The organism is Hoyosella rhizosphaerae (assembly GCF_014643175.1).
Taxonomy (GTDB): domain Bacteria; phylum Actinomycetota; class Actinomycetes; order Mycobacteriales; family Mycobacteriaceae; genus Lolliginicoccus; species Lolliginicoccus rhizosphaerae.
In genome coordinates this window covers 1-114222 of sequence record NZ_BMJH01000004.1, presented here as the reverse complement: position 1 = coordinate 114222, position 114222 = coordinate 1, and the positions used below count along the sequence as shown (strand labels likewise).

At 58.4% G+C, this 114222-nt stretch carries 120 protein-coding genes, 6 tRNA genes, 1 other RNA gene and 1 pseudogene (1 of these 128 only partly in view); 78 read left to right on the top strand and 50 right to left on the bottom strand.

Going from position 1 to position 114222, the window contains the following annotated elements; genetic code table 11:
• From acs to IEW73_RS15445, 3 genes are all read left to right on the top strand, one after another.
• Positions 1 to 211: the 3' portion of an acetate--CoA ligase gene (gene acs / locus IEW73_RS15455; protein ID WP_188677406.1), read on the top strand. It extends 1739 nt beyond the left edge of the window; the window shows 211 of its 1950 coding nt (coding positions 1740-1950); its start codon lies beyond the left edge, outside the window; it ends in the stop codon at positions 209 to 211.
• A 189-nt stretch (positions 212 to 400) separates the two neighbouring features.
• Positions 401 to 946: a phage holin family protein gene (locus IEW73_RS15450; protein WP_372433556.1), complete on the top strand. Its 546-nt coding sequence runs from the start codon at positions 401 to 403 to the stop codon at positions 944 to 946.
• 35 nt (positions 947 to 981) lie between these two features.
• Positions 982 to 1944, top strand: coding sequence for an alpha/beta fold hydrolase (locus IEW73_RS15445; protein ID WP_188677400.1), 963 nt, complete (start codon positions 982 to 984; stop codon positions 1942 to 1944).
• Here the strand turns inward: IEW73_RS15445 and IEW73_RS15440 are convergent.
• Genes IEW73_RS15440 through nth form a run of 4 tightly spaced genes read right to left on the bottom strand, consistent with a single transcriptional unit; the run spans position 1906 to position 5163 of the window.
• Entirely contained in the window at positions 1906 to 3093 is a 1188-nt protein-coding gene (locus IEW73_RS15440; protein WP_188677397.1) for a MarP family serine protease, read from the bottom strand. The two genes, IEW73_RS15445 and IEW73_RS15440, sit on opposite strands and share 39 nt — an antisense overlap.
• Positions 3090 to 3812 carry an NUDIX hydrolase gene (locus IEW73_RS15435; RefSeq protein WP_188677383.1) on the bottom strand — a complete coding sequence of 241 codons (723 nt, stop codon included), beginning with the start codon at positions 3810 to 3812 and terminating at the stop codon, positions 3090 to 3092. Before IEW73_RS15435 ends, IEW73_RS15440 begins: the two co-directional genes overlap by 4 nt.
• The gene (locus IEW73_RS15430; protein WP_188677380.1) at positions 3809 to 4471 is read right to left on the bottom strand and encodes a TlpA family protein disulfide reductase; all 663 of its coding nucleotides are present in this window, start codon (positions 4469 to 4471) and stop codon (positions 3809 to 3811) included. The genes IEW73_RS15435 and IEW73_RS15430 overlap by 4 nt, the downstream gene beginning before the upstream one ends.
• Positions 4468 to 5163: an endonuclease III gene (gene nth, locus IEW73_RS15425; protein WP_188677693.1), complete on the bottom strand. Its 696-nt coding sequence runs from the start codon at positions 5161 to 5163 to the stop codon at positions 4468 to 4470. The genes IEW73_RS15430 and nth overlap by 4 nt, the downstream gene beginning before the upstream one ends.
• A gap of 193 nt (positions 5164 to 5356) precedes the next feature.
• Here nth and IEW73_RS15420 point away from each other — a divergent pair, with 193 nt between their 5' ends.
• Positions 5357 to 5530, top strand: a complete 174-nt coding sequence (locus IEW73_RS15420) for a hypothetical protein (RefSeq protein WP_188677377.1) — start codon at positions 5357 to 5359, stop codon at positions 5528 to 5530.
• Positions 5531 to 5834: 304 nt separating this feature from the next.
• The gene (locus IEW73_RS15415) at positions 5835 to 6509 is read left to right on the top strand and encodes a Crp/Fnr family transcriptional regulator (RefSeq protein ID WP_188677375.1); all 675 of its coding nucleotides are present in this window, start codon (positions 5835 to 5837) and stop codon (positions 6507 to 6509) included.
• A 107-nt stretch (positions 6510 to 6616) separates the two neighbouring features.
• On the opposite strand, the gene IEW73_RS15410 is transcribed toward IEW73_RS15415, so the two are convergent.
• The gene (locus IEW73_RS15410) at positions 6617 to 7129 is read right to left on the bottom strand and encodes a helix-turn-helix domain-containing protein (protein WP_229676057.1); all 513 of its coding nucleotides are present in this window, start codon (positions 7127 to 7129) and stop codon (positions 6617 to 6619) included.
• A gap of 198 nt (positions 7130 to 7327) precedes the next feature.
• A complete protein-coding gene (locus IEW73_RS15405) occupies positions 7328 to 8140 on the bottom strand; it encodes an MBL fold metallo-hydrolase (protein WP_372433558.1) in 813 nt (270 codons plus the stop codon).
• 87 nt (positions 8141 to 8227) lie between these two features.
• On the opposite strand from IEW73_RS15405, the gene IEW73_RS15400 reads away from it, so the two are divergent.
• Entirely contained in the window at positions 8228 to 9109 is an 882-nt protein-coding gene (locus IEW73_RS15400; protein WP_188677370.1) for a Gfo/Idh/MocA family protein, read from the top strand.
• Here IEW73_RS15400 and IEW73_RS15395 read toward each other — a convergent pair.
• Positions 9098 to 9700 (bottom strand): TetR/AcrR family transcriptional regulator, encoded by a 603-nt coding sequence (locus IEW73_RS15395; RefSeq protein WP_188677366.1) that lies wholly within the window; start codon positions 9698 to 9700, stop codon positions 9098 to 9100. The two genes, IEW73_RS15400 and IEW73_RS15395, sit on opposite strands and share 12 nt — an antisense overlap.
• Positions 9701 to 9765: 65 nt before the next feature.
• Here IEW73_RS15395 and IEW73_RS15390 point away from each other — a divergent pair, with 65 nt between their 5' ends.
• The 3 genes from IEW73_RS15390 to IEW73_RS15380 are packed head-to-tail and all read left to right on the top strand — an operon-like array spanning position 9766 to position 12880.
• Positions 9766 to 11019 carry an acyl-CoA dehydrogenase family protein gene (locus tag IEW73_RS15390; RefSeq protein ID WP_188677363.1) on the top strand — a complete coding sequence of 418 codons (1254 nt, stop codon included), beginning with the start codon at positions 9766 to 9768 and terminating at the stop codon, positions 11017 to 11019.
• Positions 11020 to 11060: 41 nt separating this feature from the next.
• A complete protein-coding gene (locus tag IEW73_RS15385) occupies positions 11061 to 11807 on the top strand; it encodes an SDR family oxidoreductase (RefSeq protein ID WP_188677360.1) in 747 nt (248 codons plus the stop codon).
• On the top strand, positions 11804 to 12880 hold the full coding sequence (locus tag IEW73_RS15380; RefSeq protein WP_229676056.1) for a phosphotransferase family protein: 1077 nt from the start codon (positions 11804 to 11806) through the stop codon (positions 12878 to 12880). Before IEW73_RS15385 ends, IEW73_RS15380 begins: the two co-directional genes overlap by 4 nt.
• Before the next feature lie 87 nt (positions 12881 to 12967).
• Here the strand turns inward: IEW73_RS15380 and IEW73_RS15375 are convergent, their stop codons facing one another.
• Positions 12968 to 13429 carry a RidA family protein gene (locus tag IEW73_RS15375; protein ID WP_188677357.1) on the bottom strand — a complete coding sequence of 154 codons (462 nt, stop codon included), beginning with the start codon at positions 13427 to 13429 and terminating at the stop codon, positions 12968 to 12970.
• Positions 13426 to 13599, bottom strand: coding sequence for a Sp36 family protein (sp36, locus tag IEW73_RS15370; protein ID WP_188677353.1), 174 nt, complete (start codon positions 13597 to 13599; stop codon positions 13426 to 13428). The genes IEW73_RS15375 and sp36 overlap by 4 nt, the downstream gene beginning before the upstream one ends.
• 54 nt (positions 13600 to 13653) lie before the next feature.
• On the opposite strand from sp36, the gene bagA reads away from it, so the two are divergent.
• A complete protein-coding gene (gene bagA / locus IEW73_RS15365) occupies positions 13654 to 14655 on the top strand; it encodes an ATPase BagA (RefSeq protein WP_188677350.1) in 1002 nt (333 codons plus the stop codon).
• A 56-nt stretch (positions 14656 to 14711) separates the two neighbouring features.
• Positions 14712 to 15809, top strand: coding sequence for an ArsA family ATPase (bagB, locus tag IEW73_RS15360; RefSeq protein ID WP_229676074.1), 1098 nt, complete (start codon positions 14712 to 14714; stop codon positions 15807 to 15809).
• Positions 15810 to 15906: 97 nt separating this feature from the next.
• Here bagB and IEW73_RS15355 read toward each other — a convergent pair whose 3' ends face one another.
• On the bottom strand, positions 15907 to 16203 hold the full coding sequence (locus IEW73_RS15355; protein ID WP_188677684.1) for a WhiB family transcriptional regulator: 297 nt from the start codon (positions 16201 to 16203) through the stop codon (positions 15907 to 15909).
• Positions 16204 to 16825: 622 nt separating this feature from the next.
• Between IEW73_RS15355 and IEW73_RS15350 the strand changes: the two genes are divergently transcribed.
• The 5 genes from IEW73_RS15350 (at position 16826) to IEW73_RS15330 (ending at position 22850) form a co-directional block, all read left to right on the top strand.
• On the top strand, positions 16826 to 19228 hold the full coding sequence (locus IEW73_RS15350) for a transglycosylase domain-containing protein (RefSeq protein ID WP_279345115.1): 2403 nt from the start codon (positions 16826 to 16828) through the stop codon (positions 19226 to 19228).
• 83 nt (positions 19229 to 19311) lie between these two features.
• Positions 19312 to 20274, top strand: coding sequence for a metallophosphoesterase (locus IEW73_RS15345; protein WP_188677339.1), 963 nt, complete (start codon positions 19312 to 19314; stop codon positions 20272 to 20274).
• A gap of 43 nt (positions 20275 to 20317) precedes the next feature.
• Positions 20318 to 20391 (top strand) — tRNA-Pro (locus IEW73_RS15340).
• Positions 20392 to 20761: 370 nt separating this feature from the next.
• The gene (locus tag IEW73_RS15335; RefSeq protein ID WP_307815997.1) at positions 20762 to 22186 is read left to right on the top strand and encodes a TrkH family potassium uptake protein; all 1425 of its coding nucleotides are present in this window, start codon (positions 20762 to 20764) and stop codon (positions 22184 to 22186) included.
• Positions 22176 to 22850: a potassium channel family protein gene (locus tag IEW73_RS15330; protein WP_188677336.1), complete on the top strand. Its 675-nt coding sequence runs from the start codon at positions 22176 to 22178 to the stop codon at positions 22848 to 22850. The genes IEW73_RS15335 and IEW73_RS15330 overlap by 11 nt, the downstream gene beginning before the upstream one ends.
• A gap of 58 nt (positions 22851 to 22908) precedes the next feature.
• Here IEW73_RS15330 and IEW73_RS15325 read toward each other — a convergent pair whose 3' ends face one another.
• The 6 genes from IEW73_RS15325 to IEW73_RS15300 form a co-directional block, all read right to left on the bottom strand.
• Positions 22909 to 23382, bottom strand: coding sequence for a Dps family protein (locus IEW73_RS15325; RefSeq protein ID WP_188677332.1), 474 nt, complete (start codon positions 23380 to 23382; stop codon positions 22909 to 22911).
• Positions 23383 to 23425: 43 nt separating this feature from the next.
• Complete coding sequence (locus tag IEW73_RS15320) at positions 23426 to 24901, bottom strand: catalase (protein WP_188677329.1); 1476 nt, start codon at positions 24899 to 24901, stop codon at positions 23426 to 23428.
• A gap of 54 nt (positions 24902 to 24955) precedes the next feature.
• Positions 24956 to 25405, bottom strand: coding sequence for a Fur family transcriptional regulator (locus tag IEW73_RS15315; protein ID WP_188677328.1), 450 nt, complete (start codon positions 25403 to 25405; stop codon positions 24956 to 24958).
• A gap of 78 nt (positions 25406 to 25483) precedes the next feature.
• On the bottom strand, positions 25484 to 26017 hold the full coding sequence (locus tag IEW73_RS15310) for a hypothetical protein (protein WP_188677325.1): 534 nt from the start codon (positions 26015 to 26017) through the stop codon (positions 25484 to 25486).
• A gap of 172 nt (positions 26018 to 26189) precedes the next feature.
• Positions 26190 to 27236 carry an aspartate-semialdehyde dehydrogenase gene (locus IEW73_RS15305; protein WP_188677322.1) on the bottom strand — a complete coding sequence of 349 codons (1047 nt, stop codon included), beginning with the start codon at positions 27234 to 27236 and terminating at the stop codon, positions 26190 to 26192.
• 1 nt (position 27237) lies between these two features.
• On the bottom strand, positions 27238 to 28503 hold the full coding sequence (locus IEW73_RS15300; protein WP_188677678.1) for an aspartate kinase: 1266 nt from the start codon (positions 28501 to 28503) through the stop codon (positions 27238 to 27240).
• 130 nt (positions 28504 to 28633) lie between these two features.
• Here IEW73_RS15300 and IEW73_RS15295 point away from each other — a divergent pair, with 130 nt between their 5' ends.
• The gene (locus IEW73_RS15295) at positions 28634 to 30277 is read left to right on the top strand and encodes an FUSC family protein (protein WP_188677311.1); all 1644 of its coding nucleotides are present in this window, start codon (positions 28634 to 28636) and stop codon (positions 30275 to 30277) included.
• On the opposite strand, the gene IEW73_RS15290 is transcribed toward IEW73_RS15295, so the two are convergent.
• Positions 30252 to 31514: a saccharopine dehydrogenase family protein gene (locus tag IEW73_RS15290; protein ID WP_188677301.1), complete on the bottom strand. Its 1263-nt coding sequence runs from the start codon at positions 31512 to 31514 to the stop codon at positions 30252 to 30254. The genes IEW73_RS15295 and IEW73_RS15290 overlap by 26 nt on opposite strands.
• A gap of 77 nt (positions 31515 to 31591) precedes the next feature.
• Between IEW73_RS15290 and IEW73_RS15285 the strand changes: the two genes are divergently transcribed.
• The 11 genes from IEW73_RS15285 (at position 31592) to IEW73_RS15235 (ending at position 43733) form a co-directional block, all read left to right on the top strand.
• Complete coding sequence (locus tag IEW73_RS15285) at positions 31592 to 32593, top strand: agmatinase (protein ID WP_188677298.1); 1002 nt, start codon at positions 31592 to 31594, stop codon at positions 32591 to 32593.
• Positions 32594 to 32799: 206 nt separating this feature from the next.
• Positions 32800 to 34602, top strand: coding sequence for a 2-isopropylmalate synthase (gene leuA, locus IEW73_RS15280; protein ID WP_188677295.1), 1803 nt, complete (start codon positions 32800 to 32802; stop codon positions 34600 to 34602).
• A gap of 478 nt (positions 34603 to 35080) precedes the next feature.
• Complete coding sequence (locus IEW73_RS15275; RefSeq protein ID WP_188677293.1) at positions 35081 to 37957, top strand: DUF4040 family protein; 2877 nt, start codon at positions 35081 to 35083, stop codon at positions 37955 to 37957.
• A complete protein-coding gene (locus tag IEW73_RS15270; protein WP_188677289.1) occupies positions 37954 to 38307 on the top strand; it encodes a sodium:proton antiporter in 354 nt (117 codons plus the stop codon). The genes IEW73_RS15275 and IEW73_RS15270 overlap by 4 nt, the downstream gene beginning before the upstream one ends.
• Positions 38304 to 39800: a monovalent cation/H+ antiporter subunit D family protein gene (locus tag IEW73_RS15265; protein WP_188677286.1), complete on the top strand. Its 1497-nt coding sequence runs from the start codon at positions 38304 to 38306 to the stop codon at positions 39798 to 39800. Before IEW73_RS15270 ends, IEW73_RS15265 begins: the two co-directional genes overlap by 4 nt.
• Positions 39797 to 40198 carry a Na+/H+ antiporter subunit E gene (locus IEW73_RS15260; protein WP_188677283.1) on the top strand — a complete coding sequence of 134 codons (402 nt, stop codon included), beginning with the start codon at positions 39797 to 39799 and terminating at the stop codon, positions 40196 to 40198. The genes IEW73_RS15265 and IEW73_RS15260 overlap by 4 nt, the downstream gene beginning before the upstream one ends.
• A 5-nt stretch (positions 40199 to 40203) precedes the next feature.
• The gene (locus IEW73_RS15255; RefSeq protein ID WP_229676055.1) at positions 40204 to 40458 is read left to right on the top strand and encodes an MrpF/PhaF family protein; all 255 of its coding nucleotides are present in this window, start codon (positions 40204 to 40206) and stop codon (positions 40456 to 40458) included.
• Positions 40458 to 40811 carry a cation:proton antiporter gene (locus tag IEW73_RS15250; protein ID WP_188677277.1) on the top strand — a complete coding sequence of 118 codons (354 nt, stop codon included), beginning with the start codon at positions 40458 to 40460 and terminating at the stop codon, positions 40809 to 40811. Before IEW73_RS15255 ends, IEW73_RS15250 begins: the two co-directional genes overlap by 1 nt.
• A gap of 102 nt (positions 40812 to 40913) precedes the next feature.
• The gene (locus IEW73_RS15245) at positions 40914 to 42203 is read left to right on the top strand and encodes a Mur ligase family protein (RefSeq protein WP_188677274.1); all 1290 of its coding nucleotides are present in this window, start codon (positions 40914 to 40916) and stop codon (positions 42201 to 42203) included.
• A complete protein-coding gene (locus IEW73_RS15240; RefSeq protein WP_188677271.1) occupies positions 42196 to 42912 on the top strand; it encodes a type 1 glutamine amidotransferase in 717 nt (238 codons plus the stop codon). The genes IEW73_RS15245 and IEW73_RS15240 overlap by 8 nt, the downstream gene beginning before the upstream one ends.
• Positions 42913 to 42941: 29 nt before the next feature.
• Positions 42942 to 43733 carry an alpha/beta fold hydrolase gene (locus IEW73_RS15235; protein WP_188677267.1) on the top strand — a complete coding sequence of 264 codons (792 nt, stop codon included), beginning with the start codon at positions 42942 to 42944 and terminating at the stop codon, positions 43731 to 43733.
• On the opposite strand, the gene IEW73_RS15230 is transcribed toward IEW73_RS15235, so the two are convergent.
• The 4 genes from IEW73_RS15230 to IEW73_RS15215 all read right to left on the bottom strand — a co-directional run bounded on the left by IEW73_RS15230 (position 43730) and on the right by IEW73_RS15215 (position 45890).
• Entirely contained in the window at positions 43730 to 44197 is a 468-nt protein-coding gene (locus tag IEW73_RS15230; protein WP_229676054.1) for a uridine kinase, read from the bottom strand. The genes IEW73_RS15235 and IEW73_RS15230 overlap by 4 nt on opposite strands.
• Positions 44198 to 44322: 125 nt before the next feature.
• Complete coding sequence (gene recR, locus IEW73_RS15225; RefSeq protein WP_188677264.1) at positions 44323 to 44961, bottom strand: recombination mediator RecR; 639 nt, start codon at positions 44959 to 44961, stop codon at positions 44323 to 44325.
• A gap of 12 nt (positions 44962 to 44973) precedes the next feature.
• Positions 44974 to 45315 carry a YbaB/EbfC family nucleoid-associated protein gene (locus IEW73_RS15220; RefSeq protein ID WP_188677261.1) on the bottom strand — a complete coding sequence of 114 codons (342 nt, stop codon included), beginning with the start codon at positions 45313 to 45315 and terminating at the stop codon, positions 44974 to 44976.
• 128 nt (positions 45316 to 45443) lie between these two features.
• A complete protein-coding gene (locus IEW73_RS15215; RefSeq protein ID WP_188677258.1) occupies positions 45444 to 45890 on the bottom strand; it encodes an SRPBCC family protein in 447 nt (148 codons plus the stop codon).
• 124 nt (positions 45891 to 46014) lie between these two features.
• Between IEW73_RS15215 and IEW73_RS15210 the strand changes: the two genes are divergently transcribed.
• From IEW73_RS15210 to IEW73_RS15200, 3 genes are read left to right on the top strand one after another with little or no spacing between them, the layout of a single operon-like run.
• Positions 46015 to 47451 carry an FAD-binding oxidoreductase gene (locus IEW73_RS15210; RefSeq protein ID WP_372433565.1) on the top strand — a complete coding sequence of 479 codons (1437 nt, stop codon included), beginning with the start codon at positions 46015 to 46017 and terminating at the stop codon, positions 47449 to 47451.
• 26 nt (positions 47452 to 47477) lie between these two features.
• Positions 47478 to 48743, top strand: coding sequence for a class I SAM-dependent methyltransferase (locus IEW73_RS15205; protein ID WP_188677251.1), 1266 nt, complete (start codon positions 47478 to 47480; stop codon positions 48741 to 48743).
• Positions 48744 to 49316, top strand: a complete 573-nt coding sequence (locus IEW73_RS15200) for a hypothetical protein (protein WP_188677248.1) — start codon at positions 48744 to 48746, stop codon at positions 49314 to 49316. It abuts the gene before it with no gap.
• A 6-nt stretch (positions 49317 to 49322) separates the two neighbouring features.
• On the opposite strand, the gene IEW73_RS15195 is transcribed toward IEW73_RS15200, so the two are convergent.
• Positions 49323 to 51527, bottom strand: a complete 2205-nt coding sequence (locus IEW73_RS15195; protein ID WP_188677245.1) for a DNA polymerase III subunit gamma and tau — start codon at positions 51525 to 51527, stop codon at positions 49323 to 49325.
• Positions 51528 to 51663: 136 nt separating this feature from the next.
• Here IEW73_RS15195 and IEW73_RS15190 point away from each other — a divergent pair, with 136 nt between their 5' ends.
• Positions 51664 to 52443 (top strand): methyltransferase domain-containing protein, encoded by a 780-nt coding sequence (locus tag IEW73_RS15190; protein ID WP_188677242.1) that lies wholly within the window; start codon positions 51664 to 51666, stop codon positions 52441 to 52443.
• A gap of 12 nt (positions 52444 to 52455) precedes the next feature.
• Here IEW73_RS15190 and IEW73_RS15185 read toward each other — a convergent pair whose 3' ends face one another.
• Both IEW73_RS15185 and ffs read right to left on the bottom strand, forming a co-directional pair.
• Positions 52456 to 53733 (bottom strand): aspartate aminotransferase type Ic, encoded by a 1278-nt coding sequence (locus tag IEW73_RS15185; RefSeq protein ID WP_188677239.1) that lies wholly within the window; start codon positions 53731 to 53733, stop codon positions 52456 to 52458.
• Positions 53734 to 53759: 26 nt separating this feature from the next.
• Positions 53760 to 53854, bottom strand: an RNA gene (ffs, locus tag IEW73_RS15180) — signal recognition particle sRNA small type.
• 187 nt (positions 53855 to 54041) lie between these two features.
• On the opposite strand from ffs, the gene IEW73_RS15175 reads away from it, so the two are divergent.
• The 5 genes from IEW73_RS15175 to IEW73_RS15155 all read left to right on the top strand — a co-directional run bounded on the left by IEW73_RS15175 (position 54042) and on the right by IEW73_RS15155 (position 58354).
• Positions 54042 to 54129, top strand: a tRNA-Ser gene (locus IEW73_RS15175).
• Between the two features lie 187 nt (positions 54130 to 54316).
• A complete protein-coding gene (locus IEW73_RS15170) occupies positions 54317 to 55339 on the top strand; it encodes an arsenic resistance protein (protein ID WP_188677236.1) in 1023 nt (340 codons plus the stop codon).
• Positions 55340 to 55355: 16 nt separating this feature from the next.
• On the top strand, positions 55356 to 56492 hold the full coding sequence (locus IEW73_RS15165) for an NAD(P)/FAD-dependent oxidoreductase (protein WP_188677233.1): 1137 nt from the start codon (positions 55356 to 55358) through the stop codon (positions 56490 to 56492).
• A gap of 20 nt (positions 56493 to 56512) precedes the next feature.
• On the top strand, positions 56513 to 57412 hold the full coding sequence (gene gluQRS / locus IEW73_RS15160) for a tRNA glutamyl-Q(34) synthetase GluQRS (protein WP_229676053.1): 900 nt from the start codon (positions 56513 to 56515) through the stop codon (positions 57410 to 57412).
• Between the two features lie 72 nt (positions 57413 to 57484).
• Positions 57485 to 58354: an undecaprenyl-diphosphate phosphatase gene (locus IEW73_RS15155; RefSeq protein WP_188677231.1), complete on the top strand. Its 870-nt coding sequence runs from the start codon at positions 57485 to 57487 to the stop codon at positions 58352 to 58354.
• A 32-nt stretch (positions 58355 to 58386) separates the two neighbouring features.
• Here the strand turns inward: IEW73_RS15155 and IEW73_RS15150 are convergent, their stop codons facing one another.
• The gene (locus IEW73_RS15150) at positions 58387 to 58944 is read right to left on the bottom strand and encodes a hypothetical protein (RefSeq protein ID WP_188677228.1); all 558 of its coding nucleotides are present in this window, start codon (positions 58942 to 58944) and stop codon (positions 58387 to 58389) included.
• A gap of 122 nt (positions 58945 to 59066) precedes the next feature.
• Here IEW73_RS15150 and IEW73_RS15145 point away from each other — a divergent pair, with 122 nt between their 5' ends.
• Both IEW73_RS15145 and IEW73_RS15140 read left to right on the top strand, forming a co-directional pair.
• On the top strand, positions 59067 to 59642 hold the full coding sequence (locus tag IEW73_RS15145; protein ID WP_188677225.1) for an RDD family protein: 576 nt from the start codon (positions 59067 to 59069) through the stop codon (positions 59640 to 59642).
• An 18-nt stretch (positions 59643 to 59660) separates the two neighbouring features.
• Positions 59661 to 60374: a queuosine precursor transporter gene (locus IEW73_RS15140; RefSeq protein ID WP_372433577.1), complete on the top strand. Its 714-nt coding sequence runs from the start codon at positions 59661 to 59663 to the stop codon at positions 60372 to 60374.
• Between the two features lie 2 nt (positions 60375 to 60376).
• On the opposite strand, the gene IEW73_RS16670 is transcribed toward IEW73_RS15140, so the two are convergent.
• The 6 genes from IEW73_RS16670 to IEW73_RS15110 all read right to left on the bottom strand — a co-directional run bounded on the left by IEW73_RS16670 (position 60377) and on the right by IEW73_RS15110 (position 66222).
• Entirely contained in the window at positions 60377 to 60658 is a 282-nt protein-coding gene (locus IEW73_RS16670) for a hypothetical protein (protein WP_188677219.1), read from the bottom strand.
• A gap of 2 nt (positions 60659 to 60660) precedes the next feature.
• Positions 60661 to 61899 carry a tRNA guanosine(34) transglycosylase Tgt gene (tgt, locus tag IEW73_RS15130; RefSeq protein WP_229676052.1) on the bottom strand — a complete coding sequence of 413 codons (1239 nt, stop codon included), beginning with the start codon at positions 61897 to 61899 and terminating at the stop codon, positions 60661 to 60663.
• An 80-nt stretch (positions 61900 to 61979) separates the two neighbouring features.
• Positions 61980 to 64310 (bottom strand): MMPL family transporter, encoded by a 2331-nt coding sequence (locus tag IEW73_RS15125; RefSeq protein WP_188677217.1) that lies wholly within the window; start codon positions 64308 to 64310, stop codon positions 61980 to 61982.
• A gap of 33 nt (positions 64311 to 64343) precedes the next feature.
• The gene (locus tag IEW73_RS15120; RefSeq protein WP_188677214.1) at positions 64344 to 64946 is read right to left on the bottom strand and encodes a TetR/AcrR family transcriptional regulator; all 603 of its coding nucleotides are present in this window, start codon (positions 64944 to 64946) and stop codon (positions 64344 to 64346) included.
• A 114-nt stretch (positions 64947 to 65060) separates the two neighbouring features.
• Positions 65061 to 65543 (bottom strand): aminoacyl-tRNA deacylase, encoded by a 483-nt coding sequence (locus tag IEW73_RS15115; RefSeq protein ID WP_188677211.1) that lies wholly within the window; start codon positions 65541 to 65543, stop codon positions 65061 to 65063.
• 28 nt (positions 65544 to 65571) lie between these two features.
• The gene (locus IEW73_RS15110; RefSeq protein WP_188677208.1) at positions 65572 to 66222 is read right to left on the bottom strand and encodes a DUF6875 domain-containing protein; all 651 of its coding nucleotides are present in this window, start codon (positions 66220 to 66222) and stop codon (positions 65572 to 65574) included.
• 289 nt (positions 66223 to 66511) lie between these two features.
• On the opposite strand from IEW73_RS15110, the gene IEW73_RS15105 reads away from it, so the two are divergent.
• On the top strand, positions 66512 to 67810 hold the full coding sequence (locus IEW73_RS15105) for a sensor histidine kinase (RefSeq protein ID WP_188677205.1): 1299 nt from the start codon (positions 66512 to 66514) through the stop codon (positions 67808 to 67810).
• 82 nt (positions 67811 to 67892) lie between these two features.
• Here IEW73_RS15105 and IEW73_RS15100 read toward each other — a convergent pair whose 3' ends face one another.
• Positions 67893 to 68627 carry a class I SAM-dependent methyltransferase gene (locus tag IEW73_RS15100; RefSeq protein WP_206050385.1) on the bottom strand — a complete coding sequence of 245 codons (735 nt, stop codon included), beginning with the start codon at positions 68625 to 68627 and terminating at the stop codon, positions 67893 to 67895.
• Between the two features lie 28 nt (positions 68628 to 68655).
• On the opposite strand from IEW73_RS15100, the gene IEW73_RS15095 reads away from it, so the two are divergent.
• From IEW73_RS15095 to IEW73_RS15085, 3 genes are all read left to right on the top strand, one after another.
• The gene (locus IEW73_RS15095; RefSeq protein WP_188677202.1) at positions 68656 to 69966 is read left to right on the top strand and encodes an MFS transporter; all 1311 of its coding nucleotides are present in this window, start codon (positions 68656 to 68658) and stop codon (positions 69964 to 69966) included.
• Positions 69911 to 70270 carry an ArsR/SmtB family transcription factor gene (locus IEW73_RS15090; RefSeq protein ID WP_188677199.1) on the top strand — a complete coding sequence of 120 codons (360 nt, stop codon included), beginning with the start codon at positions 69911 to 69913 and terminating at the stop codon, positions 70268 to 70270. The genes IEW73_RS15095 and IEW73_RS15090 overlap by 56 nt, the downstream gene beginning before the upstream one ends.
• Before the next feature lie 110 nt (positions 70271 to 70380).
• On the top strand, positions 70381 to 71172 hold the full coding sequence (locus IEW73_RS15085) for an alpha/beta fold hydrolase (protein ID WP_188677195.1): 792 nt from the start codon (positions 70381 to 70383) through the stop codon (positions 71170 to 71172).
• A gap of 79 nt (positions 71173 to 71251) precedes the next feature.
• Here IEW73_RS15085 and IEW73_RS15080 read toward each other — a convergent pair.
• The 3 genes from IEW73_RS15080 to IEW73_RS15070 form a co-directional block, all read right to left on the bottom strand.
• A tRNA-Ser gene (locus IEW73_RS15080) sits at positions 71252 to 71342 on the bottom strand.
• A 27-nt stretch (positions 71343 to 71369) separates the two neighbouring features.
• On the bottom strand, positions 71370 to 71825 hold the full coding sequence (locus tag IEW73_RS15075) for a nucleoside deaminase (protein WP_241012212.1): 456 nt from the start codon (positions 71823 to 71825) through the stop codon (positions 71370 to 71372).
• A 20-nt stretch (positions 71826 to 71845) separates the two neighbouring features.
• Entirely contained in the window at positions 71846 to 72376 is a 531-nt protein-coding gene (locus IEW73_RS15070; protein WP_188677179.1) for a tRNA adenosine deaminase-associated protein, read from the bottom strand.
• A 107-nt stretch (positions 72377 to 72483) separates the two neighbouring features.
• On the opposite strand from IEW73_RS15070, the gene IEW73_RS15065 reads away from it, so the two are divergent.
• Positions 72484 to 73449: a prephenate dehydrogenase gene (locus IEW73_RS15065; RefSeq protein WP_229676051.1), complete on the top strand. Its 966-nt coding sequence runs from the start codon at positions 72484 to 72486 to the stop codon at positions 73447 to 73449.
• On the top strand, positions 73446 to 74786 hold the full coding sequence (locus IEW73_RS15060) for an amidase (RefSeq protein ID WP_188677173.1): 1341 nt from the start codon (positions 73446 to 73448) through the stop codon (positions 74784 to 74786). The genes IEW73_RS15065 and IEW73_RS15060 overlap by 4 nt, the downstream gene beginning before the upstream one ends.
• Here IEW73_RS15060 and IEW73_RS15055 read toward each other — a convergent pair.
• The 3 genes from IEW73_RS15055 to IEW73_RS15045 form a co-directional block, all read right to left on the bottom strand.
• Positions 74769 to 75284 carry a putative glycolipid-binding domain-containing protein gene (locus IEW73_RS15055; protein ID WP_188677662.1) on the bottom strand — a complete coding sequence of 172 codons (516 nt, stop codon included), beginning with the start codon at positions 75282 to 75284 and terminating at the stop codon, positions 74769 to 74771. The two genes, IEW73_RS15060 and IEW73_RS15055, sit on opposite strands and share 18 nt — an antisense overlap.
• A gap of 142 nt (positions 75285 to 75426) precedes the next feature.
• Positions 75427 to 75930, bottom strand: coding sequence for a hypothetical protein (locus tag IEW73_RS15050; protein WP_188677170.1), 504 nt, complete (start codon positions 75928 to 75930; stop codon positions 75427 to 75429).
• Positions 75921 to 76526 carry an RNA polymerase sigma factor gene (locus tag IEW73_RS15045; protein ID WP_229676050.1) on the bottom strand — a complete coding sequence of 202 codons (606 nt, stop codon included), beginning with the start codon at positions 76524 to 76526 and terminating at the stop codon, positions 75921 to 75923. Before IEW73_RS15045 ends, IEW73_RS15050 begins: the two co-directional genes overlap by 10 nt.
• A gap of 174 nt (positions 76527 to 76700) precedes the next feature.
• Between IEW73_RS15045 and IEW73_RS15040 the strand changes: the two genes are divergently transcribed.
• The 6 genes from IEW73_RS15040 (at position 76701) to IEW73_RS15015 (ending at position 79181) form a co-directional block, all read left to right on the top strand.
• Positions 76701 to 77165 (top strand): Asp23/Gls24 family envelope stress response protein, encoded by a 465-nt coding sequence (locus tag IEW73_RS15040; protein WP_188677168.1) that lies wholly within the window; start codon positions 76701 to 76703, stop codon positions 77163 to 77165.
• Entirely contained in the window at positions 77162 to 77434 is a 273-nt protein-coding gene (locus tag IEW73_RS15035) for an Asp23/Gls24 family envelope stress response protein (RefSeq protein ID WP_188677164.1), read from the top strand. The genes IEW73_RS15040 and IEW73_RS15035 overlap by 4 nt, the downstream gene beginning before the upstream one ends.
• A 93-nt stretch (positions 77435 to 77527) precedes the next feature.
• Positions 77528 to 77707 (top strand): DUF2273 domain-containing protein, encoded by a 180-nt coding sequence (locus IEW73_RS15030; RefSeq protein WP_188677160.1) that lies wholly within the window; start codon positions 77528 to 77530, stop codon positions 77705 to 77707.
• Entirely contained in the window at positions 77700 to 78095 is a 396-nt protein-coding gene (locus IEW73_RS15025; protein WP_188677157.1) for an Asp23/Gls24 family envelope stress response protein, read from the top strand. Before IEW73_RS15030 ends, IEW73_RS15025 begins: the two co-directional genes overlap by 8 nt.
• A complete protein-coding gene (locus tag IEW73_RS15020; protein ID WP_188677153.1) occupies positions 78076 to 78606 on the top strand; it encodes a DUF6286 domain-containing protein in 531 nt (176 codons plus the stop codon). Before IEW73_RS15025 ends, IEW73_RS15020 begins: the two co-directional genes overlap by 20 nt.
• The gene (locus tag IEW73_RS15015) at positions 78603 to 79181 is read left to right on the top strand and encodes an Asp23/Gls24 family envelope stress response protein (RefSeq protein WP_188677148.1); all 579 of its coding nucleotides are present in this window, start codon (positions 78603 to 78605) and stop codon (positions 79179 to 79181) included. Before IEW73_RS15020 ends, IEW73_RS15015 begins: the two co-directional genes overlap by 4 nt.
• Before the next feature lie 10 nt (positions 79182 to 79191).
• Here IEW73_RS15015 and IEW73_RS15010 read toward each other — a convergent pair whose 3' ends face one another.
• The 4 genes from IEW73_RS15010 to IEW73_RS14995 form a co-directional block, all read right to left on the bottom strand.
• Positions 79192 to 79422, bottom strand: coding sequence for a hypothetical protein (locus IEW73_RS15010; RefSeq protein WP_188677145.1), 231 nt, complete (start codon positions 79420 to 79422; stop codon positions 79192 to 79194).
• A gap of 139 nt (positions 79423 to 79561) precedes the next feature.
• Positions 79562 to 79634: transfer RNA gene (locus IEW73_RS15005), tRNA-Arg, on the bottom strand.
• Positions 79635 to 79665: 31 nt separating this feature from the next.
• A tRNA-Ser gene (locus IEW73_RS15000) sits at positions 79666 to 79757 on the bottom strand.
• 83 nt (positions 79758 to 79840) lie between these two features.
• On the bottom strand, positions 79841 to 80587 hold the full coding sequence (locus IEW73_RS14995) for a dienelactone hydrolase family protein (protein ID WP_188677141.1): 747 nt from the start codon (positions 80585 to 80587) through the stop codon (positions 79841 to 79843).
• 102 nt (positions 80588 to 80689) lie between these two features.
• Here IEW73_RS14995 and hisC point away from each other — a divergent pair, with 102 nt between their 5' ends.
• The 3 genes from hisC to IEW73_RS14980 all read left to right on the top strand — a co-directional run bounded on the left by hisC (position 80690) and on the right by IEW73_RS14980 (position 84535).
• Positions 80690 to 81793, top strand: coding sequence for a histidinol-phosphate transaminase (hisC, locus tag IEW73_RS14990; protein ID WP_188677138.1), 1104 nt, complete (start codon positions 80690 to 80692; stop codon positions 81791 to 81793).
• A 128-nt stretch (positions 81794 to 81921) separates the two neighbouring features.
• The gene (locus IEW73_RS14985) at positions 81922 to 83568 is read left to right on the top strand and encodes a bifunctional metallophosphatase/5'-nucleotidase (RefSeq protein WP_188677136.1); all 1647 of its coding nucleotides are present in this window, start codon (positions 81922 to 81924) and stop codon (positions 83566 to 83568) included.
• A gap of 145 nt (positions 83569 to 83713) precedes the next feature.
• Positions 83714 to 84535, top strand: a complete 822-nt coding sequence (locus tag IEW73_RS14980) for a hypothetical protein (RefSeq protein ID WP_188677134.1) — start codon at positions 83714 to 83716, stop codon at positions 84533 to 84535.
• Between the two features lie 291 nt (positions 84536 to 84826).
• On the opposite strand, the gene IEW73_RS14975 is transcribed toward IEW73_RS14980, so the two are convergent.
• Together IEW73_RS14975 and IEW73_RS14970 are read right to left on the bottom strand one after the other, a co-directional pair.
• Positions 84827 to 84912, bottom strand: a tRNA-Ser gene (locus tag IEW73_RS14975).
• Positions 84913 to 84958: 46 nt separating this feature from the next.
• Positions 84959 to 85441, bottom strand: a complete 483-nt coding sequence (locus IEW73_RS14970) for a MarR family winged helix-turn-helix transcriptional regulator (protein ID WP_188677132.1) — start codon at positions 85439 to 85441, stop codon at positions 84959 to 84961.
• A 128-nt stretch (positions 85442 to 85569) separates the two neighbouring features.
• On the opposite strand from IEW73_RS14970, the gene IEW73_RS14965 reads away from it, so the two are divergent.
• Both IEW73_RS14965 and IEW73_RS14960 read left to right on the top strand, forming a co-directional pair.
• Positions 85570 to 86568 carry an NAD(P)H-quinone oxidoreductase gene (locus tag IEW73_RS14965; protein ID WP_188677130.1) on the top strand — a complete coding sequence of 333 codons (999 nt, stop codon included), beginning with the start codon at positions 85570 to 85572 and terminating at the stop codon, positions 86566 to 86568.
• Between the two features lie 34 nt (positions 86569 to 86602).
• Complete coding sequence (locus IEW73_RS14960) at positions 86603 to 87142, top strand: bacterial proteasome activator family protein (RefSeq protein ID WP_188677128.1); 540 nt, start codon at positions 86603 to 86605, stop codon at positions 87140 to 87142.
• On the opposite strand, the gene IEW73_RS14955 is transcribed toward IEW73_RS14960, so the two are convergent.
• Entirely contained in the window at positions 87137 to 88363 is a 1227-nt protein-coding gene (locus tag IEW73_RS14955; protein WP_188677125.1) for a polysaccharide pyruvyl transferase family protein, read from the bottom strand. The two genes, IEW73_RS14960 and IEW73_RS14955, sit on opposite strands and share 6 nt — an antisense overlap.
• Before the next feature lie 197 nt (positions 88364 to 88560).
• Here IEW73_RS14955 and wzm point away from each other — a divergent pair, with 197 nt between their 5' ends.
• The 3 genes from wzm to glfT1 are packed head-to-tail and all read left to right on the top strand — an operon-like array spanning position 88561 to position 91098.
• Positions 88561 to 89403: a galactan export ABC transporter permease subunit Wzm/RfbD gene (gene wzm, locus IEW73_RS14950; RefSeq protein WP_229676071.1), complete on the top strand. Its 843-nt coding sequence runs from the start codon at positions 88561 to 88563 to the stop codon at positions 89401 to 89403.
• Between the two features lie 10 nt (positions 89404 to 89413).
• The gene (gene wzt, locus IEW73_RS14945) at positions 89414 to 90220 is read left to right on the top strand and encodes a galactan export ABC transporter ATP-binding subunit Wzt/RfbE (RefSeq protein ID WP_188677118.1); all 807 of its coding nucleotides are present in this window, start codon (positions 89414 to 89416) and stop codon (positions 90218 to 90220) included.
• Entirely contained in the window at positions 90217 to 91098 is an 882-nt protein-coding gene (gene glfT1, locus IEW73_RS14940; protein WP_188677115.1) for a galactofuranosyltransferase GlfT1, read from the top strand. Before wzt ends, glfT1 begins: the two co-directional genes overlap by 4 nt.
• Positions 91099 to 91108: 10 nt before the next feature.
• Here the strand turns inward: glfT1 and IEW73_RS14935 are convergent, their stop codons facing one another.
• Positions 91109 to 92323 carry a DUF418 domain-containing protein gene (locus IEW73_RS14935; RefSeq protein ID WP_188677111.1) on the bottom strand — a complete coding sequence of 405 codons (1215 nt, stop codon included), beginning with the start codon at positions 92321 to 92323 and terminating at the stop codon, positions 91109 to 91111.
• A 177-nt stretch (positions 92324 to 92500) separates the two neighbouring features.
• Here IEW73_RS14935 and IEW73_RS14930 point away from each other — a divergent pair, with 177 nt between their 5' ends.
• The 3 genes from IEW73_RS14930 to IEW73_RS14920 are packed head-to-tail and all read left to right on the top strand — an operon-like array spanning position 92501 to position 95493.
• On the top strand, positions 92501 to 93439 hold the full coding sequence (locus IEW73_RS14930; protein WP_188677107.1) for a magnesium chelatase ATPase subunit I: 939 nt from the start codon (positions 92501 to 92503) through the stop codon (positions 93437 to 93439).
• A complete protein-coding gene (locus IEW73_RS14925; protein WP_188677104.1) occupies positions 93439 to 94989 on the top strand; it encodes a VWA domain-containing protein in 1551 nt (516 codons plus the stop codon). Before IEW73_RS14930 ends, IEW73_RS14925 begins: the two co-directional genes overlap by 1 nt.
• A gap of 48 nt (positions 94990 to 95037) precedes the next feature.
• Entirely contained in the window at positions 95038 to 95493 is a 456-nt protein-coding gene (locus IEW73_RS14920; protein ID WP_206050386.1) for an SRPBCC family protein, read from the top strand.
• Here the strand turns inward: IEW73_RS14920 and rfbB are convergent.
• Positions 95478 to 96467, bottom strand: coding sequence for a dTDP-glucose 4,6-dehydratase (rfbB, locus tag IEW73_RS14915; RefSeq protein ID WP_188677098.1), 990 nt, complete (start codon positions 96465 to 96467; stop codon positions 95478 to 95480). The genes IEW73_RS14920 and rfbB overlap by 16 nt on opposite strands.
• Positions 96468 to 96593: 126 nt before the next feature.
• On the opposite strand from rfbB, the gene IEW73_RS14910 reads away from it, so the two are divergent.
• The 5 genes from IEW73_RS14910 to IEW73_RS14890 all read left to right on the top strand — a co-directional run bounded on the left by IEW73_RS14910 (position 96594) and on the right by IEW73_RS14890 (position 101328).
• Positions 96594 to 97520, top strand: a complete 927-nt coding sequence (locus tag IEW73_RS14910; protein ID WP_229676048.1) for an ABC transporter ATP-binding protein — start codon at positions 96594 to 96596, stop codon at positions 97518 to 97520.
• Entirely contained in the window at positions 97517 to 98713 is a 1197-nt protein-coding gene (locus tag IEW73_RS14905; protein ID WP_188677095.1) for an ABC transporter permease, read from the top strand. The genes IEW73_RS14910 and IEW73_RS14905 overlap by 4 nt, the downstream gene beginning before the upstream one ends.
• Positions 98714 to 98757: 44 nt before the next feature.
• Positions 98758 to 99642: a glucose-1-phosphate thymidylyltransferase RfbA gene (gene rfbA, locus IEW73_RS14900; RefSeq protein WP_188677092.1), complete on the top strand. Its 885-nt coding sequence runs from the start codon at positions 98758 to 98760 to the stop codon at positions 99640 to 99642.
• Complete coding sequence (gene rfbC / locus IEW73_RS14895) at positions 99629 to 100216, top strand: dTDP-4-dehydrorhamnose 3,5-epimerase (RefSeq protein ID WP_188677089.1); 588 nt, start codon at positions 99629 to 99631, stop codon at positions 100214 to 100216. The genes rfbA and rfbC overlap by 14 nt, the downstream gene beginning before the upstream one ends.
• A 212-nt stretch (positions 100217 to 100428) precedes the next feature.
• Positions 100429 to 101328 (top strand): hypothetical protein, encoded by a 900-nt coding sequence (locus IEW73_RS14890; protein ID WP_188677086.1) that lies wholly within the window; start codon positions 100429 to 100431, stop codon positions 101326 to 101328.
• Between the two features lie 108 nt (positions 101329 to 101436).
• On the opposite strand, the gene IEW73_RS14885 is transcribed toward IEW73_RS14890, so the two are convergent.
• Entirely contained in the window at positions 101437 to 101907 is a 471-nt protein-coding gene (locus IEW73_RS14885; RefSeq protein WP_279345112.1) for a GtrA family protein, read from the bottom strand.
• Between the two features lie 96 nt (positions 101908 to 102003).
• Here IEW73_RS14885 and dprE1 point away from each other — a divergent pair, with 96 nt between their 5' ends.
• From dprE1 to IEW73_RS14850, 7 genes are all read left to right on the top strand, one after another.
• Positions 102004 to 103437 carry a decaprenylphosphoryl-beta-D-ribose oxidase gene (dprE1, locus tag IEW73_RS14880; protein ID WP_188677082.1) on the top strand — a complete coding sequence of 478 codons (1434 nt, stop codon included), beginning with the start codon at positions 102004 to 102006 and terminating at the stop codon, positions 103435 to 103437.
• Positions 103434 to 104189: a decaprenylphospho-beta-D-erythro-pentofuranosid-2-ulose 2-reductase gene (gene dprE2, locus IEW73_RS14875; protein WP_188677079.1), complete on the top strand. Its 756-nt coding sequence runs from the start codon at positions 103434 to 103436 to the stop codon at positions 104187 to 104189. Before dprE1 ends, dprE2 begins: the two co-directional genes overlap by 4 nt.
• 73 nt (positions 104190 to 104262) lie before the next feature.
• Complete coding sequence (locus IEW73_RS14870; RefSeq protein WP_188677076.1) at positions 104263 to 104766, top strand: SRPBCC domain-containing protein; 504 nt, start codon at positions 104263 to 104265, stop codon at positions 104764 to 104766.
• Positions 104763 to 105284, top strand: coding sequence for a TetR/AcrR family transcriptional regulator (locus IEW73_RS14865; protein ID WP_188677073.1), 522 nt, complete (start codon positions 104763 to 104765; stop codon positions 105282 to 105284). Before IEW73_RS14870 ends, IEW73_RS14865 begins: the two co-directional genes overlap by 4 nt.
• Positions 105285 to 105384: 100 nt before the next feature.
• A complete protein-coding gene (locus tag IEW73_RS14860) occupies positions 105385 to 105732 on the top strand; it encodes a molybdopterin oxidoreductase (RefSeq protein ID WP_188677070.1) in 348 nt (115 codons plus the stop codon).
• Positions 105729 to 108212, top strand: coding sequence for a nitrite reductase large subunit NirB (nirB, locus tag IEW73_RS14855; protein WP_188677068.1), 2484 nt, complete (start codon positions 105729 to 105731; stop codon positions 108210 to 108212). The genes IEW73_RS14860 and nirB overlap by 4 nt, the downstream gene beginning before the upstream one ends.
• Positions 108209 to 108508 (top strand): Rieske (2Fe-2S) protein, encoded by a 300-nt coding sequence (locus tag IEW73_RS14850; protein WP_188677064.1) that lies wholly within the window; start codon positions 108209 to 108211, stop codon positions 108506 to 108508. The genes nirB and IEW73_RS14850 overlap by 4 nt, the downstream gene beginning before the upstream one ends.
• A 76-nt stretch (positions 108509 to 108584) precedes the next feature.
• Here IEW73_RS14850 and IEW73_RS16600 read toward each other — a convergent pair.
• Together IEW73_RS16600 and IEW73_RS14840 are read right to left on the bottom strand one after the other, a co-directional pair.
• Positions 108585 to 109241 (bottom strand): annotated as a pseudogene (locus tag IEW73_RS16600) (VanW family protein); the annotation flags it as partial.
• A 350-nt stretch (positions 109242 to 109591) separates the two neighbouring features.
• Positions 109592 to 110227, bottom strand: a complete 636-nt coding sequence (locus IEW73_RS14840; RefSeq protein ID WP_229676047.1) for a TetR/AcrR family transcriptional regulator — start codon at positions 110225 to 110227, stop codon at positions 109592 to 109594.
• A 76-nt stretch (positions 110228 to 110303) separates the two neighbouring features.
• Between IEW73_RS14840 and IEW73_RS14835 the strand changes: the two genes are divergently transcribed.
• The 4 genes from IEW73_RS14835 to IEW73_RS14820 all read left to right on the top strand — a co-directional run.
• Positions 110304 to 111398 carry an oxygenase MpaB family protein gene (locus IEW73_RS14835; RefSeq protein ID WP_188677057.1) on the top strand — a complete coding sequence of 365 codons (1095 nt, stop codon included), beginning with the start codon at positions 110304 to 110306 and terminating at the stop codon, positions 111396 to 111398.
• Positions 111399 to 111491: 93 nt separating this feature from the next.
• Positions 111492 to 112856: a TMEM143 family protein gene (locus IEW73_RS14830; protein WP_188677054.1), complete on the top strand. Its 1365-nt coding sequence runs from the start codon at positions 111492 to 111494 to the stop codon at positions 112854 to 112856.
• Positions 112857 to 113142: 286 nt separating this feature from the next.
• Complete coding sequence (locus IEW73_RS14825; RefSeq protein ID WP_188677051.1) at positions 113143 to 113349, top strand: Rv3202a family protein; 207 nt, start codon at positions 113143 to 113145, stop codon at positions 113347 to 113349.
• Between the two features lie 54 nt (positions 113350 to 113403).
• Positions 113404 to 114222 (top strand): arabinosyltransferase domain-containing protein (locus tag IEW73_RS14820; RefSeq protein ID WP_188677048.1); only part of this gene is annotated, 819 nt, incomplete at its 3' end.

The window sequence follows — 114222 nt, the reverse complement described above, 5'->3', positions numbered from 1 at the left end:
CGTGTTGGTGCAGGACATGCGCAGCGCTGTGGCACGCGATATTGGTCCGATCGCGAAACCTCGGGACATATTTGTTGTTCCTGAACTGCCAAAGACGCGCAGCGGGAAGATCATGCGCCGTTTGTTGCGCGATGTCGCTGAGGGGCGCCAGTTTGGTGACACATCAACGCTGGTCGACCCGGCTGTCGTTGAGTCCTTGCGCCAGAAGTAACTTCAGTTCAACAAGCGCGTTGGCCCACCGGTTGCATTCCGGTGGGCCAATGCCTGTTTTGTGCGAAGTTCTGAGAGTTTCGATCACAAACGTGCCCTAATGCGCTACGTCGCAGCGAATACGTGGCAACATGGGCTGCAGACTGACATCGACTGATGTGTGAGATGACGCCACGACTTATGTGGAGGAGTGCACGTGACCTTCAACGACCGCAACAATGGGCGATTCACTGGGGATGGGGTGCCGAAAACTGTTGCGTCAATTCCGCTTGCGGATGCTGACGCGCGTATACCTGGGCAATCCGTCAGTATTGGTGACCTAGTAAAGGACGCTACTTCACAGGTGTCGGCGTTGTTCCGCGCCGAGGTGGAGTTGGCGAAGTCTGAGGTCACCAGCGAGGTGAAGAAGGGCGTCAAGGGCAGCATCTTCTTCGTCGTTGCCGGCGTGATCTTATTGTTCAGCCTTTTCTTCTTTTTCTTCTTCCTCGGCCACCTCCTCAACGAGTGGTTGTGGACTTGGGCCGCATGGGGAATCGTCTTCCTCATCATGGTTTTCGCCGCGGCAGTGTGCGGACTCATTGGCTATTTGAAGGTCCGCAAGTTGAAGAAGCCCGAGCACACAATCGAGTCCGTGAAGGGGCTCAAAGGCGTGCTGCCCACAGGTGATTCGTTCGCCCGGCGTGAATTGACCGGATCCGCTGGCCCGGGTTTACCTGATTCGGCGAGGCCGCGTTAGGCGAACGCCACATATCAAGGCGGGAAGGCCTAGAGATGGTTGCGCCCGACCCGTCGCGTGTGCGGTTTGACGGTCCCTGGACTCACCGGGATGTGCACGCGAACGGCATTCGCTTTCACGTGGCCGAAATGGGCCCACAGGATGCTGATACACCCACGGTGTTGATGCTGCATGGTTTTGGTGAGTTTTGGTGGACGTGGCGGAATCAATTGCGCGCATTCGCCAATGCTGGAATTCGCGCGATCGCGGTAGACCTTAGGGGCTACGGGGACACGGACAAGCCGCCACGTGGCTACGACGGCTGGACGCTGGCTGGCGATGCCGCAGGCCTCGTTCGCGCGCTGGGTTTACGTGACGTCATCCTGGTCGGCCATGCTGAAGGCGGGCTGGTGTGCTGGGCGACAGCTAACTTGCATCCTCGCCAAGTTCGGGCAATTGCGGTGATTAGTTCACCGCACCCAATGTCTGTCAAACGATCAGCTATGCAGGATCGGCATCAGCGGGCTGCGCTAACAAGGGCTCTGCTCCCCTTTCAGATTCCCTGGCTGCCAGAACGACGCCTTACGAAGGACAATGGCGCTTACGCCGCACAATTGTTGCGGGATCGCGGTGGTGCGGCGTGGGTGCGTTCGGAAGAGTTCGCAGAAGTGGCAGCGAATGCACGCATGGCGGTGCAGATCCCTGGTGCCGTACACTGCGCCCTGGAGTATCACCGGTGGGCATTTCGGAGCCAGTTTCGCCCCGACGGTCGCCGCTTCTTCACTTCAATGAAGACCCCGCTGAAGATTCCGGTCCTACAAATTCATGGCGCATCCGACCCGTTCATTCTGGCTGGTGCGCTGTACCGGGACAAGACGTGGGCACCGAACCGTGAGCTTCATATGGTGTACGGCGTTGGCCACTTCGTCCACGAAGAAGCGCCCCAGTTGGTGAGCGCAAAATTGATTGAGTTTGTGAAGCTACACGCAGGCCCCGGTACCGACTGGAGTGACGGCTGAGAATGCCGCGTTGAGGTGTGGGGCGACTTCGCGGTTGGTTAGCACAAACCCGGTTTCTGGGTCATCAGTCGCGGCGCCGAACACAACGCCGATGATGTTGCCGTCGGCGTCAAGTAGCGGCCCACCAGAGTTTCCTTGGCGAATGGTTCCGCGCACCGTGTACACCTCACGGTTGACCGTTGTTGCTTGGTAGATGTCAGGGCCGGTGAGATCGAGGACATCTCGGACTCGAACAGCGTTGGCCGTATAGGGCCCTCCGCCTGGGTAGCCGACCACGACGGCTTCAGTTCCTCGCGGAACTAGTTGGTCAACAAATCGGAGTGGCGGGCCGGGTAAGCCGGGTGCGCGGAGTATCGCGATATCTGCAGCAGGATCAAAGACAACAACGGAGGCGTCAAAGACGCCGTCGAGCGTTTCGATGGTGACGCCTTCAGTCCCTGCGACGACGTGCGCGTTTGTCATTACCAGCGAAGGTGCGACGATGATGCCGCTCCCTTCGAGGGACTTCAAGCACGACTGAGCTGTGCCACGAACGCGCGGGACGCTGCGTTGAACATCAGTGACCACTGGCGAAAACGCGATGTTGCCATCGGGAGGTTCGACAGCCGTGATCGGCGTGCGTCCAAACGGACCGAGAACATCGGGTAGGCCAGAGGTGTTGATGAGAGTGGCGAATTCTTTCGGAATGTCTTTGAGCCACTGCGGTGCGACTTGATCGACCTGAGACAGCAGGTTTGACCCGCGAACGGCGGCCGCGATATCTGCGCGCCCAGAGGACGCTGCCGGGATAGCAAGAAGATAAGCGGCGAGCAGAATGGCGATCGCTTGAAATATTGCCCCGATAAGACTGTCAATGAACTGAAGAAAAGGCACACGGAGTAGGCCTTTGGCGGTACGACCTACCACCATTCCGCACACTTCACCAATGACGACCAGCACCACGATCAGCACAATGCCAATCAGTAGTCGTCCCAGTGGGTCGTCCACGATGACGACAACGTGGGGGGCAATCATGATTCCAAAGACTGCGCCCACCACAACGCCGATAAACGCGAGCCCCGATGCAAGTGCACCGTGCCGCCAGCCCGATATCGCGGCGAGAAGGATGCCCACGAGCAGGATGAGGTCAATCCATTGTGAACCCGTCACCTGCGGCGTACCTCCATGCCAAATTGGTTGAGAGTTTTTTCCATGTCTCTAACGTCGTTCTTGTCCCAGGGGTGTTCCCAGCCCGATACCGACAGCATCCCTGCGAGCAGTCCGGCAGTGAAGCCCCAGATCAGCATGCCGCTTGTCACGAATGCTGGCGAATCGTACGGGATGTCGGGGTGCCGGAGCATGAACCGATTCTCGGGTTTTATGAGGTCATGCACTGCAACATTAGCGACACGTGCTGCTTCTGTGGGATCTACCACTGACACATCACTCGGCGTTTCCCAGTAAGCAAGAACTGGGGTGACTTCGAAACCTGAGACTGGAACGTAAATCTCGGGCAACAAGGTCAGCGGGCGCACGCCACTGGGGTCGAGTCCTGTTTCTTCGCGGGCTTCCCTCAATGCCGTATCGATGGGCCCAGTGTCGCCTGGGTCTGCCGCACCTCCGGGGAATGCCACCTGGCTCTTGTGTTGCCGCATCGTCGCGGCACGTTGAGTTAGGAGGACGTGAGCGTCATCAGGCAGCCCGCCCGGCGCGTCTGCGTTTGCGTCACGGGATCCGCCAAAAAGCATGAGTACAGCAGCGGAACGCACTGACGCCCCCTCTGGAGCACGCAGCATCATCCGAGGGTGCGCATCAGACGACAATGCGCACACCTTCTCCAGCCATTCAGGCGAAGCACTATGCAGGGGCTGTGTCATTTGCTGCGTCATTCACCACCCCTGAGGGCCACAGTTACCGCGGCGTCAATCTCCTCAGCAGTGGTGAAGGGCTCGGCGAGAATACTCGCCACCGCGCCGTCAGCGTGCAAGACGATAGTGACGGGCAGTACTGCTGGGGCTCCGAGAAGTGCTGGCACGCGGCCGCTCCCATCTTGAATTCCTGGTAGGCGCACGTCGTATTGAATCAGCTTGGCGAGTGCGTTGGCCTCTTTTGGGTCCCGATGAACAGTGAGGACTGTGATGTCGTCGCCAACCATGTGTGCATATTCCTGCAAAGCAGGAAGTTCTTCTGCGCATGGTCCACACCAGTATGCCCAGATATTGAGCACCGCTGGCTTTCCAGCGAGCGCGGCTCCCAGAGACACAGGCGTGCCGTCACCAAGGCATGTAAGGGTTACATCGGAGATTGGATTCTGAACGGACCACGCTCGCGCACTGGGATCTGGTTGTGGGCAGGCGTCTAGTTGGGCGTCGAGGCGCATCGACTGTGTGATTTCGCCTGTGGTCTCCCTTTGTTGGGCCCCAGGTTGTTGCGGCCCGGGTGGCGATGTAGGTGTCGTATCGTCTGCTGCGTCCCGCGGCCAGATCGCGACGACGAGTGCAAAAACCACGATGAAGGCTGCGATGGTCCATTTGCCGCTTGAGCTCATGTGGCGTCCTTCTCCTGCCGCGCAAGTTCAAGTAGGTGGTCGCGTTCGGGCCCTCGCACCAAGGCTGCAGCCGCGTCGAACTCGGTAGGTCCTTCACCATAGGAGGGACAGTCTGCGGCGATTAGGCATACTCCGCACGCAGGCTTGCGCGCGTGGCAGATGCGCCTTCCGTGGAAAATGACGCGATGGGACAAGAGAGTCCACTGCTTCTTTTCGATGAGTTCACCGATTGCGTGTTCCACCTTCACCGGGTCGGTCTCTTCGGTCCACTTCCAGCGGCGCACTAGACGCCCAAAGTGGGTATCGACCGTGATCCCGGGAACATCGAAGGCGTTGCCGAGAATGACATTGGCAGTTTTTCGGCCCACTCCGGGGAGCGTGACGAGTTCGCCTAACGTGCGTGGGAGTTCGCCATCAAACCTGGCGACTACTTCTTGTCCTAGGCCGATGAGTGAGGTTGCCTTATTCCGGTAGAACCCAGTGGAGCGAATGTATTCCTCGAGCTCACTGCGTTGTGCACTCGCGTAGTCAGCGGCGGTGCGATACCGATCAAAGAGTGCAGGCGTTACCTGGTTTACTCGCTTGTCGGTGCATTGGGCCGACAAAATTGTGGCTACCGCAAGCTCAAGAGGTGTAGTGAAGTCGAGTTCGCAATAAACGTGCGGGAACGCCCTCGCGAGGGTTCGGTTCATTCTGCGAGCCCTCCGCACCAGACCTAGTTTCGTCTCGGGTTTGCGTACGCGCCGCCGCGGCGTTGTTGGTGCGGAACGGGTGGTCACAGAACCTAGGGTACGGAACCTAGATTACGAATTGCACAAGGAATGTTCATAGAAGCGGGTGTGTATTCGTTGCAGTTTTGAGACATCGCCAAGGTTAACTGGTCTTATGCAAGGACTTGCGGTGCTGCTCATCCCTGTGCTGTTCATGCTCTTTGCGATGAGCCTAGACAGGCTTGAGCAGTGGCTACCAGGGCGAATTTCGTTCGCAGAGGCAGACTCTGAACTTTTAGAGGAGCCTGCCGAAGTAGAGTCCGATTATCAACGCCCCTCTGCCGCTTGAGTTTCCGAAAACCAGGTCGATTCTGAAAGCATTTACGATCCAAGTGGAAATTCGGGGGCTCAGTGTGCAACATTTAGTGGTAACCGCCACACTGTAGTGACGAATGAATCACGCTGAGCTTGCTTTGCGGGTGGTCTCACCGGAGACACAGCAGTTTGTATTGAGCAAAGCACCAGACAATTTGTGATGTTAACCACTACAGTGGGAGTGACTGTGGGTGGCTGCTCCTTATGCAGCCTGCGTTCCCAATGCCTAGCGGTGCCGTGCGACAGTTCGGTACCGACGATTTCCCGAAGGAGCCCATGTGGACGAGATCCTGGCCAGAGCCGGAATCTTCCAGGGAGTTGAGCCCTCCGCCATCGCGGCGCTCACCCAACAGCTTCACCCGGTGGACTTCCCGCGTCAACATGTCATCTTCAATGAGGGCGAGCCTGGTGATCGGCTTTTCATCATCCTGAACGGCAAAGTCAAAATTGGGCGTCGCTCACCCGATGGGCGTGAGAACTTGCTCGCCATCATGGGACCGTCGGACATGTTTGGCGAATTGTCTATCTTCGACCCAGGTCCGCGCACGTCGAGCGCGACGACAGTCACCGAGGTACGCGCAGTAAGCATGGACCGCGCAGCGTTGAAAGAGTGGATCGGGCAGCGTCCGGAAATTGCAGAGCAACTGTTGCGTGTTCTTGCACGGCGTTTGCGCCGCACGAACAACAACCTCGCAGATTTGATCTTCACCGATGTTCCTGGCCGCGTCGCAAAGGCTTTGCTGCAGCTCGCACAGCGTTTCGGCACGCAGGAAAACGGTGCTCTCCGTGTTACGCACGATCTCACCCAAGAAGAGATCGCCCAATTGGTCGGTGCTTCACGCGAAACTGTGAATAAAGCGCTTGCCGATTTCGCACACCGCGGATGGCTGCGTCTCGAAGGCAAGAGCGTTCTGATCTCAGACTCCGAGCGTCTCGCTCGCAGAGCACGCTAGAAAGACGAGCGCACCACTAGCTTCATACATCTTGAAATAGAAACGCGGGCTGACGGTACTCGATATGAGACCACGTCAGCCCGCGTTTCTGCTCGTGCTGTTAGAACTCACTGCTCAGCGGTGTGAGTTTCCGGCTCAGACGGCAAACCTTGCTGCACTCGAAGAACTTTGATGAGTTCGTTGACGACGTGAATAGACGACTCAGGAAGGCCAGCGAGTTTGTACGCCACATCGTGAATTGAGCGGTCAGCTTGCAGCCGCATCATGTCGATTTCAGTCTGTGTTCGCTGCTTGCCTGCGTCTTCGAGGAAGTACCGGACATCAACGCCAAATGCTGCTGCGATTCCCTCAACCGTGCGGAACGACGGCGTCCGAGCCTTACCGGACCGCAATTGGCTTAAGTATGATTCGCCGAGCTTGAAACCTAGTTCAGTAGACCGCCGAGCGATTGCTGAACCTGTGAATCGACGCCCTTTGGGATCTGGAACACTACGAAAGAGCTCTTCCAACCGATCCGCGAAAACTCCGCGGTCCCCTATCGTGGCGTCCACCGTAGAATCTGTGGTGTCAGAATCTGTGGTGTCGTTGTCACTCCCCTTGACCGCCGTATCTTTAGTCATCAGCTCCCCGTTTCTGTCGCATGGACCTACGCAGGCGGGAGCAGCCTCTCGTCGACCACCACTCGATCGTTCGCAACAACCCCTTGGGAGTTTTGTTGCCAGCGCATGGCAACGAGGTACTTCCCGCCTAGGTCTGCACTGTGCTCATTTCGCCCACACAGCGCGCCTTTGTCAGGTAGCTTAGTACTTTTGTCTAATTTATGCGCGACGGCGAAGGTACGCTAGCTGCGCATGTACCGAGGCTTCTGCCGCTCCCCATAGTGCGGAGTCGACGTCGACATACACGTGTTCAACGACTTCGCGAGCGGTCGCGTCGTCACCCAATTCATCGAGTGCGGCTCGGATTTGATTGAGTCTATGCAGCCTGTGCGCTTGATACTCTCGCGCTGCTTCCGCCACGTCTGCTCGTTCGGGGCCATGTCCGGGCAGTCCGATTAGCCCGTGTCCGATTTTCGCCGCCTTCTCAAGCGTGTCCAGATAGTCAGCTAGATTTCCATCTGTGGCGTCGAGCACAGTTGACCCATGTCCGAGGATTGTGTCGCCTGTGAGCACAGCGGCGGCACTTTCGCCGGGCACGAGAAACATCGCTGAATCTGCGGTGTGCCCAGGAGCTGCGAGCACTGTGATATCGAGACCGCACGCATGAATGATTTCTTCGTTTCGCAGCGGCTCCCCGTCACCGCGGCAATATTCCGGCAGAAAAGCTCGCACCGGAGCGCCCGACTTGGCGAACAGCGCGTCGATCCCGTCGGTGTGATCCTGGTGCCGGTGGGTAACTAAAACCAGGTCGATGCGTTTCCCTTGGGTGAGCAACGCGATGTGTGCGTCATCGCCTGGACCGGGATCGACGATGACGCAACCCTTTTGGTGTGGCGCACTAAGGATCCAGGTGTTGGTTCCTTCAAGCGTCATAGGTCCGGGGTTGTGCGCTACTGCGACGGAAGCGTATTCAGTGACTTCCCGCATGCGGCCGTAGGCGGGGTGCTGAAACTGGACCGCATTCATTGTCACACCTTCTCGTAGTCACTGCTGCAGCCTCGTGACACTCCTGCGCACATGGAGCACTCGGCGTCGAAGCAAAGTAGGTAGGTTTACTGTATGCGCGTTGGGTTAGTTGGTGCCGGGCCATGGGCTATGAATACTCATGCCCCAGCATTGGCGGTGCATCCTGGTGTCGACTTTGCTGGGGTGTGGGCGCGAAATCCGGATGCCGCGCAGGCTATTGGCGCTCGGGTTTTTGGGTCGTATGCTGAACTGGTTGATTCAGTTGATGCTGTGGCTTTTGCTGTCCCGCCGTCAGTGCAGGCGGAGCTTGCACTGTTCGCTGCGATGCGCGGGAAACACCTCATCATGGAGAAGCCCGTGGCGGCCACGCTCAAGGACGCTGCCCGGCTAGCTACGGTGGTGCGTGATCGCGGCGTGCGTTCTGTTGTGTTCTTTACCCGCAGGTTCGCCCCGGAAACACGGCAGTTCCTTGACGAGGTTGCTGACGGAGAGTGGTCGTCTGGTGATGCGGTGTGGCTATCTGGCGCATTGCTTGGTGGCGCTTATTCAGGTTCGCAGTGGCGTCAGGTCGGCGGGGCACTCGATGATGTCGGCCCGCACCTCCTAGATCTACTTGACGTAGCTCTGGGCCCCGTAACTGACGTGGTGTGCGCTCGCTGTGATGTCGCAAGCGATACATGGAAGGTGTTGCTAGAACACAGCAGCAAGAGGTTTAGTTCGGTGACGATGTCGCTCCGGACTCCGGTCACGCCCTCACTTTTGCGAGTGTCGGTACAGGGAAGAGCGGGCTTTATAGAGCTAGCAACCCGAGACACGCCTGCTGTTGATTGTTATCAAGTCATGCTTGATGAGTTTTTTGATTGCGGCTTTCGTGGTGTTGAGCATCCATGCTCGGTGGAGCGCGGGCTCGCGATTCAACGGGTGATGTCCTTGGTAGCTGTTAGGGCTAGCTCTGATGTGGGCTCAGAGTTTTGAACTTGTGCGCGCCACAACGTCGAGTGATGCATTGAGAATTGCCAAGATATCGGACCTTGTTCCCACACCGGTGCGCGCCCATTGCAATGCGAGTTCTTCGGCGAAGCTGAGCCACGCGCCCAGCGCCGGACGCATGAGTACTGAATCGGTGGCGTCCGCGGGGAGATCAAGCACTGTGAGTAATTGGTCGACGAGAGCGGCTCGTGTTTCGGTGAGGATTTCGCGGACCCAATCTTCGGACCCTGAGCTTTGGAACAGTGCTACGTACGGCTGGTGGCGTCGTTCGATGAAGGACAGGTAGCCGTCGACAACTTCCTCTGGGGTGTTGGCGGCGCCTGCTTGGCGTGCAGCACGGAGGAGCCTTTTGCTTGCAGCTCGAATGACTGCAGCGTAGTAGTCGCGTTTCGTCGGAAAGTAGTGGAATAGCAGACTGCGGGAAATTCCAGCCGATGCGGCAACTTCGTCAATGGTGATCTGGTGAAGTGGTCGTCGAGTCAGCATTTCTAATCCGATGCCGATGAGTTGGCGGCGCCGTTCGTCGGGATTGTGCCGGACACGGCGCGTTGGCCTGCTATCGACGCTGTCTTCCACTTTGACTCCTTGGACATTCTTCATAAGTTATTAAGCAATGCTCTATAAGTGGGTAGGATCACAACATGGACTTCGCACCGTCCGCACGGGCCCTTGAATACCGTAACCGGGTAGCAGAGTTTATCGCTGCCGAAATAGCACCCGTTGAGCAGGTTTACGCCAAACAGAAACAACTTCCCCCTGAACAATGGACAGTGCCCCCGGTCGTCGAGGCGCTGAAACAGAAGGCACGCGACAGCGGCCTGTGGAACCTTTTCCTACCTTCACCCTTCGCCGAAGCAACCGGTCAAGGCCCAGGGCTCAACAATGTTGACTACGCGCCCTGCGCTGAACTCATGGGCCAGTACGCCCTCGCACCAGAAATCTTCAACTGCAACGCACCGGACACCGGAAACGCTGAAGTCCTCCTCCACTACGGCAGTGCGACGCAAAAGCAACGGTGGCTCGAACCCCTCCTCCAGGGAAACATTCGATCCGCGTTTTGCATGACCGAACCGGATGTCGCATCCTCCGACGCCACCAACATGACCGCCACAGCAGTCCTCGACGGTGACGACGTAGTCATCAACGGCCAGAAGTGGTTTTCCACCGGAATTGGGCACCCCAACTGCGCATTCGTAATCGTCATGGCACTCACCGATCCTGAAGCTGACCGGCATCGGCGGCATTCGATGGTCCTCGTTCCCATGCACACCCCCGGCATGGACGTAAAGCGCATGCTCAGCGTATTCGGCATGCACGACGCACCCTACGGTCACGGCGAAGTGCACTTCCAGAATGTGCGAGTGCCCGCAGCCAACATCATCGCAGGGCCCGGCAGAGGCTTCGAAATTGCACAAGGCCGACTCGGCCCCGGACGAATCCACCACTGCATGCGACTCATCGGGCTAGCGGAACGAGCCCTGTCCCTAGCACTCGAACGCAGCACCACCCGAACGGCTTTCGGCAAACCACTTGCCAACCTTGGCGGCAATCGCGAACGCATCGCAGAAGCACGCATCGCCATCAACCAGGCCCGGTTGCACGTACTCCATACCGCATGGCTGCTCGACAACCATGGCGCAAGCGGCGCATTGTCAGAGTTGTCGCAAATCAAAGCCTCAGTTCCACGAATGGCGCAAAACGTCGTCGACATGGCAATCCAACTCCATGGCGCCGGTGGGCTCACCGATGACCTTCCACTAGCTGAGGCATACACCGCAGCCAGATCTCTGCGACTCGCAGATGGACCGGACGAAGTTCATCTCGGTGTCGTATCCCGAATCGAACTAGCCAAACACCGGCACAGTCAAGAACCACAACACCACGATGCAACCTGAGCCCCTCAACAATAACCAGGCCCCTAAGTAAGGTGACATTTATGCGCACAAACATCCTCATCACTGGTGCAAGCTCGGGATTGGGCGAAGGCATGGCGCGTCAGTTTGCCGCAAAAGACCGCAACCTGGCTTTGTGTGCGCGTCGCACCGAACGCCTTGAGGCGCTCGCATCCGAGTTGCGCAGCACCAACCCCGGCATCACTGTCGTCGTTAAAGAACTCGACGTCAACGATCACGACAGCGTCTTCCGTGTCTTTCACGAATGCCGCGACGAACTCGGAAGCCTCGACCGCGTGATCGCCAATGCCGGTTTGGGTAAGGGTCAACCGATCGGTACCGGGGCATTCGCTGCGAACAAGCAAACCATGGAAACGAATGTGATTGGCCTACTCGCGCAATGCGAGGCGGCCCTCGAAATTTTTCGTGAGCAAAAGCAGGGCCACCTCGTCATCGTGTCGTCTGTCAGCGCAGTGCGCGGTATGCGGGGGAACGTCACCGCATACGCAGCATCCAAATCTGCCGCCGCATCATTGGCCGAGGGAATTCGCATGCAACACCTCGGGTCCCACATCAAAGTGACAGCGCTGCTGCCGGGCTACATCGAATCAGAAATGACCGCCCAAGCACCCAAAACGCCGCTGATGACGAGCGCAGACAAAGGCGCAAAAGCTCTGGTCAAAGCAATCGAACGCGAACCAGGCAAAGCGTATATCCCCGGGTGGCCGTGGACAGTTCTCGCACAGGTGATGCGCTTCGCGCCCCTACCAATCGTACGGAAACTCAGTTGAGCATCAACGACGAGGCAGGTGCACTGCGTGAGGATGATGCGTTCGACGTCAGCCGCATGCACGAATGGCTGCAGGGCCATGTTTCTGGCCTCGTCAGCATCCCGGAGGTGACGCAGTTTCCTGGTGGCGCCTCGAACCTAACGTACTTAGTGAAATACCCAGATCGTGAGTTCGTCCTACGCCGACCACCAGCTGGACACCGAGCAGCTTCCGCACACGATATGGGCAGAGAATACGAAGTCCAAAAAGCCCTCAAACCACACTTCCACTACGTTCCGCAGATGGTGGCCTTGTGCGCGGACACCGACGTCATCGGCACAGAGTTCTACGTCATGCAGCGGCTCAACGGCATCATCTTGCGCCGCAACCTACCCAAGGGCCTTGACTTGACCCCCGCTGCGACGCGGAAGCTCTGCCTCAGCGTCCTAGACAGGCTTGTTGAACTTCACAACGTCGATACCAGCTCAGCTGGGCTCCAGCACCTTGGCAAGGGCCACGGGTACGTTGAGCGCCAAATCCGAGGTTGGTCTGACCGTTACCGTCGAGCACACACCGAAAATGTGCCCACATTCGAGTCAGTGATGCAGTGGCTTGATCAGCACCGCCCCGATGACGTGCGCACGTGCCTAATTCACAACGACTTTCGCTTCGACAATGTTGTTTTTGCCAACACCGGCAGCAACAGCACCGAATCGTTGAAAGTCATCGGGATTCTTGACTGGGAAATGGCCACGTTGGGCGACCCACTCATGGAGCTCGGGGCCACTCTCGCCTACTGGGTTCAAGCCGACGATGACGACGTCATGCAACAAACCCGACGCCAACCAACGCACCTACCCGGAATGCTCACCCGCAACGAAGTGGTCGAATACTACGCACAAGCCACCGGGCTGAACATTCAAAATTGGGCATTTTACGAGGTCTACGGATTGTTCCGACTCGCAGTGATCGTGCAGCAGCTCTACCGCCGATATTGCGACGGGAACTCAAGCAACCCACTGTATGCCGACTTTTGGATGTTCGTCGGGTACCTCGAGTGGCGCTGCTCATCCATCATTGACTCGACGACCTAAGGGCTCTCTGGAGCACTCAGTGTGTTCAAGTATGGCTCGGCCGACGCAGCGCTTTTACACACCGCGCCCGCCGAGCTCTGTTGTGTTTCAGGCCTTGACCTGGACGATAACTTCTACTTCTACCGCTGCATTGAGCGGAAGTTCGGCTACACCAACGGCCGACCGAGCGTGTTTGCCCGCCTCACCGAAGACGTCGCCGAACAGTTCAGAAGCTCCGTTGATGACCTGCGGTTGTCCGTTGAAGCCTGCCGCCGAGGCAACAAACCCAACGACCTTCACTACCCGAACCACACTGTCAATACCGACAAGGGCATCGATTGCCGCGAGGGCGTTCAATCCGCACACTCGAGCCATCTCAGTCGCTTGTTCAGGGGATACCTCAGCGCCGACTTTTCCTGCATTGCTCAGTTCACCGGCAACAAGTGGCAACTGGCCAGATGTGTAGACAAACTCTCCGGCTTGCACAGCAGGAACATACGCGGCCACCGGAGGTACAACCGGAGGAAGCGACAATCCCAGTTGTTTAAGCCGCTCACTGTGCGTGGTCATGCCGACTCTCCTATTGGCCGCTTCATGTATGCCACATGCTGTTCACCGGTTGGTCCCTGCAATACCGACACCAGTTCCCATCCGTCTCGACCCCAGTTGTCGAGGATTGCTTTGGTTGCATGCGTTAGCAGCGGGATGGTCACGTACTCCCAGCGGGTGATCTCACTCATGAAAACCACCCTAGTCGGGCGACACAACAGCGTGCAGCTTATAAGCTCGTAAACGTGTCTACCCCCGACTCGTGGTCCCAGAAGGCTGCCAAGGCTCGCCTGCACTTTGTCAGCGGCAAAGGCGGCACAGGAAAGTCAACAGTTGCGGCCGCAATTGCACTCGCTCTCGCTGCAGGTGGCCGCCGTGTACTCCTCGCCGAATTGGAAGGCAGACAGGGCATTGCGCAGCTCTTCGACATCCCGCCGCTGCCCTACGAAGAAACCAAAGTCGCTGTCGCCGACGACGGTGGAGAGGTAAAAGCTCTCGCGGTCGATATCGAAGCGGCTTTCCTGGAGTACCTAGACATGTTTTACAGTCTTGGGCTCGCGGGCAAAGCGATGCGAAAAGTCGGTGCGATTGAGTTCGCGACAACACTCGCGCCCGGCCTGCGGGACGTCCTGCTGACGGGAAAGATCAAGGAATGTGTGATTCGGCGCGATAAATCGGGGCGCCCCGTCTACGACGCGATCGTTGTCGACGCGCCACCAACTGGGCGTATCGGCACATTTCTTGACGTCACGAAGGCTATGTCGGATCTTGCCAAGTCCGGGCCAATCCGCAGCCAGAGCGACGGTGTTGTCAAACTTCTGCACTCGGACGAGACAATCATTCACCTCGTGACGCTGCTTGAGTCATTGCCAGTTCAGGAAACAATCGATGCGGTGAAGGAACTCACGGAGAAGGACCTGCGAGTGGGGTCCATCATTGTTAACCGCAGCAACTCTGAATATTTGACTGACGAGGCTCTCTCTGCGGCAACGAGCGAACAACTAGATGAGGGTGCCATCCGCGCTGGCCTCACTAAGGCCGGCCTCAAGGTAAGCGACGAAGAGCTCAGCGGTCTTCTCACCCAAGCGACCGAGTACGCCATTCGCACTCGTGCACAACAAGACAGTGCCCAAGAGCTTGAAGAAATCGACATTCCCCAAATCGTGCTGCCTACCATCACCGATGGCGTTGACCTCGGCGGTTTGTACGAACTTGCGGAAGTCCTGACGAAACAGGGTGTTCGGTGACCACAGCAACTGACAACAGCGCGGATCCGACGTCAACCAAGGGTGTATCCCCGTTCTTGAATATTGATAGGTTCCTGGCCGACTCATCGACACGGGTCGTGGTGTGTTGTGGCGCGGGCGGTGTGGGCAAGACGACCACCGCTGCCGCTCTTGCGTTGCGTGCTGCGGACATGGGGCGCAAGGTCGTGGTGCTGACAATTGATCCGGCACGTCGGCTAGCCCAGGCCTTGGGCCTCGACGCACTCGACAACGTCCCCCAACGGGTCGAACTTGAGGGTGTAACCGGCGAGCTGCACGCAATGATGCTGGACATGCGGCGCACGTTCGATGAGATGGTGCAGGAGCACACTTCGCCAGAACGGGCTGCCGCCGTTTTGGCTAATCCGTTCTACCAAACTGTGGCGTCGTCCTTCTCTGGCACGCAGGAATACATGGCGATGGAGAAGCTCGGTCAACTTGTCCACCAGAAGCAGTGGGAACTGATCGTTGTCGACACTCCCCCGTCGCGAAACGCGTTAGATTTTCTTGACGCGCCTCAGCGCTTGGGCACCTTCCTTGACGGGCGCATGATCCGCCTGTTCATGGCTCCCGGCCGTGGGCTGGGCCGGATCGTCACCGGAGCAATCGGGCTGGCTATGAAGGGTGTATCGACGATCGTTGGGTCAGAGATGCTGTCGGATGCTTCCAACTTCGTCCGCTCGCTGGATTCATTGTTTGGCGGGTTTCGGGAACGCGCAAACCGCACCTACGACCTGCTGCGCGCGCCGGGAACACAGTTTTTGGTAATCGCCGCTGCAGAGCCAGACCCCTTGCGGGAGGCTTCATTCTTCGTGAATCGACTTACCGCGGAGGAGATGCCACTAGCGGGGCTGGTATTGAACCGAACGCATCCGAGCTTGGTTGATATCAGTACTGACCGAGCACGCTTAGCGGCAGAAGAACTTACCGGAGATGAGCAGGAAGATGTCCTTGCTCGCGCGGTGTTGAACATACATGTTGATCGGGCAGTAACAGATAAGCGTGAGCAACGACTTCTGTCGCGGTTCACGCACGCTAACCCTCGGGTACCTATTGTGAAGCTGCGGTCATTGCCGTTTGAGGTATCAGATCTAGCCGCATTGCGCGCTATCTCTGCCCTGTGGAAAAAGCAGTAACAACAATCGCTGATCCTGGAAACCGTAAAACCCAGCCAGACTGAGCTTCCCCTCTCGGTCGGCTGGGCTTTGTATAGATCGCTTGCCTATATTTCGCTTATCCTGCGGATTGCTGAGTTCGCTGCGAGGCAAAAAATTCTGCCCAAGATTCCACTTCTGGGTGTTGCTTAAGTAGTGCGCGCCGTTGGCGTTCCGTCATTCCGCCCCATACGCCGAATTCGACGCGGTTGTCGAGAGCATCTGCGCCGCACTCAAGCACAACGGGGCAGTGTCGACAGATTGTTGCAGCTTTACGCTGTGCTGCACCTCGGACGAACAAAACGTCGGGATCGACTCCACGGCACCGAGCTTGGGATACCCACGCAATGCGTGCCTCTGCCTCTTCTGTTGACATTGTGGCGGTAATCGGGAGACCACCACCGCGACGTATAGCTGGCCGCTTCGTCAATGTCCTGGAGGCTTCAGGTCCCGAATGATTCATCACCTTAGCTGACTCCCTACTTCCGGCCCCCTGCGGTTTTATTTTTGCCTCGCCCGAATATGTGGTCACGATCATGTGGTGCTGCCACTTCCTTCGGTCGTGCATCCCCCGCAAGCGCTTCCAATCCTGTTGGGATCGGCAAACGCCAGCCCTGTCAAAAACCAACACGTGATCGGTGCATCACACGTGGCTATTTAGTGTTATGTGAATCACACTGGCAACAAACTTAGGTACTAACTGCGCTAAATGCAACCTCGGATTTGCTTCCGAGACAAGAAGGTGACCGCACTGAGGCTTACCAGCACCAATCCACGAGCCTGGTCCCCAACCTATGCACTGACGTTAACCGCACCAGCACACAACTGCATCTCTACACGGATTCATTTGTACAACAACAAATTTCACCAACACACGAGCAATGCCCGGTTTGCGCAGTCCACGCAAAATTCCAGAGTGTGACCGAAATGCCGCAGGAACCATTACCACCGGAGCCCCGCACATCAGTACTCTAGAAAACGTGTCAATTGGTAATACAGTGGCGAAACTCGGCGGCTGCAGCATTCTGGGCGGCGTACTCCTTGCAGGAATGCTTTTCCCGGTCGCAGGCGGATTCGGCCTCGCGTCGAACAAAGCTGCACAAACCGTGGAAAATACATCCGCGCAACTCATTGAAGGCGAAGTCCCCGCCATCACCACAATGGTCGATGTCGAGGGCGACCCCATCGCCTACATTTACGAGCAGCGACGCACTGAGGTACCAAGCCATCGCATCTCCGATGACATGAAACTCGCCATCGTTTCCGTCGAAGACCGACGCTTCGCCGACCACGACGGGGTCGACTGGCAAGGCACCATTCGCGCTGCCCTTACCAACACCACCGCCGGGCAAGTCGAACAAGGCGCCAGCACCCTTGTCCAGCAGTACGTCAAGAATTACCAATTGCTAGTTCTCGCCCAAAATGACGCCGAACGCCGCGCTGCTATCGAAACCACACCAGCACGCAAAATCCGCGAAATCCGCATGGCACTCGAACTAGATAGCCGCCTCAGCAAAGAAGAAATCCTCACTCGGTATCTCAACCTCGTGCCCTTCGGCAACGGCGCATACGGAGTGCAGCAAGCCGCACAAACTTACTTCGGGATAGACGCCGCAGACCTCAACGCCGGGCAAGCCGCGATGCTTGCAGGCATCGTTCAAAGCAGCTCCGCCCTCAACCCGTACACCAATCCGGAGAGGGTGCAAGCACGCCGCAACGTCGTACTGGGCACCATGGTCGAAAACATCCCAGAACGTCGCGAAGAATTCCTCGCAGCGATGGAAGAGCCACTTGGCGTTCTACCCGAACCACGCGCGATTTCCCAAGGATGCATCACCGCCGGTGACCGCGGCTTCTTCTGCGACTACGTCCTTGAGTACCTCGACGACGCAGGCCTAAGCCGCGAACAAATTCGCCGCGGCGGCTACACAATTCGCACCACCCTCGACCCCGTCGTGCAAGATTCCGCAAAACGCGCCGTCACCAACAACGCCAGCCCGCAAGCAACCGGCGTTGCAAGCATTCTGAACCTCATCCAGCCCGGCGAGGACTCCCACCGAGTACTTGCAATGACATCAAGTCGCACATACGGCCTCGACGGTGAAAACAACGAGACCGTCAGTTCTCAGCCCTTCTCCATGGTTGGTCACGGCGCAGGGTCTATCTTCAAAATTTTCACCGTCGCAGCAGCACTCGAACAAGGAATGGGCATCAACGCACAAGTCAACGTGCCGTCTCGGTACAACGCCTTCGGCCTTGGCGACGGCGGAGCGCCAGGATGCCCGCCCAACCACTACTGCGTTGAAAACTTCTCTTCGTACCCCGCGTCGATGAGCCTTACGCAAGCGCTCGCCACGTCACCCAACACCACATTCATCCAGATGATCCAGCAAGTAGGCGTCAGCAACACCGTCGATATGGCCGTCAAGCTGGGCCTACGCTCCTACACAAAGCCGCACACCTCCGGCTACAGCGAACAAAGCCTCGCTGACATGTTCAAGGACCAAAACCTCGGATCATTCACCCTTGGCCCAGTAGCCGTGAACCCGCTTGAGCTTTCCAACGTCGCAGCCACACTTGCTTCCGGCGGAACATGGTGCCCACCCTCACCCGTCGACTCCATCATCGACCGGTTCGGAAACCCAATCGAATTGGCCACCGAACCCTGTGAGCAGGTCGTTTCCCCAGGCCTAGCTGCCGCGCTCTCCCGCGGCCTCGGTGAAGACCACGTCGCCAATGGAACGGCTGCCCGCGCAGCAAACGCAACAGGCTGGACAGCACCCGTCTCCGGCAAAACCGGAACCACAAACTCAAACTTCTCAGCGGGATTCCTCGGGTACACCAATACGATTGCCGGAGTTGCCTACGTCTACGGCGACTCCCCCACCCCAAGCCCAATCTGCTCCTTCAACCTCCGCCAATGCGGACGAGGAAACCTATTCGGCGGAAACGAACCCGCCCAAACGTGGTTCCAAGCTGTGCTGCCCGTCGCCAACCGCTTCGGTGAAATTCGTGCCGCCGAAGCCACCGACCGACGCTTCCGCGAAGGCGACCCGCGACTACAAGTCCCCAACGTCACCGGACTGTTCTCCAGCAGCGCTATACGCCGCCTCGAATCAGCAGGCTACGACTACGAGACTGTGTGGACATCAAGCGCAGAATCACGCGGCGTCGTAACGTCCTACACCCCATCCGGAATCGCACAACCCGGCACAACAATCACGTTATATGTCAGCGACGGCAGTCAGCGCGTCACCAGACCGCAACCGTCCGCGCCCGCAACAACGGACACCAACACCACCACACCAGAACGCCGTCAACCCCCAGAACTTCCTGACAGTGTGGATATCCCAGGGCTACCGGAACCCGTGCCCGTCCCCAACCAGGGCGACGACAACTAACACGACTGCGCAGTTAACCAATACTGCGCAGTCGCGGGGAAACCGCCGTCGAGAGAGCCGTCAATCTGCCGTATCCTGAGGTGATGGCTCGCAACACCCGGCACACCGCTGCACAGTTCGCACTCGGCATCGTCGGCGCAGGGGCTATGGCCCTTGCGTACGCCACCATCATCGAACGCAACGCCTTTGCGCTACGCAATGTCACAGTGCCAGTCCTCCCGCCCGGCACACCAGCCCTGCGGATCCTCCATGTCAGCGACTTCCACATGACACCGGGCCAGCACCTCAAACAAGCCTGGATCAATGAACTTTCCACGCTTGAACCAGACCTCATCATTAACACCGGCGACAACCTCTCCCACCCGCGAGCAGTGCCCAACGTCGTCCAGGCACTCAGCGGGCTACTCGGGCGCCCCGGGGCATTCGTTTTCGGAAGCAACGACTACTTTGGCCCCCGCCCCAAAAACCCATTCAAGTACTTCAAAAAGGGACACAAGCGCACCTACGGTGATCCGCTGCCCTGGCAAGATCTGCGAGCAGCATTCACAGAACGTGGATGGCTGGACGCAACACACAACCAGCGGGAACTCGAAGTAAATGGCGTCAACATCGTCGTAGCAGGGGTCGACGACCCCCACATCAACCGCGACCGCTACAACACCATCGCCGGGGCACCAAACCCACGGGCGCATATCCGCATCGGGCTCACACACTCGCCAGAACCACGAGTACTCGACCGGTTCGCGCAGGACGGCTACGACCTCGTCCTCGCCGGACACACCCACGGCGGACAACTATGCCTCCCGATCGCCGGGGCTCTCGTGACAAACTGTGGAATCGACCGCTCCCGCGTTAAAGGGCTCTCACAATGGGGCGCCCACATGAAACTTCACGTCTCAGCCGGGATAGGAACATCGCCGTACGCACCGGCCCGATTCTTCTGCCGACCCGAAGCCACACTGCTCACCCTCGTCCCCACGGCGGCATCAACAAGGGCAACCGACTCGGCCCAACAGATTTCGCAATCCGACGCCCCCGTACGTTAGACTCTGCTCGCTGCATAACGCTTCAACAGTGCAGTGAGTACCACGGGGTGTGGCGCAGCTTGGTAGCGCGCTTCGTTCGGGTCGAAGAGGTCGTGGGTTCGAATCCCGCCACCCCGACATTAAGAAGCCCTCACCTACCCGATTTACCTCGGGGTGGTGGGGGCTTCTTGCTGCCTGTGCCGTCGCTGGGGTAGCGCCGTCGCCCGGGTAGCGCTGTCGCCCGCAAAGGATCCTGCATTTGACCCTCATGGCGGTCGAAATGCAGGATCTATCACCAGGTAGACGCTAGAGTCCCTTCACCCGGAGATGCATGTGCGCCAGCATCGTTCATAACTTTCAATCACGTTGTGGACCCTTATCCTGCACTCGCATTTCGCTAGGCGTAGTCTCTCCTCATGCTTACAAGGCATTGTGAGAACGCCTCTACGAATAGGCGATACCGCTGTCAGCACCCGACAGTAAGTTGCGTTGTGACTGAGCGGCGGCTGTGAGCGCCGCTGACCCCGACGAAGCAGCATCGGATGTTCGCTCCCGTCTAGCGCGCCTCGCCAATGCGTTCATCAAGTACCCGGCACGAATGATCGTGGCGGGGTACCTCGTCGTAGTTCTCATCGGTACCGCTTTGCTGTCCCTCCCCGCCGCGACCCTGAACGATCGTGCAACATTTGTTGAGGCGCTCTTCACCGCCACTTCCGCCGCGTGCATTACGGGCCTTGTTGTTGTCGATACGGGGTCGTATTGGTCCTCGTTTGGACATGCCGTGATTTTGGGGCTGATCCAATTGGGCGGCTTGGGCATCATGACGGTGGCGTCGCTACTCGGTCTGTTGGTCGCACGCCGGATGGGTTTGCGGATGCAACTCATCGCGCAAACTGAGACCAAAAGCCTCCGTCTTGGCGACATGCGCCGCGTTGTGGTTGGTGTCATCAAGATGAGCATCATCATCGAGGTAGTCACGGCGACTGTGCTGACGTTGCGTTATTGGGCGGTATACGCCGATTCTTTTGGGGAGGCCCTGTACTGGGGTGTTTTCCACGCTGTTTCTGCCTTCAACAGCGCCGGGTTCGCGCTCCAAGCTGACAGCATGATGGAGTATGTCGGCGACCCTTTGATCCTGGTGCCGGTCATCGTGGCGTTCACGTTGGGAGCCATCGGCTTCCCTGTCATCTTCGAAGTGACCAAACACATTCGGCAGCAAATCAGAGAGTCGAATGCGAATGTGGATCAATCGCCCCGGCACTGGACCGTGCACACAAAGATCACTGTGTTAACGCACGGGGTTCTTGCTGTAGTGGGCATTTTTTCCGTCACGATGTTCGAGTGGGCCAACCCAGCAACTATGGGTCCGCTCAGCACGATGGAGAAGTTGCTTGCTGGGTCGTTTCAGGGCTTGGCGCCCCGGTCGGTTGGGTTTAATACCATCGAGACGGGTGACATGAACTCAGCGACTGTGTTGATCACCAACGTATTGATGTTCATCGGTGGTGGTAGCGCGGGCACAGCCGGCGGCATTAAAGTCGCTACGTTCGCTTTGCTCGGTTTCGTGATTCTCGCTGAGCTTCGTGGTCAGCCAACGGTCCATGTGATGGGCAGACGAATCGCCGAATCCGTTCAGCGACAAGCTCTGTCTGTGGCATTGATGTCGATAGCTGCCGTGATGACCGGAACAGTAATCATTCTGAGCCTCACCGATCATCGGCTCGAAACAGTCCTGTTCGAGGTGATATCAGCTTTCTGCACCGTGGGTCTGTCTATGGGGATCACCGCTGATCTCCCTGAAGTAGCGCAAGTAATTTTGTGCGTATTGATGTTTGCAGGTCGAATAGGGCCGATCATTTTGGCTTCCGCGTTGGCGTTGCAGGAACGGCCGCGGAGATACGAATTACCGGAGGAGCGTCCCATTGTCGGGTAAAAATGACCGCCCACCAAGCACACGAGTAGTTGTGCTGGGTTTGGGCCGTTTTGGTAGATCATTGGCGCGAGAACTCGTCGCGGGCGGCACCCAAGTACTTGGTGTCGACTCGGATTCTCGCATCGTTCAGCGACTCGCTGAGGACCTAACGCACACCGCCGTCGCCGACACCACCGATCGAGATTCGTTGATGCAACTCGGTGTGCATAAGTTCCCACACGCCGTGGTGGCGGTGGGTACAGATTTGGAATCGAGCATCCTGACCACGTCGTTGCTTGCGGATTTCCAAGTGCCCCAGATCTGGGCTAAGGCCACATCCAAGCAGCATCAGCGCATCCTCGAGAGGGTTGGCGCCCACCATGTTGTAATCCCGGAGCATGACATGGGTGAGCGTGTAGCCCACCTCGTCACCGGCCGAATGCTGGACTACATCGAGTTCGGCGACAACTACGCCATGGTTAAAACCTTGGCCCCAGTCGAAGCGATCGGCATCCCGCTCAAAAACAGTGAGCTGCGACGCAAGTACGAAATTACCGTTGTTGCGGTGAAGCGGGCGGGGCAGAACTTCACGTATGCCACCCAGGACACGGTGTTGATGCGTGGGGATATTTTGCTTGTTGCCGGCAAGGTTCGGCAGGTAGAGGCCTTCGCCAACATCACGTAAAGGATGCTGGAGCGACGAAAACGCCCCACCCTGGAAGGAGCGGGGCGTTCAAGGGTCGTCAGGCTACTTGCGCCTGCCACATCCAGTGGAGCTGCTCAAGGCGTGCAGTGATCGCAATTAGCAGATCTTGGGTCACAGGGTCAGTGTCTTCAGTAGCAGCGATGCGTGCGCGCAGGCGCTCGATGATGGCCGCTAGGTTTTCCACCACAACATTGATGATGTCTTCGTCGCTTGTCCAACCTTCGCCGATGCCTTTTGCTCCCGACTGCGCAGACACGGTGGATGCGCGCCCGTCTGGGCTCACACCGATTGCGGTGGCACGTTCTGCTGCCTCATCGGTGAAATCGCGGGCTGCGGTAACGAGTTCGTCCAACGCGAGGTGAACGGAGCGGAAGTTTTTGCCAATGACGTTCCAGTGCGCTTGCTTTGCGATCAAGCTGAGGTCGATGAGATCGACAACGGTTCCCTGAAGGGCATCCCCTGTTGCCTTTTGTTGATCAGCGGTAAGAGTGCTGGTGATCGGATTCGACACTGTCGTTCCTCCTAAATTAGTGGACTCTTTGGATATAGCAGCATCAGGACTGCTGCGAGGCGCGAATGCCTTCTTCGATACGCTTGCCGACTTCTTCGTCGATGTTCTTCCAGTAGGCGAATACCCTGTCGAGCACTTCGCTAGTCACACCGTCGGATACGTGCCCAATGACGTTGTTGACGAGGCGGTCTCGTGCAGCGTCGTCGAGAACTTCACGAACGAGCGTGTGCGCTTGTGTGAAGTCATTGTCTTCGGGGTGCTGGACGTACGCTTCTCGCACCATGTCACCAGCGGAGTCCCAACCGTTGTATGGACCTGCGGCTGCGATATTTGCTGCGGGACCGCCAACTGAGTTTGGCGCGTATACGGGGACATCTGGTGCGTTGTAGGCGTAACGCATGTTGCCGTCTTTGCTGTATGTGTTGACTGGCGCCTTCGGTGCATTTACTGGCAGCTGTGCGTAGTTGACACCGATGCGGTAGCGGTGTGTGTCGGCATAGGAGAACACGCGACCGAGCAACATCTTGTCTGGAGAGAAACCAATGCCCGGAACCACGTTTGATGGTTCGAATGCGGCCTGTTCAATCTGGGCGAAAAAGTTTTCGGGGTTTCGGTTGAGCGTCATGACACCGACGCGTTTGCGTGGGTAGTCCTTTTGAGACCAGACCTTGGTGAGGTCGAATGGGTTGAAGCGGTACTTCTCGGCGTCCTCGAAAGGCATGATCTGGACTTCGAGGTTCCATTTGGGGAAGTCACCTCGGTCAATGGATTCGAAGAGATCTTTGCGGTGTGCGTCGGGCGCGGTTCCCGCTAGTTCGTCAGCTTCTGCTTGGGTGAGGAAGTCGATGCCTTGCTGGGTCTTAAAGTGGTACTTCACCCAGAACCGCTCGCCAGCCTCATTGATCCACATGTATGTATGTGAACCGAATCCGTCCATGTGGCGGTAGGTTTTTGGAATTCCTCTGTCCCCCATTAGCCATGCCACCTGGTGTGCTGTTTCGGGAGATAGGGTCCAGAAATCCCATTGCATATTGTGGTCACGCAATCCTGAGGCGGGCATACGCTTTTGCGACCGGATGAAGTCTTGAAACTTCATGGGGTCTCGCACGAAGAACACTGGTGTGTTGTTGCCGACGAGGTCGTAATTTCCTTGTTCGGTGTAAAACTTTAGGGCGAATCCGCGCGGGTCTCGCCATGTGTCGGGGCTGCCTTGTTCGCCTGCAACGGTGGAGAAGCGGATGAGAAGTTCGGTCTTTTTTCCAGGTTGCAGGAAGTCTGCGCAGGTGTAAGCACTGACGTCTTCGGTGATTTCTAGTTCGCCAAATGCGCCTGAGCCTTTGGCGTGTACGACTCGCTCCGGTACTCTCTCGCGGTTGAACTGGGCCATCTTCTCAATCAGGTAGTGATCATGAAGAACGATGGGCCCCTGGTGACCGACGGTGAGCGAGTGCTCGTCGCTGCCTACTGGGATGCCAGAGTTTGTGGTGGTGGTGGGAACGGCTTTATCGGCTGTGGTCATTTCTTGCGGCCTCCTACATGGGGTGCGCTGGATGTTCCGGGCTAATGCTCCGGATCAACTTGATTCCTGCCCCTGGGTGTGCGGGCATCCGTCACACCGTCCCCAAAAAACAATTTCCGCTTCGTCAACGACAAACCCGTCTAGGTGGTGCGGTTCAAGACACGGAGCAGCACCGGAGACGCAATCCACGTCCACAACTTTTCCGCAGTCGCGGCACACGAAGTGGTGGTGGTTGTCTCCCGTGCGTGTCTCATACAGCGCCGAGTGGCCAGCGGGCTCGATTTTGCGGACTAGCCCGGCGGTGACGCACGCCTTTAGGACGTCGTATACGGCTTGCGTCGACACTGATCCGAGTTGGTTGCGCACCTCAATTGCGACACTGTCTGCTGTGCTGTGGGGCGCCGTTGACAGCGCGGTGAGAACAGCCACACGGGGGGCTGTCACTCGCAACCCAACTGCGCGCAAGAGTGCACGCGGGTCGGGGATTGAGTGCTCCGTGGGCATAACTCCAGTATCCCCCTTTTCTGGAATGAGTCAAGAAAAGGAATAGTAAAGTTTGCCCAAAAACGGCGTTGTGCGCGATCAGCCCCGGTCAAACTCCCAGAACTCTTGCGCCATATACATCCACTCGGTACTCGGACGTAGGAACATCAAGACCGAACCAGCGATCATCGCTACCACCTGGGCTACTGGCAGTAGATCGAAAGCCCCGAAAGTTGCTGCAAGATCAGTTTGCCCCAACTCGTACGCGAGACGAGAGACCATCAAGAACACCAAGGCCAAAGGGATAATCGCGTAACGCGCAGACCTCGAACCAATGCGACGCATCATCACGACACATACCAGCAAAGAAAGCATCAGGATTGTGCCCGCCACCATCACGCCCCACGGAGCAAGCTGCGCCGTGCGGAGGATGCTTTCCGAGCCCTGCCCTGCCGTCGAAGGATCGCTGGCCATCTGGGCTGCAAGCGAGTCTTGCACCTCGCGCAAATTCCACAAGATCTGCACAGCCGCGGGCAAAAACAGCAACGCGGCAATTCGCCACAACACCCACGCACTCCACAGGACCTTCGGCGGGGCGGGTGGCGGTGGTACTTCCTCAAAATTCCGAGTCACGATCCACAGCCTATTCTGTTTGTACGGTTTGGACAGAATCACTCCGTTGCGCGGCGATCTGATACCAAAATGTTGCTGAGAAAAGTTTCGCTGAGGAACCAAACACAGAGGAACTAAACAGAACAGCCCCACATGATTTTTCAATCACGCGAGGCTGTTGAGTTACGGTCTGCTACGCGGAGTTCGCCACAAGCCACTCAGCGATTTGAATGGTGTTCAATGCGGCACCCTTGCGCAAGTTGTCGTTAGAAATAAACAACGCCAACCCACGCCCCTCAGGAACACCTGGATCCTGCCTAATACGCCCAACGAACGACGCATCTTTGCCAGCCGCGTCTAGCGGCGTTGGCACATCAACAAGCTCAACACCAGGCGCATCGGTCAGCAACTTCTGAGCACGCTCCACGCTCAGTGGCCGCTCAAACTCAGCATTGATCGACAGCGAATGGCCGGTCAACACCGGAACACGCACGCAGGTCCCAGACACCAACAAGTCGGGAAGACCCAAAATCCGTCGACTCTCGTTGCGAAGCTTCTGGTCTTCGTCAGTCTCGCCACTACCGTCGTCGACGAGCGAACCCGCCAATGGCAGCGCGTTGAACGCGATTGGCTTCACGTAGACGTCCGGCTCAGGAAAGTTCGCCGCAGACCCATCGTGCACCAAGTTGTCGGCGTCATCGATTACTGCCTTGAGCTGAGTCAGCAGTTCATTGACACCGGCCAAACCGCTACCGGACACAGCCTGGTAGCTGGAGATGATCAGTCGCTGCAAGCCCGCTTCATCGTGCAGCACCTTCAGGATCGGCATCGCCGCCATAGTGGTGCAGTTTGGGTTTGCGATGATCCCCTTTTTCAGGTTCTTTGCCTGCTCTGGGTTCACTTCGCTCACAATGAGCGGAACCTCAGGGTCCTTGCGCCACGCCGATGAATTGTCGACAACTGTTGCGCCTGCTGCAGCAAACCGCGGGGCCTGTTCCTTCGACAAGGTTCCACCTGCGGAGAACAGTGCGATGTCGATGCCCGCGAGGTCTTCGTCGGACGCTGCGGCAACGTCTTCGATGACAATGTCTTCACCGCGGAACGGAAGTGTTTTGCCAGCCGACCGAGCGGAAGCGAAGAATCGAACCTTATCCGCAGGGAAGTTACGCTGCTCCAGCAAAGCGCGCATCACACGCCCTACCTGGCCTGTAGCTCCTACAACTGCAACTGTTACACCCATATCAAATACCTGTCCCTGCGTAGACCGTCGCTTGCTCTTCTCCACCCAAGTCAAATGCTGAGTGAATAGCAGCGACGGCCTTATCAAGCTCAGTGTCGCGGCAGAGGACCGAAATTCGGATCTCCGACGTCGAGATCAGTTCGATGTTCACGCCAGCATCAGAAAGCGCTTCGCAGAAGGTCGCAGTCACACCGGGATGCGAACGCATTCCAGCGCCGATGAGCGACAGCTTGCCAATGTGGTCGTCGTATAGCACCTGGCTGAAGCCAATTTTGTCCTGACGCTTCGTCAATTCCTCCACGGCACGGGGGCCATCACTGCGCGGAAGGGTGAACGTAATATCAGTCTTACCCGTCTCAACCTTCGACACATTTTGAAGCACCATGTCAATGTTTATTTCAGCATCGGCAACAACGCGGAAAACCTGTGCCGCAAAGCCAGGTTCGTCCGGGATTCCGACGACGGTGATTTTGGCTTCGCTGCGGTCATGCGCAACACCGGTCAGGATGGCGTCTTCCACAGGGATGTCCTCCATTGATCCGGAAACAATCGTTCCGGGCTTGTTTGAATACGATGAACGAACGTGAATAGGTGTGTTGTATCGGCGCGCATATTCAACGCAACGCAGCATCAAAACTTTTGCGCCCGCCGCTGCCATTTCCAGCATTTCTTCAAACGAAATCTTGTCGAGTTTCTTAGCATCAGGAACTATGCGCGGGTCTGCGCTGAAGATGCCGTCAACATCGGTGTAAATTTCGCAAACATCGGCGTTCAAAGCTGCGGCAAGTGCAACAGCCGTGGTGTCAGACCCACCGCGCCCCAATGTGGTGACGTCTTTGCTGTCCTGGCTCACACCTTGGAAACCAGCAACGAGCACAATGGAACCCTCGTCCAGCGCAGCTCGCACGCGCCCAGGAGTGACGTCAATAATCTTGGCTTTGCCATGCGACTGAGTTGTAATCACACCCGCTTGCGAGCCGGTAAACGACCGGGCCTCCGCACCGAGGGAATGAATAGCCATCGCCACAAGCGCGTTCGAGATGCGCTCGCCGGACGTCAGCAGCATGTCCATCTCTCGAGGGTGCGGAGCAGGCGAAACGGCGTGCGCCAGCTTCAGCAAATCATCCGTTGTGTCCCCCATCGCTGAGACCACGACAACGACATCATGCCCCTGGCGCTTAGTTTCGACGATCCTCTCGGCTACACGCCTAATTCGTTCGGCGGATTCCACCGAGGACCCTCCGTACTTTTGCACGACAAGCGCCACGCTGATACTCACCCTTCCGCTAATTTTCTGGGATTCAGCTCGTTAGTCTAGCGAGAAAAAGGACGCAATGCGCTACTAGAGCCACTCAAACCCACCCCACAAGGACGATTGCGACGTGCAGAATGTGCAGGTGAACGATCAGTTTCCGGTACCTCCTACAGCCCGCTCAATCTTATTGGGATTCCCCCCTGCTGGGCCTCTATGGCCAAACGCCATTCGCGCAAGTTCAGCATTTCTATTGCCGGCGGTCGTTGCGCTCATGCTTGGGCATCCGCGGGAAGCCGTGTTGTGCAGCATCGGCGCCCTCGCAGTGTTGTATGGAGAGAATCGTGCGTACCGAATTCGGTGGCGCGTCGTCCTCGCTGTAGGTAGTGCGAATGTCGCTTCCTTTTCCCTGACAATGCTAGTGAGTCACATCAGTTCAGTGTCATATTTCGCGATCATTCCTCTTATCGCAGTGATCGCGGCAACGACGACGTATGTCATGAACTCCCTCCGCTGGGGTGCGCCGGGACCAGTGTTTGTGGTGCTCGCAGCGTCCGTGGGCGCACTTAGCCCCTACTCGGGTCTATCCGTGCCTGTCGCGACGATGTGGGTCGCCGTCGGAGTGGCCGGGGCGCTCATCGCCACGATGACGCCCATCCTTGTTGATCCGTTAGGCCCTGCTCGAAGGGCGGTGGAGGCCGCAGAAAAAGCAGTAGACGCATTCGCTTCAAACATCGGTGCATCGCCTACAGAGAGGCACCGAACGGCAAAGCACACGGCAGGCGCCGCCATCCACCACGGATGGGCAACACTGCGCGACGCCGGATTGGTGAGCATTGATTCGCCGTCGACCCTCGCGCATTCCTTGCGGGCCGCACACATACGGTTTCTCACCTTGGTCGCCCGCGACCCGACAAACGATGCCGCACCGGAAATCGAGGTCCTGCCTCCAGCCACGTTTCCTCTAGGTAGGCCGACCGTTCGGTTTCGTTTACGACGGGCATTCCACTACCGCGCGCAGCCCATGGTGGCCGCGCTCCGCGTGCTCATTTCCACATCAGCGGCCGGGGCCATTGGTGCATCAATCGGGCTTGAACACCCGGAATGGGCGATGGTGGCGGCTGTCCTGGTCTTAGGCGGAGCACCGGATCGCATTGCGGGGTCGTACCGTGGCATCCAACGCTTCATTGGCACAGCGGTGGGAATTGTTCTGTTCATTGCGGTCTACGCCTGGGAACCACACGGACTGGTGTTGGTGTGTGTACTTGGACTATTGCTGTTCGGCATCGAGCTGACAGTTCCGCGGAATTACGCAGTGGCGGCTAGCTTTATCACCCCGCTTGCGTTGCTATTAAGCACATCAATGCAGCCAGGACATGATGCCCTGACGGTCTCGGCCTATCGACTAGTGGAAACAGCCATCGGGGTGTCCGTTGCGCTTATCGCGTTGTGGACGATGTCGTGGCGGGAGGACCACCGTATGCAGCGCCACGCCGAGTTGCAGTGCCTGAGCAGTATTGCCGCAGTGGTCGATGCATACAGCAGTGACGCACAAACGCTGCTGTCGTTAAGGCGAGATGCGCAATTCGACTTGATTGGCGCAGCCCTTGCGGCAGACGCCGCCGCACGCAGTGTGCCCTCGTGGGCGCGTACTCAATGGCCGACCCATGTCCGCCTCATCGTGCTTGGTTACAAGGTTCTGGCACGCGTGGTCTCCGCCACCCCGTCAGAGGTGGCGGACATGCGGCAAGAGATAGGTGATGTTAGATCCGCGTTGTTGTCAACGTAATCCCAGCGTCCCGGAGACGTTTCGGCAGTGCGTCACCCATCGCCGCGGCAGGCGTAATCACGCCGGTCAGCGGTGATAGCGCATCTCTATCAAACGCGAGGCACAAACCTGATTCGCCCAGCATGACTGCAGTCGCCGCGTAGCCAGGATCGCCCTGCGCCTTAAATGTCGCCTTGTAGCGAGCACCGGATGAGGTTGTGGCGTACGTTTCGATGACGAAAAAGCCGGTCAGTCGCGACTTCTCACTCGGCCCTGTGCCTGGCTGCGGCAGCACGGTGTCAATGATCTTCTTGGGTGCGCGTCGGAACAATGTTGGTCCAACTTTCCAGAGCGCCCCCAGCACACCCGACATCACGCCAGCAACGATGGGCGCGGCAACTCCAGAACCGACACCCATTACTTCGCGGTACTGAAATTGCTTGCCGTACGCCCATCCGAGAAGCCCGTTGGTACGACGAACGATGCGCGTGTTGTAGGGAGCCATCAGGAATGTGCCGGTCCAGCCGGTCAGATCCGGATCAATTTCTGAGGCACGGCCGAACCCGTTGTCAGATTGCTTTCCCAGATCTGGCTCGAGCGCACGGTCCGTGCTGAGGGTGTACGGGTCTTTCGTCACACGGGCGAGCTCACGATCCTCCGCTTCGCGCTCCATTTGGCGGCGACCCGACGCGACGGTTCCTCCACTCAACCCACCTTTTGCCGCCTTGACATACAAAGTGGTGTCGTTAAGTTCACCCGCGTCATCGGCCAGGGCATGCTTGTAGAGCAAGTAAGTGTTGATGTCGGACGGAACCGAATCGAAACCGCACGAATGGACGATGCGAGCACCGTTTTCTATGGCAAGTTCGTGAAATTTTTCCACGGTGTCATGCACAAACAGTTGCTCACCCGTGAGGTCCGCGTAGTCGGTGCCTTCTTTGGCACACGCCTCAACAAGAGGTAAGCCGTACTGGGCGTAGGGGCCAACAGTTGTCACGATCACCCGGGTCCGTGCCGCCAGCGACCGCAAACTCTCCGGAGATCCCGCGTCCGCTTCGATGATGGGCCAGGTGTGCGCAACACCGCCGATTTCGTCGAGAACGGCTTGCAGTTTGTCAGCGTTCCTCCCCGCTACTGCGATACGCGCAAAATCAGGGGCGCGTTTCGCGACGTGCGCGGCGGTGAGACGGCCAACAAAACCGCTCGCGCCGTAAAGGACCAAGTCAAATTCACGCTCTGATGTACCGCCGGTAGCCATGGGTGCAACGCTAGTCGGCGGTGACTAATCCCGAAACCCACACCGCAGAGTTTTCTCCTTCGACGTAAACTTGGGCGATGGTGGATGAGCCGAGGGGCCCAATCGACAGCAGTCGAGTTCCTCGATTCGCCGACGTTGCGACTTTCGCTCGACTTCCTCGGATTGATCAGGTCTCACGAGCCGATATCGCAGTTGTCGGGATCCCTTTTGACTCTGGAACATCGTTTCGCCCGGGCGCCCGGTTCGGCCCGAGCCACATTCGCGAGAACTCGCGACTTTTGCGACCGTATAACCCCACGCAAAACGTGTCGCCCTTCTCTAAGGCGCAAGTAGTTGACGCTGGCGATATAGCGGTAACGCCTTTTGATATCGCTGCGGCCATCGACACTATCGAAGCCGCGGCAAGGCATTTCGGGCAGAGCGACTGCCGCCTCGTCGCGTTGGGAGGTGACCACACGGTTGCACTCCCCCTGCTGCGGGCCGTTGCCGCACAGCACGGCCCGGTGACCGTCGTTCACTTTGACGCCCACCTCGATACGTGGGACACCTATTTTGACGCGCCTCATACCCACGGGACACCTTTTAGGCGTGCGTCCGAGGAAGGGCTGATTGATCTCGAACGGAGTGTGCACGTCGGCATTCGAGGTCCGCTCTACAGCGCACGCGACCTCGACGATGACAAACTTCTTGGATTCTTACCGTTGACGTGCACAGATGTGGAAACGGATGGCCTGTCGGCAGTTATTGCCCGGATGCACGAACGTATTGGCGGTAGTGGCGGTAGTGGCGGTAGTGGCGGTATTGGCGGTCGTGGCGCAGTGCCGATCTATGTCAGCGTCGATGTCGACGTTCTAGACCCTGGGTTCGCACCTGGGACGGGGACACCTGAAGCGGGAGGATTGTCAAGCCGCGAACTGCTGGCGATGGTGCGCACGTTGTCACGACACCTCATCGTTGGTGCTGATGTAGTGGAAGTCGCACCCGCCTACGACCACGCCGGAATCACCGGCATCGCCGCAGCTCACATCGCATACGAACTGATTTCCGCAATGGTTCTCACGCCGCCAAATGGCACTTGATACCCGCCGAGAATCCGCTCCTGATGTGACACCACCGCACTCCGATGTACAGTTGAAGCATGCATCGCGGTCTTCTCCTTGGTTGCCGCGGCGGGGTCTGATCCGAACCGGCGTCCCGCCGCGGGGCTCATTGGTGCTGGTCGACTCCCCACGCGGATAGAGCCGCAGGGAGCACACTGTCTTCACAATCCTGGAGAGAATTTTCGATGACAATTACAGACCCCACATTTGGCACTGCCGAAATGGTCAGTCCCCCCGCTCGTCCAGCGCCGACTGATCAACCTGCCTGGAACACCCAAAAGAGCAGTTCCATGCCCACGTTCCGGTATTTGCCGTTTGCTGACGAAGTCGAGAATGTCGCGCTGCCGGACCGGACGTGGCCCGATCGCATCATTGAGCGTGCACCTTTGTGGTGTGCTGTGGACCTTCGGGACGGCAACCAGGCTTTGATCGACCCGATGAGCCCTGCGCGGAAGCGTCGGATGTTCGATCTGCTCGTGTCGATGGGCTACAAGCAGATCGAGGTTGGTTTCCCTTCCGCCAGCCAGACTGATTTCGATTTTGTTCGCGAGATTATCGAAGACGGTGCGATCCCGGATGACGTCTATATCCAGGTTCTGACGCAGTGCCGTGAAGAACTCATCAAACGCACCTTTGAGGCGTGCGAGGGCGCGAAAAACGTCATCGTTCACATCTACAACTCCACGTCGATTCTGCAGCGCCGGGTGGTGTTTAGAGCCAACCAAGACGTAATTAAAAAGATTGCCGTCGACGGCGCGCTGATCTGCCTCGAAGAGGCCGCTAAGTACCCGGACACCAACTGGATGTGGGAATACTCGCCAGAGTCGTACACGGGGACGGAACTTAGCTTCGCAAAAGACGTGTGTGACGCCGTATCGGATGTGTTCCAGCCGACGCCAGACCACCCCATGATCATCAATCTCCCGGCGACGGTCGAGATGGCGACGCCCAACGTGTACGCCGACTCCATCGAGTGGATGCACCGAAACTTGGCTCGGCGAGATTCGATCATTCTGTCCCTGCACCCGCACAACGACCGTGGCACAGCTATCGCCGCCGCAGAGTTGGGCTTCCAAGCTGGGGCGGACCGTATCGAAGGCTGCCTGTTTGGCAACGGTGAGCGCACCGGCAACGTGTGCTTGGTGACGCTCGGCATGAATTTGTTCAGCCGTGGGGTGGACCCACAAATCGATTTCTCTGACATCGATGAAATCCGCCGCACTGTCGAATACTGCAACCAGTTGAAAGTCCCCGAGCGCCACCCCTACGGCGGCGACCTTGTATACACAGCGTTTTCGGGCAGCCACCAGGACGCCATTAACAAGGGCTTCGATGCGATGGGCGACGACGCTCAGCATTACGGCAAGTCGATCGACGAAATTACGTGGCAAGTTCCGTATCTGCCGATCGATCCCAAAGATGTCGGGCGCACCTACGAGGCTGTCATCCGGGTGAATTCACAGTCCGGCAAAGGCGGCGTCGCCTACATCATGAAGGCTGACCACGGTCTGCAGCTGCCACGCCGGTTGCAAATCGAATTCTCTCGGATTATTCAGCACTACACCGACTCCGAGGGCGGTGAAATCAACCCGGACGACATGTGGGCTGCGTTCTCGCGCGAATACCTGGAACCCGTCCAGCCGTTGGAGCGGATTCGTCAGCACTACGACCAGGCTGAAGTTGATGGCGGAACCGACGCCATCTCAGCGACGGTCATTTTCAATGGCGAGGAACAAGAAATCTCCGGTACTGGAAACGGACCACTCGCTGCGTTTGTTCACGCACTGGCAAGCCTTGATATCGACGTGCGCGTGCTTGACTACAGCGAACATGCGATGTCAGCGGGAGACGACGCAAAAGCCGCGGCATACGTAGAATGCGTCGTAGGCGACAAGACGGTGTGGGGCGTCGGGATGGCGACGTCGATAACCACCGCTTCACTGCGCGCGGTTGTTTCAGCGGTCAATCGCTCGTTCATCCAGGAATAGTCCATACAACGGGAGTGTGTGGGGTTCACGAAAATAGTGATACCCCACACACTTTTGCGTGATCATCATCACCAGCCGCGCACCGGTCCCGAGTCGCAGGTTTTTGAGGGAACGCGCAGCGCTGCAAACAAAAAGACCGTAACTTACCGCTGTCGATAAACCTTGCCCAGTCAACCGGCGTGAAGTTTGCTGACTGCTATCGTGAACTCGACACAAGTAGGCACACGGGGAGGGGACTGCACATCATGACCAGCGCCCTCCTACCCGCAGGTAAAACTGCGGCACCGAAATGGTGTCTGCCTCTTACTTACACACGCACCGCGTTCTCCGGGTCCAATGGATATCCAAGCACGTGGGGGCACCACGGAAGTGGTTGTCCGCCTCCCCTCCACCCATCGTGATAACCGTGCGCCTAGTGCGCTTGGTTGTCACCTGACGTAAACACCGTCCACCGTGCATTCGTCGAAGGGGTAGATAAGTGGTTCTGCCATTGGTCCTGGGTCTACTAGCGCTTACTTCTATTGCTGCACCCATCCTGGACCGCTACCTAGGACGCAGCACCGGATGGGTGCTAGCCGTCATCTTTCTTGCACTGGGGGGAGTCGTCGCAAATGAGGCGCACCCGCAGCTAGCAAACGGCGGAACAATTGAGTTCACCGCCCCGTGGATGCCCGCAATAGATGTCAATTTCCACCTGCGTATGGATGGAACGAGCCTTCTCTTTGTCGCGCTGGTCCTGGGTGTTGGTGCGCTCATCATGGCGTACTCAGCTCGGTACCACAGCCGCGGACGACACGCAGGCTTCTTCGTTCTGATGTCGCTGTTCGCAACTGCGATGTTTGGCCTGGTCGTGGCCGACGACGTCATCTTGCTTTTCGTCTTCTGGGAATTCACGACCATCGCATCGTTCTTCCTCATTGGCCGGTCCGGCCAACACGCGAACCAGCCTGCACTACGGACACTGCTCCTCACTGCTGGCGGCGGATTGGCATTGCTCGCTGCTGTCGTCACCATGATGGTGTACACAGGGACTTCGCAATTGAGCGTCATCCTTGCAGACCCAATCTGGCAAGAGAACAAGACGTTCGCCACCACGGTCGGTGTACTCATCATCATCGCGGCATTCACCAAGTCCGCACAGTTCCCGTTCCATTACTGGCTGCCCGACGCGATGGCAGCCGCAACACCGGTGAGCGCGTATTTGCACGCCGCGGCGATGGTGAAAGCGGGCATCTATCTGCTGATGCGGTTCTCCCCCGCGCTGAGCGACAACACGGTGTGGCAGTCCACACTCATTGCGACAGGCCTGCTCACTGCAATCATGGGTGCACTGTTCGCGCTCCAACGCCATGATCTAAAAGAAATCCTGGCCTACTCCACAGTGAGCCAATTGGGTTTCCTCGTCGCTGTCATCGGCATCGGAACCCCCACCGCGCTTGCCGCAGCCGGCATCCACACCCTTGCGCACGCACTGTTCAAGGCGACTTTGTTCATGCTCGTCGGTGTCATTGACCGCGAGGTTGGTAGCCGCGACATTCGTAAACTCACCGGGTTGAGCCGAGTCATGCCTATCACCGCCGCGCTGACCGCTTTGTCCGCGCTGTCAATGGCAGGTGTGCCGCCGCTGCTTGGTTTCATCTCCAAAGAGAACATGTTCGGCGCATTCCTGGAAGCGCCAGGGCCCAACTGGGTTGGCCCGATGGTGGGCGCACTTGCCGTCACCGGTGCGGTACTCACCTTCGCGTACTCGTTCCGCATTGTTTACGGGGCATTCGGCGGACCAGTGGCACAAAAGAAGCTGCACGAGCCTTCCCTCGTTTTCCTCCTGCCCGCAGCGGTATCGTCACTCGCCGGGCTTGCCCTCGGTCTGTACGCCAAGCCGCTTGAGCCCCTCATCGATCGCATCGTTCTCGACACTCAGGGCGAGCCAGGCAATGTTTACCTCACGCTGTGGCACGGGTTCAATGCCGCGCTGGTGATGTCACTGATCACCATTGCGCTCGGTATTGTGCTGTTCCTCAACCGAGTTCATGTCGACAAACTGCTCGACCGAAAGCTCTTCCCGGTTACTGGTATTGAAGTATTCGAGAAGATCTACAGTTCGATCATCGCGTTCGGCGCTAAGGTCGGTGACCTCACAAGGTCAAATTCCCCTGCCAGGCACCTCGCCGCACCGTTTGTGCTGCTAGTACTACTCGCAGTTGCGGTATTTGCGAGCAACCCCGTCATTCCTGACTTCCCCGCCCCTGTGACCGAACCGATCGACTGGCTCCTCCTCGCACTGTTAACCCTCGGTGTCATCGGAATGGTTATCACTCGCTCACGTCTGGGTGCGCTTGCTCTTCTCGGCGTTGTTGGCTTTGTGGTTGCGCTGCTGTTCTTCCAACTCGGAGCCCCCGACGTTGGTTTGACGCAGCTACTCGTTGAAGTACTCACCGTCGTCGTGGCCGTGCTGATCCTTCGACGCCTCCCACGCGTATTCCACAAGGTGAGTGCGTCACGCACTGCCGTCACCGCCACCATTGCGGTCATCGCCGGTGCTACAGCGGGTCTCGCCACGTATGTACTAACAGGCCGCCGAGAAATATCAGCAGCCGGTGACTACTTCATGCGCGAGGCCGAAAACGAAACTGGCGGCACCAACGTCGTCAACACAATCCTTGTTGACTTCCGTGCACTCGACACTCTTGGTGAACTAACGGTCCTCGGTGTCGCGGGGTTGATCATCATCGCGATTCTCGATTCGAGTGGCCTCCTCAAGGGCGATCGCGACGAACGCGCAGCCTCGCTCAAGAAGACCCCCATCGGGTCACCAGTGGGCAACACGATTCTCGCCCGTACGGTCGGCCGATGGCTCGCTCCAGTCTTGATCATCCTGTCGCTGTACCTACTTATCCGCGGCCACGATCTGCCCGGCGGTGGCTTCATCTCCGCGCTCGTCGGTGGTGCAGGATTCGCGCTCGCGTACCTCAGCGCCTCGCGCGCTGTGCGGGCACCGATCAAGCTTCCGTACGTTGGATTTATCGCTTCCGGAGTTGGCCTCGCGACGCTAGTCGGTGTGCTTGGGTTCCTCGACGGATCATTCTTGCGGCCTCTGCACTACAACATCCCGCTTCCGGGTGATGGGTACTACCACTTCACTACCGCGCTCATTTTTGACGTCGGTGTCTACCTCGCAGTGATTGGTGTCATTTTGGTCGCCCTGAATCGCCTGGGGGTCGAAGAAGAGCCCCGCCATCAGATCGACAGCATCGATCCACACCCAGAGCCACCGGACGACGCACCTCAACACGATGCCCCGCAGCACAACTCCGTTCCCGACCGTACCGAGACAGTGACAGGAGGTAGGCGATGACACTCGCATTGTTCGTCGGCGTACTTGTCGCTGGCGGTGTCTACCTCGTGCTGCAGCGCGGCATGGTGCGAATCACCTTCGGGTTTGTCCTGCTCGGCCATGCAGCGAACATTGTGCTGTTTTCGGCAGGTGGAGCGTCACGGCGCGAGGCTCCACTGATTCAACTGACGGACCCCGCGCTCGCTGCGGACGCACTCCCCCAGGCGTTTGCGCTCACGGCCATCGTGATCGCGTTCTCGATCACCATCTACATGCTCACGCTCGCTGGCGTGGGCTCCGGTGACGATGACACCGACGACAAAGCCAAGGAACCGGTTCGCTCTGCAGAAGAAGGGGTAGATAAGTCATGAACGACGCCCTTCTTGCAGTTATCGTCATTGTCCCGCTGCTAGCAGCGGCGCTACTCGCTGTCATCCACACGCCGGTAGCTATACGCCGAACCCTGCTGCTCGGCACCAACGCATTCGCCTTAGCGTTTGGTGTGTGGCTGGTCACCGCCACGTGGGGCGGAACTGTACTGGCGCACAACGTGGCGCTGTGGCCCGCGGGTATTTCCATCCCGTTCGTTGCCGATATGTTCAGCGCCTTGATGATCGTCGTCACAGCCCTGCTGGGGTTGGTGTGTTCGGCGTTTGGCATCGCCGCCGGAGACGACAATCGGGTCTACTTCGCACCCTTGGTGCTCGTCTTGTCCGGCGGTGTGTACGGCGCACTGCTCACAGGCGATTTGTTCAACCTGTTCGTCTTCATCGAAGTGATGCTGCTGCCGTCATACGGCCTCATCGCCATGCTCGGCGGTGCTAGGCGTATCGCCGGAGGACGCCTGTACGTAGCCATGAACCTCATGACATCGACGATTTTCCTTGTCGGTGTGGGCCTGGTCTACGGCATCGCCGGGACGGTTAACCTTGCAGAGCTCGCGGGTGCGGGCAAAGAAGACCCATTGATCGGCGCGGCACTTGGTGCGGTACTGATCGCGTTGTCCGTCAAAGCAGCCGTTGTACCAGTGCACGGTTGGTTGACTCGAACGTATCCGTACACGTCGCCCGCCGTGACAGCGTTGTTCTCCGGGTTGCATACCAAGGTAGCCATCTACGCGATCTACCGGATCTACGCGGTCGCGTTCGATGGCGATAGTCGCTATTTGTGGATCGGTGTCGTGCTGATGTCGGCGACAATGCTCATCGGCGTTCTCGGTGCGGTTGGTGAAAACACAACGCGCGCCATCCTGACGTTCCACATGGTCAGTCAGATCGGCTACATCCTCCTCGGTGTTGCACTATTTGGGCCGATCGGTTTGATGGCCGGTATCTTCTACCTCCTCCACCACATGATTGTGAAGGCGTCGCTCTTCCTGTCCACGGGGGCGATAGAAGTCACGTATAAAACAAATGACCTAGGGAAACTGCAAGGAATAGCGCGAACAGAACCTCTGATCGCAGCGGCGTTCCTTGGCGCCGCGTTCTCGCTAGCAGGTTTGCCCCCGTTCTCAGGGTTTGTTGCCAAACTTGTGCTGGTACGTGCCGCCATCGATGAAGCCCAGATGGTAGCGGCGATTATTGCCATCGCCGTCAGTCTGTTGACGTTGATGTCGATGATGAAGATTTGGAAGGGCATGTTCTGGGGCCGCGCAGCTGAGGACGGGGTTCACGCGATCAGCGCACGCAAACCGGGGCGTCTGCTCACTCACGTCAAGCCCTCACTCGCCATGCCCGCGGTGATCCTGACGATGGTCACGCTCGGTGTGGGCATCGGCGCCCAAGGACTCCTGGTGTTGTCAGAACAGGCAGCAGCCGGACTACTCGATGTAAGCGGATACGTTGAGGCGGTGATGGGCTCATGAACAGCCGACTAACCTGGCCGATCAGGGCTTTACATTTCGTCTTCTACTACCTGTGGCAGATCATCATTTCCAACATCATTGTGGGTTTGGACATCGTGACTCCAGGCACGAAGATCAAAGCTGGGATAGTGCGGATGCCGTTGAGGTGCCGTACGGACCTGGAAATCACCATGATTTCCAACCTCATCTCCCTCACCCCTGGCACATTGACGTTGTCGGTGAGCAATCGGCCACCTGAGTTGTATGTGCACGGCATGTACGCCGACGACGTTGACGAGTTCCGGGAATCGTTGTACGAGATGGAAGGGCGACTATTGCGAGCCATGCGGCACAATGGCGCCGTCGGTGTCGTTCCTGACGTTCCCCACCACTCCGACCATGAGGCTGGGGGTGCGTAATGGACATGATTCTTGACATTGCTCTCATCGCGATTGCGCTGACCCTCATCCCCGCAACATATGCAATTTTTCGTGGACCACGAGATGCTGACCGCGCAGTCGCCGCCGACCTAGTGTTCTTTGCATTCATCGGTGTCGTCGCATTATTTGGTCTCCGTATGGCCACCGAAATTGTGCTCGACATCGTTCTAGTTGCCACGGTAGTTGGGTTTCTCGCAACACTGTCGGTGGCCCGGCTCGCGACAAGGGGGCAACGCTAGTGGACATTGTTGAAATCGTCGGGACAGCGCTGATCGTCCTCGGAACCCTCGCTTTTGTCGCCGCCGCTATCGGGGTTTTGAAACTTCCCGACCTGTACTCCCGCATCAGCGCCATTACCACCGCCTCTGGGTTAGGTCTGGCTTTGATCATTCTTGGTGTGGTGCTGCACGAACCCAGCGCAATGAACGCAGTCAAGGCGACACTCGCGATCGTCATTAACCTGGCAACAGCGGCCGTCGGAGGGCACGCACTCGGTAGGGCCGGGTACCTCACCGGAGCTCCGCTGACCAAACTCACGCAATACGACGAATTGCAAGAGACCATTGCACGACACCAAGAAGCAGAAGATTAATCTGCTGGCATTGTTGGGTCGGTACGCCAAGTGAGAAGAATCGCACGCACAATTCGGACAGTCGACCCACATAAACAGTCGTGCGCCTATTAGCCTCAATGCATGGCCAAGGGTAAAACGACCAATGCCGGATCAGGTGTGGTTGCGCGCGCACCGATCACCGCGCGAGGAAAACTCGCTTTGCGTGCGGCTCGTTCAGCATCGTGGGCGTCAAAGAAAGCTGGCCGCGGCGCGGGCAACATGATCGGAGGGTTAATCGCCCTCAAGATCGACAAGACGATCATGACGCAGCTAGCCGCCTACCGTGACACTGTTCTAATCACGGGCACCAACGGCAAATCCACCACCACACGCATGACGGCCGCGGCGCTATCTACGCTCGGAAGCGTCGCCACCAATACTGACGGCGCAAACATGGACGCCGGTATTGTCGCCGCCTATAACCAAAGCCTTGATGCCCCGGTCGCGGCTATCGAAGTCGACGAACTGCATCTCCCCCACGTCGCGGATTTTGTTCACCCGACGGCGATTGTCTTGTTGAACCTCACTCGAGATCAACTCGACCGGGTGGGTGAGATCAACATGATCGAGCGGCGTCTCCGCGCGGGAATCGAACGTCACCCGGAGGCGACAATTATCGCCAACTGCGACGACGTGCTTGTCACCTCAGCTGCGTATGACTGCAAAAATGTTGTGTGGGTCGCTGCAGGCAACGCCTGGGTTGGCGATTCGGTCAGTTGCCCCCGCTCTGGTGAGCCGATCGTGCGGGACGGCTCGCACTGGTACAGCACCAGCGGTGACTTTAAGCGCCCAGAACCCCACTGGTGGGTTGATGACGACAACCTCTACGGCCCCGATGGGGTCGTCGTCCCGATGACATTGGCGTTGCCAGGACGCGCAAACCGCGGCAACGCAGCTCAAGCGGTGGCGGCGGCGGTCACTATGGGAACCAAACTCGAAGACGCGGTTGCGGCAGTGTCGGCGGTTCGGGAAGTAGCCGGACGCTACAGCACCATTCAGGTCGGTTCCCACAACGTCCGAATGTTGTTGGCCAAGAACCCCGCCGGCTGGCAGGAAGCGCTGTCGATGGTCGACCGAAGCGTTGACGGTCTAGTGATCGCGGTGAACGGGCAGGTTCCCGACGGCGAGGACTTGTCGTGGCTTTGGGACGTGAAGTTTGAAAGTTTCGAAGGCATCCAGGTGGTCGCGGCAGGTGAACGCGGCACCGACCTCGGTGTACGACTAACGTATGCGAGCGTCGACCATACGTTGATCAAGAATCCGTTGGATGCGATCAAGTCATGCCCTCCCGGACGTGTTGAGGTGCTCGCCAATTACACAGCGTTCCTCGGTTTGAACCGTGCTATTGATCGGGAGGTGTCTCGTGGCTGATTCAACAGTGCGGATTGGGTTGGTTTTGCCCGACGTCATGGGAACCTATGGCGACGGCGGCAACGCATTAATCTTGCGGCAACGCCTACGTATGCGAGGCTTCGACTCTGAGATTGTCGAAATCACCTTGAATGACGAGGTGCCCGAGTCGTTGGATATGTACACACTCGGAGGCGCTGAAGATTACGCACAACGCCTCGCGACACGACACCTGACAAAATATCCAGGGCTCCAGCGGGCCGCAGAACGCGGCGCACCCGTCCTAGCGATCTGCGCCGCGATCCAGGTGCTCGGCCACTGGTACGAAACATCGTCAGGGGAACGCGTCGACGGCATTGGAATGCTCGACGTCACCACGACACCGCAGGAGAACCGGGCCATCGGTGAGGTGATTACCACTCCCGTCATTGCTGGCCTTACAGCGCAACTCACGGGGTTTGAAAACCACCGCGGTGGCACAACGCTTGGGGCGGAAGCAGCCCCGCTCGCCCGGGTGAAGTTCGGTGTCGGCAATGGGGTGGGTGACGGCTTCGAGGGCGCAACCCAAGGCTCCGTCATTGGCACGTATATGCACGGCCCCGCATTGGCACGCAACCCTGAACTCGCCGATCTGATGATTAGCCGAGCACTGGGTGTCGAAAAACTAGAGCCGCTGGAACTCCCGGATGTGGAACAGTTGCGGCGCGAACGACTAGCTGTTGGCCGATAGTCCGTTGGGCATAGCGTTTAGGAGTTGACATGCCCTTTGTGCAGCAAACTGGGGCGAGCATCTATTACACCGACACGGGCGATAAAAGCCTTCCGGTGATTGTGTTTGCGCACGGGTTCTTTATGGACGGAACCATGTTTGACCGCCAAGTGGAACGGTTCTCCGACCGCTACCGGATCGTATGTATTGACGCTCGGTGCCACGGTAATACCGAGACGGATGACGATACCCCGTTCAGCTATTGGGATTCCGCCGACGATGTGCTCGCCGTGATGGACGCTGCGGGGGTTGAAAGCGCCATTCTTGGTGGAATGTCGCAAGGCGGTTTCACGATGCTACGCGTGGGATTAACAGCGCCTGAGCGGGTTCGTGGTCTGATCCTTATCAGCACCGAGGCTGGTCCCTCTCCCGAAGAGGAGCAGCCTGTCTACCTCGAGACTTTCACCGTTTGGGACACGCTAGGACCTGTTGACGAGCTTGTGAACGGACTTGCTGGGCAAATCATCGGTGATCCAGAACTGGAAAAGGTGTGGATTGCGAAGTGGAAGTCTCGCGCTGGAAAACGGATCATGACAGCGGGTCATTGTCTGCTTTCGCGAGATGACATCACCGACCGAATCCCCGAAATTTCTGCGCCTTCAATCGTCATTAGGGGCGGTTCCGACGTAGCAATTCCGTTCGAACGAGCGCGCTCACTGATTGAGAAACTGCCGAATATCCGTGCTGTGGTGGAGGTCGAGGGCGCAGCTCACGCGGTGAATTTGACGCATCCGGCGGTCGTCAATGATGCAATTGAGCACTTCCTGGTAGACATCAACTAATTTCCTGGGCTGCGGCCGCCTGTGTGCAGATCACACCGTTGGCGGGTGCCGTCGATGGGAAACCATCCGTGTTCGAAGGACTGCCAGACCATCAGAGGCTCGCGGGTCTGTTCTCCGTCCCGCGTCACAGCGGCTTCGAGTCTGGCGGCATCGTCGCCCCATTCCACCCATACTGCGACGGTGAGATGGTGCGCGAATCGTCGGCGCGCACTGGACACACCTTCCAGAATGAGCACATCCGGCTGCGGGAAGGAGCGTTGTTTGCCAGGGCTTGGAGTGCCATCTGCCCACGTTATTGCCCGGTAGTGTGCGCGGCGGCCGTGACTGATCGGGTCTAGGACTGCGGATCGCAGTTCGGGCCACCAGGCCACCGGGTTGTCCCAGGTCGCGAAGTCGTCGCACGCAACAGTTTCAACCCTCGAGTAGTGGACAAGTAGTTCCGACTGTAGGGCGGCGGCGAACATGGTCTTCCCCGCGCCAGACGGTCCATCGATGGCGACGACGCGGACGGGGCCCAACGTTGGGCTACGCCGCTGTACTAGAGCGGCCGCGGTCAACACATCCGCTGGCGCGCAATTGTTGCTTACGGTCATAGGGAACGGCGGCCGGTGAGTGCCCTGCCTAATGTAAGTTCATCAGCGAATTCGAGGTCTCCACCCATCGGGAGGCCCGATGCAAGTCGCGTAACTGAGAGGCCGGGAAATCCTCGCAACATCCGGTAGAGGTAGGCGGCAGTAGCTTCGCCCACCATATTCGGGTCCGTCGCGATGATCACTTCGACGATATCAACGACGTTGCTATTGCCGTTCGGGTCTTCGGTGTCAAGGTTCTGACCTCCGATGCGTGCGAGCAGTTCTCGAATACGGAGCTTGTCTGGTCCCATCCCAGCGATCGGGTCAAGTGCGCCACCGAGAACATGGTAAACACCTTTGAATTCGCGGGTTCGCTCGATCGCTTGTACGTCTTTCGGTTCTTCGACAACACACAGCAAGGAACGGTCGCGGCGTGGATCGGAGCAAATTCGACATAGTCGCTGCTCAGAAACCGTTCCGCACACGACACAAAACTGCACGCCGTCGCGGATCTTTTGCAACGCACCCTGCAGGCGAGAAAGGTCTTCCCGGTCTGCGGTCAAAAGGTGGAACGCGATGCGCTGCGCACCCTTTGGGCCAACTCCGGGAAGCTTGCTGAGTTCGTCGATGAGGTCCTGGACGGGCCCTTCGTACACTGGCCCCTGACCTTAGAAGGGAAGACCGGGGATGCCGGATCCGCCACCCATGCCCTGCGCGAATGGCCCAAGGGTTTCCGCTGCGAGGTTTTGAGACTGGCTGGTTGCGTCTTTGATTGCACCCATGACGAGGTCCTGCAGAGTCTCAACATCGTCGGGGTCTACGACCTTAGGATCGATGACCAAGTCAACAATGTCACCAGTGCCGGTGATTTTCGCAGTGACAAGCCCACCTCCGGCTTGGCCTTCAACCACAGCCTCGGCGATCTTCTGCTGGGCTTCCATCAATTGTTGTTGCATTTGTTGCGCCTGCTGGATGATGGCTTGCATGTCGGGTTGGCCGCCGGGCTGCATGGGTTTCCTTTCGATTGGTGGACGTACGCCGTGCACACAGCATCACCTGCATGTGTGTACGGTCAATCCCGTCTCAGAGTAGTCGCCAAGACGGGGACAAGCACAGAACGCTCCGTAGCTGCGCAGCTCTACTTTTCGACGTGCGCCTTGATGTTGTTCAGCAGCTCACCTTGGATTTTCTTCAAACCCAGTGGGGCGAAGGTCTTCTCAAAGAAGCCACCGACACCGCCAGCGCCGTTCCACTCCGTCGTCGTCGTGACAACACTTCCAGCCTCGCTCGGCAACACTTCCCATGTAGTTACCATCGACGAATTCGCATCGCGCTCAATCAACGTCAACCCCTCCACAGTGACCGTCGCCGAGACATTGCGTGAGCGCTTCTTCGTCGCCTGCAGCGTCCATTCCGCCACAGTTCCTTCTCCAGACCCGCCTTTGACGACGCGGTAGTCCCGGAAATGGTCAGACAAAATAGATGGCCGTACCGTCTCATAATCCGCAAGCGCGGCGAATACCGCGTCAGCTGGTGCGTCGACAGAAACTGAACTTGTTGCGCTGACTTTCGCGGCCTCAGCCACAGTGGCTCCCTTCGAGAACAAACGATGCGGTTGCCACCATACTGCCTTGCCCTGACAGAAAGTTCATCCTTATGCAACGTCTAGGCCTACCCCTCGCTGACGTATGAGGATTACAGTCGAGAGTGTGGGGCAGTTTCCGATCAATCTTCGTTCGACGAACGCCAACCAGCGCGAGGTTGGCTTCGCCGCACATAACGAGGCCGTAAAAAAACTGGTGGACAGCTACCACGCAATCCCATCGGATCAACGAGTCCGCCTGGCGAAGAAGACCTCTAACCTGTTCCGCCACAGGGTGACACCAGAATCGGTCGGATTAGATGTTTCCGGCCTCGGGTCCGTCATCGCCATCGACCCCGAGGCCCTCACCGCAGATGTGAGCGGGATGTGCACATACGAAGACCTCGTGGATTGCACCCTGAAATACCAGCTGATGCCCTACGTTGTTCCGCAGCTCAAGACGATCACATTGGGCGGCGCCGTCACGGGGCTCGGAATCGAGTCATCATCGTTCCGCAACGGACTTCCGCATGAATCCGTCCTAGAAATGGACATCTTGACCGGTTCCGGCGACATTGTCACGGCATCACCCGATGGGCCCCATGCAGACCTGTTTTATGGCTTCCCCAATTCATACGGGACGCTCGGGTACGCCACCCGACTCAAAATACGGCTCGAACCCACACAACCGTACGTAGAACTTCGGCACTACCGATTCCACACCCTCGACGAGCTGCAACAAGCCTTACTTATCGCAAGCCGCGACGGTTCTTACGGCGGCGAGGACGTTCACTTCGCTGATGGTGTGATGTTCTCCGCGACCGAAAGCTACCTCACCGTCGGCCGCAAAACGATGGAACCTGGCCTCGTCAGCTGCTACACAGGTCAGCGAATCTACTACCGGTCAATTCAACATGAACGCTCGGAAACACCGCGCGTGGATCGTCTCACCATTCATGACTACCTATGGCGCTGGGACACCGACTGGTTTTGGTGCTCACGCGCATTCGGGGCGCAGAATCCATTGGTACGTCGACTGTGGCCGTCAGCTCTGCGACGCAGCAGTATCTACTGGAAAATCCTCGCCTTCGACCGGCGCACCAACTTCGGTGATTGGTTGGAACGGCGCCGCGGCAACCTTCCCCGCGAACGCGTCGTGCAAGACATCGAAGTGCCCATCGAGAACACAGCCGAGTTTCTACGTTGGTTTCAATCGCGCGTTCCCATCGAACCTGTGTGGTTGTGTCCTGTCACGTTGCTCAATACGAGGAACGAACAGCCGTGGCCCCTCTACCCCATGAAAGCACGGCGGATCTACGTAAATGTCGGGTTCTGGTCGGCCGTTCCAACTGAGCCTGGACACGAAACGGGCCACACCAATCGGCTCATCGAACAAGAGGTGCACCGTCTTGACGGGCACAAATCTCTGTACTCCGATTCGTACTACACACGTACCGAATTTGATGCCCTTTATGGCGACGACACCTACCGCGACCTGAAACAAAAATATGATTCCAACGGTCGCCTACTAGATCTCTATGCAAAGGCGGTGCAAAGAAAGTGAGCCTTTCAGTACCCAGTGTCCCCACGATGACCATCGCTGAGATTGTCACCACGGTGCTTGGGGAGGACATTCCGTTGCGCTTCACTGCCTACGATGGCAGTTCCTGCGGGCCTCCAGATGCCCAATACGGGATGCACTTAGAAACCCCGCGAGGCTTGAACTATCTCGCTTCAGCCCCAGGCGATCTCGGGCTTGCGCGTGCCTACGCGGCAGGCGATCTTACGGTCAGCGGTGTCCACCCCGGCGACCCGTACCAAATCACGAAACTTCTCGCCTCCGACATGCAGGTGAATCTGCCCTCTCCAGCCAAAATAGCGTCGATTGTGCGCTCGTTAGGTCTGCGCAATTTCCGCCCCATCCCTCCCCCTCCACAGGAGAACACGCCGCGTTGGCGTCGCGTGGCGACTGGGCTTCTGCACTCCAAAACGCGCGATGCCGCAGCAATCCACCACCACTATGACGTCTCCAACGAGTTTTACGCTCACATCCTTGGGCCGTCGATGACGTACACATGCGCGACATACGCCACCCCAGACACGACACTCGACGACGCGCAAGAAGCCAAGTACAAGCTTGTGTTCGACAAACTCGGGCTATCCGCAGGTGACCGGCTCCTCGATGTCGGGTGTGGGTGGGGCGGGATGGTGCGTTATGCGGCACGTCAGGGTGTCCATGTCATTGGGGCAACGCTGTCGCGCAACCAGGCTGAATGGGCACAGCGCGCGATTCAAGCTGAAGGCCTCACCGAACACGCTGAAGTTCGCTTTTGTGACTACCGCGACGTCACTGAAACTGACTTCGATGCAGTGTCCTCCATTGGTCTCACCGAACATATTGGCGTGAAGAACTACCATAAATACTTCGCATTTCTTCACTCGCGCCTGAGGGCGGGCGGGCGTCTACTCAACCACTGCATCACACGACCCAACAACCTGGTGAGCCATCAGCCGGGGCAGTTCATTGACCGCTACGTCTTTCCCGACGGCGAGCTAGCATCACCAGGCAGACTCGTTGACGAAATCCACGATGCCGGATTTGAAGTTCGTCACGAAGAAAATCTGCGCGAACACTATGCGCTCACATTGCGCGACTGGAATGCCAACCTCGCCCGAAACTGGGATGCATGCGTAGCCGAGGCCGATGAGGGCACCGCCCGCGTATGGGGACTGTATATTGCCGGTTCTCGAGTGTCATTCGAAAGGAACAAAATTCAGTTGCACCACATCCTCGCAGTGAAACCAACCCTCTCTGGGGAATCCCATATTCCGCTGCGGCCGTGGTGGAGCCGCTGAATGAAAACCCTGGTGAGCCTCATTGGCGCAATGTCGCTCATGGCACTATCGGGGTGCGGCACCGCGCCCACCCACGACCTTCACATCGACACCGTTGAAGTCGAGTACCCTCACGCATCGCTTATCGTGCGCAACACCGACTCAGGTGGTGTGGAAGTGTATGTCCGTACTGATTCTGAAACCTTCTCATTGGGAGTCGGCAACGAATTGGCTGACCAGCAGCAAGTCGATACCAACGGGCTCGGTTCAGGCCAACCACCACACACTCTACCGGCCAATATTGCCGACGCGCTTCCCATTCTGGATGCACCGGAACGCTATTTGTACACCACCACAACTATGGGTAATGGCGGCATGCTGCACCTCGCGTTAGGGACTTCAGACCCACCTATCGTTGTCGCCGCACTCGACATCCCCACACCGGAACTAGCCGAACCACATATCTATATCCACGGGGACGCAACGGTTCTGCGCCCACCAGGCCCGACGCCAACACCAGCGCTCATAGTCCTCGCCGGGGATAGCGTTGCCCGCGACGCAGTTGTGCAATGGTCCACAGAACAACCATGGTGAACCGCGTTAGTCGATCCGTTTTGCACCCAACTCGGTGGCTAATAGTTCGATAGCCATCTCTTCGGGGTCACGCCTCTGCGCTGCACTGTTTCCTGCGTTACCGAGTGATTCTTCTCTACGCGCCTCCGCGATAAGTTCGTCCTCGTTGTCGGCGTTTACAACTGGAGTCGCGTTGGGGTGTCCCTGCGGTTCCACGCCGCTAAACTCCGCGGGATCGTCGGGGTATCCCGGATCATCAGGTGGCGGAACATCATCATGCGGAGGGGTATTTGTAGGTTGGGGTCTGTTCACCCGTTGCGGCGACGAGTCTTGTTGAGGATCGCGGGCAGATGACTTCCGGACAAATGTTGGCCGGGATGGTGTTGATTTCGACGGCGGCACACCGCGGCTAGGTGTGTTCTGGTTGGGTGTGTTCTGGTTGGGTGTGTTTTGTTGCGCTCGGGGCTGAGCTGGCGGGGTCGCTGCGGCAGCGTTCTGTTCATGGCCCGACCACGCAATGGTGCACTCCACCCCCAGTGCGGCGGTGAACGACTCTGTCACGATCGTTGCGTTTCGGCCCTCGCGCAGACGGCCAGCCAATGCCGCGGTGTCGTGGTCCAGAACAATATTGGTGCCCTGAACGCGCACAATCTTGGCGCCAGAAAGCATTACTTCCACGATCTTGCTTCGTTGCCGAGCCTGTGCACATATCTGCGACCACGCGGCCTCCACCGCACGCACGTCCAACCCTGAGGCTGTGGAACTCGTATCGTCGGCAGGCTCCGGCGCGGACGGTGTGGCATCAACTGCGGAATCCCGAACTGCTGGTTCAGCGGGAAGATTGTCCACTGGTGGCTGATCTACGGCAGTCGGCACGCTCGGCTTCGGTGCCAATTCCGGTTCTTTTGCTATTTCTGGCGCGGGAGCTGGAGTATCAGGTGTTGGAGGCTTAACCGGTGTTTCGGGGCCCGAACTCCGATGGGACGGCCTAGCAAACACTGGTTTCGCAAGATCAGACGGGGGCTGCACCTGGGATGGAGGCTGAGCCTGAGGTTCTCCCGCTCCCTGCGGTGCACGCGTGGGTATACCGCGCTCAAGACGTTCAAGACGCTGCAAGACGGCACTTTCAGCCTGAGAAACAGACGGAAGCAACATTCGTGCGCAAAGAACTTCTAGCAGCAACCGTGGCGCTGTCGCTCCTCGCATCTCGGCGAGACCGTCGTGCAATAGTTCGGCGTATCGGGCCAATGTTGCTGGGCCGAATCGTTCAACGTCTCGCAGCATCCGGGCAATAGCTTCTGCTGGCTCATCAACCAGGCCATTCGTGGTCGCATCGGGAACTGCCTGCACCAGGATGAGGTCACGGATGCGCTGCAACAGGTCGGCTGTAAACCGACGCGGATCAAAACCTGCATCCATTACACGATTGACAGTGCCGAACAACGCCGCAGCGTCGTCGTCGGCCAGTGCGTCAACTGCACCATCGATGAGAGCAACATCGGTGACACCCAGCAATGCCAATGCACGCTCGTAGGTGACACCGTCCTCACCCGCGCCCGCGAGGAGTTGATCCATCACGGACAACGTGTCTCGTGGTGACCCACCACCTGAACGGATGACCAACGGGAACACCGCGTCATCAACGTGCACATTTTCCTGCGCACAAATCCGTTCAACAAGGCCCCGCATCACCGGCGGTGGCAACAGCCTGAACGGATAGTGGTGTGTTCGCGATTTGATTGTCGGCAGTACCTTCTCGGGTTCTGTCGTCGCAAAAATGAAAATCAGATGCTCCGGTGGCTCCTCCACAATCTTGAGCAGAGCGTTAAAGCCAGCGTTTGTGACCATGTGTGCTTCGTCAACGATAAAAACCCTGTACCGCGACTCCGCAGGAGAATAAAACGCCCGATCACGTAACTCGCGAGTGTCATCGACACCGCCGTGACTCGCAGCATCAAGCTCAATAACGTCGAGGTTGCCGGGGCCACCTGGACCTAACGCAATGCACGACGGGCACACTCCGCAAGGGGCGGACGTTGGACCCTCAACACAGTTAAGCGATCGGGCCAAAATACGCGCCGAGGAAGTTTTGCCACAGCCACGCGGTCCCGAAAACAAGTAGGCATGATTTACTCGCCCAGCGTTGAGAGCAACACTGAGCGGCTCTGTCACGTGCTCCTGACCAACAACTTCTGCAAATGATGCCGGTCTGTACTTGCGGTAAAGCGCCACGCGGTCAGCCTACCGCCTCAATCCGACATCGCTTAGCGCCTCGACCTTGACTACATTTGAGATAAGCCCCGCCAGGACCTCAACCGTTTGCCCCTCAGCCGTCTTGGCGCAGGCCACTATGGAGGTGCTAAGCAAGATGCCAGTCCCCGCCAAACTCATCGACCTGCTCGATACGGATCAAGTTCCCGACCCAGAGTCAGTCAGTATCGATACTGGCTATGTGGATCTTCTCCCACAGTCAGAACTTCGGGATGCCACTGCCCGCCACCAGTCTCTTTCGCAAAGAACGATGGAATTCCCCCTCCTGGCCCCCATATACGAGCACCTGTGGCGACCCGCTGGCGTCTTGGCATTCATGGGGTTTAACGTGAAACATTTTCGCACTGAGCGCGACAAGACGGTTCGCGCGCTGGGGTTGCAACCAGGATCAACCGTGATCGATGTGGCATGCGGTCCAGGCAACTTCACGTCGCGCTTCGCCGAAGCTGTGTCGCCCGACGGCGTCGCTGTCGGCGTTGACGTCTCAGTACCGATGCTCCGGCGGGCTGTCCGTACCAACCGTCACCCAAATGCGGTCTACGTTCGGGCCGACGGTACGCAACTTCCGTTCGGAGACGGGGTGTTTGATGCCGCTTCGTGCTACGCCGCCCTGTATCTCATTCCGGAACCGTTCCGAGTGGTAGACGAACTTATCCGACTTGTCCGACCAGGTGGACGTATCTCCATAATGACAAGCCGAGCATCGCGTTACCCCGTCATTAAGGCTGGGCAAAAGCGGATACTCGGCGCCACGGGTCTACGCATGTTTGAACTAACGGACTTCACGGATTACTTCCAAGCGCAAGGGCTAACCGATATCTCGCGCGAAGTATATGGCGTGGTGCAGTACGTCCACGCCACCAAACCCTCGAACTAATGGACCCTCGAACTAGTGGATGTCCGCGTAGAACTCGGCTGCCGCTAGCAAAACGCACGTCGCAACACCGTCCATTGCTACCTCAATGTCGTCCTTAGTAGGAAGACTTGGTGCGAGCCGGATGTTGCGATCCTTGCGATCCCGACCGTACGGAAATGACGCACCCGCCGCAGTGAGGGCGATACCTGCGTCTTTAGCGAGCTGAACCACTCTCTTTGCTGTGCCGTCAACCACGTCAAGGCTGATGAAGTATCCGCCCTCGGGGCGAGTCCAGGTGGCTACCTTCGCATCGCTGAGGCGATTGTCCAAAATGTTGAGAACAGCCTCAAACTTCGGAGCAAGAATTTTCCGATGTTTGGCCATGTGTGCTCGAACTCCATCGGCGTCACCGAAGAAGCGGAGGTGGCGCAGTTGGTTGATCTTGTCGGGCCCAATGGAAGAAAAACTGAGGTTCTTCTTGTACCAGGCGATGTTCTCCGCAGATGCGCCGAAGAAACCAACTCCCGAGCCGGCAAAGGTGATCTTCGAGGTTGAGGCAAAAATAAATGGACGGTTTTCGTGGCCTGCCGCTTCGGCGAAAGCAAGGATGTCGTAAACCGGGGCGTCAGTTTCGGTCAGCGGGTGGACCGCATATGCGTTGTCCCAGTAAATACGGAAATCTTGCGCACCGGTAGGCATAGTCGCCAGCGCCCGCACAGTTTCCTCAGAAAACGTCACGCCGGTCGGGTTCGAGTGAATCGGAACGGCCCACAAGCCCTTGACAAGCGGGTCGTTAACCAATTCCCGCACAATCGCCATGTCAGGACCGTCTGGCCGCATGGGTACAGGAATCATTTCAATGCCCAGATGTTCGCAAATCGCGAAATGCCGGTCGTAGCCGGGCGCTGGACATAGGAACTTCACCACCGGTTCAGCGGACCACGGTCGCACCGAGTCAACATTGCCGTGCAACATCTGGAAGACGATGGTGTCGTGCATCATCTCAAGACTGGAATTGTTTCCCGCGACGAGCTTCTCGACCGGGACATTTAGCAACTCACCAAAGATGGCGCGCAACTCAGGTAGCCCGTCGATGCCGCCGTAGTTTCGGCAGTCGAGCCCATTGCCGTCTCGAAAATCCTCACCAGGCAACGTCAGCAAGTCAGCTGCAAGATCCAACTGAGCTGGTGAGGGCTTACCCCGAGTCAGGTCCAATTTGAGGTTCTTGGCCTGCAAATCGGCATACTCCTTGCGGAGCTTTTCAACCTCAGTGCGTAGTGCGTTTTGGTCTAGGGTCTCAAACGACACCATATAAAGCGCCCCGCCTCTCACGAAAAGATGGGGGACCCCGCGCACCCGTCAGAGCCCATTGACCCTTGCTGCCTTCCGGCCCTGGGGGGGTTCACAGGATGCACGCCACGCGGGATCCAAGGAATAGTGTAACCACATCAGTGCCACTTTCGCAGAACCCACCCCTCCCCCGCGGCGAAATCACCCACATCGAATACTTTTCAGAAGCAGAGAAAGTGCAGTTCGCGAGAGTATTTGACCATTTGGGGCGCAACCAACAATCAACTGAGTTTGCGTTATGCCCCCTCTAAACCGGTATCATTCTTGACGGAGGATTCGCCTAGTGGCCTATGGCGCTCGCCTGGAACGCGGGTTGGGTTAACGCCCTCAGGGGTTCAAATCCCCTATCCTCCGCCATATGATCTCTCAGGAGATCCCGAACAGCCGGACCCTCACTTTTGTTGGGGGTCCGGCTGTTTGCGTTCGAGCGCCGATTTTTCGCAGAGTCGATCCGGTTGCCAGACCGCCTCGCAGTTGAATACTGTTGTCATTCTCATTATCAATTTAGGCGACACCCCTTACCTGCCCTAGGACGACAGTAAAAATGCCAACCTTCATACGCTCAGCCGGGTCTGCTTCGACTGCCATCCTTTTAGCCGCGATCGGCATCGGCCTGATTATCGGAGCCTTTACGCCGGGATTCGGCAGCGTCATCGAAGGCCGCTTGGACATCACGATTTTCCTTCTCATCGTCCTACTGTTCCTTCCCATCAATGTCGAGTCCGCACTATCGGCTGTGCGCAATATCCGTTTCACCGCCATCGCCTGGGTAGCGAACTTCCTAGTCGTAGCTCCGCTTGGCGTAGCGATCGCATGGCTCACCCTCAACGGGCATCCCCTCGCAATGGCGGGACTGATGATCTATTTCATTGCCCCGTGCACAGACTGGTTTCTGGCATTTACTCGTCTCGCTGGTGGCGATGCAGCACTCGCTGCAACTCTGATTCCAATCAATATCGTCACTCAGATCGCCCTGTTCCCAGTGGTGGCGTACTTTTCGACAAGCAATACCACCGCGTTTGACGGAAGTAGCCTCGTCGAGATGTTGCTGTGGTGGTTCGCGGTGCCCATCCTCGTGGCCACTGCCATCCGAAGAGGCGTTCGCCTAACGCTAGGGGCCGCACAGACTGCGCGCGTGGTGTCCGTCGCCGAGTCGGTTGTTCCATTCGTTCTAGGCGTCATGATCGTGCAGATTTTTGCCGGCAACCTGGATTCGGTAGTCGCTGAACGCGCGTTACTTCCGCTAGCCGCCGTGGCGATCGTGGCGTTCTTTGCGCTGTCCTTTGGACTCTCACAACTGGCATGGAAGGCCTTCTCGCTCAACCACGCCGAACGGGCCGCGTTGACGATGACGACGAGTGCGCGCAACGCACCGTTAATGCTGGCACTGACAGTGGCGGCCATCCCTGACCAGCCCTTGGTCTATAGCATCATCATTCTGGGCATGCTCTTGGAGTTTCCGCACCTCACAGCTGTGTCGCACTACCTTCGCAAGTGCGCACCAGGCGATGTAGAGAGCGCTGCGGAAACCCCCGCGGAGACGGTGGCTAGCGCAAGTCGACGATAATGATTATCGTTAAAATGTGTCTGAGTCGAACCCCACCCCGCTACCCACCGTCGATGCACTAGTGATCGGTGCCGGCCCAGCCGGTATCGGAGCGGCACTTGCGCTCCAATCCGTCGACAGCATCACCTACGGTGTCATCGATCGCGGAGGAATCGGCCAGACCTATATGGATTGGAACCCGTGGACACGGTTTCTCACCCCGTCGTTCACTGGAAACGCTTTTGGGGCAATTGACCTCAACGCGATCCACCCTGAAACCTCCCCCGCACTCCTGCTGCAAACCGACTATCCATCAGGCGAGGCGTACGCGCACTACCTGCGCAAAGTCACGGAACTATTCAAGCTCCCCGTAGTGGAGGACACCGCCGTAGAAGCAGTGTCACTCAACGACAACAACGAATTTGTCATCACCACCGCGCGAGGCGAACTCACGGCGAACAACGTGGTGTGGGCTGGCGGCGAATTTTCCTCACCCAATACCCCAGAAATCCCCGGCGCTGAGCACGGCATTCATAGTTCACAGGCCCAGGCGTGGGAACCTGCAGAACAGTCAGAAGTAACAGTCATCGGCGGCTACGAATCCGGGATCGACATGGCCTGCTCACTGACCTCACGCGGTCACACTGTGACGGTCCTCGACCCCAAATCACCATGGGAGGTCGTTGGATCTGATCCGTCACTAACGCTGTCCCCGCGCACTCGCCAAAGACTCCGCATAGCCCAGAAGACCGACAGGCTGACACTGGTCGGTGACGCTTCAGCAACCAGCATCACCGTTGACGGCGGCCAGTACGTCGTTACAGCATCCAACGGGAACACGTACCAAACCCAACATCCGCCAGTGTTCGCCACCGGGTACCACCCCCACCTCGGGCCGGTAGCGCACATGTTTGAAAGTCGCGACGATGGGTGGCCACTCCTCAACTCTGACGACGAATCGACAATCCAGCCAGGACTGTTCCTGAGCGGACCAGCAGTCCGTCACAAGAACCTTCACCTCTGTTTCATTTACAAGTTCCGTCAGCGCTTCGCTCATATCGCCCATGTGATTGGTACTCGGGGCGGTTACGACACCACCGCCCTCAAGGCGTGGAAATCCGCAGGCATGTGGGTTGAGGATGTTTCCTGCTGCGATAAGTCATGCGTGTGCTGAGAACTACTACCATCGTGTGAGTGACAGTAGGCATCGGCGCGGGCAGATACGCCCCAAGCCCCACGGGTGACCTACATCTAGGGAACCTGCGCACCGCTTTGCTTGCGTGGCTGTTTGCGCGCTCCACAGGTCGCCGGTTTATCCTCCGATTCGAGGACCTCGACGACCGTGTGCAACCGGATTCGGCGGACCGCCAGATTGCAGACCTGGCATCGCTCGGCCTCGATTGGGACGACGACGTCGTCTATCAATCAGACCGCCTCGACCTCTACAGCCGGGCGCTGCGGCAACTGTCTGACGCATCGTTGACATTCGAATGCTTCTGCACTCGGCGCGAAATTCATGCAGCAGCATCAGCGCCGCATTCGCCTCCAGGTTCCTACCCTGGGACGTGTCGAAACCTCACCGAGCAGCACCGATCCGCCAAGCGAGCATCGGGTAGACCACCAGCAATCCGATTGCGCACCAACACTGACCACCACCGGGTCACTGATGTTCTGCACGGAAAGTTCACCGGCCCGGTCGACGACATGGTGCTCCAGCGTGGCGATGGCACATTCGCATACAACTTTGTGTGCGTCATCGACGACGCAGAGATGCAGATCGACCAGGTTGTCCGGGGAGACGACTTACTGACGTCCGCACCGCGTCAGGCACACCTGGGACACCTCTTAGGCCATGAAGCCCCGACCTACGCTCACGTTCCGCTGGTTCTTGGTCCGTCTGGAAAACGACTCGCCAAGCGAGACGGCGCTGTCACCATGAGTGACATTCGATTGCCGCCACAACGCGTCATCGGGCTGCTGTCGCAGTCATTGAACCTCACAGCATTGGACAATGTCTGGCCGTCTGATCTGCTCGACCAATTTGATCCAGCCGCATTACCGAAAGGCCCTTGGACCTATTCACCTGAGGGTTAACGCGACCGTCGGACGCGACAAACACCATTCGGTAGGGTCACCCATGAATCAAATTGCAGAAGGGAATGATCGGTGACAATCTTCGAGGCCCTCATCCTTGGGATCGTGCAGGGCGTCTTCATGTTTGTCCCGGTCAGTTCGACGAGCCATCTCGCCCTGGTGCAGCACGTGATGATCGGCGGCGGGTCGTCGATGCCCGCGCCCGATTCGCCAGAGATGATCCTGTTCGACATCATCGTTCACGTTGGCACGCTCGTGTCGATTGTGATTGTGATGTGGACGCCACTCAGCGCCCTCGTGAGGGGCTTCGCCCGAGATCTTGGACGCTACGCTCGCGGCGGATCAGAACGCCCTACCGTCCGCGAATTGACGTTCGTGCGCCTATTCGCATTGGGTGCCATCACAGTTGGTGTCACCGGCGTTCTTGGACTTCTCATCCGGGCGTACGGCACAGACGTTTTCGCGACCCCTGCGCTCATCGCGATCGCCCTCATCATTACCGGTGGCATCCTATGGTGGACGGACAGCGTAGGCCCCCGGTGGCGCGGTGTTGGTCAACTCACCGTCTGGGTCGCCATCATGATCGGTATCGCTCAGGCCGCCGCCCTAGTACCCGGCTTCAGCCGCAGCGGCCTCACCATTGCGATGGCACTTCTTCTTGGTCTACATCGGCCGCTAGCTGCGCAGTTCAGCTTCTTCGTCGCGATTCCCACAATTCTGTCGGCGGCAGTAGTGCAAGGCTGGTCGGTCGTCGGCGCATCGGACCTTCAAATTGATATCGCAGCCTACGTCGTCGCATTTATTGCTGCGGCAGCTGTCGGCGCGGTCGCACTCGGCCTAGTACTCAAACTGCTGTATGCAGCAAAGTTTCGCTACTTCGCCGTATACGTGTGGATACTCGCCGCCGTCGTTCTACTCGTGCAACCGGCGATGCACGCATAGGCGCACCGCCGGTGACGATTCAATACTGGCGATCAGTATTGGGGGCGTTTCTGAAAATACGACGCAGCGTCCGCGCGGTACATAAACACGATTGCGGCGACAATGACACCGGCGCTCACGAGCTGGATCAAGCTCCCGACGCCTCCACCGGCAAGCGCCAGCAGACTTAAGAGAACATTGATACCGCCGACGATGGTCAGAGTAATTCGGGCCCAGTTCTTCCCGGACTTCATCTGGAATACCAAGAACAGAATCGCACCGAGAATGGCCAGGTAGAACCCTACTGACGCGATGTTGGAGATCGTGACGACTGTTTCGATCTGGTCGCGTGACATGTCCGGCATTTGTTCCTGCATGTCCGCGATCAGATCATCACGAATTGAATCGAACGTCAGGAACCCAACCACAGCGCTGATAACGCCGATGACCAACGATACGATCCAGAGTTGGAATGACCGGATCACTGACGGCGGGGTTGCTTGGGGTTCTGACTGTTCCGGAGTTGGGTAGCCCCCCATGGGCTGATAAGGCATTCCAGGAGGCTGGTTGTCTGGGTTTTCCGACGGATTCGGAAACTGTGGATTCGACATAGCCCGAGTTTACGAGCAGGCGAGTAGTCCCGCAGTTCATAGCGGCGCCGATACGGCAGCAGCTGGTCGCGTACTGTGGTGTCGTCCATGTTCACCGCTGTGACGAAGGCCAGGATTGAGCGATGAGCAAGCCAAACAAGAACCCTCGACGTGACAAACGCGCAAACCGCCCCAGCGGTGACAGCAACCGTCACGCTTTCAACCCCGACGCCGCATACGGGTCTGGCGGCTCCTATTTGCCGTCCGGCCACAGTCCCGCTGACCTGCTCCCACGTGCGATCGCGCGGCTTATCGACGGATTGTTCGTCGGCATCCCTGCCCTGATTGTCTACCGCGTTTTAACCGACGGATTCGGGCTTTTTGGCGCATTCCTCGGCGCGATCCTATACGGCATCACGCTGGTGCTCTACGCGACAATCATGGAATCAGAAAGCGGCGAAACACTCGGCAAACGCATCATGAAACTGCAAGTATTCGGGCCGCAAGGTGGATTCCCATCTAGGAGCGAAGCGTTCCGCCGCAATTCGTTCTATGTCGCGCAAGCTTTCGTCATGATGCCGTTCTTACTGGTGAGCTTCATCGCCGCCGCGATAACGCTCTTCGCCATTGGCTCAATCGCCTACAGCATTCACCAAAGCCCCCGCCGTCAAGGACGTCACGATGAGATCGCCGACGGCACGCAAGTGGTTCGTGTCTGATTCTTATGGTTGGATACCCTGGTGTCTAACACCACTTCACTAGACGAAAAGCCACAGGGCGTCGCATTTGCCCAGGTCAACACCGGCCTATACGCCGTCATCGTTGCGGTATTTGCGTCATTGCTGTTTATGTCGAACATCGCCGCGACCAAGGGCGTCGAGTTCGGCCCCATTTTTGGTGACTTCTCCATCATTACCGATGGCGGTTTCTTCCTCTTCCCGCTGGCCTACATTCTCGGCGGAATCCTCGCCGAGGTGTACGGATTCAAGGCAGCAAGACGAGCCGTATATGTCGGCTTCGGTGTTGCAGTTTTTGCTGCGCTGAGCTTCTGGATCGTCGCCGCACTCCCGCCCGCGAGCTTCTACGAGAACCAGGAAGCGTTCTCCACTGTTGTCGGTGTGTACCCCCAGATTCTGCTAGCCAGCTTGGCTGCATTCCTGGTCGGCTTGATGCTCAACTCATTCATCATCGTTCGCATCAAGGAGCGCACTCTTGAGAAGCACCTGTGGGCGCGACTCATGGGCTCGACTGTGGTGGGACAGTTTGTTGACACATTCATCTTCTGCGCTATCGCGGCGACTGCTATCGGCATTGCCACCACGGGCGACTTCCTCAACTACCTGATTGTCGGGTTCCTGTACAAGACAGCTGCCGAAGCGCTGCTACTTCCTGTGACGTATCGGGTGGTGGCATTTGTTAAGCGCCACGAACCCACATACCAGCCGGTGTAAATTTACGATGTGACTGTTTCGCCACGAAAGACCACGCAACGGCGCCACTCGCGTACGTCTATCGGCTCCACGGGATCAGTGTTATCAATTGCCTCGACTGGGTCCGTTTTATCAATCGGCTCCACAGGTTCGGTGCTGTCGATCGGGTCGACTGGATCGGCGCTGTCCATCGGTTCGGCAGCGTCATTCGCATCCATCTTGTCCGTGGGATCGTTCTTCTCGGCGGGGTCATTCCTATCCGGGTTCGCGGTGTGGTCTGCCTTGCGGTGGCGATCACACCGCAAAATTACGCCGTAGCGGAACCGTAGTATTTGCCCAACACTTCGCTACGGAGGTCGTTGAAGTACCCGCCGTCGATGCTGGCTCGGATCTGATCCACTAGGCGGATGATGAACCGCTCGTTGTGAATCGTCGCCAAAGTAGACGCAAGGAATTCTTTCGCCTTGTACAGGTGATGAAGGTAAGCGCGGGTGTAGTGGCCGCAGGTGTAGCAATCACAGGTGTCGTCGATAGGGTTGAAATCGCGTTTGAACCGGGCCTTGTCCATGTTCACGCGACCGGTAGGCAAATAGATTGCGGCGTTGCGGGCTACGCGTGACGGCGACACACAGTCGAACGTGTCCGCACCGTGTTCGATCGCAGTGAAAAGGTCATTCGGTTCACTAATGCCGAGCATGTGCTTGGGCGTCTCGTAAGGCAGTTCCTCGTTAACCCACCGAACGATCGTTCCGAGGTTGTGCTTTTCTAACGCTCCCCCAATGCCATAGCCGTCAAACGCCCGCCCTTCGTAGGACTTCAGAGCAGCTAAACCTTTCGCTGCGTTCCGACGCAAGTCCTCATACTGTGCACCCTGCACAACACCGAAGAGTGCCTGATAAGGACGGTGCGTGCGTTCGATTGTCTGACGTTCATGCTCATCAAGACAGCGTTGAGCCCACAGTCGAGTGCGCTCTACCGATTCGATTTGGTAGTCACGGGTGTCCACAAGTGTGGTGAGTTCATCGAACGCGAACATGATGTCCGCGCCCAGGCGATGCTGAATGGCGATAGATACCTCTGGGGTGAACCGGTGCATCGACCCATTGATATGCGACTTGAAATTCACGCCGTCGTCGTCCACATGGGCGAGCCGGTCGCGGAAGTGGGCACGGATATCCTCGGGCTTAGTCTGCCCCAACTCCATTGCCAAAACCTTGCGGAACCCCGAACCCATCGACAGGACCTGGAATCCCCCACTGTCAGTGAAAGTCGGGCCAGGCCAGTTCATGAACTTGCCCAACCCGCCCGCTTCATCGACGATGTCCGACCCCGGCTGAAGGTACAGGTGATAAGCGTTAGCGAGGACAGCTTGGGCACCAAGACTTGCCACAGTCTCCGGCAACAGCGCCTTAACGGTGGCCTTGGTTCCGACAGGAATGAACGCTGGGGTATTGATTTCCCCATGTGGGGTGTTGATCGTGCCGGTGCGCCCCAATTTGCCGTCGAGTGAAGTGTTGACGGTGAAGTAGGGCTTGGTTGGTGACACGTGAACTGTTCCAATCGCTGTCGGGTCGCATTAGAGTGCCCCGCCGTGACCATAACGGCGGGGCACTCTAACGGCTCAGTCTAGTGCTGCGCGACGGTAACTTTCTCCGGCTCCCGCGGTTGTTCGAGTTGTTTGGCGAGCTTCTCACCTTCAACGTCGATGTTCGGCAGGATGCGGTCAAGCCACTTCGGCAACCACCAGGCTTTGTCGCCGAGGAGTGCCATCACCGACGGAATAAGCACCATGCGGACGATGAAGGCGTCAAACAGGATTGCTGCAGCGAGCGCAAAACCCATGACCTTGATGAACGCCATATCTTCAGCAATGAATGCTGCGAACACAGACATCATGATTACGGCCGCTGCCGTAACCACACGGGCACCGTGCGAGAACCCGCTAACAATCGCGTCAGTCGCAGATTCACCATGAACGTATGCTTCGCGCATCCGGCTAACGAGGAAGACTTGATAGTCCATCGCCAACCCAAACACAACGCCGATGAGGAAGATCGGTAGGAAGCTCACCAACGGCTGCGGGTTGGTGGCGATTCCGAGCCAGTTCAGCTGGAAGATCGCAACTGTGGCACCAAATGTTGCGGCCACGCTGAGCAAGAACCCAAGCGTTGCAGTCAGCGGTACCAGGATCGACCGGAACACAAGCATGAGCAGGATGAATGCGAGTCCAACCACGACGGCCAAGTACGGCACAAGTGCCTCAAGAAGGCGGTCGGAGACATCAATCTCGATTGCCGTCTGACCTGCCACACCGTAGTTGACGCCAAGTTCGCTATTCACACCAGGTTCGGCGTCACGAATGGCGTTAACGAGGTCTTTGGTCTCCTCAGAAATGGGACCTGACGCCGGGGTTACAAGGATCTGGGCAGTATCGCCGCTTTCGTTGATTCCCACGATCTGCACGTTGGAGACGTTGTCGAATTCGTAGAGTTTCGCCACAACATCGCCGTACACGGCCATCCGTTGATCGTCGGCAACATCTTGCGCATCCGTGACCACAAGCAACTGTGCGCTGCGTCCATCACCGAACGCATCTGCTGTTCGGTCGTAGGCCTCACGAGCGGAGCTTCCGGGAGGTTCGGTGGCAGGTGTTGGGAGTGCCAATTCGAGTTTGGCGGCGGGAATTGCGAGCACACCAAGCAGGACGATCGCACCGACCATGGTGACGACAGGAATGCGAGTGACTACGTTTGCCCACCTACGCCCATTGGTGAGGCGATCGGGGTGCTCGGGATCAACTTCCCGTAGGAATGGGAGCCGTCCGCGGAACGCCCACGACTTACTAATGCCGAGGACGGCGGGCAGCATCGTGATCGCGATGAGCACGGCGAGCGTCACGGTGAGCGCGGCAGCGCGGCCCATGTCGGTGAGGAATGGAATGTTGACCACACGCAGCGCAAGAAGCGCGATGATGACGGTGAGGCCGGCGAAGACAACTGCCGAACCTGCCGTACCAACGGCCCGACCGGCGGCTTCCTCCCGACTGGGCGCTGTGGAAAGTTCGGCCCGATACCTGGACAGGATGAACAGGGAGTAGTCAATCGCCACCGCGAGACCGATCATGATCGCGAGGGTGGACACGGTCGAACTGAGATCAAGGAAGCCCGTAGCTGCGGTAATCATCGACACACCAATGCCCACACCGACAATGGCGGAGAACAGTGGCATACCGGCGGCGATGAGTGAACCGAAGGTGATGACGAGGACCACTGCGGCAACCGCAAGGCCAACGAGTTCAGCTGCGCCACCCGGAGGATCCATATTCTGGACGGCCGTACCGGAAACGTAGACCTCTACGCCAGCGTCACGGGCTGCGTCCGCGCTAGCCTCGATCTCGGCGCGCAGTTCGTCCGTCACGATGGAGAAGTCACCATCGAACGGCACGTCAACGTAGCCGGCAGTGCGGTCTTCGCTGAGCGGACTCAGTGCAGCGGCGTCGCTTTCGGCTTGCTCTGCGGGGACGCCTTGGTCAAGAAGTTGTTGCAGCAACCCATCATTGCCGATAACTGGGTTGATGAGCGCACCTGGGTTGTCTGGTCCTGGCTCACCTTTGGCGAAATCCGAAACTTGCTCAAGCCCTCGCATGTCAGCGAGCGCCGCATCGACTGCCGCGAAGTTCTCGTCGTCATCCAATGTTGTTCCGTCTGGAGCGATGAAGAGGAACCGAGCCGACAGTGAATTGAACGGGTCACGGTCACTGGAGCCTGGAAACCGCTCGGCAAGGAGGTCTTGGGCTTCTTGCGCCTGCGTACCAGGTATCGAGAAGGTGTCTTTAGTGGGGCCGGACAATGTTGCTGCCGCGACACCAGAGAGCACCAAAAGTGCTAACCAGAACGAAAGGACTACGCCCTTACGTCGGTAGGCGAATTTGCCTAGCCGGTAAAGGTAGGTGGCCATGGTGGCTCCTGTCATGGGTTGGTATCGGACAAATCAGGGTTTTGGTAGGCCGTCGGATACGGCGTCAAAAGCTTCGGCGACGATTTCGCTGAGTTTTCGTTCCGTCGCTTTGCCGCAGGACCACAACTCTGCGGCGGCGTTGAAAGCTGCGTTAGCGACTCCGAGGACGAGCCGTGGGTAGATGTGGGAGTCGCCGTCGACTCCTGTCCGTTCCTCGATGATGCGAATTGCACGTTGCATGGTGCGCGTGTAAACCTGCTGGTTTCCTGATGCAACGGCGGGGTGCGATTCGACGAGTTCCATAGCCCCGACGATGTCGGCAAGTTCGTGTTGACGCTCGTCCGCGATGGTGACCAGGAGTTCTTTGAGCGCTGCGAAGGCGTCCAGTTCGCGCGGCAGTTGTTCGAGCGTGTCGAGGAGTCCGTCTACTAATGCTTCGAGGTGGTGCACGATGGCGTCCTCGCGGGATGCAAAGTAGTTGTGGAAAGTTCGCGCGGATACCCCTGCTTCGGCTGCAATTGCGTCAGCAGTGGCCGCATCGATGCCGCGTTCGCGGGTGATGCGCACCGCCGCCATGCTGAGTGCGGCGCGAGTGGCAGCCTTCTTTCGCTCACGAAGGCTTGGCGGAGTGTTCACACATCTGATCATTCATCTTTTTGCAACAGGGTGCAATATTTCCGACCAATGCAAACATATGATTTGCAACACCATGTCTACATTGCCGGCTGGGGCCATTAGCCCACGGCAAGATCAGGCCGAGATATCAGCGACAACAGCTCCGCAGGCCGACACCAGGTCAGCAGGTGCCATTTCTACTTCCACACCAACCGCACCCGCACCCGCCAACACCGTCGCTTCGTCGAGCAACTTGCGATCCACCACAACGGCGATCCCGCCCTCAAGCCCCAAAGGCGAAACCCCATGGCGCGGATAGCCCACCACTGCAGCCAAGCAGTCCGAGTCAGCCATTTCCATCCGACCAGCGCCCACAATCGCCGACACAGCTTTGAAATTTAGCTTTCGATCCATCCCGCACACCACGACAGCAACCGCATCGTCAGAACGCGAACGCAACACAACAGACTTCGTTATCCGACCAAGGTCATACCCCAAAGCGTCAGCAAAATCCCGCGGAGACCGAATGTCCGTTGCCATATCGGCATGATCAACAAAGCAGTGCTCAACGCCGTGACCTTCGAGCGCTCGAACAACTCTGACGTGGGGAGACGGCACAGTACTTCCTTCTCAATCGCGCTACATATCAGTCCCGCTGCGTCAGCAGCCGATCAACCATCGTCGACCGCACCTGGGCCGGAACTGACGGAGCAAAACGCTTCAAATACGACGACAACCACTCAGGGTCATTCACCAAAAACGGAAAATCACTCGGCACCATATGCCGCAACGCGATCATCGGCAACGGACAATCAAGCGGACGAAAATCCGCATTCCACAAACCAGGCTCAGCACACCCCGGATAAAACTGACCCAACATCATGCCGTTCTCCACAGCGCGCGACTTCCCCGCACGTTGTACCTGATCAATGAGATCAAAATCCGTCACATCAGGGAAAACAACCATCGCCGCCTTATAAAGCGAATCAGCACTCCCGCTCGATTCAAGACGCAAAAACTCATCCACCATCGACTCCGTTGCCGACGCAATGTCATCCGCACTGAGGTGGTCCCCCGCGACAACCGAAGCCCACAATAATTCGCGATTCAACGACGGCACCGTAAACGGGCACACCGGGCCCGACCGACCCAAGTCAACATGAGGCCTCGTAAGAAAACCCTGCACCCAGTCAAGCAATTGAGTCAAAACCGGATCGGCAGCAACCATATCCACATTCGACAAATTAACGAGGTCCCGGCCTGCCCGAGCATTCGCAGCGCGTTCAACCGCAGTCACCCCGCCACCTTTCCGGCACATCCTCGTGTGCGACAGATATGAGCGTAACGACTCATACGACCGCAATACCGCATGATGTGACCACCGTCGCCCCAAAAATCCCTCGCGATTCACCACCATCAGCGCGCCAAAGCCTCAGCGCCGCACACTTCATCGTAAATCGCGGACACCCCCGCCACCGTTACATGGGACACATCGTCACCCCACCGTGACAGCAACCCGACAAAGCGCACTTCCATTACCGCAACCCGACCTAGGCAGCTCACAACAAACCACCGACAATAAGTAGATGCGCAGCGCCGAAGCAACAATCCAACAACTCGAACCACCGCACGGCACCGTACTCACCATCCCATTTCGGGAGCGCGCACACACCGCCTGGCGAGTGCTCTTCGGCGGAGTCCTCGCATGGAACGACCCAAAATACCTCGCCTCAAAATCCAGCGAAGAACGTGCACTACGCTTCCTCATGGCCCTGCTTCTACTCCAACGGGCCAGCTACCTCATCCCCGCCCTCGCAACACTCTTCACCGCATCCGCCTCCTACCGGAACCCTGGACTCAACGCGGCACTCCTATTCGGAGCCGTCGCCTGGAGCGTCTTCCTCGGCCTCACCGCCCGCCAACACGGATGGTTCCCCAAATGGACGGTGTGGACCGACTGCGGAGTAATAGCACTTCTCCTCATCGCCAGCACCATGAACTACGTCGGAAACGACGTCTACTCACACCAAAACTGGCCCACACGACTCGCACTCGCCACATGCGCACTCGTCGCAGCAGCATTCGCACCAGCGCTCGCCGCCATCCCATGGACGGCCGTAGTCGCAGTCCTCCTCATCGCAATGCCACTGCACGACGGATCAGACGCCCTAACAGCAAGTTCAGCCCTCGAAGTCGTCAACGGCTGCCTCTGGTTCGCCGTCATCGCACACTTCGCACGCCGCTACCTCAGCGGACAAGGCCGCGTACTCGACGAAATCCAAGCCGAACACGTCCACGCAGAATCACAACGCGCAGCCCACCAAGCCCGCACCCACGAACGCGCCAACCAATACCGCAAACTCCACAACACCGTCCTCACCACACTCACCGCCATCGCCAGAGGAGGCCTCGACCACCGCACACCCGAAGTCCAGCAACGCTGCGCCACCGAAGCCGCCTACCTACGCAACCTCATCACCGAAGACAACACCGCCGCAGAATCCCGCCTCCACAACACACTCCGCGACACCATCACCGCCGCCGAAGCCCTCGGCCTCACCATCCACACCAAACAACAAAACCTCCCAACCCAACTCCCCGGCATGCGCTGCGAAGCACTCGCACAAGCCACTCGCGAAGCCCTCAATAACGTCGCCAAACACGCCGACACCAACGAAGCCTGGCTCACCGCATTCGCCGACGGGGAGACCCTCACCGTCCGCGTTGTGGACCGAGGAAAAGGCTTCGACCCCGAGGCCACTGTTTACGGATTCGGACTTAACCACTGCATCCACACCTACATGGCAGAAATCGGCGGCACCGCAACCATCGACTCCGCACCCGGCGAAGGCACCTGCGTCGAACTCGTCGCACCACTTCAGTGATGGGGTGGTTGTGGTTGGTGGTTAGTGGTTGCGGTGACTTTTGTACATCTGAGGTAGTGAAGTCACCACAAGTTTGGACGGATCAGCAGGGCTTGGTGGCGACAATGGCACCGTGCGTTCGGTGGCTTTGAGACCTACGCGTGTGCACCTCATCGATTCGAAACCCGCCAGCGCACAAGAGGTCGCACGTCTTATCCACATCCCAATAGTTCGCGTCAGTGATGGCGTGTGGGAACGACTCCAAGTGGGCCCCCACAAAAAACCCGAGGAGCACACTGCCCCCGTCGCCTAGGAGCTGGTAGAACGACTCCACAAGATTCGTCGCGGCCTCACGATCTAGATGGATCATCGAATACCACGCCATTACCCCACCAAACGAGCCATCCGGGAACGGCATTTGTGCCATATCCATCAGCTCGTATCGAACCCCAGGAAACTCTCGACGAGCTGATGCGATGAACTCGGGAACAACGTCGATGCCCGTCACGTCCCGGTTTGCTTGATGGAGAAGATCAGTCCAATGGCCCGGCCCACACCCTGCGTCCAGGATGGGCCCGCAAACCCCTGCTCCCCACGACGAAATCAACGCAACGTCGCACGGATGCATCTGATCGACCCGCCCCAGGACACTGGCGTACTCACTCGCTCTCGCACCATAGGCAGCCTGAATACGGTCCATGGCACCAATACTGCCTTGGCGGGCAGGCGCTGCCGGATGAATCCGGGCGGGCGGGCCAACTTGTGGCGGCTTTTCTACCTCAGATGTACTCAGATCACCACAGGATCGCGCATACCCCTTAATCCTATAGGTGCGCACGTGCGCACATTTAAGGTATTTTGTAGGTGTGCCGAGCGGAACCGCCGAGCCGAGCCACGTTCTCGCCATCCCAGCCTTCCGGCGACTGTTCGCCGCGCAGGTGGTGGCGCTGGTCGGAACAGGGTTGCTGACTGTCGCACTGGCCTTGCTGGCCTACGACCTCGCAGGGGATGCCGCCGGTGCCGTATTGGGCACCGCCCTCGCTATCAAGATGATCGCCTACGTCACCGTGGCGCCCGTGGCTTCGGCGCTGGTTGATCGACTCCCCACTAAAGGCGTGCTTATTGCCGCAGACGCAGTCCGTGCGGGTGCCGCGTTGATGTTGCCTTTTGTCGATCAGGTGTGGCAGATCTACGTGTTGATTTTCGTACTACAGGCCGCGTCAGCAACATTCACCCCGGCGTTTCAAGCTGTCATTCCGTCCATTGTCCCCAGCGAATACCAGTACACACGCGCATTGACGTTGTCGCGGCTTGCCTATGACCTCGAATCCTTACTAAGCCCTCTGCTGGCTGCGGCATTGCTAACGGTCGTTAGCTTTCACTCACTCTTCGTGGGCACCGCTGTGGGTTTTGTCATCTCGGCAGCAATGGTGATGAGAACCGTGCTGCCCACGCATATTGCCCCGGAACGCGCAGACACGTTCGCTAGCCGCGCCACGAAGGGTGTGCACGCATTCTTCGCCAACCCAGTCTTGCGGGGCCTGCTGGCATTGAATGTTGTGGTCGCCTCCGCGACCGCCCTTGTCGTTGTTAATACGGTTATCTACGTGCGTGACCTGTTCGGCGGCTCAAACAGCGCCGTGGCGATTGCGCTCGGGATTTACGGTGCTGGGTCGATGGCGGTGGCGCTGTGCATACCGCGGGTTCTGCTGGCCATTTCCGATCGTCGCGTCATGCTGCTCGGTGCCTTCGTGTCCGTAGTCGGCACTGCCTCCGCAGCCGTAGTGTCCATCACGGGTGGGGTGTGGGGATGGCTAGCACTCGGGACCGTCTGGTTCGTGCTCGGCGCTGGAACTTCGATGATCAGCACCCCGTCGGCGAGGATTTTGCGTCGCGAGTCGACTGACCTGAACCGGAAATCGATCTACACAGCGCAGTTTTCGCTATCTCATGCCGCATTTTTGATCACCTACCCGGTTGCGGGTTGGGTCGGTGCGCACGCCAGTCAGTTCACGGCCGCGGTGACGCTGGCAGTCTTGGCTACACTTGCGGCACTGTCCGCAGCACATATGTGGAGTCGACCGCACGTCGCCGCACACTTCGCATCAGATGAGGTAACCAATGCCAGCGCCGAAACCCGAGCAGCACATCAGCCTCGACCACGCGGTGGAACCTGATGCGGCGCGCCTCGCCTCAGCAAGTGACACCTTTCGGATGCTGTCCGATCCCACCCGGTTGCACATTTTGTGGCTCCTCAGCCAAGGCCCAGCGGACGTCACTGCACTGACCGCCGCATCAAGTGCCTCACGAACAGCGGTGAGCCAGCACTTAGCCAAACTGCGATTCAGCGGAATGGTCGATACCCGCAAAGAAGGCCGCAACGTCATCTATAGCCTCCCCGACGGCCACCTCGCGCGCCTTGTCCGGGAGGGTTTGAACCTCGCTGATCACAAGGTCACCGGGGAACCACCCCACGCCTAGCCCTCGTTGCAACCTGTGGTGAGTTTTCTACCTCAGATGTACCCAGATCACCACAAGACGCCAACGCCTTCGGTCCGTACCGTGGAGTGTGACGCTACGAAGGGAACCTCATGAGCGCGAATGCACCACTCCATGTCGAACGACGCGGCACCGGAAAACCACTGTTGCTAGTACACGGCCTGGGCGGGAGTTGGGAATCCTGGCTCCCGGTCGTGGCGGGCCTGGAGAAGAGTCGCGAACTCATCATGATTGACCTCCCCGGCTTCGGTAACTCGGCGCCACTCGATGGGGAGGTCACCATTGCTGCCCTCGCCGACGCAGTGGAAAAATTCCTCCGCTCAGAAGGGCTCACGAAGATCGACACTGTGGGCAGTTCGATGGGTGCCCGCATTGTGTTGGAACTTGCTCGGCGAGGCGTGGGCGGCGACACCGTTGCGCTTGATCCTGGCGGGTTCTGGAGCCCAGGCGAGCTGCGGTTCTTCAGCCTTTCTCTTAAAGCTTCACTCCCACTCGTCCTCGGGTTGCAACCCGCGCTACCGACGATCCTGGGCAACCCCGTGGGCAGAACGGCGTTGCTGGTGCAGTTCTCCGCCGCACCATGGAAGCTCCCCAAGGACGTCGCCGTCCGTGAAATGCGCGGGTTCGCGAAGGCCACAGCACTGAACGAAACCCTCAACGCCTTGGTCAACGGCCCGCTCCAAGAAGGCGCACCAGCCGGTACAACCCCTGGCCGCGTCACCATTGGTTGGGGACGCCAAGACCGCGTCACACTACCGAGCCAAGCGGCACGCGCACAGGAAAAGTTCCCCGACGCCGAAATCTACTGGTTTGAAAAATGCGGACACTTCCCCATGTGGGATCAACCCGAAGAAACCGTGGACCTCATCCTTCGCCGGACGTAGGACCTTTGTCGCCCAACCCTAGACACCACACCGCAGACATGAAAAAACCTCCCTACCTGTGTGAACAGGTGGGAGGTTGTGGCGGTGGCGGAGGGATTTGAACCCTCGGACGGGGGTTACCCGTCACAGCATTTCGAGTGCTGCACCTTCGGCCGCTCGGACACGCCACCGCGGACAACTGTACCTGAGGTTGTTCTTCAGTCCGAATCTGCAGTTCGGGGGCGGTGTGCGGCGAAAAATTCGGTGAGGAGTGCGGCGCATTGGTGTTCGCGGATGCCGCCGCGTACTTCTGGGCGGTGTGTGAGGCGTCGGTCGCGGACGACGTCCCAGAGTGATCCGACTGCGCCGGTTTTGGGTTCCCATGCGCCGAAGAGGATGCGTCCGATGCGGGCGTTGACTATTGCTCCGGCGCACATGGTGCAGGGTTCGAGGGTGACGGCGAGGGTGGTGTTTTCGAGTCGCCAGCCGTCGCCGTGGATTTTTACGGCGGCGCGGATGGCGAGGATTTCGGCGTGCGCTGTGGGGTCGCCGGTGCTTTCACGGAGGTTGCCTGCGCGGGCGAGGATGGACCCCGAACTGTCGAAGATGACGGCGCCTACGGGGACGTCGGTGGGGCCCGAGAGCGCGGCAGCCTCGAGAGCTGCCGCGATCATGGCGTCGTCATTAAGCCTGCTCACTTTTGGAGTGCGTCAACAACCGTAAGGTATTCGTTTTCGCAGCCGAGGCGTTCGGCGACCATTTGTAGTTGTTCGTCTGGGTAGAGGTCGGTTTCGGCGAGGATGACACTCATGACGGCTTCGGATAGTCCGAGGTCAGAGAGGATGCCGAGTTCGCCTTCTTCCCAGGGGTCGATGTCGTCTAGGTCGTCTGGGTCTAGGTCAGGTATATCGACGTTGAGTGCGTCGAGTACGTCTGCGGCGATGTCGTAGTCGAGTGCGGCTGTGGCGTCGGAGATCAGTAGGTGGGTGCCTGCTGGTGATGGTCGGATGACTACGAAGAACTCGTCGTCGACGTCAAGTAGTCCGATGGTGGCGCCGGAACTTCGGAGTTCGCGCAGTTCGGTTTCTGCGTCGCTGAGGTTGGTGAGGGCGTTTGCGGAAAGCGGTACGCATCGCCACCGTCCGTCTTCACGTACGACCCCAACTCCGAACCCGTCGATGTCGTATTCGTCGTCGCTTTGTGTGCGAGCGCGCTGTGCTGCCATGTCGTGAGGTTATCGCGGAGTTGCGCGTGTGGGAACTGCTGTTGAGAAATCGCAGGTGGGCCGGGTGTGGTCATTGGGCTTGCCGGGTTGCGGTGTGCGAACCTGTTGTGGTGTTGAAGTCTGATTCTGCGCCTGTGTGTGTGCTCGGTTTGGGGTTGATTGGTGGTTCGGTGCTTCGGGCTGCTCAGGCGGGTGGCCGGGTGGCTTTTGGGTATAACCGGTCGCTTTCAGCGGTTGATGCTGCCCGTTCTGATGGGTTTGATGCTGATGGTGATCTTGTTTCTGTGCTGCAGCGTGCGGCTGATGTTGATGCGTTGATCGTTGTTGCGGTGCCGATGCCTGCGGTGAGTGACGTGTTGGCGGCGGTGGCCGAGCACGCCCCGATGTGTGCGTTGACCGATGTGGTGAGCGTGAAGGCGCCGGTCGCTGATCTTGTGCGCTCACATGGGCTTGATGCCCGGTATGTGGGAGGGCACCCGATGGCTGGCACGGCCGAGTCGGGGTGGGCGGCGAGCGATGCGACGCTGTTTGACGGTGCCACGTGGGTGGTGAGTGTGGATGACGGCCGCGATTCTGGTGTGTGGCGTCGAGTTGCGCGCCTTGCGTTGGATTGCGGTGCGACTGTGGTGCCGGCCGAGTCGGCGGAACACGATGATGCTGCGGCACGCATTTCCCATCTCCCCCATGTGTTGGCGGAGACTTTGGCGATGGCTGGCGCACGCGGTGGCGCGTTGGCTTTGCGGTTAGCTGCGGGGTCGTTTCGCGATGGGACGAGGGTGGCAGGTACCGCGCCGCGACTTGTTGACGCCATGTGCGAGGCGAATGCGACGTCTCTTCTCCGTGTGCTTGATGAGGCGTTGGAAACATTGTCGGACGCTCGCGACGCGTTATTGGAAGGATCCACGTCCGCCCTCACGGACCGTGGTTTTGAGGCGCACCAGCAGTACTTGGCTCGGGGTGGCGGCAACATCACGGGGATAACCCCTGGCGCCCCTCGGTGGCTTGAGGAGCTCCGAGATGCTGGGCGAACTGGTGCTGTTTTGACTGAACTTCCGGCGAGGACTGAGACATGACACTTTCCACACTTATTTCTGATCTGCGGGACGGATCGCTGTCGGCGGTTGACCACATCAGTTCCGTGCTTCACCGGATTGAGTCACTTCGCGGTGGCCCGTGGGAAAACCTGGTAGTCAATTGGGATTTTCAACAGGTGCTCGGCGCGCAAGCGCTCTTGTTGGCGCGGGAATTGGATGCCAAACGGGAGGCCGGTGCCGCCCTTGGGCCTCTGCATGGCTTGGCTGTGGTTGTGAAAGACCTGATTGATGTCAAGGGTGTGCCTACGCGGTGCGGGAGCGCGGTGTTTGCGCGCCGCGAGCCTGCGACAGAAGATGCCGCCATCGTTGGGCTCCTGCGGTCCGCTGGCGCTGTTGTTGTCGCAAAAACGCACCTGCATGAGTTTGCGTATGGCCCCACAGGGGCGGTGAGCGTGGACGGCCCGGCGCTGAACCCACATGACACGAGTCGGATTACTGGGGGTTCGTCGTCAGGTTCTGCGGGTCTGGTTGCGCTAGGTGTGGCACCTCTCGCCATTGGGACTGACACTGGCTGCAGTGTGCGAACACCCGCCGCCCTGTGTGGCGTTGTTGGTGTTAAACCACCGTTTGGGGCGCTGCCAACGTCGGGCGTGTTTCCGTTGTCTGGAAGTTTTGACCATGTCGGGTTTTTCACCCCCACGATTGATGACGCACGGGTCGTGTGGGGTGCACTCGGGCTTACTGCTGGTCAACGGCCCGAATCGGTTTCGGTCGGTAGGCTGCGCGGCGCGGGGTGGGAAATCCATGACTCCGCCATCGCGGCTGCAGTGGACCGTGCGGAGAAGCACTTGCGGGCAGCGGGATACACGGTTGTCGACGTCGAAATGCCCGAGGCTCAGCGATTGGTGGAGCTGTACACCGTGATCACGGGTTCGGAGGCTCTCGCCACCCATGATGTGAAGCTGCGGAGCGACGCTGAAAAGTTCCAACCCTTGACGAGGGAAAGGCTTGAAGCTCAGCGCGGCCGGTCGGCGACTGAGTACATCAGTGCGCTACGCGAACGGGACGAACTCCGGAAGCGGATTTCGGACCGGCTGAGCGAGGCCCACATCGACGTATTGCTCACTGCCACAACGCCGCTCAGGGCCACCACGGTTGGCGTGGAGACTGTCGGAGGAGATGACGGCGTTTCGGTCCCTGTGCGGCCCGAGATGCTGCGGATGTGCATACCGTTCAGCGTGCTCGGCTACTCGGCGGTATCCACACCGGTTACGCACCCCGACGGGCTGCCGTCTGGAGTGCAGATTGTGGGATTGCCGCACGTGAGCGCCGACGTGCCGCTCACAGTGGCGTCGGCGCTAGATTCGCTCACCTAATCCGGGGTAGTCGATGAGGAACCCGTCGTTATCGACGGTGACAGTTGCGCTCGCCACCGGGGAAATGACATGAATGCCTTCAGCGCCCGCACTGTAGGTCAGGGTTTCCTCGCGAACGGTGAGGTCAGGGAGCGAAACGTACACCACTGAGATTTGGGTGTCGTCGGCTCCCGCGTGCAAACCGAGCCGTCGGATGGGCAGCGCATTAAAGAAGGGGCTGAGGATAACGTCAACATCGAGTGCTCCGCCAAATTTTGACCTATTCGACGTTGATCCTTCGTGTACCGTCCAATAGCCTTCGCGGTCGCGGCTGACGGACAGGACCCGCTCTCCCGATGACACAGTGGTGCGCAGCGACAGGCGGCGGGTTACGCCCGCATCGTCGGTCACCAGGTCATATGAGGCACTGAATGCTTCGTGGTCGTCGCATGCGCCACCGATGATTCGGCCCGCAGCTTTGACGCGTTGGCCCGCTATCTGGATGCGCGTCGATTCCATTCGCGGCGCCGAAGCTGAACTCCACGTCAACACAGCTGGCCACACTGTCGGCTCGGTTTCTAGAGCAGTCACGCCCCTACCGTATGGACCTTGTACGTGTTTACGCAACGAAACTAGTCGAACTCGTTCGGATCATTGCTGGCTAAAACCGTTCGTCAGTGACATCTGCGATGTGTATTTTGATGTTTTCTGGGGTAGTTGCCGCAGAGCCAAGTTCTACCCGCAGCACTTCATGGACGAGATTGCGAATGTCGCGGGAAGATTTTTTGAGGTCCGTTCCGTATTCAGCGGTCAGGTCAATTTCGATACCCTGACAGATCCCATTATCGATGTCGAAGTGCATCCGCAGGGGTGCTGTGCCACCGATCCCTTCCAACGCATCACGAAGGATTTGCTTCACCACAATGTCGGTGATGAAAAGCTGATCGCCTCTCGCAACGAGGTCCGCTGAAAGTTCTGCTCGTAGCGGCACTGAATGGCGAGTCGATGCCCGCACTTTCGCGAAAATGCTTTCAGTAACCCGTAACCACGAATCGTTGTCGTCATCCTCGCGCACCTCCTGGGCTGCTCGCTGCAGCAAGGCGTCGAATTCTGCGCTCGGGTCGTCGGGCGTCGGTTCGTCCATCGCCGGTCCGTCTATCGCCATTCGCTGAGTGCCCCTCCCAGAGTTGACCGTGCGCGGGCAAGGTTTCCACGGACACTGTCGTACGACATTGCGAGTACTTCCCCAATCTCGCTATACGACAGGCCTTCCACTTCTCGCAGCAACCACACGGATCGCTGGCCGGTGGGCAAGGCCGTCAAAGCCTGCTCAAGTGCTGCCAGCAAGTTGTTGTATCGAGCTTTCTGCTCCGGGTTGGAATGCGGATCTGTTGCCGCGCTATCGGTTGTGATCTCCGCCGGTGTCGGCCTCCGTTTACGTAAATGATCGGTAGCTTTGCGTGCCACAATCGTAAACAACCACGTCCGCAATGCGGAACGGCCTTCCCAGTCCGGCAGCGACTTCCACGCGGCCACAAATGCCTCTTGAACAGCATCTTCGGCGTCACCTTGGTCGGCCAACATTCTCTTCGCGTACCGGAACAATGCTGGGCCGTGTCGGCGCACAATTTCATTAAATTCAGGACGTGCACCCAGTGCTGCCCGCCTGGCAAGCACCTCGTCCGAAAGTGCACTGAGATCATGCACTGGGCGATCACGCACTGGGAGGTCACGCGCTAGTTGGCGATCCGATGTCCTCACCACTTCCTGCACGCCTCGTGTGATCAACCCTGGCAACAATTTCCAACTGTAGAGGGGATCACCGGAAGCGCCACCAAAACTGCCGTGATGGTGATCACATGAGAATGTTCGTGCAGTTTCGCCCAGCCGCGCCGTCTCACTTTACGTAACAGTCCTTCACGAAAGGGTAAATCGATGACCACCAGCAACGTCCAGGCCACCGCCAACAAAGTCGACACCACTTCACAGAGCGGAACCCTGACAACCACGCAGGGAAACACCACTATCGCTGACACTGTGGTGGCAAAGATCGCCGGGATCGCAGCCCGTGAGGTCAACGGAGTTCACGCCCTCGGCGGAGCAACCAGCCGAGCATTCGGCGCGATCCGTGAACGCATTCCCGGTGGCACCACCAACCTGTCGCAAGGCATTTCCGTTGAGGTCGGAGAGCGTCAAGCAGCCGTCGACGCTGACATTGTCGCCGACTACGGCGTCTCGATTCCCGAACTTGCCAAAGGCATCCGGCGCAACGTCATCTCTGCGATCGAGCAAATGACGGGCCTCGAAGTCATCGAAGTGAACGTCACTGTCCACGACGTTTACATCGAATCCGAAGACGATAACGAAGAAGACGCACGCACTGAGGCACGAGTGCAGTGACAACAATCGACGAGCGGGTACGTCGAGTCGCGCGGACAGTTCTAGACGTCAACGGTGTCGCTGACCTTCATGGCGGCACCTTTGGAACTCTCGCCACATACCTTCCAGGTGAAAAAGTAGTTGGCGTGAAGATCGACGACACAGGCATTGACATTCATGTGTCGCTGCACACCGGCTCCCAGATACACAGCGTCGCCGACAACATCCGCGCCGCGGTCTCACGTATCGAAGACGGCCCTATAAGCATCACCATCGAAGATCTCGTGTAATCCGTCGAGTCACCGCGGCCAGGCCCCTGCGCTAACCGCACCCCTTGGGGCCTGGCCGCCCATTGACCCCTTCACCTATTGGAGTTGCTCACCATGTCGAACGCACAAACCGGCCTCATCGCAGGCCTTCTCCTGACCATCGCTATCGTCCTCGGCGGCTGGAGCGCATTACTGCTGGCAATTGTCGTCGGTGGAGCATTCACTGCGCTTGGCGCACACCGCGACGGCACAATCGACCTCGGGGCTTTACTGCGGGGACGCAACAATGGGTGACCCTGCAATCGGTGACCCTGCCGATTTGGGTGAACTCACCGTTCATGACCGCGTTATCGAAACGGTGACGGAAAGGGTCGTGCTCGACACCTCCGGTGTCATCCGATCCTCATCCGCCATTGACCGCATCACCGGACGCGAGTTCCCCCGGATCACTGTTGTCACCGCTGGAAAGAGAACCCGCATCACGGTGCACGCAGCGGTGGCATGGCCGAACCCAGCCCACACCGTATGTCAAGCAATTCACGACCGCATACTCAGCGAAGTCCCCCACCTCACAGGGCTTCCCGTTGATCGCGTCGACGTCACGGCTCATTACGTTGTCGACACCGCACCACCGCGGCGACGAATCCTGCAAGGAGAAAACGATGACCACTCGCGCACCTAAAGCACGGCCCGCAGCAATCGCAGGCGCCGTCACCGTCATCGCACTACTTATTGGAATCGCTGCGGTCACCATCAACGACCTGCTCGTTTCGCAACAATGGGTGACGGGGCAAACCGTCATCCCGCAGGCTCTGACCACACTAGACGGGCAAACGCCCCAGCCGTGGTTCGTTCCTGTCGGCGCTGGCATTGCGGTCCTCGGTGTTCTTTTCCTCTATTTAGCGGTGAAACCGCGCGCAACAACCAGAGTCGCAGGAAGCGAGCAAACAGTATGGTTTGCGCCCCGAGCTATAGCCGACCTCGCCCGAACCACAGCGCTAGACACCGTGCCAGTGGTCAAAGCGAAAGCATCAGCCACCAAACGAAAAGTGACTGTCACTGCCACAGTCTTCGGCTCACCGCCCGCCGACCTAAGCGACACCATTAAGCAACGGCTTACTGAACGCTTTTCCGCACTTGCGCGCACCCCCAAGATCGCAGTGCGTATCCGCCAAGAAGGAGCGAACTCATGATGAGCCGCACACTTGCCACAGTCGACCGCATCGCAACTCTGCTCCTCGGAGTACTTCTCGCAGCGAGCGGCGGTGCGCTCATCGCCTGGCAACTCGGTCACCTCGACGCTGTTGCACCAAACCGGGTCGACACCACCGGCTTGCAAGACGTAGCTGACGCTTCCTGGTTCCCCTGGGCAAGCGCAGCTACCGGCCTTGCGTTAGGCCTTATCGCTCTGGGGTGGCTCCTAAAGCATTTCCGCCGCCACCACATGACACCAGTGCACCTCACCGCAGCCGAAGGTTCCACGGGCATGTTCACAATCAAACCTGACACAGTCGCCAGCGCTGCCGCGGAATCACTCGCCCAAACTGATGGCATCGCCTCCGCGACCGGTAAGGCACTTGTTGACCGGGGAACGCCCGTCATCCTGATTTCCTGCACCATCGAACCGCACGCCGACCTCGACGACGTCCTCACCGCCGCGCAGAACACCTGCGCACAGATTCAGGATGCGGTCGGCGATCCGCAGCAGATGGTTCGAATCGAACTAGATAAGGTCGCCAAAAAAGATGCGGCACGAATAGTGCAGTAACGCTCCAGGCTCAAGCAGTTGGGTTGAGCACCGGCCGCAAAATGTAGCGATACATCGCAAGTTCAGCCAGCAGCATGACGGCGATGCCAGGAAGCGCTAGCGTCCACCAGGACGCCTCGACATTCGTGGCGATAACGGCGAACACCACCCACAGCGAAACGCGTATCAGCCACGTAAGAACGTGCGCTCGGACCACGCGACGCTTCGGTTGAGATTCAGACACGTAGTCGATCTGCCGCATGCTTTCCACGGTATTCGCCTCTCGTCGTCGTGACAATGGGTTGCTCGCCCATGAACGACAGCATGTGAGAAAAGAAACACCCCACTACCTTGGGCTCGTAAGCCCTGGTAATGGGGTGTTTCACTGTCTCAACCAGACGTGCGCTCGAAGGGATTCGAACCCCTAACCTTCTGATCCGTAGTCAGATGCTCTATCCGTTGAGCTACGAGCGCGAGCTTATTAAATTTGCACCGACAAAGGTGTTGGCGGAGGCGAGAGGATTTGAACCTCCGGTTCCTTTTTAGAGGAACAACTCATTAGCAGTGAGCCCCATTCGGCCGCTCTGGCACGCCTCCCTGGGCCCCTTACGTCGGGCACGAGAAAGATTACACAGGTGTGCCTGTGTATGCAAAACACGCCTCCGACGGGCGTGCCTCAGCTACCGCAAGTTGCTGTCAAACCATTCAAAAATATGCTGTTTAGCTGCCGTAACGGAGCTGTCTGGGCTGAATTCGTTGGCGAACTCGTCGATGTCGTCAACGTCGTGCCACGACTCCATTCCGAATCCATCATCTGGTCGGTGCGCTAAGCCTGGATAGTCAACCAAAAGGGTTGCGACCGGCGCGCGGAGTGCAGCGTTCCGGAGCTCCTGCACGTCGTCGGGCGGCGTCTTCGGGTCATCCTCCCCAAAAATGCCCAGCCACGGCGTCTGAAGATACGGGATCACTTTCAGCAAAGGCGTTGCGTCATTCGTCAGCGGCTCGCGGATACCGTGCGGGGCGATGCTGACGGCGGCACCGTATGCCCGCTCCGTAGCAACGTGCGCTGCGGCGGTTCCAGCGCTGTCGAACCCGATGATGCCAACGCAGTCTGCATCAACACCGTGCTCGCTCAGCCAGGTGCGCGTCGCTTCCGCATCATCGAATAGTTCTTGTCCGAAAACTGGTGAGTATTGGTCTGGTGGTTGGCGATGGAAAAGGTGGGGCGCACCGACGAGCCAACCGTCGTCCGCAAGCTCATGCATGAACTGCAAGAGCGGTTCGTGGAAGTCGCGCATTTCGTGGAGGAAAACGAGCCCTCCACGCGGCTTTGTCTCCGGCGCAATTACTGTGAGCGGCACGTGAATGGTGCTATCCGGCAGGGCCGCATGTTCCTGCCGGGCACGTGAAATGTGTATTCCCGACATACCCTCTACTCTCCCACTGTCGTGTCGGTTTTTCGAGAGCTAATTTCGCTGTTTGAGACCACTTTCAGCGCCGCCGGGAGTGTTCCGACTACCCTGTCTGGGGTGACCGATTCCGCTTCTTCGCCGTCGACTGTGCAGCTGCGCCCAGACCTCACCACCATCCCGGTGTATGTTCCAGGAAAATCCTGGCCTGGTGCGATCAAACTGGCGAGCAATGAGACGTCACCGCCACCGTTGCCAAGCGTTGTGTCAGCAATCGCAGAGGCCGCTGCAGGTGTCAACAGGTACCCCGACAACGGCGCTGTGGCTGTGCGTGAGGCCCTAGCGGCCAAGTTCGCAACTACTGTCGAACGGATTGCGGTGGGGTGCGGCTCCGTCAGTCTGTGCCAGCAGTTGGTGCTTGCCACGTGCAGCCCCGGCGACGAGGTTGTCTTTGCGTGGCGTTCGTTTGAGGCCTACCCACTCGTCGCGTTGGTCGCCGGCGCAACACCGGTGAGGGTTCCTCTCGACAACGAGCATCGTCACGACCTGGATGCGATGCTCGCCGCGATCACCGACCGCACTCGACTAATTTTTGTGTGTAACCCGAACAACCCCACAGGCACCGCAGTGGGCCGTTCGGCTCTCGAAAAGTTCCTCGATGCCGTCCCGCCACACATCCTGGTCGTCCTCGACGAGGCCTACGTGGAGTACTTCCGGCCTGACGGCTTCGATCCCGAAGACATGCCTGATGGTGTCGCAATTGGCCGCGACAGAGACAACGTGATCGTTCTGCGCACATTCTCCAAGGCATACGGCCTAGCAGGGCTGCGCATCGGATACGCGGTTGGATCACCTCAGGTCATCGCCACCCTCTCGAAGGTGTACATCCCTTTCAGTTGCAACAGCCTCGCCCAAACAGCCGCCCTGGCATCACTGGCCGCACAGGACGAACTCTTGGCCCGCACAAACCAAGTCGTGGCCGAACGCGAACGAGTGCGCGAAGCACTTCTCAGCGCCGGATACACGGTGCCCGAAACTCAGGCGAACTTCGTGTGGATTAACCTCGGCGACAGCACCGAAAAATTCGCCCAGCATTGCGCTGCGGCCGGTGTCCTCGTCCGACCCTTCAGCAGTGAAGGAGTGCGCGTTACCATCGGCGATCCAGACGAGAACGATGCATTCCTCGCCTTCGCACTCAGCGAGGGTGCCACCAGCTTGGCCTGAAAATATACGCGTCGCCCCAGATAGTGACGGAACTGTGACGCCTTTTTGATGAAAATAGGCACCTGCGGGCACGACACTGAATGCAACAGATTTTCGACACGACCAACTCAACCGCAAGGAGGCTCATTGTGCATGGCTCACAACGTCACATGCCGATCCTTGCAGTGAGCTCCGTCCTCGCCGTTTCGTTGCTAGCCGCTCCGATCGCATCAGCGGACCCAACCAGCAACGACCTCGAAGTTCGCATCCTCACAATCGGCGACTTCAACAGTGCACTGCAGCCCCCGGAGGGCGACCAAGGAACCGTCACCCAATCCGACGGGACACGAATCGAAGCGGGCGGCGCAGCCTACGTTGGAACACTTCTCGACCAACTACGGCGGCAAGCAAATAAATCAATGCTGCTGTCCGCGGGCAACAACATCCAGCCCAACAGTGGCGACGAAACGTCAACGCTGCTTCACCACGAACCGACAATTGACCTTCTTAACAAATGGAACGTCGACGCCTCGGCAGTTGGTGGGCACGAATTAGCTGACGGGCTTCCTGAACTACTGCGCAAATCTAACGGTGGCTGTCACGCCGACCGCCCCTGCGATGACCCACCATTCGAAGGTGCGCAATACCCGCACCTGGGCGCGAACATCGACGGACCCGAAGGCGACGCAGTAGCTTCACCGTTTGTCATCCGGCACTTCGATGGCATCCCAGTCGGCGTCATCGGCGTAACAAGTCGCAGCACCGACAACGGCGCAGCATTTCACCTCGCCGACGAACTCGAATCCATCACCAGATCAGCCGAAGCACTCGAATTCTTCGGCGTCAAAGCGATGGTCCTGCTCCTCCACGACCCAGACTCCCCCGAATCCCCACGCGGACCGAACGATTGCGGCGCAGAAAACACCCGCGCCTACGCCATCGCATCACAAGCCACCACACAAGTCGACGCCATCATCACCAGCGGCGGCGACACGCCCTACTACTGCACCGTCGCCGACCCAGAAGGAAGCGACCGGGTTCTCATTCACCCCGCAGGCTTCGGCAAATCCATCGCCGTCACCGACCTCAACATCGACCGCACAACCGGCGAAGTACGGCGAGACCGCGTCAGCGCCTTCAACCAAATCGTCACCCGAAATGTTGAACCCGACCCCACAGTCGAAGAGTTCATTCGGGACGCCGAAAACAAGGCCTCAGCCCTCAGCGAGCGACGTGTAGGCGAACTCGCCGACATAGCCACCCGCGACTCAGCAGAGACAGGCGAAAGCGGACTCGGCAAACTCCTCGCTGACGCGGCCGCACACGCACACCCGGAAGCCGACGCCGTCCTGCTCCACCCAGGGCTCATCCGCGCCGACCTCCGCCGCGTCGTCACCTACGGAGACATCCACGCCGCAATCGCCACCGCACCGTTGGCAGTCACCGAACTCACCGGGGCGCAACTACGCGACCTACTCGAGCAACAATTCCGCGACGACAGCGACGTCATACTCCAGCCATCGGCCGCCCTCAGCTACACAGTGGACAACGACGCCGAACTCGGCCACAAAGTATCCGACCCACGCATAGGCGACGAACCAATCTCACCGACTGACACCTACCGCATCGTCGTCGACTCACACATCCTCGACCCAGCCAGCGGATTCACCGCCCAGCACGAAACAACACCAACCACCAGCGACAAGAACAACACCGATGCCCTCCGCAACTACATCGAGAGCAACACTCCCGTAGCCGTGGGCGCCGACGAACGAATCTCACGAACCAGCGAATAAGCGCGGGGGCAGTGGTTCGGGTCACGATCTGAAGTCATCTTCACAACAGCCTAGAAACGATCTAGATTCGTGCAGGAAATCAGCTAACGCCACGACAGTCGGCCAACGATGTGCCTTGTGACACATACCGCGAAACAAGGAGCACATGATGCAATCGAGCCGGAAGTACCTCGCGGCCGCTGTCCTGAGTATCGCAGCGCTAGTCGGATCGGCCTGCGAAAACACCCAACAGACCCCATTCGATGAAGTTGGCCAAACAGCGACAACTGACGCCGATTCGGATGGCGACGCCACAACCTCAACCAGCGCGTCCGATGCATCGGCGACGCCACTTGAACCGCCAGCTACCGGAAGCGGGACATTCAACTTCGCAGTACAAACCACCTCAGGCAGCAGCGTTCCCAGTGCCGTGATTGCGGTCGCACGCCTTGACCACTGTGATTCCGAAGAACCAGGTCGTCCGCTAAACCCACGTCTTGTCGGCAAGACAACCACGGACAGCGACGGTGCCGCAGCAATTGATGTGCCACCTGGTTGCTATGGATTCAGCCTTATTGAGGTTCCGCGCGGGACGCAACAGCAGTCCGAAATGCATCGCGGTGAAATCACCGAACCCGGCCAGCGTTCGGACGTGCGCCTGACGTTTTACGACGGTACTTCACCTACTGCAAACGCCGACACACCTGGCACACTCGTTCTTCTGGAGCACGATTCACAGCGCCCAATTGTTGGTGCATCTATAGTGCTTGGCCGTTGCGGCGGAGGTGGCCCCGGCTTCAACAGTGAGCCAACCGATGCAGCGGGGCGTGTTGATGTCGTCATCCCCGACGGGTGTTTCGAGATCCTTGGCATGGCCCACGGCAATTCCCCGTGTTCCCTCGTCGGACATGAAGGTCAGCAACTGCGACTGCCTGCTGAGTTCACCTTGACGTTGCTGGCGAGCAGTCCCGATCCGGGAGTGTGCTGACCCCATCTGCCCTTTCCGACCGGGCGCGCTCGCGTCGTTCGTCCAACCTGGGTGGCAGCATCGTAGCCAAGCCAAATAAAGGTGTCGTTTCCACTGTGTCGCCGGGGATTATGGCGGGAACCATGGTTGCTGGTGGAGTGTATTTCTCAGGTAAGTAGTTCACTACACCCGCACCGGCGACTTGTGGTGAGTTTTGCACACCTGATGTACAAAACTCACCACAAGTTCCCAGCACCCATCCGCCACCAAACAAAAAAGCCCCGGCCTGCATAAACAGGTCGGGGCTTTGAGCGGAAGCGGAGGGATTTGAACCCCCGGTCGGTTTTAACGACGCTCGCTTTCAAGGCGAGTGCATTCGGCCGCTCTGCCACGCTTCCGTCGATGATCCTATCTAATGATGCGCGGTTCGGGCCAATCGCATGCTTATCGGCGTTGCTGGTCGATCAGATGGGCGTCGACTTTCTCAAAGATTTTGCGGAGCGCCTTGAGGTCGGCGGGGTCGAGTAGGTCAATGAAGTACTCGCGCACGCTAGAAACGTGGTGTGATGCTGCGTCGCGTAGCGCGGCTCGGCCTTGATCGGTGATGTGGGCGAATACGCCGCGGCCATCGTCTGCGCAAGATTCGCGTTTGACGAGGTTTTGCTCTTCCATCCGCCGAACCTGGTGTGTGAGTTTGCTGCGTGAGGCGACGATTCCATCTGCAAGTTCGCTCATGCGGACTGCGCCGGTGGGGGATTCAGATAGCAGCACGAGGATGCGGAAGTCCCCTAGTGAGAGTTTCGCGTCGTCGGTGAGGTCGCGGTTGAGCATCCCAAGTAATCGTTGACTACCGTCGATGTACGCTCGCCACGTTTGTTGTTCATCACGACTGAGCCATTTCGGTTGCTCGCCGTTATCGTCCACCATTGTGTGGTGTGTCCTCTCCCCGACTTGTATTGACATGTAGAGAATAGTCCCCTTTTTTCCAATTTTTATACAGACACTTCCCGTGCCGGGCCGTCGCGACCTGGGGGTGTGCGGTTACGCTCAGTGACATGCGGGCTATCACGATGTCACAGTTTGGCGACCCTGATGTGTTGCGGTGGGATGAGGTTCCGGATGCGACGCCGGGACGCGGCGAAGTCCTCATCCACGTTGCTGCGACCGCTGTGAATCGTGCCGACATTTTGCAACGCCAAGGCCACTACCCGTCCCCTCCGGGGGCCAGCCCGATCCTTGGGTTGGAATGCTCGGGCACGATTGTCGAACTCGGTGAGGGTGTTCAGGGTTGGTCTGTGGGCGATGAGGTGTGCGCCCTGTTGTCCGGTGGCGGATATGCCGAGTATGTGGCGGTGTCGTCAACGCAGTTGATGCCAATTCCGAAGGGTATCGATTTGCATGTTGCGGCATGCCTTCCGGAAGCGGCGTGCACCGTGTGGTCGAACTTGGGGATGCGGGCAGGCATGCATCGAGGCCAGACACTGTTGATTCATGGCGGGGCGAGTGGGATTGGTTCTCATGCGATCCAGGTGGCCCGAACTATGAATGTTCGTGTTGCGGTGACGGCTGGCTCGAAGGAGAAGCTTGAACTGTGTCATGAGCTTGGGGCGCGTTACGTCATAAATTATCGGCAGGACGATTTTGTGTCGGAAATGGCGCGTTTCACGCGGGACTTCACGCATCCTGGGGCCGACATAATTCTGGACATCATGGGGGCGAAGTATTTGGATCGCAACCTTGATGTGCTGGGTTTTGATGGTCATCTCATCATCATTGGGCTGCAGGGCGGCCGAACCGCTGAAATTGACCTGGCAAAACTTCTCACGAAACGGGCTTCTGTGACGGCGACGAACCTTCGTGGCCGCCCTACAACTGGGCAGTCGAGTAAGGACGAAATTATTCGGGACACTGTGCGTCACGTGTGGCCGATGATCGAGGCGGGCTTGGTGCGTCCGGTTGTTCATGAGGAACTCGCGGTAAGCGAGGCTGGGCGTGCCCATAAGCTTCTCGACTCGGGTGAGGTGTCGGGGAAACTGCTGCTGTTTGTCAGTTAACTCCGATTAGGAATCGTCGAGTTTTCACAGCATTATGGTGTGCATGACTCACCCTGAGCATGACGACATCGAAGTGATTGGTTCTGAAGGTGCAGGTGAAGTGGAGCGGTCTGAAACACCGCTGACGGAACTGGTTGAACAGCCCGCCAAGGTGATGCGGATTGGCACGATGATCAAGCAGCTTCTCGAAGAGGTCCGGACGGCGCCACTCGACGAGGCAAGCCGCAGCCGCCTGCGTGAGGTTCACGACTCGTCGATACGGGAACTTCAGGACGGGTTGGCGCCTGAGTTGCGTGATGAACTTGACCGCTTGACGCTCCCTTTTAGCGACACGTCGGTGCCGAGTGAGTCAGAATTGCGGATCGCACAGGCGCAGTTGGTGGGGTGGCTTGAAGGCGTTTTTCATGGCATCCAAACTGCGCTCTTCGCGCAGCAGGTGACGGCCCGCGCGCAACTTGAGCAAATCCGCCAAGGCGCGCTTCCGCCGGGGATGAGTTTAGGCGGTAGTCATCCCACGACTGATCAGGATGGCGAGCAGCACGCACACGGGCACGGCACCGGCCAGTACCTATAGTTTGAGGGCTCGCTTGCCTCGTCCTACCGCGCGACGAACCACCGTGGGTGTTAGGTCGCGGGCTGTGTCCGTCAGGCTTCGTGGCGGGTAGAGCGCATGGGCGAGTTCTTGTTTTGCCTTTCGTAGCGCCGCTACCTGCTCGGGGGCAAAGCCACCATTTGTGGGCTTCGTGGTGGGCGTTTCGCCTCCGACGTGGACGAGTTCCCAGCCTGATCCGAGGTCGAGCAATGACTGGTGTTTTGTGTCGTAGTATCCGCGTTGCCCACTGATCGCTACGCCACTGGTTCCGGTTGCGGCGGCCAGCAAATGTGGGTGGAATCGGGTGCTGATCCAAGTTTGGTCAGCGCGGGCGGGGAATCCCAATCTCCATAGTTCGGTGAAGGGTACGAACACAGCGCCATCGAGGCGGTCGCCGAGGCGGTCAAACACCACTCGATCTGTGCCGGGGATTGCTTCGATGACCGCTACGTCTGTTCCGGGAACCGCCCAGTCGTCGAGCATTGTCCGCACCATGCCTGCAAGCGTCTCAGCGCCATCGTCGCTGCCTGTGAGGTCCGCTTGGAGGCAGAGGAGCACCTGTCGGCGTGCGGCTTCTCCGACGACACCACGGCGCGGCTGCTGGGTCTTGTCGAGCCACGCGTCGTCGCCAGTCAATACGGTTCCCGCTATCTGTGCGGAAGGTTCATCACGGACGTCAAAAACGTCGAATATGTCGGCTGCTTTGCTCACGACGGCTTCATTGCCCAGGGGCATCAAGCCTTGTCCAGTCGCGTAGATGCGTGCTCCGGAGTGCTGTTGCGCCGACATCACAAGGGTGAGCAGAGCGTAGTGGTGCGGCCACACGCCGTTGATGTAGCCGCCGCCCAGAATGTGGATGCTTGAGGCTTGGCTGAGGATGCTGATTCCGTCGACGATGAGGCAGGCCCGGCCTGGATCCCCAACAACATTGTGGAGGAAGTCATCTGCGTCTTCGGGTGTTCGGGTACTTGCCTCGACGGCTAGTCGCCACACCGTGTCGACGAACACCACATTGGGGTGGATGCCGGAGAGCAGTACCGATGCCTGTCCAGGTGTGTGGCAGTCCAGTACCACCAGTGAGTGCGGCCGTCGCGCAGCGAGGAACTTCAACCACGCCGCAGCGATCAATTCGTCCCCATAATTGGGGTGGCCACTGGGCGCAATGAGATAGACAACGTCCTGGCCTGGTTCGCGTAACGGCATGCCGACAACGATGTCCGTTTCTGTCTGCGTACGCAAATATCTGCAAACCACGTGTGTCGCGGCGCGGCACCTGCCACACCAACAGCTATGCCCGACTAGGCTTACCTTCCGTGCCCGACTCAGCGACTGAACCAGGTAGTGGCGAACCCGATAGTGGTAGCTCCGATAGTGGTAGCTCACAGCCAACAGCCCACGCTTTGCAGGTTGACGTGCACGAAATCACTTCCGATTCGCGTACGTTCTCCCGCGCCATTCTCGATCTCCGCACGGGGCTATCCCAGCGGGAATTGTGGTGGCAACTTGGCTGGCAAGACATCAAGCAGCGGTATCGTCGATCCGTCATCGGTCCGTTTTGGATCACCATCGCCACGGGTGTTCAAGCTGTGGCGATGGGATTGTTGTACTCGGTCCTTCTTGAGGTGGAGCTGAGGTCGTTCCTGCCGCACGTCACGGTCGGGCTTATTGTGTGGGCGATGATCCAGGGCGCGATCATTGACGGTGCGGAAGTGTTCATCAAAAACGAGGGGCTTATTAAGTTCCTGCCCTCGGCTTTGAGTGTGCACGTATATCGGCTGACCTGGCGGCTTGTGCTGTTCTTTGGCCACAACATGCTGATTTATCTCATTATGTTGGCGATTTTCAGGCCGCCTCTTGGCTGGCATAGCCTTCTTGCGTTCCCGGCGTTTGTGCTGATCGTCCTCAACGTGGTGTGGGTGATCATGTTCTTCGGCATTCTGGCCACCCGTTACCGCGATATTTACCCGATTCTGAACAGCTTGACGTTGCTGCTGTTTTTCATGACACCCATCGTGTGGACGACGGAAGGACTCATCAACCGTGGCGGTGAGGCCGCTGACCGTGCCCGCATCGTCGAGATCAATCCGCTGTACCACTACCTTGAGATCATTCGTGCGCCAATGCTCGGCAACCATGTTGACCTGTACCACTGGTTGATCGTGCTCGGATTCACCGCAATCGGATGGGCGTTGACGTTCGTGGCGATGCGAAACTACCGGGCCCGCGTGCCCTACTGGGTATAGGGAGTTACTTGTGGCCGAAGTAAGAATTGATACAGCCGACGCGTGCGTCGATTTTCCGATCTTTGATGCGAAAACACGGTCCCTGAAGAAGGCTGTGCTCGGCAAAGCCGGTGGTGCATTAGGGCGCACCGATTCGAATGTGGTGATCGTCGAGGCGTTGAAGAACATCACCATGTCCCTCCGCGAGGGGGACCGTGTGGGGCTTGTTGGACATAACGGTGCCGGAAAGTCGACGTTGCTGCGCCTGCTCGCGGGAATCTATGAACCCACTCGCGGGAAGGCCCGGATCCAGGGGCGCGTAGCACCAATTTTCGACTTGGGTGTGGGGATGGACCCGGAGATTTCCGGGTACGAAAACATCATCATTCGTGGACTGTTTCTTGGCATGACGCGCAAGCAGATGATGGACCGGATGGATGAGATCGCCGATTTCACCGAACTCGGCGACTACTTGGATATGCCTCTGCGCACCTACTCCACGGGGATGCGGGTACGCGTCGCGATGGGTGTTGTCACCAGCATTGAGCCCGAGATCTTGCTGCTCGACGAGGGAATCGGCGCCGTCGACGCCGAGTTCATGCGCAAAGCACGACGCAAGTTGCAAGACCTGGTTTCGCGAACCGGAATCCTGGTTTTCGCAAGCCATTCAGATGAGTTCTTGGCGCAACTGTGCGACACCGCGATGTGGGTTGACCACGGAACAATCCGTGAACGCGGCAGCATCAAGGACGTACTGACCCACTACAAAGGCCCTGAAGCCGCGAAGATCGTGGACAAGGTGCAAGCCGATATGGCACTTGAGGACGAAGACCTATGAAGATCGTTGCAGTTGTTGTCACCCACCGTCGCCAAGAACTCCTCACCGAGTCCTTGAAGGTGGTAGCTGGCCAATCAAGGCCTGTTGATCACCTTATTGTGGTCGACAACGCTGCGGAACCGGCGGTCCAGGCACTTGTAGAAGGTCAGCCCGTTGAGGCCACCTATATCGGTTCGCAGAATAATCTCGGCGGTGCTGGTGGTTTTGCGCTCGGCATGCTGCACGCCTTGGCGCTTGGCGCGGACTGGGTATGGCTTGCTGACGACGACGGGCGACCTGAGGGGCCAGATGTGCTGCAGAAGCTCCTCGACTGCGCGATCAAGCACGAGCTAGCTGAGGTTTCGCCCGTGGTGTGCAATATCGGTGAACCTGACCGGTTGGCGTTCCCGCTGCGCCGTGGATTGGTGTGGCGCAGGTGGCGGCACGAGCTCGGCGACGAGGAGTTGCTACCCGGCATCGCTTCTTTGTTTAACGGCGCTCTGTTCTCTGCTACGGCGATCGAAGCGGTGGGCGTTCCCGATCTTCGCCTGTTTGTCCGCGGTGACGAGGTAGATGTTCACCGTCGGCTCGTGCAGTCGGGGTTACCGTTCGGGACGTGCCTGCAAACAGCGTATTTGCACCCCGATGGTTCTGATGAGTTCAAGCCGATCTTCGGTGGCAAAATGCACACCCAGTATCCCGACAATGAGGTGAAGCGGTACTACACGTACCGCAACCGCGGGTACCTGCTTTCTCAGCGTGGCATGCGGAAACTGTTGTTGCAGGAATGGGTGCGGTTCAGCTGGTACTTCTTGGTGTCGAAGCGGGACGTTGCTGGGTGGCGTGAGTGGAATCGGTTGCGGAAGTTGGGTCGGCAGGAGCAGTTCCGCCGCGTCTAGCTCCCGTCCCCTATTTGCCGTAGGTGAGTCGTCGCAGCACGACCTCGAAGGGCCCGCGCTGCGATTTCTTCTCCAGGTAGAACGCCCACACGCCGATCACAACCCACACCGCTACGGCATAGAGGGCCATGGTGAAACTGTGCATGTGCTCGCCGAGTCCGAAGCCCCAGGCCGCCAACACTGGCGCACACAGGATCGATTGTGCGAGGTAGCACGACAACGATCGCTTGCCGACGGCCACCACAGCGGTTCCTCCGACGCCGAGTGTGGTGCGGTTGCGTAGCCAGTGTCCCATGAGGCCGAACAATGCGACGTACCCGATGCCGCCCGCCAACCCGGTGCTGAGCTGGACCATTTCAAGTGCGCCATCCATGAGCTCGGATGGTTCCCACATGCCAAGTTTGGCTGATGCGCGGACTGCGCCGCCGGACCAACCGATGGCGATGCCGACGATTGCGGCGATGCGCAACAACGTCAAGTGGTCGGCGGGCTGTTCGAGGATGCGATGACGCGCAGCCCACATCCCAAGCAGGATCGCGATCGGAACTGCGAGACCAATGAATCCTTGGATGGCGATGAGCATCAACCAAAATGGAATCCGGGCCAGTGCGGATGCGAAGTAGTTCGGCTCCCCGTTCGCCGCATCAATGATGAAGTACAGATCAAAGGTGTCAACCGTGCCCTCTTCCGGCGACAAAGCCACTGCTGACAGCAAGGTCAACGCTGTCAGCAGCAGGAGTAGCACCACGCCGATGCCGCTCCATACGAGCAGTGTGCCGTTCTTCCGTCGGAGGAAAAGCCAGACGAGAATAAGTCCGACGAGGCCGTAGGCACCGAGAATGTCGCCGAACCACAGCAACAGGGCGTGGACGAAGCCGAACACCACTAACCACAGGTTGCGGCGTTGGAGAAGTCTGAATGCGGCTTTTTCGGAGGTCCCTGATGCGACTTGCCGTTGGTAGAGCATGACGACGCCGTATCCGAAAAGGAATGCAAACATCGGATATACCCGCAGGTCAACTGTGGTGACGATGAGGCCCTGCGTTATTTGGTCGAGCGTCGAACCTCCACCGGGGTGCGCCGATGTCCGTTCACCGCCTTGGCCCCATAAGTACCACGGGGTGTTTGCGATTGCGATGAGCAAGAGCATGAAACCCCGGGCAAGGTCTGGCGCTAGCGCGCGCTCTTGTGCACTCACTGGCCCGCGTGCCAGATTTTTTGTCATCTCCACTCCCCGCCCTGGGTTTATGACACATTGTTCGGTTCGTCGGGAGTATAACTTTGCGCCGCCACTTTTGGGGGGCCGAGTTTTTTACACCACGCACAGTTCCGCCGATGAGGTTAGTGGTATTGATAACTCTTTCCACTAGTGTCGTAGTGCTCCCCCAAGGAAAGGACCCACGTGACACCGCAGTTCCCTTTCACCGCCATCCTCGGCCAGGAAGAACTCAAACGCTGCCTCCTATTGACCGCCATCGATCCTGCAATCGGCGGCGTGTTGGCAATGGGTGACCGTGGGACTGCAAAATCCACAACCGTCCGAGCCCTCGCCGACATGCTGGCATTGGCCCGCATCGAAGCCCCCGTGGTTGATCTGCCGTTGGGAGCATCTGAGGACCGCCTACTAGGTGCGCTTGACATTGACGCTGCACTTACACAAGGCGAAGTTCGCTTTCGTCCTGGCCTGCTGCACGAGGCGCACCGCGGTTTCCTCTACATCGACGAAGTGAACTTGCTCGACGACTACCTTGTTGACCTTCTTCTCGACGTCGCCGCATCCGGCGTGAATCGGGTCGAGCGTGACGGCATCAGCCACCAGCATGACGCCCAGTTTGTGCTGATCGGCTCAGGCAACCCGGAAGAAGGCGAGTTGCGGCCACAGCTTGAGGATCGGTTTGGGCTGTCAACACACGTCAGCACCATCCGCGATGTTGAGCAACGCACCGAGATTGTGCGGCGACGGCTCTTGTTCGACGCAACACCGGACCTACTTATAGAACAGTTCCGTGCTCAGCAAGCCGAACTGGCACGCTCAGTCGGCGAGGCCAGACAACGACTGGCGGACGTGACAGTCACCGACAACATCAGTGAGGCAGCAATTCGCTTGTGCATCGAATGCGATGTGGTTGGCCACCGCGGGGAGATTGTTTTGATTCGTGCAGCCCGCGCCGCAGCCGCCCTACGCGGCGCCGACGAGATGTCCTGCCGTGACCTCGCCACTGTCGCCGTTCCTGCGCTCCGACACCGAATTCCGCGCGAACCTTTTGAGTCCCCCACCACCGCGAGCGCCCGCGTTCACAACATCGCGGCACGAACTTTGCGTTTGCATTCGGTGGCGTAATGGCCGCAATCGAGCCTGAGCCACAGGAACTCGTGGTGGCTGATGACTGGGCCCTGTGCGAAACGTGGGTGCGTGGCGGCCAGTACGGCCTTCTGCTCGTCGGGGATAGCTGGGGGCGCGAGCAGTTGTGGCGCGAACTTGCTGAACGCTGCCGACGGTCCCACACCAGCGCCGATTTATTTCCAGCCGCAGATCTTGCCCAAATCGACTTCACCACCATTTCCGACCGTGTTCTTGCCTCAGCACCAGAGTTCGAGTCTGTCCCGCGAGCACTGGCAGCCAAATTGACATGCGTTATTGGTGTTCGTGTTCGCCCACAAACTAAACCGGCCCGTGTCAGCGCATCTGGGTTTCCCCAGCATGATTGTGTGCGAGCCCTCGCTGCGAACGGTATCCATGACCACACCATCGATATTGGCGCTGCGCGCATGGTGACCTCAATCATCCGAGAATCAGGCAACACTCACGCTGCGTTAGAAGCGCTCTACCGAACAGTTGTGGCGCCGCGAGTGCATTTCTTATCGACCGATGATTCGGCAGACATTTCGCCGATGTCGCAAGAATCTGCCGACGATGAGGAGTCACCGTCAACCGGCGAAAGCGGCGAGTCGGAGGCAACCGACGCCGACGAGACAACTCAGCAAGGCTCGGATAGCTCGGATTCGACAGCGCATGACGGCAGCGGCGAGAGTGGCGGGGCCGAATTCGATTCCGGCGAAATCAGCGACATGGACGAAGAGGCAGCCGACTACGAAACCGAGCATGCGGCCGCAATTTCCGACGAGTTCGCAACCACTATTCTTCCGACACCGCCTACGCAACGCCTGCGTGGGCTCGTCATACGCAGCGCCGTACGCCGGGGCATCCGCATCAATGGTGACCGTGGTCGCGCCGGTCGGGTGGTGTCCATCGAGCGAGCACACGGCGTGGTGGCAGTTCTTCCGACGCTGGTTGCTGCTGCCCGACGGCGCGCTTCCACGGTTGCTGATCAGCAACTCATTCACCGCTCTGACTTGAGGGGGGTTCTCCGGCGATCACGCGCCAAAACTCTCACCGTGGTCATCGTGGATCGTTCAGACTCCATGGGCAGGTTGCGGATCAAACAAGCCACCGACATTGCGACGCAAGCGCTCGGCCAGGCGTATCTCGATCGGTCTGAAGTGGCGATAATCAGTGCACGCGGCAGCAAGGCCAGCCTCGTATTGCCGCCGACGCGTGGGATCCGTCGGGCGCATTCGATGCTCGCCTCGTTGCCCAGCGGCGGTGGCACTCCCCTCGCTTCCGCATTCGAACTCACCCGAATGGTGTGCCTGCCCTACACCACTCGCAAGAACACACAGGTCAACATCGTCGTCGCAACTGACGGGAGCACAAATGTGAAGCTCTCGAACGACCTGCCCGGCGATGCTGTCAGCCAGGCACGTGAGCAGCTCGGCCTACTCACGCAGATGGCTTCTGTAGCAGTGCTGCCGCTGAGACACACGGGGATGCGGGTGACGGATGATCAGCTAGCGTGGCTCACAGACTCTGGGGCTACTGTGATGTCGTAGCACCCACTCCCCACGCGCCCACAACTTGGAGGTACTACCGTGCCCGCAGTGACCGCCGAATCCAGCATCGACATTAAGGCCTCCGCTGACCGCGTCTACGACATCGTTTCTGACGTCACACGCCAGCACGAGTGGGCTGTCGAAACTGAGTCGTGCCATTGGCTCGACGGTGCGACAGGGCCCGCCTCTGGTGCACGATTCCGGGGAAACAATCAGCGCGGGCCCATCAAGTGGTCGTCAAAATGTGAGGTTAAGGCCGCCAAGCCGGGGCGCGAGTTTACGTTCCTGGTCCGCATCTTCGGTCAACCAGGGGCACTCTGGAGTTACGTGATCGAACCCACCGAGACGGGGTGCCGCGTCACGGAATCCACCCGTCGTGTTGCCCCACGCCCAGTGGCATTGTGGATGAACCGACTTGCATTGGGCATCAAAGATCGTGATGCGCATAATCAGCGCAACATTGAGCAAACCCTGCAACAGCTCAAAGCCTACGCAGAGGCATAGCCCGCTTCGGTGGCGTCTTTCACCGGCCGCCACCATTCCTCATTATTGCGATACCACTTAATCGTGGCTGCGAGCCCGTCCTTGAAGTCTCTGTACTGCGGCTCCCAACCAAGTTCATCACGCAGCTTCGTAGCGTCAATGGCATAGCGAAGGTCGTGCCCGGGCCTATCAGTGACGTGGTCAAAGTCATCGCGATGGTGCCCCATCATCTCCAGGATCAGAGTGATCACCTCGCGGTTTGTTTGTTCACCATCCGCACCGATGAGATACGTCTCCCCCATTTCGCCACGGTCCAGAATTGCCCACACCGCCCGATTGTGGTCGTCGACGTGGATCCAATCGCGCACATTAAGACCTTCGCCGTACAGCTTTACGCGGCGACCTGTCAGAAGGTTCGTGATCTGTCGCGGTATGAATTTCTCTACATGCTGGTGGGGCCCGTAATTGTTGGAACAGTTCGAGATGGTCGCCTCAATCCCAAACGACCGCACCCAGGCGCGCACTAGCAAGTCTGCGGACGCTTTCGATGATGAGTACGGGCTAGAAGGGTTGTATGGCGTTGTTTCCATGAAGCGCGTCGGGTCATCAAACGCCAGGTCACCAAAAACTTCGTCGGTGGAGATGTGGTGCAAGCGAACTTGGTGGCGACGCACGGCCTCAAGCAACGTAAATGTGCCCACAATGTTGGTGGTGATGAAGGGCTCTGGTGACCGCAAGGAGTTGTCATTGTGAGACTCCGCCGCGAAATGGACCACCGCATCGCACTCCCCCACAAGCCGATCAACAAGGTCGGCGTCCGCGACGTCACCGTGGACAAACCGAACCCGGTCTGCGACTGGATCCAAGGACTCGCGTCTACCCGCGTAGGTCAGTTTGTCCAGAACTGTCACCTGAACGTCAGAGCGTTCCCGGACAGTGAGGTGCACAAAATTAGCGCCGATAAATCCAGCGCCCCCGGTAACTAGCAGCCGCATCACTGTCTCACTTCCTTGGCATTCCCACTTACCGTAGCGAACGCCCAATAACCCGAGTTTGTGACAATGTGAAGAATTTGCGTTCACTCACCCTGCGAACCGCCGAAACCACCGGTAGGTTAACGCGTGAGCAAAACCCACGATGGGAGATCCACGGTGTTAACAGTCGACCACATCACCAAACGCTACGGCGACCTCGTCGCACTTGACGGTGTCAGCTTCAGCGTCGCACCGGGCGAACTATTCGGATTCGTCGGCAGCAATGGTGCCGGCAAGACGACCACCATGCGCATCATCCTTGGCGTCCTATCCAGCGATGGTGGAGAAGTCCGAATCGACGACAAACCTGTGGACTTCGCCACCCGACAGACCATCGGGTACATGCCCGAAGAACGCGGCCTCTACCCCAAGATGAAAGTCGGCGACCAGCTCGCCTACCTTGCACAACTGCACGGCTTGAACCCCGCCGATGCGCAAACCGCAGTCCATCGTTGGGCTGAACGCCTCGAAATCGAAGACAAGCTCGGCAAGGAACTACAAGCCCTCAGCCTCGGTAATCAGCAGCGCGTGCAACTTGCCGCCGCGCTCATCCACGATCCCAAAGTTCTTGTGCTCGACGAGCCATTCTCAGGCCTTGACCCCGTTGCGGTCGACGTCATGACTGACGTGCTGCGCGACAAAGCAAATGCAGGTGTACCGGTCATTTTCTCCAGCCACCAGCTAGATCTTGTCCAACGCCTGTGCGACCGCGTCGGCATCATTAAGGCGGGAAAGATCCGCGCTAACGGAACTGTTGACGAGCTTCGGTCACAAGGCAAGCGCCAACTCGCCATCGGGATCGTCGGCGGAGACGCCTCATGGGCACCGAGTACCCCCGGAGTTCAGCTCGTTGGCCACCGGGCAGAAAACGGCCGACACATCATCCTCGAACTCGACCCTGGTGTCGACGACCAAGCAGTCCTCCACGAGGCCTTACAGGTCGGACCAGTCACCCATTTTGCGTCCCACGTGCCTTCGCTCACGGAAATGTACCGAGAGGTGGTCTCCGCATGAGCGCGCCCCAAACAACCCGCAGGATCATCACCCTCGTCGCGCTCCGCGAGTTCCGCGCCCAGGTACGAACCAAAACTTTCGTCATCGGCAACATCATCACCTTGGCACTGATCATTGGCGGCATGCTGCTGTTTGCCGCGTTCCGAGGCGACGGCGAACCTGACCCCATCCCCGTTGGCGTTACATCGGAAGCGTCAGCCGAAACATCCGTTCTCAACACCACAGCAACCACACTCGGGATGATCCTCGATCTCCACGAGGTCAACGGGCCCGCCGAAGCCCGCGCTCTCGTCGACGATGGAACCGTAGATGCCTCAGTCCTTGGCCGCGAGGGCACCAGCATCCAGGTGTACAGCGACAGCGAACTCTCCACCGAACTCGCCATCCTGTTCGAATCCGCCGCCAACACGCTCGCACTTCAACAAACCCTGAACGACCAAGGCATAGATCCCGCGACATTCGCCGAAGACACCGCCGCCGGAATCCAGGTCGACGTGGCGAACCCCGCAGACCCCGAGACCGGCCAACGCACAATCATCGCCATCGCGGTCATCTACCTCATCTTCGGACTCGTCTTCGGGTCCGGAATGTACGTAGCAATGGGTGTGGTGGAAGAAAAGTCGAGCCGAGTAGTCGAAATCCTGCTGTCCACAATCAAGCCGCTCCAACTGCTGTGGGGCAAAGTCATCGGCATCGGCGCTGCAGGACTCGTCCAAGTCGTAACCTACGCCGTGGTCGCACTCGTAACAGCGCGCGCAACAGGACTACTGGAAGTGTCAGCGGGCGAAGCCCTCACCTTCCTCTCCCTAGTGTTCTGGGCAATTCTCGGATACCTCTTCTTCGCATTGCTTTACGCCGCGGCGGGATCGCTTGTGTCGCGGCAGGAAGAAGTGCAATCCGTCCAAATGCCCATCATGATGTTCATGTTTGCCTGCATCGGTGCATCCGTCGCAACATTCAGCAACCCAACAGGCACCTTCGCGACACTCGCAGCATGGATACCGCCACTCTCAGCCTTTGCCATGCCCATCCGCATCGCAATCGGCGAAGCAACAGTCGTCGAGATGGTGGGAGCAGCAACACTCATGATCATTGCGTGCGCCATAATTTCCATCGTCGCAGCGCGCATCTACACCAACTCAGTACTCCGAGTCGGCGCACGAGTCTCATGGAAAGAAGCCTTCACAAAGTAGGCACCGGTCCTTGCCTTCCCGCGAGAACCTGACACGATTGCCCTATGCGCGGGATCATCTTGGCTGGCGGCACAGGCACGCGGCTGCACCCAATCACCCTGGGAGTAAGCAAGCAGCTGATGCCTGTGTACGACAAACCCATGATCTACTACCCGCTGTCCACACTCATGCTCGCCGGGGTGCGCGACATCCTCATCATCACCACACCCCACGACCGGCATCAGTTCGAGGCACTCCTCGGCGACGGCTCCCACTTCGGCATCAACATCACCTATACCGTCCAACCAGAACCCAACGGACTAGCGCAGGCATTCACCCTCGGCGCTGACCACATCGGCGCTGGCCCCGTCGCCCTCATCCTCGGTGACAACATCTTCTACGGCCCCGGCACAGGCACCAGCCTTAAGCGCTTTGCGACAGTAGAAGGCGGATCCGTATTCGGATACTGGGTCTCAAACCCCACCGACTACGGCGTCATCGAATTCGACCACAACAGTCGCGCCATCTCGCTAGAAGAAAAACCAGCGCACCCAAAATCGAACTACGTTGTCCCCGGTCTCTACTTCTACGACAACGACGTCGTCAACATCGCAGCAGACTTACAACCATCAGCCCGCGGCGAATACGAAATCACTGACGTCAACCGCCACTACCTTGAAGCCGGCAAGCTCACAGTCGAAAAGCTCGGCCGCGGAACCGCATGGCTCGACACCGGGACATTCGACTCGCTCCTCGAAGCGTCGAACTTTGTGCGCACCATCGAACATCGCCAAGGACTTAAAATTAGCGCACCAGAAGAAGTCGCCTGGCGCTGCGGGTACATCACCAACGAACAACTCGAACGCCAAGCACACACAGTCCTGAAATCCGGCTACGGCCACTACCTTCTGGAACTTCTCGCCAGAGAGGGAAGCAATGGAATTTCGTGAACTATCCATCCCCGGCGCGTGGGAGATAACACCTCGCCTGTTCACCGACAAACGCGGAACATTCCTCGAATGGTTCAAACAAGACCAGTTCGAACAAGCCACCGGCAACAAGCTTGATCTAGCGCAAGCCAACTGTTCTATCTCAGCCGAAGGCACCCTCCGCGGCATCCACTTCGCCGACGTCCCCCCAGGTCAAGCCAAATACGTCACCTGCGTCAGCGGTGCAGTCCTCGACGTCATCGTGGACATACGCACAGGATCGCCGACATTCGGCCAATGGGACTCCGTCTACCTCGACGACATGTCCCGCCGCGCAGTGTTCCTCGACGTCGGGCTCGGACACGGCTTCTTCGCGCTCAGCGAGCAAGCAACGGTCGTGTACCTCTGCTCCAGTGGCTACAACCCCGATGCCGAACACGGCATCAACCCACTCGACCCAGACATCGGCATCACCTGGCCACACATTGGGCACACCGGACGCCCACTCACACCGGTGCTGTCACAGAAGGACCAAGACGCGCCCAGCCTCGCTGAGGCGCAACGCTTGGGAATACTGCCCACGTACCAGGCTTAGGTTGGGCTTGTTCTGGTGCATAGTGCGGGCCTGGCATGGCCTGGTCTGGCTGCACCGGCGAAGGAGCCTGCATTTCGCACGCTATGAGGTCGAAATGCAGGCTCCTTCGGTGAGTTCCCGGGCTGAGCCAGAGTCGTCCACAACGTGGAGTTATCCACAGCACCGCCGCTAGCCCGAACAGTCGATGTTGTTTTCACGCCACAATCGACGCTATGCGCGACCTTCATGACCTGCTCACCGAGCAAAGCGGCGTCGTTGCGGCTCGCCAACTACCGAATCTCGCCTCATACAAGCTGGTTCGACGCAATGTACGAGCGCGAAGGTGGTCATCACCGCATCGCGGCGTGTACCTCGCGCACAACGGCGAACCCACACCGCACCAACACTTGTGGATCACCGTGCTTGCTGCGCCGCCAGGATCAGCGCTTGGTGGCCTCACCGCCGCGCACCTCGACGGATTGCGAGGGTTCGAAACAGAACGTCACCACCTCGTGGTGCCATCACATGCCCGCAGGACAGCAGTCACCAACGTACACCTGCATTGGTCGCACCGCTTAGGCCAAGACGACGTGCACCCAAACAAACAACCACCACGCACACGCCTACCTCGGAGTCTGGTCGACGCAGCATCGTGGATGAACTCGGCACGGGGAGCCGCAACTGTGATCTTGGCAAGTGTTCAACAGCGGCTCATTCGCCCCGTTGAGCTCCTCGATGCTGTAGGAAAACGCGGGAAGCTGCGACATCGAAAGCATATTGTCGAAGCAATCGCGGATGCCGATGTTGGCGTCGCATCACTTCCTGAGCAAGACTTCGCTCGCTTGTGCATTCGGTACCGCCTACCTCATCCGACGAGACAAGCTGTGGTGCCCCGACCTGGCGGTGCCTACTACCTCGACGCCGATTGGGACGAGTTTGGCACGTGTGTCGAAGTTCATGGCGCTCAGCACCTCGACCAGCTGCACTGGGATGCTGACCTGCACCGGCAGAGCGCTATCGCAGCAGGCGGGAGGCGAGTTCTGCAGGTGTCATCGTTTGCGATTCGAAATCAACCGCACGTCGTGGCGGACCTGGTTCGTCGGGCGCTGCTCACTGGTGGTTGGGCCGGATGACGGGGCCTTTCCGGGCGGGGCGCGCTGGAACCTGCACAGTCGAAGGAGCCTGCATTTCGCACGCTATGAGGTCGAAATGCAGGCTCCTTCGAACCAAAAACCATCAGGTCAGTGGATTTTGAAGATAACCACGCGTTGCACGATGAAGTTGATGACTGTGGCGACGCCTTGAGCGATGACGAATGCCACGGGGACGCGCCACCATACGTCCTCCGGAAAGTAGTGGTACAGCCCTGTCGAGATGCCAACTTGGACCGCGAAGGTTGCGGCGTACAGGGCAACGACGGCGGCGAACCTGGCATTGGAGTGGGCGGCTTTAAAGGTCCAGCGCCGGTTGATCATGTAGGCGGTGGTGGTGCCGAGAATGAAGCTGATGGATTTGGCCACCGCGAACGGCATGCCGAAAACATGCAGGAAGACGAGCAACGAACCAAAGTCGACTATTGCGGACAGCCCACCCGTTACTCCGAATCGAAAAACCTGGGTTTTGAGGTCCACATCGACAGTGCTGGTGTACTCGTCGAGAGGGAACTCGACGGGCAGAGGGACCTCGTGGTGGTGTTCAGGTTCGTTCGTCACCGGTTGAGCGTAACGCGCAAACCGAGAGTCGCACGCAACACGCAGAATCGGCGGTGCCGTACCCGAACAGCTGCGGTGCGAGTAACCTCTAATTCGATGTCCACGACCACGAATTCAGAGGGCCCGGGTTTCATGCCGGAGTTGCCCACGCAGACGCGCACGCTGACAGGTTGGGCACGTACGTCGCCCACTACTGCTCAGGTTTTGTCGACACCTGATGTCGAGCTCATCGCCCATGCTGTTCGGTTGGCGAACGAAAAGGCCGAGGGTTCACCGAGCTATTTGAAGCGCGGCATCATCGCGCGCGGGTTGGGTCGCTCGTACGGCGATCCGGCCCAAAACGGCGGCGGCCTCGTTATCGATATGACCCCGCTGAGCCAGATTCATTCGATTGATTCGGATACTCAACTCGTTGATGTTGATGCCGGTGTGAATCTTGATCAGCTGATGAAGGCTGCTTTGCCATTTGGCCTGTGGGTGCCGGTGTTGCCGGGTACTCGGCAGGTCACTGTTGGTGGGGCGATTGGTTCTGACATTCATGGGAAAAATCACCATAGTGCGGGCAGTTTCGGCAACCATGTGGTGTCGATGGACCTTCTTACGGCGGACGGTCAGGTTCGCACGCTTACTCCCCACGGCAAGAACTCTGAGCTGTTTTGGGCCACAGTTGGCGGCCAGGGGTTAACCGGAATCATTCTGCGAGCCGTGATCAAGATGACGCCGACTGAAACGGCGTACTTCATTGCGGATGGGGACCGCACGCGCAACCTTGACGAGACGATCGCTCTGCACAGTGACGGTAGCGAGGATCAGTACGACTATTCGTCCGGGTGGTTTGACGCAATTTCGAAGGGCCCAAGGCTTGGTCGTGCGGCGATTTCGCGGGGTTCGCTCGCAAAGCTTGATCAGTTGCCGAAAAAGTTGCAGAAGGATCCGTTGAAGTTTGATGCTCCGACGTTGATGACTTTGCCGGACGTTTTCCCTAATGGAATGGGAAACAAGCTCACTTTCGGGATGTTGGGCGAGGTTTGGTATCAGAAGTCGGGCACTTACCGCAATAAGGTGCAGAATCTGACGCAGTTCTACCACCCCCTTGACCTGTTTGGTGAGTGGAACCGAGCGTATGGCACTACTGGTTTCTTGCAGTATCAGTTCATTGTGCCGATCAGTGCTGTTGATGAGTTCCGTTCGATCATTCACGACATTGCCCACAGTGGTCACTATTCGTTCCTCAATGTGTTTAAGCGTTTCGGGCATGGCAATGACGCTCCGTTGTCGTTCCCGATGCCGGGGTGGAACATTTGTGTGGACTTCCCGATCAAGCCTGGTTTGCATGAACTTGTGACTGATCTGGATCGGCGTGTGTTGGATATGGGTGGGCGTTTGTATCTCGCTAAGGATTCGCGGACGACGGCCGAGACTTTCCATGCGATGTACCCACGAATCAACGAATGGATAAAGGTCCGTCGTTCCGTTGACCCCAATGGGGTTTTTGTTTCCGATCTCGCTAGAAGGCTGGAACTGTTGTGATTGATGCTGTTGGTAATCCGAAATCTCTTCTTCTGCTCGGCGGTTCGTCTGATATCGCGCTAGCGATTGCTGACGAGTATCTCGCTGCGGGTCCGCTGCGGGTAGTTGTTGCTGCTCGCCCATCAGTTCGTCGTGATGCGGCTGCGGCGCGGCTTCGTCAGAACGGTGCCACCGTCTCTGTCGTCGATTTTGATGCGGTCAATACCGCCGGACACGAGAAGGCCCTAGATGAGGCGTTCGCGGGTGGCGATATTGATGTGGCTGTCATCGCGTTTGGTTTGCTTGGCGACCCCGAGGAAATGTGGCAGGACCAGATCAAAGCAGTTGAGCTGGCGACGGTGAATTACACGGCTGCGGTGTCGGCGGGTGTCATTGTGGGCGAGAAGATGAAGGCGCAGGGTTTCGGCCGGATTATTGCGTTGTCGTCGGTCGCGGGTGAACGTGTGCGCCGGTCGAACTTTGTTTACGGTTCGAGCAAGGCTGGATTTGATGGTTTCTACATGGGGCTCGGCGAGGCGCTTAAGCCTGCTGGGGTCAGTGTGACTGTTGTGCGCCCGGGCATGGTTCGGACCAAGATGACTGATGGTTTGGATGATGCTCCGATGACGATCACGGCCGAGGAAGTGGCACGTATCGCTGTGAAGGCATCACGTAAGGGCAAGGACCTTGTGTGGGCGCCCGCGCAGCTGCGGTTTGTGATGTCGGCGCTGCGGCATGTTCCGCGACCGATTTTCCGTAAACTGCCAATCTGATCCGAAGCCTCTTGCATGGCTAACGGTGTTACCCTAAACTGAGGCTAACACCGTTAGCCACTTGGGGGCAGTCGTGAAATTTGTCAAGATCATCGGAATTCTGTTCGTCCTGGTCGCTATCACTTTCGCTGGAAGCTACCTATGGACAATCGTCACCAAACCAGGTGTCGAACGAACCATCACCATCGCCGCCGAACCAGGCGAAGTGTGGGACATACTCACCGACTTTGACTCGTATCACGAGTGGAATCCGTTTATCGTCGAGTCCACGGGCGCAGCGGAGGTCGGCAGCGTCATTACCAACACAATCGACCACAACGGTTCAACTATGCAGTTCAGCCCAACTATTCTCGTTGCGGAACCTGAACGTGAGCTTCGCTGGCTGGGCCGGTTCATCGTTCCTGGCGTCGTCGACGGCGAGCACTACTTTCTCATCGAAGACCTCGGAAATGGCGAAGTTCGTTTGACTCATGGCGAGCACTTTCGCGGTGCCCTTGTGCCTTTCGCTAGCGGCGCCCTCGACGTTGGCGACGGATTTGATGCGATGAATCGAGCGTTGAAGGAACGCGCCGAATGACCCCTACCGAACTGTCCCCGCGTGCCCGCGAGATCGTCGATTGCGCCCACCAGATGCTTAATGAGCATGGCTGGGACCACGTCTCCATGCGTGATCTCGCGACCGAACTCGGCATCAAGGCTCCGTCGCTGTACAAACATTTCGCCAACCGGGATGCACTAAAGACTGCGTTGCTGGTGGACGCATTGACCGAAACAGGAACGCGCCTACATCGCGCTCTGGAGAACGATGCGCCAGCCTTAAGCCTGCTGCGGGAATACCGCATGCTTGCCCGCGAGCGTCCTCACCTATATCGCCTTGCCACCCAGGGAACACTGCCACGAGCCGATCTACCGGAAGGGCTTGAGGAGTGGGCAGGTGCACCGTTTTTCCTCGCTACCGGCAACGAACATAAGGCCCAGGCATTGTGGTCATTTGCGCACGGTATGGCAATCCTTGAGATTGATGGCCGGTATCCACCAGGGTCGGACCTCGACAAGACGTGGGACACCGGCGCACAACTTTTCAGTCGCCACTGACTAGCCGCACACACGGCCTTCGGCGTACGTGAGCAAGTACTGACGGTCCCGTAACGCGGGGGTAGCAACAAGGACATTGCCCCAAGCGATGCTCAGTTACATGTCGAGTACCCCACGATTCCTGCAGGGCGTTTTCCCGTTCGAGGGTAAAGGACTCACCGCGCCATATCTGGTCGATGAGGCATTGGGCTTCACGGTTCCGGCGGGGGCAATCGCGCAGCCACTGTACTTTCGCGGCGGCCACACAGGTGACGCACTTGTGGTGGTCAGTTTGTATCGCGATGGCACGGTGATGCGTCACTTCGCCATTGGCGCCAACCAGGGCGTGAATATTCCCCTTCGCGTGGTCGAGGATGTTGATCCGGACTCACGGTTAGAACTTCGAGTTGCGGCACCAGTGGGGTGCGTTGGTGAGCTTGTTATCGACTTCGGGTTGGTCCTGGTATGACGCGCAAGCAACTTCTTGTCATCGGCAACGGCATGGCCGGCGCCCGTGCGGTGGAAGAGATCATCAACCGTGGCGGGCTCGACATTTTCGACATCACCATGATCGGCGATGAGCCGTACGGAAATTACAACCGCATCATGTTGTCGCACGTCCTGGCCGGGGAGGCCAGTATTGACGACGACGATCTGCTGCTTAACCCCATGAGCTGGTACCGCGAGAACGGGGTCACGCTCTACGCCGGGGATCGGGCGACTCGTCTTGACCGGTTCGCCAAGACTGTTGAATGCGAAAGCGGCCGGTCGGTTAGTTATGACTCGTTGATTATCGCGACGGGTTCGACGAGCTTTTTCCCCAACATCGATGGTCTTCGCGCCTCCGATGGGCATCTCCTGAAGGGTGTTTTTGGTTTCCGGAATATCGAGGACACCAACGGGATGCTGCAGATGGCGCAGTCGTGTGATTCAGCGCGGGCGGTGGTGATCGGTGGCGGTTTGCTCGGCCTAGAAGCGGCTTATGGGTTGCGCTCGCAGGGCGTGGACGTCGCGGTTGTGCACTCCCCCAGCCATTTGATGAACCAGCAGCTTGATGAACGCGGCGGGCGGGTGTTGCGCAAGGAGATCGAGAAGCTCGGCATCTCCATTCATACATCTACTCGCACCACTTCGGTGCTGCGCGATAGCGAAGGCGCCATTTCCGGTGTTGAGTTCGCTGATGGGAATACTCTTAGCGCAGATTTTGTGGTGGTTGCCGCTGGGATTCGTCCGAACACCGAACTTGCCCGTGCCGGGGGCCTGGTGATTGAACGCGGCATCGTGGTTGATGATCAGTTGCGGTGCGAGGATGAGAGCGCGATCTACGCGGTGGGCGAATGTGTGCAGCACCGCGGCGAAGTGTATGGCCTCGTGGCACCGGTGTGGGAGCAGGCTGTTGTCCTAGCCGCGCACCTCACCGGCAGTGATCCGCACGCCTCGTACACCGGGTCTCGTATCACTACAAAACTCAAAGTCGCTGGTATTGATGTCGCGGCGATGGGTGTGAAAGGCCCGGAGCGGGAGGACGACGAGTTCGTTCAATTTTATGAACCGAGCACGGGCATCTACAAAAGCGTGGTTGTGCGCGACGGCAAACTGATCGGCGCAATGCTGCTCGGCGATGTCAGCAAGGTTGGGCTGCTCACTCAGGCATTCGACGAGAAGGTACCGCTGCCTGAGGAACGCATTCAGCTTTTGTTTGACCTTGGTGCGCCAACGTCTGGCCAGGGAGCTGCAGATCTTCCCGATGGCGCTCAGGTGTGTAACTGCAATGGCGTCACCAAAGGCGCGATCGTCGAATGTGTCAGCCAGGGTGCAAAGTCGTTGACCGATGTCATGGCGAAGACTCGCGCGGGGAAAGGCTGCGGATCGTGTAAGGCTCTGGTGGGCGATATTGTGGCGTGCGCTGCTGGTGGCCAATTGGAGCGGGACCCTGCCGCGGACTGGTATGTGCCGTGCATTCCGTTGACCAAGCCTGAATTGATCGGTCAGATCCGCGAGCGCAACCTACGTGCCGTTTCGCAGGTCTTCGCTGAACTGGCTATCGACGGGAAGGCTGAAGCCACGGCCAAAATGCCACTCGCTTCGCTGTTGCGCACTATCTGGGGACCAGACTGGGTCGACGAGCGCGGCGCCCTGTTTATTAACGATCGAGTTCATGCCAACATTCAGCGCGACGGCACCTTTTCTGTTGTTCCGCAAATGAAGGGCGGCGTGACTACCCCTGATCAGTTGCGCAAGATCGCCGACGTAGCGGACAAGTACAACGTGCCGATGGTGAAGGTGACGGGCGGTCAGCGCATTGACTTGCTGGGCATCAAAAAGGAAGATCTGCCCAAGGTTTGGGGCGATCTGGGAATGCCATCCGGTTTCGCGTACGGCAAGTCTATGCGCACGGTGAAGACGTGTGTGGGTAGCGATTTTTGCCGCTTCGGTCTTGGCGATTCAACACAGTTGGGCATTCAGCTCGAAGAACGCCTGCAGGGCCTCGAAACTCCCGCGAAGCTGAAAATGGCTGTTGCTGGCTGCCCACGGAACTGTTCCGAAGCATTATGCAAGGACTTCGGTGTGGTCGCAGTGGGTGATGGCCGTTGGGAGATTTACATCGGCGGTGCGGCTGGTGCCCATATCCGGAAGGGTGACCTGTTCGCGACGGTGAACTCGCCTGAGGAGGTGCTGCAACTCGCGGGACGTTTTGTGCAGTACTACCGGGAAAACGCGAAGTGGCTTGAACGCACTTACGACTTTGTCCCGCGCGTGGGGCTTGAGACGCTGCAAGCTGTGCTTATTGAGGATGCCGAAGGACTCGCTGATGAACTCGATGGTCGGCTGCAAAAGTCCGTAGAGGGTTACCGAGATCCGTGGCTAGAACGGGATGCCGCCAAGTCTCCCGCCCAGTTCAAGTCCGCGTTGCCGCTGCTGCCACTTCCGGAGGTGCCGGTCCGATGATGATTGTTGGGCAAGTATCTGACCTGACGCCGGGGGAAGGGCGCACCTACGTCGTCAATGGTCGCCAAATTGCGGTGTTCTTGCTACAGGATGGTTCTGTTCGTGCCACCGATGCTGTTTGCCCGCATCGAGGTGGCCCGCTCGCGGACGGTCAAGTCGACGAGGCAGTTGTGGTTTGCCCGCTGCATCAGTACGGATTCCGGCTTGATACCGGGGAATGCACGTCACCGGAGATCGAGGCGATTCGTGTGTATCAGGCTGAGGTGCGTGGCGACGCCATCTGCGTCGACGCCTAACCACAGTCGACCTAGAGAAACTGCTCCAAACCAGTGAACCTGGATTGGAGCAGTTTCTCACGATCAGTTGTGGGCGCTAGCGGCAGTTCACAATAGGAATCGGGTCGTAGACAACCGTGCGGGTTTGCCGAGATATTTCCGCTCCGGTGCGAGCGTTGCGAATAATGCGGGTGTCATTTGTCGTAAAGCCTGGGGCTCCGGACGACGGGATGCAGTTGGGGCCTGCGGTCAAGTTGATGGTGCGTGGCTGGGTGTAGTTCCACCGGCCGCCGTTGACGGATTCAACATTGACGGTTTTGGTTCCCCAAATGCGGATGGTGACTGAGTGGTTGTCCGCAAACGCCTCGATGCGGACGTCACCTGGGGAATTGTTGCGGAATTTCAGGTCGAGCACACCCTGCCATACGGTGGCTTCCCGACCGGCTGGATAGCGCGAGATGTAGTAGCTGTGAGGGTGGCTTTCCACATCCTGCATTCCTGCGAAGTAGGCGGCGTTGTATAGCGTTGTGGCGAATTGGCTGATGCCGCCGCCCACTGCTTTGCCCGGGCGCCCGTCACTGATGACACCGGCTTCAATGTAGCCTTGCGCGGTTCCACGTGGCCCGGTGTAACCGTTGAGTGAGAAAGTTGCCCCTGGGCGTACAACAGCGCCGTTGACTTGCTGTGCAACGCGCCGAATGTTGTGGCCCGAATCCGCAGCGAACCCGCTGGTGGTGAATTCACCAATGACTTGATTAGGGCCAGGACGCTCCGCTGGGGGCTGCTGCTGGGGACCCGGAGTCGGCGCAGGTGGTGCTGGGGGCGGCGGTGGCAGAATGAAGTCCAGCGAGTCGCTTTCCGGCAGTGGAATGTCTGGAATCTCGAACACCGGTGGGGGTCCCGGTAGGTTCAGTGAGTTCCACAGATCATCGATTGGGTTGGCCGCGGCCGGTGCAGCCCCGGCAAGCGCAATGGCGACGCCGATTCCTGCTACTGAGATTTTCCCCAAAAGCCGCAAAGCCACTCCTTCGGTCGTTTCGTATATCGATTTAATATAGTGACCGCGGTCGTGAGGTGCATCACGCAGTACAAAATCTGAGGCTTTCACGGCCCCGGCGGGACGGCGGCGAGCAGTGTAGAGAGGGTGTCGACTAGCCGTTGCTTGCTGAATCGGGGCGGGGTTTCGAGCGAGAGCCGACCAAATTCTTCGGCGGTTGCTAGCAGCAGGTGGGACAAAACTTCGGCGTCGATTGCCGGGCCTCCACGCAGCTCGAGTCCTGCCTGGAGCCCTGATGCGAGGTACGACCGCAGTTCTTCGCGTGTGGTTTCGATTCTCTCTGTAACCATCACCGGTGCCCCTTTGGTGAGGCCAAGAATTGGACGCCACACATCAGGATCAGATTGGACTTGATCGATTAATGCGCTGGCACCATCTAGGACCCATTTGTCGATATTCACGGGAGCCCCTAGTCCGCTGAGGATCCGCATGGCTTGGTCGAATGCGCGTTGCTGGGTGCGGTCAAGGAGTGCGTGCAATAGGGGTTCGAGTCCGTCGTATGCGCTGTAAACCACCGGTCGGGTGACATTGGCTTCCCGCGCAATTGCGTCGATTGAGGCATTTCCATAGCCGTCACGAACGAGTACGCGCAGTGCTGCGTCGAGCAGTTGTTCTTTGCGTTGCTCGAGGGGCATGCGGGGCGCGTATTTGCGCCTTGGTGAGACGCGCGACTCGTGTGGCACGCTTGACGATATTACTACAGCACTGTAGTTTCCTACCAACCTACAGTGCTGTAGTAATTGGAAGGTTCGAATAACAATGCCGTCACTCCACACGACCAAACAACTCATTGAAAAGTACGAGCCCGCTGCCGACTACGGATTTTTCGGGCCCGACTCAGTGACCTGGAAAGTATGGTCCTACCCCACTTCCTACATCCTGGGGTTCGCGCGAGCAGTGACCATCGAGCACCTCGACCCGAACCTCACCGCCGCCGTTGTCCAATCAGGTGGCGTGAAGTACCGCCCACACACCCGGTACGGCCGCACCCTCCGCTACTTCGGCATGGTCGCCTTTGGCGCCACCGAACCAACGGCCCGCGCCGCCGACGTCCTCGTCAAAGTGCACACCAAAGCCATTGGCACTGATCCCGTCACCAACAGCACATACGACGCCAACAAGCCGTCGTCGCAACTGTGGATTCACATGACGGCATGGCATTCGATCCTCTACTGCTACGAAAAGTTTGGTCCGGGCCGACTCTCCGCCGAAGAGGAAGCTCAGTTCTGGAAGGAATGCGCCCGCGCTGCGGAACTCCAGACAATAGACCCGAACACCGTGCCGCGCACCCGCGAGGAGGTCATCGCCTATTTCGAAGACTGGCGCCCACACCTCGCATCGTCCGAAGCCGCACAAGACATGGTCGACTTCATCTTGCGCCTCGACGTTGCACTTCCACCAGACATGCCGAAATGGCAGAAGCTAGCATTTGCCCCTGCGTTGGAGCTGCTCTCCGCCGGAGTCATCGCCACCTACCCGCAGTACATGCGCGAATTGTTGAACGTCAAACAAAGCCCGCTCACTGATCAGCTTGCCGTGAAAGTACTCAAGCCCTTCCACGCAGTTGTAGCCCGCACCAACCCACTGAAGTTCTGGCTTATGGAACTAATCGCCCCACAAGCGGTCCAGGTTGCGGCACCCGCATTTCTTGGCATCCCTCCGCTTAACCCCATCACCATGACACCCCGCGAGGCCCAGGAAAAATACGGTTTCGACGCCCCCAACGATGCGCACAAGGATATGCGCGCCAAGCAGTACGACAGAGTGTTTGGGAAAGGCCTCACGCCAAGCGATGAGGGCCTCATCGAGTCGGAACAACACATCGGTTCGATCGCCCCTCTGCACTCCGCCTAGGCGAACGCTCAGACATCTCCCCGCCCCCTACAAAAAGCGCAACCTACTTTGCGCCTAGGGTGGTGGGGAGAACGTCGTTCGGAAGGCGAAACCGTGAGCACTCCAGGACCATCTCACCTCAAAGCACATTCAGGAGCGGCCGCGTCACACCGCAAGGTCGCCGAGGATGAAAACTTCATCCCATTCCGCAAACGCGCGATCATCAGCCTCTGCGCTCAGCGCCTGCCTGAAGAAGAACGCGCAGCGTTCCGAGAATTCGCCGAGATTTTGTCGAGCCTGTTGCACCACCGTTTTCGTTCCCGAATCGAGTCGGTGAAAAGTGCATATCACGTGCTCAACCCTTCGCTTGATATGCGTCAGGTGATCAATTTTGACGCGGCCGATCGCGAAGCAGCACAAAAGCAACTTGAGCGCGACCTCATCGAATTAGCCGAGCAAGCAAATTTCACCCGCATCGACGACGCCGAACTTCAGCGTGCGTTCGACGAAAAAGGACTCATCAAGGTCAAGCTTGATGTCGACATGGACGATATCGACAGTGTCATGTTGTTCAGTCGCGGACAATTACACCGCCAGCGCACTGAGAAACAATTGTTCGGTCTCCGGTCGAAAGAGATCAAGTTCCTGAGTTATGGCAAAGTATTGATTTACGTGCGATTCAAGGACGAAAGCCACTTTGCTGACCGCGATGTAGATGATTTGCCCTGCACACCGGGCGCTACCATCGTGAAGCTGTTCGAAAATGTTCCACGACACGATGTGGAAATGCTGTTCCCCAATGTTCGAGTCGGTATGCGAACGATCGATAAACTGCTTATCGGCGTCCCCGCCATTGTCTCAGGGATCGTCATCATTGTCACTAGGCTCATTGCCTCATTAGGCCTCTTGCTGTTGTTGATCGCATTCTGGCTTGGAGTTCGCGATGAGGAAGTCGAACTGAACCAAGCTGCGTTAGTCACTATCGGCGCTGGCCTGGCAGCAGTAGGCGGTTTCGCCTTCAAGCAATTCAATTCGTTTAAGAACCGAAAAATCCAGTTTATGAAGGCGCTGTCCGAGAACTTGTACTTCCGCAACCTCGACAACGACACGGGTGTGTTCTTCCACCTCCTCGATGCCGCAGAAGAAGCAGAGGTGAAAGAAGCTGTCCTCGCCTACCATTTCCTGCGCGCGTCCGACCGTCCCTTGACCGCAGAAGAACTCGATGAACGAATTGAGTCCTGGTTCACTGACGCGTTCGATTCCCGTTTCGACTTCGATGTTGAGGACGGCATCCGCAAACTGCGGGAATTTGATCTGATCGAAGAATCAAATGAAGGTCAGTTCACAGCAGTGGAACTCAGCGAAGGCAAACGCAGGATGAGCGCGATGTGGGACGAATTGTTTCAGTATGAACAAGTCGATTCTGCCGAGCTGTCCTCCCCAAGGTCGTCGACGATCCAGCAGGCGTCGCCGGGCTGAACATTGATGTATTTGTGAACCCGCCAACTTTCCGGGACGTGACGGCCGCAGACCTCCCGGAGGAAACGACAAGTCGGATCGCCCAGCAGCAGAAGTCTTTGGCACTGGCAGCAACCCTGCAGCCTTGTGGGCCACCTGAGCTCAGCGGTCAATGTTTGAGCGCGCTGAAGCCGCAGTGTCTCAGTAGGACCCTCGCGAGCAGTGCGGGACTAGAATAGGGTGGTTGGTAAGGCTCCCATCGGGCCCACCTGGGCTCGCCCCGAGCAGCGATGTAAGGAGGAGCACGATGACTGCACGCAAACCCACATTGCCTGATCCTGCAAATGTTCCAGAGGCTGACCGGCTCGAACAGGAAGCTCCGCTCACTTCGGACGACGAACAATCCACATCGCCTCAACCATTGCGGACGGAAGACCTTTTCGACGCGAATTTCGCCGATGTTGCTGAACAAATGGTTGAAGTTCCCGACAACGACGACTACCCACGGGAGTAGCGTTCCGCGAGCCACTCGCAACATTGTTGGTCAGGGCGAATACCATCGACATTTGTGGTTGAACAACGTGATGTAGGGACGACGAGGCTTTTTGCGATCGTCACAGGTTTGCTCGGGTTCCTCCTCGCGGTGGCAGCACCGCTGCTACCCGTCGAGCAGACCAAATCCAGCATTACGTGGCCTCAGAATGATGAGATCACCAATATTGAAGCACCGCTGATCTCGTATCACCCCCAACATCTTGATCTGACGGTGCCGTGGTCGACGATTACTGAAGCGCCTCCGGGTGTCATCGCGTCCACGATTCCGCCAGGTTCGCCGGACTCCCAGCGATTTGGGCTATCTGTTCGCACCACGGATTCGGACGCTGAGGTTGTGCTTCGAAACTCGGTGCTGTGGTCTGGTGCACTCGACACCGTCGGGGACACCGGCGAGCTGCGAGTTGTTGTCACAAAGAACGACACTGTAATCACCAGCGTCGGTGGGGATACTGATGTTGACGTGGTTATCCCGGGCAATCAGATGCCCACCGTTGTGGGGGTGTTTACCGACCTCACCGGCACCGCACCCACCAACCTCAACCTCACCATCGACATCGACTCCCGCTTCTCCACCCACCCCACCACACTCAAAATCCTCGCCCTCACCCTCGGCGTCCTCACCACCATCACCGCGCTGATCGCCCTCCACAAACTCGACCTCACCGACGGCCGACGCCACCGCCGCTTCCTCCCCGCCAACTGGTGGAAACTCCGCCCCCTGGATATAACAGTCGGTGTTGTCCTTTTATCCTGGTACCTCATCGGCGCCAACACCGCCGACGACGGCTACATCCTCACCATGGCCCGCGTCGCCAACGACGCCGGATACATG

Coding starts and splice junctions, on each gene's coding strand:
- IEW73_RS15030 (WP_188677160.1), top strand. CDS start 77,528: ATGTCGAACGCACAAACCGGCCTCATCGCAGGCCTTCTCCTGACCATC.
- IEW73_RS14890 (WP_188677086.1), top strand. CDS start 100,429: ATGCGCGACCTTCATGACCTGCTCACCGAGCAAAGCGGCGTCGTTGCG.
- IEW73_RS14825 (WP_188677051.1), top strand. CDS start 113,143: ATGACTGCACGCAAACCCACATTGCCTGATCCTGCAAATGTTCCAGAG.
- IEW73_RS15185 (WP_188677239.1), bottom strand. CDS start 53,733: ATGGTGTCGTTTGAGACCCTAGACCAAAACGCACTACGCACTGAGGTT.
- IEW73_RS15315 (WP_188677328.1), bottom strand. CDS start 25,405: ATGCCCACGGAGCACTCAATCCCCGACCCGCGTGCACTCTTGCGCGCA.
- IEW73_RS15105 (WP_188677205.1), top strand. CDS start 66,512: ATGCGCAGCGCCGAAGCAACAATCCAACAACTCGAACCACCGCACGGC.
- IEW73_RS15085 (WP_188677195.1), top strand. CDS start 70,381: ATGAGCGCGAATGCACCACTCCATGTCGAACGACGCGGCACCGGAAAA.
- IEW73_RS15125 (WP_188677217.1), bottom strand. CDS start 64,310: ATGGCCACCTACCTTTACCGGCTAGGCAAATTCGCCTACCGACGTAAG.
- IEW73_RS15320 (WP_188677329.1), bottom strand. CDS start 24,901: ATGACCACAGCCGATAAAGCCGTTCCCACCACCACCACAAACTCTGGC.
- rfbA (WP_188677092.1), top strand. CDS start 98,758: ATGCGCGGGATCATCTTGGCTGGCGGCACAGGCACGCGGCTGCACCCA.
- IEW73_RS15070 (WP_188677179.1), bottom strand. CDS start 72,376: ATGGCAGCACAGCGCGCTCGCACACAAAGCGACGACGAATACGACATC.
- IEW73_RS15410 (WP_229676057.1), bottom strand. CDS start 7,129: ATGACTAAAGATACGGCGGTCAAGGGGAGTGACAACGACACCACAGAT.
- IEW73_RS15390 (WP_188677363.1), top strand. CDS start 9,766: ATGGACTTCGCACCGTCCGCACGGGCCCTTGAATACCGTAACCGGGTA.
- nth (WP_188677693.1), bottom strand. CDS start 5,163: ATGAACCGAACCCTCGCGAGGGCGTTCCCGCACGTTTATTGCGAACTC.
- IEW73_RS15255 (WP_229676055.1), top strand. CDS start 40,204: ATGATTCTTGACATTGCTCTCATCGCGATTGCGCTGACCCTCATCCCC.
- IEW73_RS15265 (WP_188677286.1), top strand. CDS start 38,304: ATGAACGACGCCCTTCTTGCAGTTATCGTCATTGTCCCGCTGCTAGCA.
- IEW73_RS15220 (WP_188677261.1), bottom strand. CDS start 45,315: ATGCAGCCCGGCGGCCAACCCGACATGCAAGCCATCATCCAGCAGGCG.
- IEW73_RS15305 (WP_188677322.1), bottom strand. CDS start 27,236: ATGGGTGTAACAGTTGCAGTTGTAGGAGCTACAGGCCAGGTAGGGCGT.
- glfT1 (WP_188677115.1), top strand. CDS start 90,217: ATGAAGATCGTTGCAGTTGTTGTCACCCACCGTCGCCAAGAACTCCTC.
- IEW73_RS15170 (WP_188677236.1), top strand. CDS start 54,317: ATGCCAACCTTCATACGCTCAGCCGGGTCTGCTTCGACTGCCATCCTT.
- IEW73_RS15245 (WP_188677274.1), top strand. CDS start 40,914: ATGGCCAAGGGTAAAACGACCAATGCCGGATCAGGTGTGGTTGCGCGC.
- IEW73_RS14995 (WP_188677141.1), bottom strand. CDS start 80,587: ATGTCGGGAATACACATTTCACGTGCCCGGCAGGAACATGCGGCCCTG.
- IEW73_RS14970 (WP_188677132.1), bottom strand. CDS start 85,441: ATGGTGGACGATAACGGCGAGCAACCGAAATGGCTCAGTCGTGATGAA.
- IEW73_RS15290 (WP_188677301.1), bottom strand. CDS start 31,514: ATGGCTACCGGCGGTACATCAGAGCGTGAATTTGACTTGGTCCTTTAC.
- IEW73_RS15010 (WP_188677145.1), bottom strand. CDS start 79,422: ATGCGGCAGATCGACTACGTGTCTGAATCTCAACCGAAGCGTCGCGTG.
- IEW73_RS15050 (WP_188677170.1), bottom strand. CDS start 75,930: ATGGCGATAGACGGACCGGCGATGGACGAACCGACGCCCGACGACCCG.
- rfbC (WP_188677089.1), top strand. CDS start 99,629: ATGGAATTTCGTGAACTATCCATCCCCGGCGCGTGGGAGATAACACCT.
- dprE1 (WP_188677082.1), top strand. CDS start 102,004: ATGTCCACGACCACGAATTCAGAGGGCCCGGGTTTCATGCCGGAGTTG.
- IEW73_RS15445 (WP_188677400.1), top strand. CDS start 982: ATGGTTGCGCCCGACCCGTCGCGTGTGCGGTTTGACGGTCCCTGGACT.
- IEW73_RS14935 (WP_188677111.1), bottom strand. CDS start 92,323: ATGACAAAAAATCTGGCACGCGGGCCAGTGAGTGCACAAGAGCGCGCG.
- IEW73_RS14865 (WP_188677073.1), top strand. CDS start 104,763: ATGACCCCTACCGAACTGTCCCCGCGTGCCCGCGAGATCGTCGATTGC.
- IEW73_RS15355 (WP_188677684.1), bottom strand. CDS start 16,203: ATGTCAACAGAAGAGGCAGAGGCACGCATTGCGTGGGTATCCCAAGCT.
- nirB (WP_188677068.1), top strand. CDS start 105,729: ATGACGCGCAAGCAACTTCTTGTCATCGGCAACGGCATGGCCGGCGCC.
- IEW73_RS15420 (WP_188677377.1), top strand. CDS start 5,357: ATGCAAGGACTTGCGGTGCTGCTCATCCCTGTGCTGTTCATGCTCTTT.
- IEW73_RS15020 (WP_188677153.1), top strand. CDS start 78,076: ATGACCACTCGCGCACCTAAAGCACGGCCCGCAGCAATCGCAGGCGCC.
- IEW73_RS15435 (WP_188677383.1), bottom strand. CDS start 3,812: ATGACGCAGCAAATGACACAGCCCCTGCATAGTGCTTCGCCTGAATGG.
- IEW73_RS15260 (WP_188677283.1), top strand. CDS start 39,797: ATGAACAGCCGACTAACCTGGCCGATCAGGGCTTTACATTTCGTCTTC.
- rfbB (WP_188677098.1), bottom strand. CDS start 96,467: ATGCGGCTGCTAGTTACCGGGGGCGCTGGATTTATCGGCGCTAATTTT.
- IEW73_RS15015 (WP_188677148.1), top strand. CDS start 78,603: ATGATGAGCCGCACACTTGCCACAGTCGACCGCATCGCAACTCTGCTC.
- IEW73_RS15060 (WP_188677173.1), top strand. CDS start 73,446: ATGACACTTTCCACACTTATTTCTGATCTGCGGGACGGATCGCTGTCG.
- IEW73_RS15430 (WP_188677380.1), bottom strand. CDS start 4,471: ATGAGCTCAAGCGGCAAATGGACCATCGCAGCCTTCATCGTGGTTTTT.
- IEW73_RS14860 (WP_188677070.1), top strand. CDS start 105,385: ATGTCGAGTACCCCACGATTCCTGCAGGGCGTTTTCCCGTTCGAGGGT.
- IEW73_RS15270 (WP_188677289.1), top strand. CDS start 37,954: ATGACACTCGCATTGTTCGTCGGCGTACTTGTCGCTGGCGGTGTCTAC.
- IEW73_RS15190 (WP_188677242.1), top strand. CDS start 51,664: ATGCCAGTCCCCGCCAAACTCATCGACCTGCTCGATACGGATCAAGTT.
- IEW73_RS15205 (WP_188677251.1), top strand. CDS start 47,478: ATGACCATCGCTGAGATTGTCACCACGGTGCTTGGGGAGGACATTCCG.
- leuA (WP_188677295.1), top strand. CDS start 32,800: ATGACAATTACAGACCCCACATTTGGCACTGCCGAAATGGTCAGTCCC.
- IEW73_RS14850 (WP_188677064.1), top strand. CDS start 108,209: ATGATGATTGTTGGGCAAGTATCTGACCTGACGCCGGGGGAAGGGCGC.
- IEW73_RS14925 (WP_188677104.1), top strand. CDS start 93,439: ATGGCCGCAATCGAGCCTGAGCCACAGGAACTCGTGGTGGCTGATGAC.
- IEW73_RS15040 (WP_188677168.1), top strand. CDS start 76,701: ATGACCACCAGCAACGTCCAGGCCACCGCCAACAAAGTCGACACCACT.
- IEW73_RS15285 (WP_188677298.1), top strand. CDS start 31,592: ATGGTGGATGAGCCGAGGGGCCCAATCGACAGCAGTCGAGTTCCTCGA.
- IEW73_RS15235 (WP_188677267.1), top strand. CDS start 42,942: ATGCCCTTTGTGCAGCAAACTGGGGCGAGCATCTATTACACCGACACG.
- IEW73_RS14965 (WP_188677130.1), top strand. CDS start 85,570: ATGCGGGCTATCACGATGTCACAGTTTGGCGACCCTGATGTGTTGCGG.
- IEW73_RS14905 (WP_188677095.1), top strand. CDS start 97,517: ATGAGCGCGCCCCAAACAACCCGCAGGATCATCACCCTCGTCGCGCTC.
- IEW73_RS14955 (WP_188677125.1), bottom strand. CDS start 88,363: ATGCCGTTACGCGAACCAGGCCAGGACGTTGTCTATCTCATTGCGCCC.
- IEW73_RS15375 (WP_188677357.1), bottom strand. CDS start 13,429: ATGACCACGCACAGTGAGCGGCTTAAACAACTGGGATTGTCGCTTCCT.
- sp36 (WP_188677353.1), bottom strand. CDS start 13,599: ATGAGTGAGATCACCCGCTGGGAGTACGTGACCATCCCGCTGCTAACG.
- IEW73_RS15075 (WP_241012212.1), bottom strand. CDS start 71,825: ATGATCGCGGCAGCTCTCGAGGCTGCCGCGCTCTCGGGCCCCACCGAC.
- IEW73_RS15090 (WP_188677199.1), top strand. CDS start 69,911: ATGCCAGCGCCGAAACCCGAGCAGCACATCAGCCTCGACCACGCGGTG.
- IEW73_RS15400 (WP_188677370.1), top strand. CDS start 8,228: ATGCGCGTTGGGTTAGTTGGTGCCGGGCCATGGGCTATGAATACTCAT.
- IEW73_RS15200 (WP_188677248.1), top strand. CDS start 48,744: ATGAAAACCCTGGTGAGCCTCATTGGCGCAATGTCGCTCATGGCACTA.
- IEW73_RS14835 (WP_188677057.1), top strand. CDS start 110,304: ATGCCGTCACTCCACACGACCAAACAACTCATTGAAAAGTACGAGCCC.
- IEW73_RS15385 (WP_188677360.1), top strand. CDS start 11,061: ATGCGCACAAACATCCTCATCACTGGTGCAAGCTCGGGATTGGGCGAA.
- IEW73_RS15150 (WP_188677228.1), bottom strand. CDS start 58,944: ATGTCGAATCCACAGTTTCCGAATCCGTCGGAAAACCCAGACAACCAG.
- IEW73_RS15345 (WP_188677339.1), top strand. CDS start 19,312: ATGGCTCGCAACACCCGGCACACCGCTGCACAGTTCGCACTCGGCATC.
- IEW73_RS15055 (WP_188677662.1), bottom strand. CDS start 75,284: ATGGAATCGACGCGCATCCAGATAGCGGGCCAACGCGTCAAAGCTGCG.
- IEW73_RS15230 (WP_229676054.1), bottom strand. CDS start 44,197: ATGTTCGCCGCCGCCCTACAGTCGGAACTACTTGTCCACTACTCGAGG.
- IEW73_RS14980 (WP_188677134.1), top strand. CDS start 83,714: ATGATGCAATCGAGCCGGAAGTACCTCGCGGCCGCTGTCCTGAGTATC.
- IEW73_RS14960 (WP_188677128.1), top strand. CDS start 86,603: ATGGTGTGCATGACTCACCCTGAGCATGACGACATCGAAGTGATTGGT.
- IEW73_RS15145 (WP_188677225.1), top strand. CDS start 59,067: ATGAGCAAGCCAAACAAGAACCCTCGACGTGACAAACGCGCAAACCGC.
- IEW73_RS15025 (WP_188677157.1), top strand. CDS start 77,700: ATGGGTGACCCTGCAATCGGTGACCCTGCCGATTTGGGTGAACTCACC.